The sequence below is a fragment of the Bacillus cereus group sp. BceL062 genome, from assembly GCF_051780025.1.
Classification (GTDB): Bacteria; Bacillota; Bacilli; order Bacillales; family Bacillaceae_G; genus Bacillus_A; species Bacillus_A toyonensis.
Genome location: NZ_JBPWGY010000012.1, coordinates 1 through 115343 on the forward strand (window position 1 = coordinate 1; position 115343 = coordinate 115343).

Genomic DNA, 115343 nt, shown 5'->3' on the forward strand with positions numbered 1-115343 from the left:
AGCGTTCATCCTGAGCCAGGATCAAACTCTCCAATAAAGTTAGTTTGTCTAGCATCTAAAAATAAAAATTGACGTTTCACGTTGTTTGTTTCGTTCAGTTTTCAAAGAACTTGTCCGCCGCTTCATAAGCGACTTCATCATATTAACATCTTCATTTTTCGATGTCAACAATGTTTCTTAATTTCTTTTTGTCGTTTTCTGCGTTTCCGCATCAGCGACGTTTATTAATATACCATCGTGATTTCGAAATAACAAGTACTTTTTATAAAAAAAACAAAAAAAAATCACCTATCCTACTTTCTTCTATGTAAGGACTCCTTATCCTCTCTACTGAAAACAGGTATTTTGATTGTATACCAATACACTCCGAGCAACCAAACTGTGGGTCACAATAACTTCTCAGATTTTCATTCTCTTCTATATTAAAGTTCATAATCATTTACTCCCTATAGAATAACGACATAAATTAGCCGTAAGAAACGAATCCATCCACATTAAAAAGCAATTCGAACGAACAATTTCCTCCCCCATCAAAAATTGCACTTTATACAAATAATACAATCTCACCAAAAACATTAACTTAAGATTGTTGTTAGAATTTTTTTACATTTAATTAATGAAAAATATCCATTTTTTGTTATATAGTAAGAGAGTGCCCACAAAACTATAAATACTAATGGAGGAATTATCTTATGGATAGGTTAACAAAATTTTCATTAAAAAACCGAGCTGCTATTATTATCATGGTTTTTCTCATTTCCATACTCGGTGTTTATTCCGGCTCTAAATTACCTATGGAATTTTTACCAAGCATCGATAACCCTGCAATAACTGTCACAACATTATCTCAAGGGCTCGATGCTGAAACGATGACTAAAGACGTAACTGATCCCCTTGAAAAACAGTTTCGTAATTTAGAACATATTGATGGCATCATTTCCTCCACACACGAAGGATTATCACGCATCGACATTGCATATACATCCAAGGCAAATATGAAAGATGCAGCACGCGAAGTCGAAAAAGCAATTAATACGATTAAATTACCTAAAGATGTAACTAAACCTGTAGTTAGCCAATTAAATACTTCTATGATTCCACTCGCTCAAATTACCATTCAGAAGCAAAATGGATTTTCAAAAGCTGACGAAAAACAAATCGAGAAAGAAATCGTACCACAACTCGAAAGCATTGATGGTGTTGCCAATGTCATGTTTTTCGGAAAATCAACTTCCGAATTATCCATCGTTCTTGATCCTAACAAACTAAAAGATAAAAACGTAACATCAGAGCAAGTATTAAAAGTTGTACAGGGAAAAGAAACTTCCACTCCCACTGGAGCAATTACTGTTAATAAAGAAGAATACAATCTTCGTGTCATCGGGGAAGTAAAAAATATAAATGAGATTAAAAACATCACTGTAGCACCTCAAGTGAAATTGCAAGATATTGCTCAAATTGAACTGAAACAAAACTACGATACAATATCACACATAAACGGAGAAGAAGGAACAGGATTAATCATCATGAAAGAGCCGAGTAAAAACGCGGTTGCAATTGGAAAAGAGATTGATAAAAAAATTAAAGACATAAGTAAGCAATATAAAGATCAGTTTTCTATTAAACTTTTAGCCTCAACTCATGAACAAGTTGAAAATGCTGTTACTAGTATGGGAAAAGAAGTAATCCTTGGCGCAATCGCCGCTACTCTAATTATCTTAATTTTTTTGCGTAACTTCCGAACGACACTCATCGCTGTTGTCAGTATTCCATTATCTATTTTATTAACACTCTTTTTACTACACCAATCTAACATCACACTTAACATTTTAACTCTCGGTGGCTTAGCAGTTGCAGTTGGACGTCTCGTCGATGATAGTATCGTTGTCATTGAAAATATTTTTCGCCGTTTACAAAAAGAACCTTTCTCTAAAGATATTATTATCGATGCAACGAAAGAGGTTGCCGTCGCAATCACTTCTTCTACTTTAACAACGGTCGCTGTTTTTTTACCTATCGGCCTCGTATCAGGAGTAATCGGAAAATTAATGTTACCTATGGTATTAGCAGTTGTATATTCTATCCTTTCTTCTTTAATCGTCGCATTAACAGTTGTTCCACTTATGGCTTTTTTACTACTCAAAAAAACAAAGCATCGCAAGCCGAGCTCTTCACCACGATATGTAGCTACATTAAAGTGGGCTCTTTCTCATAAATTTATTATTCTACTAACTTCATTTTTATTATTTGCGGGATCAATCGCTGCATATATATTACTACCAAAATCGAACATAAAGTCCGAAGATGATACAATGTTATCCGTTAATATGACGTTTCCAGCTGATTATAATTCTGAATCTCAAAAACAAAAAGCCTTTGACTTCGAAAAGAAACTACTCTCTAATCCTGATGTAACAGATGTTATTTTACGAATGGGATCTAGCGCAGAAGATGCACAATGGGGGCAAACGACTAAAAATAATCTTGCCAGTATATTTGTAGTCTTCAAAAAGGGGTCTAATATCGACCAATATATTAAAGACTTAAAGAAAGATCATAAATCTTTTGAACCTGCCGAACTTGATTATATAAAAACGAGTTATTCAAGCTCTGGTGGGGGTAACAATTTACAATTTAACGTAACTGCTACTAACGAAACGAATCTAAAAAAAGCCGCTAACATCGTCGAAACAAAACTAAAGAGTATGGATGCTCTCTCTAAAGTAAAAACGAATTTAGAAGACTCTAAGAAAGAATGGCAAATTCATATTGATCAAACAAAAGCCGAACAATTAGGTTTAACCCCAGAATTAGCAGCACAACAAGTAGCATTCCTTATGAAGAAATCGCCTATTGGTGAAATTTCAATTAACAATGAAAAAACTACTATTATGATAGAGCACAAAAAAGAAAATATTAATAAACAAACAGATATTTTAAACGCAAACATACTGTCACCTATTAACGGACCAATTCCTTTAAAGGATATTGCAACTATTTCAGAAAAACAACTTCAAACAGAAATTTTCCATAAAGACGGAAAAGAAACAATTCAAATTACCGCTGAAGCCTCAAGTGAAGATTTAAGTAAAGTAAGCGCAGAAGTAAACAATGCGATAACCAACTTAGATTTACCTAGTGGAGCAAAAGTAAATATCGCCGGTGCCACTGAATCTATGCAAGAGAACTTCACAGATTTATTCAAAATCATGGGGATTGCAATTGGGATTGTATATTTAATTATGGTTATCACCTTTGGGCAAGCGCGTGCTCCTTTTGCAATTTTATTCTCCTTACCATTAGCTGCTGTCGGTGGTATTTTAGGATTAATCATTTCAAGAACACCTGTCGATATAAATTCTTTAATCGGCGCATTAATGTTAATTGGGATTGTCGTCACAAATGCAATTGTATTAATAGAAAGAGTGCAACAAAATCGAGAAAATGGCATGGAAACAAGGGACGCCTTACTAGAAGCTGGGTCCACGAGACTTCGTCCAATTATTATGACAGCTGTAACAACAATCGTTGCTATGCTCCCTCTCCTATTCGGTCAATCTCAAGCAGGGAGTATGGTATCAAAAAGTTTGGCAGTTGTTGTAATTGGCGGTTTGGCAGTCTCAACTGTTCTTACATTAGTAGTCGTTCCTGTTATGTACGAATTACTGGATAAAATCGGTAGAAAAAGACGTTCACGCAGAAAAATCAGTACTTCTACAGAAACACCTGATATTTAAAGTGAAAAGGCGTTATCTTCACGAATGAAGATAACGCCTTTTCTTTACCTACCCATATAATCCATCCTTCTTTTGCGCATATCGCTCTATAGGTTGACCAAAGTCTACAATAAGATATTCGTTATTTGAAGGTCTTTTACTCCCCCCTTTATATCCATTTCTTCTATATTAAAATACAAAAAGAACCCCCTACTTATAAATAGAGAGTTCTTCTTTATAACTTATGCCGCTTTTACCTTCTTCGTCGTTTTACTTTTTCTTTTCGTTCCTGTAAAACGCTTATGCAATACAGATGCTATCAAGCGTGAAATAACATTGAATAGTAATACCATAATAATTAATACAGCTGCAGATTTTGTCGCAATCAACTTCGCATCCGGGATAATCCCTTCAGAATTCAACTTCCAAATATGAACCGCTAACGTTTCAGCTGGTCTAAATGGATTTAAAGGATGCGCAGGACTTGAGAAGTCCGCTGCTGAATTTAAAATTGGAGATGTTAAACCCGCTGTGTAAATTAATGCCGCTGCTTCACCAAATATACGGCCAGCCGCTAAAATAACACCTGTAATAATTTGCGGTAATGACGACGGGATAATAATACGCGCGATCGTTTGCCACTTTGTCGCACCTAATCCAAGACTCGCCTCTTTTACATTATGAGGAACTTCTGAAATCGCATTTTCACAAACACGCGTTAAACCTGGTAAGTTTAAAATAGTTAAAGCTAAAGCACCACCCATTACCGTGTATCCCCAGCCTGTCATTGTAACGAACACTAACAAACCGAATAAACCAACAACAATAGAAGGTAAAGACGCCATTGTTTCAATACATAAACGAACAAAACTTAAAAATCGACCTTGTTTTGCATACTCCGCTAAATATATTCCAGCACCTAATCCAAGAGGAATAGATATAATAAGCGTTATAACAAGCATATAGAAGGAATTGAATAATTGCGGACCAATCCCACCACCAGCTCTTGTATTGCTTGGTTCTCCAAACAAGAAATTAGGATCCCAAAATCCCCATCCCTTTTGTAAAATTTCAAACACTAAGAACACTAGCAAAGCTACAACTAAAGCCGCAACCGCATAAAAGATACCTGTCCAAACTTTATTTACCGTTCTTGCATTCATTATTATCGCTCACCTCTTTGACCAATCGCTCGAATTACTAAAATAAACAGGAATGAAATAACAAGCAAAATCATCGCTAATGTCCATAGCGCATTGTTCCAAGCTGTTCCGTTCAATGTATTCGTCATATCCATTGTCAGAATACCCGTTAACGTTGCTGTTGGACTATATATTCCTTCTGGTAATTTAATCGTGTTCCCGATTACCATTTGAACCGCTAACGCTTCACCAAAAGCACGCGCTAATCCTAAAACTATACCTGTTAAAATCCCCTGTTTTGCAGCAGGAACAATCACTCGACTAATCGCTTGCCATTTCGTTGATCCTAGACCATAAGAAGCTTCTAAATAATCAAATGGAACAGAGCGTATTGCATCAGAAGCGATACTAGCAATAGTAGGTAATATCATAATACTTAGGACAATAATACCCGCAATTAAACTAAAGCCCACTCCTCCAAACGAATCACGTAATAGCGGCACTAAAATCGTAACCCCTAATAATCCGTATACAACTGAAGGAATACCAACTAATAGTTCTAAAACAGGCTTCAATACTTTATTTCCGAACTTCGGCGAAATTAAATTCATGAATATAGCAAGAGCTATAGCAATTGGCGCACTAATAATAACTGCACCTATCGAAACCAATGTTGAACCTATAATAAAAATTACAGCTCCGAAGGTTCCTTCGTCAGCATTCGGATTCCATTTTGTCGATGTTAATACCTCAGTAAATGAGATACCACTTTGCGTAAAAGATTGAATTCCTTTACCACAAATAAACGCAATAATAGCTAATGTAACTAAAACAATAAAAATACCACAAAACGTAACGAGTGATCTTCCTATATATTCACTCTTTACGTAATTTATTTGTTTTTTCCCCTTCATCACAGGACAGACCCCACTTCATAAATTGAAATGAACAGGACTGACCTTGCAGCCAGCCCCATAAATTTTATTACTTATTTAATTTAGACATCGGAATGTAACCCATATCTTCTACTTGCTTTTCGAAATCTTTACCTTTTACATAGTCAATGTAAGCTTTTGTTGCTTCTTTTGCCTCACCTTTTGTTACCATGTACTCGTAAGACCAGAATGGATATTTACCAGCAGCGATGTTCTCAACTTTTGGTTCAGATCCATCAATTTTAACCGTTTGTAGCGCACCTTTTTTCTCACCAACCATGTAAGACATTGCTAAGTAACTCACTGAACCTGGAGTAGAGTTAATCGCTTGCTCTACAGCACCATTAGAATCTTGTGTCGTACCAGTTCCATCATTAATTTTCGCGTCTTTCATCACTGTCTTTTCAAAAGTAGCACGTGTACCAGATGAAGCTGGACGGTTAATTACGTTGATTTTTTCGTCTTTCCCGCCAACCTCTTTCCAATTCGTTACTTTTCCAGTGAAGATATCTTGTACTTGTTGTACTGTTAAGTTATCAACTTTTACATCTTTATTTACGACAAGCGCGAATGCGATACCCGCAACTTTGTTATCTACTAATTCTTTTGCTTTATCAGCATCTTTTATTTTATCTCCAGATGGAACATCCGAATTACCAATTTGTACTGCACCAGATGCTACTTGGTTAATCCCTGTTCCACTACCGCCACCTTGAACTTGAATAGAAACTTTTGAATTTTTCTCCATGAATTTCTTTCCAGCTTCCTCTGCAAGAGGTTGAAGCGCTGTAGAACCTGCAGCTGCAATCGTACCTGACAATTCTTGTTTTGCATTATCGCTTCCTTTAGCATTATCTTTACTAGCTGTATCTTCTGCTTTCCCACATCCAACTAATGCTCCTGCTACCACTAAAGCTGCTAAAGAAAATTTAATACCCTTTTTCATAACCATGTCTTGTACCCCCATTTGGATTATCACTTTTCACATTCGTCTACTTTTTTCGAACACAAATTCATTGTAGGACAACAATATTATGTGAGTGTTAAGCAATTTTTAATTTTAAGTAAATGGCGATAATAATCCTAAAAAGCTAGGAATCCCAACATTTGTAGTTACAGAACCCAACAAAATCCACACTAAACGAGCTGTAATGTAAATTTATTCTTAATAATGTAAACTCAATGTAAATGTTTTTCTTTCTTTTCACCTTTTAGTTAAAAATACATTTACAAATCCACTATATTTTTAACTTTTACAATCTCATTTTATTTACATTAAACAGAATTTCAGTATTTTTTTTAGTACAACTAAATAAATTGGAACAATTCTAAAAATAATTGAATATTTTTAAAGTACTAATTGACAGCATCATTCAATGTAGTCTACTATATTAGTAGCAAAAAGTTTACCTAAGGAAACTTTTTAAACTTAAACTAACAATATAGAGATGAGGTAACTTTTATGGTATCGGCTAATACAAGACCACTTTCTGCATTTAAAACAGGAGAGTTTGTACAAATTGAGAAGATACAATTAGAAGGAACTATGAAACGACGTTTATTAGATCTAGGGTTTATCCCTGGGGCAACGATTAAAGTATTACAGCGCAGTCCACTTGGAGATCCGGTCGCTTATCAAGTAAGCAATACAACTATTGCACTGCGTAAAGAAGAAAGCTCCCTTATTTTCGGGGTATTAATAGGAGATGATTTCAGATGAGCAACCACCGTATTGCTTTAGCTGGCAACCCGAATACCGGGAAAAGTACATTATTTAATACTTTAACAGGCTTAAAACAACATACTGGAAACTGGACGGGAAAAACTGTTTTAAAGGCCGAAGGGGAATATGAACATAACGGAAATAAATATACATTAATAGATTTACCTGGAACTTACTCACTATATTCAAATTCTGCGGATGAAGAAGTGGCGAGAGATTATATTATCTTTGAAAAGCCAGAAGTCACTGTAGTTGTTATAGACGCAACTGCTATGGAGAGAAATTTAAATTTAGCACTCCAAGTGATGGAAATGACGAGCAGCGTAGTTATTTGTATTAACTTAATTGATGAAGCTGAGAAAAAAGGCATCGTTATTGATGAAAAGAAATTAGCAACATCACTCGGTGTACCGGTAGTGAAGATTTCAGCTCGAAACCGAATTGGTATCGGGCATTTACTAAATGTCATCGCTAAAGTAGCAAATAAAAAACTAATTCCAACACCAATTAAAATTACTTACAGCGAAAAAATCGAAAATATGATTCAGGAATTAGAACCACAAATTTATAAAGTGTTCGGTGATGCGTATCCAGCACGCTGGATTGCGTTACGTATATTAGATGGAGATAAAAATTTCTTAACTACACTTCAAAAACACCATAATGAACCACTTGTAAGGGAGGTCGTAATAAATGGAATCTCACTCAGCCAGTAAAGCTCTTCCATTGGACTATATTATTCAACATGCACAAACACTATCAAAAGAAGATATACGAGATGATATTGTCGGAGATATTTACCGAACATCTGCAAGCATATGTAAAGAATCTGTTCAATATACAAATACTGATAAATTGTATCGTTCTGAAAAACTAGATAAAATTTTCACATCTCCAATTTGGGGATTTCCAATTATGCTAGGCATTTTATCTATTATCTTTTATCTTACAATTGCAGGCGCTAACGTACCATCTGATATGATTGCTGAGTTCTTTGGATGGGTAGAAGGATATTTAACATCTTGGTTCCAAGCAATGCATGCACCTGAATGGTTACATGGTATTTTAATACTTGGTTTATTCCGTGGTATCGGTGCTGTTATTAGCGTTATGTTACCACCTATGGCAATCTTTTTCCCTATGTTTGCACTATTAGAAAACTACGGATACTTACCACGTGTTGCATTTAATATGGATCGTTTATTTAAGCGATCTGGTGCTCATGGTAAACAATCTTTAACAATGGCAATGGGATTCGGTTGTAATGCAGCTGCCATTATGTCAACGCGTATTATCGAATCGCCACGTGAACGTATGCTTGCTATCTTAACAAACAACTTCGTTCCATGTAACGGTCGCTGGCCTATGCTAATTTTAATGGCTTCACTATTTATGGCTGCTGGTTATACAGGTAGTATGCAAACATTTGTTACTGCTGGCGTTGTAGTTGGAATGGTTGTAATTGGTGTTATTATGACGTTAACCGTTTCTTGGGTACTATCGAAAACAGCTTTAAAAGGCGTTCCAACTCACTACACACTTGAGTTACCACCGTACCGTAAGCCAAAAATCTGGAATACAATTGTACGTGCAACACTCGATAAATCCATCTATGTTTTAAAACGAGCTATAGTTGTAGCTGCTCCTGCAGCTGCATTAACTTGGTTACTCGCTAATATTTTCATCGGTGACACAAGCCTGCTTATGTATTTTGTAAACTTCCTAGATCCATTCGCTAAAATGTTAGGACTTGACGGCTTTATTCTAGCTGCATTCATTCTTGGACTACCAGCTAATGAAATTGTTATTCCGATTTTATTAATGTCTTACTTATCAACTGGATCTTTAACTGAAATAGATGATTTTAATCAGATTAAAAATCTATTCTTAGAAAACGGTTGGACTTGGTTAACAGCGTTAAACACAATGTTGTTCTCCCTTCTTCATTTCCCGTGCGGAACGACACTAGTTAACATATATAAAGAAACAAAAAGTGCAAAATGGACATTCTTATCGTTTGCAATCCCTACCGTTATCGCCATTGTTGTTACATTCCTCTCTACACAATTGGTACATTGGTTAGGGCTTGTATAAAGTGAAACTTTACTCAGTAGGGGCTTGTATTAGCCCTCACTAATCAGGCGTGTACGGGTAGTTGACTTCCTATCTAACACCTTGTTCCCACCGAATTTTTTAGGTAAAAGTCTTACTGCCCATTAACGCGGGAGAAAAACAAAGCATACATAGAAGGTATCCCCCTCCACATATGCTTTGCGCGAAAGAAACCTGAAAATCATTCAGGTTTCTTTTTTTCTTTCCACGGCTGCGCCCCATACGTTGTGAGTTTTTTATGGATGAAGTATATGGTTCCCGGAAGAACCGCCATTAATATCGTGCAACTAATTCCTAATCCAGTAAACAACTTTCATCACCTTATTTCACTCTCTTCGGTAAAGCTGAGCCTGAATGTTCAATTATCGGATGAACATGAACAGTAATTTCAGCATCACTAAAATAATTCTGACCTTGATCCCAATTCTTACTTATTTTTTTCCACTCTTTATAATTATGTCTCTTATACAATTCCCCTAATTCTAATACATCTACCTTATATTTTTTTTGAACAAGCTTAATCGATTTTTGGATGCGTTTCTCCATTTCCTCCGAAATATCCTTCTCTAAACGCTTTTCATTCAACACCTTTTTATGATCACTAAAGTGCAACTCCGCCAATGTCCCTTCCAGAGATATGTGAATATCAAATTTTGGTTTTGTAGCATTCGTTGTAGATACTTTAATTTTCCGACGCAGCTTATGAATTTCATATGTAATAAGTTGATCCTTTTTACGAATGGTAAAAAAACCTCCAATTTTTTTACCTATTATATAATTCATCCCTAATGTTTCTTCCCCACCCAAAATACCTACACACTTATTATCCTTCCCGCGAAACAACGCTGCCCCGTTCATTTGTACCCCTTGTTTTGTTAGTTCGAGAATAGGTAATACAAAACTCCGATTGGAAATCATCTTTTCCTGGACTTCACCAATTCTTGCAGCCTCAATCATTTGGGCATTTTTCGGAGGATGTTCAGCTAACATATCGATATACTGCGCTGGCAAATTTTCAGGCTTGGCACTCTGCTTTAAAATAGCTTCTGCATTTTGCTTAGAAACGAACAAACGAATATTCCTTCTCATTTCATGATCGCGAATATATACATCTAACGTATTTTGCAAAACATATGGATTCGCTAGTAAATCTTTAGAAAAAATAATCACTTGTATATGCGGAAAGAATAATGAACGACTAATTTTTTTTGCGATAATTCGGATTTGCTCAAAGACACTATCTGCTTTCGCACTAACATTAATATAATTTTCGCCATCTCCATCACCTTGTCCACCTTGTTGCGACAATTTACTGGGGAGTACCATCTGATACGTCCCTTTCATAATTGGATTTGCTTTCTTTGCCTTTACAATATCGTAAGCTGCACCTACTACAAATCCTCTTTCTTCTATTTCTTCTAACTCAGAGCACCCACTTATAGATCCAGCTAAAACCATAACCATTATTATTTTAAGAAGGTGTTTCATTTTTACCATTCCTTCTTTTTATTTTATATACAATAAAAACTAACAAAGGCGCTAACACGACAAACCCCATATCTATCCAAGCTAAATAAGTCCCATAACTTGACAATTCCTTCAAATTACTAGGTATCATATTCACCATAAAAATAATCGGGGCACTGACAAAAATGAAAATATGTTTCTTCACTTTTGGAAACATAGCACAAAATAATAAAGATGCGACGTCATAATACATTGCTGTCGTGTTATAAATAGTAATAATCCAAGTAGTAAAAAAAATTGCATCAAATCTTTCTAAAAACCCTCCACCAATTTCAATTTCTTTTCCTAGTTCAATTGTTGGATATGTCAATCCACGTGTTGTCATATATGTAAAAACACTAATACAAGTTACATAAATTAAAATGTATGACAATACGTTCACCATCACCGCTTTTGCAACTGCCATTGGCGCTTTTTTCGCTGCCTTATCGTTCAACAACACAGCATAAAACAGAGCTACCTCAAATCCGATGAATGTAAAAATAGAATTTTTAACTCCTACAGCATATTGACTGACATTCGTTTGAAAAGCCGGTAGTAAATTATCTATTTCCATTAAGTTTACATTCAATAAAGAAAGAAGCACTATCGCAATTAAAACAATTGGCAAGAATAGAACATTTAACCTTAATAAAGCCGCTCTCGATCCAGCTACTCCATAAATAACAACTAATAAGAAGAAGAAAGACAATAGCTGTATTGGTGTATCACTAAATAAATATGTTTGTGAAATAACCGCAATCATTCGCGATTCATATGCTGTCAAAGCTGCAAATGTTAATACTAAGATGCTACTAATTGTGTATGCAACAGGTTTCGTCAAATGCGCACTCGTATATTGAACAAAGTTTTGTTTTGGGAATAAAATAGCTACCCTCGTTACAAACCAACCTAAAACCGCACATATCAATCCACCCAAAAGTAAAATAATCCAACCGTCCGAAAATAAAGTTTGATCAGCAATATCTCTCGGCATAGACAATGCCCCTATACCAATAATGGTTGACGATACCGCAAACCCAATTTCCCGAGATCCTATCTCTTCATCGCCATACTCAAATGGTTTCAATTATTTTCGCTCCTTTGGACGTATTGTAGAATCTTTTGTTTGTAAATATTCCGGTCTCTCTTTCAACATCGATTTTGGCATACGAATAAGTTCTTCTTTCCAATCTTTGTAAAATGCAGGAGCAATAGGCGTTGTATAAGGAATACCAACACTCTTTAAATTCGTAATATGAATCGCAAGTGAAATAAGAGCTAAAATGATTCCGTACAATCCAAAAGCAGTTGCTGCTAATACAAAAACAAAAAGTAAAATGCGAAACGTAATTGTAATGCTATATACAGGCAGTGAAAATGTAGCAATTGCAGTAACTGCAATAATAATAACTAAGAACGGGTTTACAATTCCTGCATTCACCGCCGCTTCCCCAATTACAAGACCGCCTACAATCCCAATTGTTTGTCCCATCGGTTTTGGCAATCTAATTCCCGCTTCTCGTATTAACTCCATCGTTAATGCCATCATTAATGTTTCAATATATGCCGGAAATGGTACCCCTTCTCTGGCTCCCGCAATAGAATAAGCTAGTTTAGATGGGATAAGCCCTTGATGATATGATACAAGTGCTACATACATAGCTGGTAGCAAAACTGCCATTATACCAGAAATCATCCGTAAAACTCTCAATAACGTTCCAATCACCCAGCGCTCATAATGATCTTCGACAGATTGAAAAATATCAACAAATACAAGTGGAGCTATAAGAGCAAACGGTGATCCATCCACCAAAATAGCCGCCTTTCCTTTCGCTAATGAAGCCACAATATTATCAGGCCTTTCCGTATTTAAAAACTGCGGAAAGGGTGACAAATTATTATCTTGAATTAATTGCTCAATCGTTCCCGTCTCAAAAATGACATCTGTCACTATGGATTGAAGACGCCGATCTAGTTCTTTTACAATATACGGGTTAATAATATCTTCTATATATACTAAGGTTACTTCTTTCTGCGATCGTTTCCCCATAATATAAGATTGAAACCGTAACTTCGGATCACGTAAACCACGGCGAATTAACATTTTATTTACATTAATATCTTCATTTAACCCAACTCTTGGTCCACGTATTAAATCTTCTGTCACTGGAGGCTCTAGACTTCTTTTCTCCCAAGCTCTACTGTTAACAACAATAGCCGTTTGAATATTATCAATTAATATAACTGTATCTCCCGCTAAAATCGCATTTATAATATCCGGAAATGTTGTTTTCATACCGACTTCTGCGATAGAAATAAAGCGATCCAATAACGTTTGAACAATAACTGCTTCTTTTTGTATTTCTTCATATTGAAGCGTACGAACTACATATTTATAAACATTATCCTTATCTGTTAACCCACATAAAAAAATAACAGCGCAGCGCGTTAAACTGCCAGCAAGAGCAACTTCTCTAATTGTTAAATCATTAGGTGAACCTAACTCATCTCTTATTTTCTCCATAACTTCAAACAAGTTACCTTCTAACTCTAACAATTCCCCCACCTAACTTCCTTTTCAACAAGTTTTTAGTTAGATTCCGCTAATAGAAGAAAATATATACAAAAAAGAGCTATCTCTTTTCAAAGATAGCTCTCGTGCACAGGTTATTTTTCTACTATTATATTGTCTGTTTTTATAGATACTCTTTTCTTAATCCCACTCACTACAAACATCACAATCATATTCATTAATAATGCGATTATACCTACGTTTAAATCTTTTATATACTGCGGGAAACTCGGAAACATCGTAGCTATAGTAGAACCAGATAAAGTAATATATGCAACAACTAACAGACCAATCGCCATTCCTGCAATCGCCCCTTGCTTCGTAATAATTTGACGTGGAAACAAACTAAATACAAGTGCAGGAAAAAGTTGCGTTACAATACTGTATCCCATTAAAAGGAGAGCTCCTATTGTTTCCCCTCCTTTAAATGTAAATAAAACTGCTATAAACGTTACTACAGGCACAAATAATTTTGCTACTTTGGCCACTTGTCTATCTGAAGCAGATGGGATCATCGTTCGGTAAATATTTTTCGCTAACAATGTAGACGCGGCCATAACAAGCATGGATGCTGGAACTAATGCCGTTAATACCCCAGCACTACCAATAATTCCAATAAACCAAGGATCAAAAGTTTGTAAAGCAAGACGGAATAATGAAAGATCTACATCTGCTCCCTTTAATCCAGGAACTTGCAGGATAGCAGCAAACCCTGCAAAAAATACGAAAAGTAAAACTAAAGAGTACAATGGCATAATTGCCGCATTTTTACGAAATACTTTTTCATTTTTAGCAGAGAAAGCAGAAGCAAATGTATGAGGCCACATATAAAAACCTAGGGCCGTTAATATAATAGTAGAAACAAACCAAGAAATACTCATCCCTTCTTCAGGTAAAGATAAAAATCCTGGTTTCGCAGCTTCTACAGCTTCGAACATCGGCTGAAACCCTCCGTAATAATGATACGGTAAATATATACCTAAAAACATAACAATAAACAGGATCATAATGTCCTTCAAAGCAGCTGTCCAAGCTGATCCATGTATACCTGAAACCATTACATATATAGTTATAACAATAGCGCCCATCCATACTGCAACAACAGGTGATACCCTTCCATAAGAAGCTTCTGAAACGATAATCCCCAATCCCTTCAACTGTAAAACAAGATATGGGATGATGGAAACAACACCAACAATTGAAACAATCAATCCAAGCGCTTTACTTCTATATTTCTTCGCAAAAAAATCTGGCTGTGAAACAAGGTTATGTTCTTTCGCATATTTCCAAATTGGCGGTAATAAGAAATACGATAAAATATAAGCTAGTGCGCCGTAACCTAAAATATAAAAAGTAGGCGCTCCTTTACTATACGCCCATCCACTTCCTCCTAAAAATGTGAATGTCGTATAAATTTCGCCTGCCATAAGGAGAAATACGAAAATCGTTCCAAATCCTCTTCCTCCAACTGACCATTGCTCTAAATTCATATCTTTTCCACGCTGCGCCCGAATACCTAAAAATAGCGCTAGAAATAAGAATAAAATAATGATAAATAATGCTGTCATTCCATATCCCCCTTATTAGCAGGATCGAATACGTACACAACCCCCATACAAAGAGAGGTAATAAGCACCGATAATAATACCCAAAATAATAAAAATGGCATCCCTAGTACGTAAGGAGTGACCGAATTTGCAAATACTGGTCCAACTACTAAACAAAGAACGGGAATAAGTGCTAGCACGTGTATTTTCTTCATCTCATTCTCCTTTATTTATGAAATTCATAATGGATGATACAAACACTTCCACGCCAATCGGCAGTGCATCTTCGTCAATCGTAAAACGAGGATGGTGATGAGGATATATAATTCCCTTCTCTTTATTTCCTGCTCCGATAAAAAAGAATGTCCCTGGTGCCTTTTGTAAAAATGCTGAAAAATCTTCTCCAGCCATCGTTGGTTGTAAACGAACAATCCTGTCTCGTCCATAAAGTTGCAATGCCGTGCGTTCAATAAGCTCTGTAACTTCATAATCATTTACAACTGGTCGGTATCCATATTCATAAGAAAATGTATATTTCGCTCCGTAAGATTCTGTAATATACTTTACAATCCGTTCAATCTTCCCCTCTGTTTCTTCTCTCAACTCATGTCTTAAACTCCGCACTGTTCCTTCAATTTCCGCTTGTTCTGGAATCACATTATGGGTTGTTCCGGCATGAAATTGCGTAACAGATACTACGAGAGAATCTAACGGATTCGTGAGGCGAGATACAATTTGCTGAAGTTGTGAAACAACTTGTGTACCGATTGCAATACTATCAATAGTTTCATGAGGGATTCCAGCATGCCCACCCTTGCCCTCAATCGTGATTTTAAAAACATCCGGCGCAGCCATTGCCGCACCATAAATTACACCTATTTTACCAACCTCTAACGACGCCCACAGGTGAGCACCAATAATATAATCCACACCTTCCATTACCCCCGCTGCAACCATTTCCTCTGCGCCACCAGGAAAATTTTCTTCTGCATGTTGGAATAGAAAACGAATCTCCCCTTTAACCTTCTCTCTTTCCTCTACTAACTTATGTACCACACCAAGTAATATCGCCATATGTCCATCATGACCACATGCATGCATCACACCTTGATATGTCGAAATAAAATCAAAATCATTTTCTTCATGAATAGGAAGAGCATCCATATCAGCCCGGACCGCAATTGTTTTACCGGGCTGTTTACCTACTAACTTTGCCATCACACTATATTGAGTCGGTCGTGACACTTCTAAATATGGGATTTTTTGAAGTATGTCGAACACAAACTGCGATGTTTTCTCTTCTTGAAAAGATAACTCTGGATACTTATGAAAATGCCTTCTCCACTCAACCAACTGATTTTTTGACAAAACAAGTTCCTTTGCAACATCCATTTCTCTTCTCTCCTTCTTCACCAAGTTAAATGTTATTATAACGCGAATTATTAACTTTTAAAAGAATATTCCGAATTTTCCGTGTTATAGACTTAAAAATAAAAAGCCATCTAAAAGATGACTTTTTCCTTATTACAAAATAGTAATTGCTTGTTTTCCCATTTGCTCCCAAGCTTTCTCAAATTCCGCTCGTGGAACAGCCAAACGTGGATTGTTTTTAAGAGGATCATTTACATATACAAAGTTTTGATCATATCCAATTACTACTGCACTATGCTCATAATATGTAATTTTCACTTCACCTGAACTCGTATTCCATGTTTCAAAACTACTTTCAGCTAGTGGCTTAAACGTTGTATTAATAATGACCCATACTGGAGATCCAGAACTAATTACTTTATATATATCTTGCATGTCTCTACCTGTTAAATTAATTACTTTTTCAGGAACATATTTTTCTGCTAAATTAAAGATTGGTTGATTATATACACCATATCCAGGTTCAGCCTTCGTATAAATGTTTCCAACGAATCCCTCATAAGGATTTCCACGCAAACCATTTTGTTCAAATGGAACACGATGGATTTCGCTAGCAAGCTGCATCTTATCTACTTGTACACCTTTATATTGCAGTAACATAGCCAAACTTGTCACTTCACATCCACGAGGTAATTCTGGTAATTGTTTTATAAATGGAACATCTTCAATCATAGCTGATTCTTTCATTTCAGATAGAAAATCTAAGCGTAGCACTTGCGCCTTTTGTATAATTTTATCTTTCCCTATAAAAAACGCGGTCGCAAGTATAATCCCAAAAACAAAAAGATATTTTAACTTTTTCATTATAAACAAAACTCCATTAATTATTATTTTACAGACACAACTCTTATCATTGTACCCTTCTTCTAACTAGTTTGCTAGAAAGATTCTGTGAATTATTATTCACATTTATATCGTTATAAAATTCTAATTATTTTTAATAAAAAGAAAAAACAATATACTTTTTCGGAACATTTTGCTAAAATCGAAATTATTAACATAGTGAAGATATCACCTTGTTAATAAACATTCTTAGAGTATTTAGTCATAGTTCGTTTTTTACATACTCCATTCATTTCATAACAAATAAATTGAGTATGTGTCACATCCCCCGCTAATGATTAAACACTCAGAATGAAAACCAGTTAATACATACAAGAAAATAACGGGGTGAGGGGCATATGAATCAACAAGTAGAACAAACAAATTTAAAACGTACAATGAAAAGTAGACACTTATTTATGATCGCACTTGGTGGCGTTATTGGAACTGGACTATTTATGGGATCTGGTCAAATCGTCCATAACGCTGGACCTGGTGGTGCAATTCTTGCATTTTTAGTCGGTGGATTTGTTATGTATTTAACGATGTTATGTCTTGGTGAATTATCCGTTGCTATGCCAGAAGCAGGTTCGTTCCAAAGCTATGCAAGCAAATTTATTTCACCTGGTTTTGGATTTGTTGTCGGTTGGATGTATTGGTTAAATTGGGCTGTTACAGTTGGAGTAGAGTTAACAACTGTAAGTATTTTAATGAAACGATGGTTTCCAGACGTTTCTTCGTGGATTTGGTGCGTTACATTTGCAGCAGCACTTTTTCTTGTGAACGCTCTATCAGCAAAGGCATATGCAGAAACAGAATTTTGGTTCGCAAGTGTAAAAGTTGCAACAATTGTTATTTTTGTCGTACTTGGTGGTGCAGTTATGTTTGGTCTACTAGACTTTAACGGAAAACCCGCTCCAATGCTTCACAATTTCACTGAAAATGGCGGTCTATTTCCAAATGGTGCATTAGCTGTTCTTCTTACAATGATTACAGTAAATTACTCCTTCCAAGGAACAGAATTAATCGGAATTGCTTCAGGAGAAAGTGAAAATCCTGAAAAAACAATTCCAAAAGCAATTAAAAACACAATTTGGCGAACTCTATTCTTCTTCGTCCTAGCAATATCAGTTGTTGTAGGGTTACTCCCATGGCAAGAGGCTAATCTAGTCGAAAGTCCATTTGTACTTGTATTTGATGTAGCTGGTGTTCCATATGCAGCAGACATTATGAACTTTGTTATTATTACAGCCGTATTATCCGTAGCTAATTCTGGTTTATACGCAAATTCTCGTATGCTTTGGGCGATGGCAAAACAAGGAATGGCAAGTCCAGCTTTTACGAAGTTAACTAAAAAAGGGGTACCACTGAATGCACTCATTTTCAGTCTTATTTTTGCAAGCCTTTCTTTATTAACAAGCGTGTTTGCGGCAGATACTGTCTTTCTAGTTTTAACATCTATTGCAGCAATGGCCGCCGTTGTCGTTTGGATGTCAATCGCGGCTTCACAGTTTTTCTTCCGTAGAAATTTCGTAAAAAATGGCGGCGACATAAATGACTTAAACTATCGTACACCGCTCTATCCAGTAGTTCCAATCGTAGCGTTCTCACTCAACTTTATTACATTTGTTAGTTTAGCTTTCATTCCAGATCAGAGAATCGCTCTTTATTGCGGAATTCCATTTATGATTATTTGCTACATTTTATACCAAGTTAAATATAAAAAAGTTGTCACATTTGAACAGAAAAAAAGTATAACTCAGGAAATAAACTAAATATACAAAATATTCAGCTATCTTTCTTATAATAAGATAGCTTTTTTCTATTTATTGGATATCTTGGTATAACTTTATTTATCTTAAAATTTTCACAATCACGTTTTTCTCTGGAAAATAGTTTACAATATAATCAAGTTACAAATGATATTCACCTTAAAAAGTGTGCATTTGTGTCTATTTTTTAACAATATCTCAAAAACTATTGCCTTCTATAAATTAATAGGTTTATATTGTTTTATTGGCATAGTTTCAATCCAAGGAGAAAGGAGATTTTCAATCGTGCAACTAAAGAAAGCATTTTGGAAGTTGGCTTCGCTTCTTCCGTTATCATTACTTCTGTTCCTCGGTGGCTGTGATAAGAAACTCGCAGTATTAAATCCGCAAGGACCTGTTGCAAAAGCACAGTATGATTTAATTGTTTGGTCATTCTTGCTTATGTCATTAATTATCGCAATTGTATTCATCCTGTTTACAGTCATCTTGATTCGTTATCGTGAAAAACCAGAGAATATGGACTACGAGCCACCTGAACAACACGGTAACACATTATTAGAAATTATTTGGACGCTTGTTCCTGTTATTATCGTTATCGCATTATCGATCCCAACAGTAAAAGCAACTTATGCTTCGGAAGAGGTTCCGGAAGAGTCCAAACATATTAAACCAGTTGAAATTTATGTTACATCTGCAAACTGGAAATGGTTATTCAGTTACCCAGAGGAAAAAATTGAAACCGTTAACTATTTAAACATCCCAGCTGGTGTACCAATTCAATTCAAACTGACTTCTGTCGGCCCAATGAATGCTTTCTGGGTACCAGAACTTGGTGGTATGAAGTACACAATGGATGGCATGATTATGGATCTTTATTTACAAGCTGATAAGCCAGGTTCTTACCTAGGCCGTAGCGCGAACTTCTCTGGTGAAGGATTCACTCACATGGAGTTCGAAGTTGAAGCAAAAACAAAAGAAAAGTATGACAAGTGGGTAAAAGAAGTACAACAAACTGCTCCTAAACTAACAGAAGATAAGTACAACGAAATTGTTAAACCTGGTGTAGTTGGTCGTATGACATTCTCTAGTCATCACTTAAGTTATGTAGATCCAAAATCACTTGAATATTGTGATTACAACTACTACAAAAACAAAAAATAATAGCTATTATTCCAACAGATTGGAGTGAACACAGTGAAGCTTGATGAATTCTTTGTCACAGGTGACCCGATTATTTACGGTGCAGACGCTTCTATCGTTCTTGTGACATTAGCAATCATTTTCGTACTAACAAAGTATAAAAAATGGAAGTGGCTTTGGGATGAATGGTTGACAACTGTTGACCATAAAAAAATCGGAGCCATGTATATTATTTCTGCGGTTATCATGTTATTCCGTGGTGGTATGGATGGTTTAATGATCCGTGCACAATTAACATTCCCAGAAACAACTTATTTAAACGCTGAACACTATAACGGAATCTTTACAACACACGGTACAGTTATGATTCTTTTCATGGCGATGCCATTCGTTATGGGATTAATGAACCTTGTAGTACCATTACAAATTGGTGCTCGTGACGTTGCATATCCGTTCTTAAATGCTTTAAGTTTCTGGTTATTCTTTGTCGGAGCAATGTTATTTAACATCGCTTTCGTAATCGGTGGTTCTCCAGACGCTGGGTGGACTTCTTACTTCCCAATGGCAGGTACAGAGTTTACTTCTGGTGTAGGAAACAACTACTACGCAATTGCATTACAGATTTCAGGTCTCGGTACGCTAATGACCGGTATTAACTTCCTTGTTACTATCTTAAAAATGCGTACACCTGGTATGACTTTAATGAGAATGCCAATGTTTACTTGGTCAATCTTAATTACAACAATTATCATTATTTTCGCTTTCCCAGTATTAACAGTTGCTCTTGCATTAATGACATTTGACCGTCTATTCGATGCTCACTTCTTTACGATGGCGAGCGGCGGTATGCCGATGTTATGGGCCAACCTGTTCTGGGTATGGGGTCACCCTGAAGTATATATCGTTATTTTACCGGCATTCGGTATTTTCTCTGAAATCATTAGTACATTCTCACGTAAACGTCTATTCGGTTACAGTGCGATGGTATACTCAATGGTTGCAATTTCTTTACTAAGTTTCGTCGTATGGCTTCACCACTTCTTCACGATGGGTGCAGGTCCAGCGGTTAACTCATTCTTCTCGATTTCGACAATGGCGATTTCGATTCCAACCGGGGTTAAGATCTTTAACTGGTTGTTTACACTGTATAAAGGACGTATTCGTTTTACAGTTCCAATGCTTTGGTCATTGGCATTTATTCCAAACTTCGTAGTCGGTGGGGTTACAGGGGTTATGCTTGGAATGGCAGCAGCTGATTATCAATACCATAACAGCTACTTCCTAATTGCTCACTTCCACTACGTATTAATCGCAGGTACAGTATTCGCTATGCTTGCTGGATTCACATTCTGGTATCCAAAAATGACTGGTCATATGTTAAATGAACGCCTAGGTAAATGGACATTCTGGATCTTTATGAGCGGATTCAACATCTGTTTCTTCCCAATGTACTTCTTAGGTTTAGACGGTATGACTCGTCGTATGTACACTTACTCTGAAAGTCTTGGATGGGGATGGCTAAACCAAATCGCATCTGTTGGTGCGGTAATGATGGGTATCGGCTTCCTACTTCTTTGCTACAACGTAATTTGGAGTGCACGTCACGGTGAACGTGACACAACTGGAGATCCATGGGATGGTCGTACACTTGAATGGGCAACTCAATCTCCTGTACAACATTACAACTTCGCGAAGCTTCCTGAAATTAAAGAAGCTGATGCTTTCTGGTACATGAAAAAACGCGGAGAAACAGTTACACCAGCAGCAGAAGATTTAAAACCAATTCACATGCCAAGTAACTCTGGTGTGCCTATTATTGCGTCTTTATTCTTCGGTCTTGCAGGTTTCGCATTAGTATTTAGCTGGTTCTGGCTTGCAGCAATCGGCGGCGTTGGTATTTTAGCTTGCTTAATCTATCGTTCATTCGATTACGACGATGGTTACTACGTAAGTGTTGATGAAATTAAAGAAACAGAACATATAGCATGAGAGGTGAAATGACATGGCGGCTTTAGATAAAAGCTTACCTTTGGAATATCAATCCGAACAAAGCAGATTGAATATCCTAGGATTCTGGATTTTTCTTGGGGCTGAAATTATGCTGTTCGCAACACTTTTCGCCTCTTATCTAGTCCTTGCTGGTCGTACGGCAGATGGCCCAACTCCAGCACAACTGTTTGAACTTAAAACGCTTTTAATTCAAACATTACTACTTTTAACAAGTAGCTTCACATGTGGTATCGTAATTCACGAAATGCGTAAGCACAACCAAAAAGCAATGCTTGGATGGTTCATCCTTACATTACTTTTAGGTGCAGGCTTCCTATTCTTCGAGATTGAAGAATTCATTTTATACGTTGGTGAAGGCGCAACAATTCAAACAAGTGCTTTCCTATCTGCATTCTTCGTTCTTCTTGGAACGCATGGTGCCCACGTAACAGGCGGTATCATTTGGGCAATTTGTGTTATTATCCAAATTTTAAAACGAGGTTTAACACCAGTTACAGCTCGTAAAGTATTCATTATCAGCTTATACTGGCATTTCCTTGATCTTGTTTGGGTCTTTATTTACACACTAGTTTACTTGAACGGGATGGTGGCGTAAATGGGTCAAAATAACAACCAAGCAAACGGGCATGCGCATAGCGGATTCCCTTGGTCACACGTTTTCGGATTTATTTTATCGCTTGCACTAACGTTTCTAGCGTTATACGTGGCACTTTACACAACATTACCACTTTCAACAGTCTTAACAACTATTATCATAATGGCTGTTGCGCAAGCTTTATTACAATTAATTATGTTCATGCATTTAAAAGAAGGAGAAGGAAGAGTTCAAATTCTTACAATGATATACAGTTTCTTCGTTGCAACTGCAACAGTTGGTTTAACTGTATGGATCTTCTTCTCAATGTAATGTACATGAAAAAGACTGCTGAGATTCCTCAGCAGTCTTTTTTTATTCCCCTCCCCTATTACATCCACATTACGGCATTAACAGCAGAATCATGAAAAATATACTTATTATGACAAATGTTAAGAAAACTCTTTCTTTATGAAATCGAATCCATATGCGTTGATTTTCTACCTATTATATGGCTAAATAGGTACTATATTTATTTGAAGGGAGAGAACGCAATGGAACATCATACTTCTGTTCTATCACTTATGGTTGTAGTTGCAATCGCGTTTTTCGTTCCCCTTTTGTTACAACGCTTTAAATTAAAAGCACTTCCTGTCGTTGTTGCAGAGATCATCGCGGGAATCTTTGTAGGTAAAAGTGGGTTTAATATGATTGAGCCAGATATGTGGCTCCAAGTTTTATCAACACTAGGATTTATCTTCCTCATGTTTTTAAGCGGGTTAGAAATTGACTTTTCTATTTTTAAACAAAAAGGGAAAAAAAGTACGAAAAACGAACCGAACACATTCCAAGCAGCAAGCATTATTTTCTTGTTTATTTTCATCTTATCTTATGCCCTATCATTACTATTCGTATGGCTAGGATTTGTAGATAATGCAATGTTCATGACTTTAATTATTTCAACTATTTCTTTAGGTGTTGTCGTACCAACACTAAAAGAGAATAACTTAGGAAAAACCGCAATCGGACAAATCATTTTATTAGTCGCTGTTATTGCAGATTTAGTTACAATGATTTTACTCGCTGTATTTGTCGGATTAAATTCTGAAAGCGGCCAAAGCATGTGGCTCCTACTCCTTCTATTCGGAGCAGGTATTATCATTTACTTTATTGCAAAACGCTTCAAAAACATCCCATACTTAGATAGCTTAAAAGCTGGTAGTGTACAAATTGATACTCGAGCTGTTTTTGCACTTATCTTAATTTTAGTAGGGTTATCTGAATCTGTTGGTGCAGAAAATATTTTAGGTGCCTTCTTAGCAGGTGTACTCGTATCGTTATTATCACCAAATGAAGATATGGTTGAAAAACTTGATTCCATCGGATACGGTTTCTTCATTCCTATTTTCTTCGTAATGGTTGGTGTAAATCTAGAAGTCTGGTCTATTTTTAAAGAACCTTCTAGTATGCTAATAATCCCAATTTTAATTGTAGGACTCTTTATTTCAAAACTTTTACCATCACTCGTCCTACGTAAATGGTATCCGCGTAATATCGTACTCGGAAGTGCCATCTTATTAACATCAACACTTTCCTTAGTTATTGCGGCGGCACAAATTGGTGAAAAACTAGGAATCATCAGCCCAAGTTTATCCGCTTCTCTTATTTTAAGTGCAGTTATTACTTGCATTTTTGCACCTATATTATTTAAAAAGATGTTCCCAAAAGTGGAAACACCAAAACCGAAAGTATCTATTATTGGCGCGAGCAGAATTACTCTTCCATTATCACTTGATTTAAAACGAGAAGACTATGATGTAACGCTATATATGATGCGCCAAAATAAAATAAATGATGAGGAAGCGAAATCACATGACTTCCCTATCGTGAAATTAGATGATATTACAATTGAATCATTAACTGAACGAACAGCATTTGATGCAGATCGCGTTGTCGTTGCAACAAGCGATGATGAACAAAACTTATTATTAGCAGAACATGCGAAAGAACTAGGTGTTGAACATGTCATTGCAAGTGTAGAAGATCCACTTCTACAAGAAAAAGCAACACAAGAACATATCGCTGTATTCTCGACTATTAACTCTACACGTATTTTATTACGTGCTCTTATCGATAAACCGAGTCTCGTTCGTTTAATTACAACAGCGAACGAAACAGTACGTGAAGTTGAACTACGTAGCAATAAATATAACGGCATCGAGCTTCGTCGCCTTCCATTTTTAGGTGATGTACTTGTCATCCAAATTTACCGAGGTAATAAAGCATTAATACCGCATGGTGATACGAGGTTACAACATGGTGACACACTGCTTGTAACAGGTTCAAAAGAACATATTAATACACTAAAAAACATATTAGAATAGAAAATGCCCCTCACATAATTGAGGGGCATTTTTTTCCATTCTATATGGTAAAATGTTACTATCACATATTATGGGGATGGATCACATTATGTCTATTGTAACTTTAGCTCTATTATTATTAGCGGAAGTACTCGTTGCTATTATTCTCATCGGTGTTAGCATTGAAATTTGTAGTTACGGCTGGAAAAAATCAACTGGCGTCAAATATACTTGTCTCTTGCTTTCGCTCCTTCTCGGAACCGCTAGCATACTCGGACTTTTCGCTGCACCTGCCTATTTCTTTATACAACTAACAGAAAAAGGCTTATAAGGAAGGATGTTAATATATTTACCGTGAAATGTATTGATGCATCTGAAACTTGCGTATTATGTCAAAAATTTTTACACCCGAATCAAACAGTAACAGATTGTAAATACTCTTCTGACTACGAAGCAGATACCTTTCACTTAGGTGCTTTTCTAAGCGATGAACCGATTAGTATCGCTTCCTTCTCAAAAAAATATACCTTGACTTACCAACAGGTATTCATTATCGACTACGTGGAATGGCAACATTACCTAACTTTCGAAACAAACACGCTGGAAGCTCTTTAATTCAAAAAGCGTAACAAGTCTTGCAAGAGCGTAAAGCAAATATTTTATGGTGTAATGGCCGAATTACTGTAACTGACTATTACAAGCGCTTAGGCTTCTAGGAACATGGTGTAATCTTTGAAATTGAACCGATTGGCCTTCATAAAGTATTGTATATAAAAAGATATAAGAAAAGCTTTCCGCAATACGGGAAAGCTTTTCTTATATTTCAATCTTCACTTTTTATTTTTTTCATATATATGTATATAAACAAACTAGGGACTAAAAAACAAGCCAACATAATAAGTCCTGTCATACTAATTTCCTTTATCGAAATATCTGGTGTTACAATGATACAAATAGCTAAAATCCCAATAATAATACCTACCGGAATGAATAATAGTTTCATAAAATAGCTGCGTGATACTCCGCCCGTATGCTCATACACTTGCACCGAATTTTTTAAGTTTAAAAAGTTAATACCTATTATCCCGCACATAAATACCATTAATAAATCCGAAATACTTTCATATCCTGCACCTTGCAAAACATAGCGATAAAAAACAATACCTAGTATGACGATATTTTGTAAGATGAACGTTTAATGTTTTAGCCCCTCAATCATTAAACGTTCATCTTTCACGATTCTCATCCCCTCACTCCTCTTCCTCCCAAAATAAATCATTTAATGTTTTATCTACCGCATAACAAATTTTCAAACATAAATCTAAAGACGGGTTGTATTTCCCCTTCTCAATTAAACTAATCGTTTGCCTTGTAACGCCTACTTTTTCTGCTAATTTTTGCTGTGTTAAATCTAACTGAACACGCGCGACTTTTATTTTACTTACAGCCATTCATGTTCCTCCTCTACCTCAATCGTAACATATATATTCCATTAAGTAATTTATATTTTGCGTAATTAATTTAATTTTCACTTTCCCCCGCTATTTGCGGGTAATAAACCCCTCACTAATTATAGTTTCACTTTATTATACACAAAAAAGGAGCCTCTCATAAGAAGCCCCTCTTCTATATCTATATTATAAGAATAAATGACATCCAAATAAAATTGTAAATAAGTATAGTAACGGATGTACTTCCATCCCTTTCCCTTTCACAATCTTTAAGACCGGATACACTAAAAATCCGATTGCAATTCCATTCGCAATACTAGACGTTAACGGAATACCTACGAAAATTAAAAATGCTGGTAATGCATCTTCAAACTCATTCCAATTAATATCACGAATACTTTGTGCCATTAAACTACCGACAATAATTAATGAAGGAGCTGTAATAGCAGCTACACTTGATAAAGATGCAATTACAGGACTGAAAAATGCCGTTATAATTGTTAGTCCAACAACTACAATACCTGTTAATCCCGTTTTACCACCCGCAGCAATACCAGCTGACGATTCAATTGTCGCTGCTGTTGGGCTTGTACCAAAGATAGAACCTGTCGTTCCGCCAATCGCATCTGCAATAAACGCTTTACCAAAACGTTTCTCTGTATTATCTGTAATTAAACCTGCTTGTTTAATTAAACCGAGTAATGCACCTGTCGTATCAAATAAAAGTACAAGTAAAAATGAAAATACAACACCATATAATCCATACTGAATTACATCTGAAAAGGCATTGATTAGATTTGAAACGATAATACCCTCTGGTAAATGAGGCATCGCTACAATTTTATCCTCAAACTTCAGTTGCCCCGTAAAGAAGGCGATAATTCCTGTCACAATCATACTAATAAATAATGCACCACTCACACGTAATACCATTAATACCGCAGCTAAAATTAAACCAATTAAAGTTAAAATAACGGCTGGAGAATGAAAATCACCAATCGTAACTAAATTAGATGGATGATCAACGATAATTCCAGATAGACGTAATCCAATAAAAGCAATAAATAGTCCAATTCCACCTGCAATTGCATGCTTTAAACTATCAGGAATTGCGACAATTAACTTTTGCCTAAATGAAGTGAAAGATAATAAAAGAAAAATAATACCTGTTACAAATACTGCCGAAAACGCAATGACATATGTAATCCCCTCAGCCTGTTGAACAACAGAATAAGCAAAATATGCATTCATCCCCATAGCTGGAGCAATAACAATTGGATAGTTAGCTAAAAACGCCATACATAGCGTCCCAATAACTGTCGCAATAATAGTTGCCGTAAAAGCTTGATCAAATGGTACACCTGCATCAGATAATATTTTAGGATTGATGACAAGAATATACGCAAATGTAAAAAAAGTTGTGATGCCAGCTAAAAGCTCTTGCTTCACAGAAGTATTATATTTTTGTAATTGAAACATGCTTATGTACCCTTCCTACATCTGAATTATTATCACACATTCTTTTCTTACTAGTATGTGAGAAAATATAATACTTAATCTTAACAATCAATAAAAAGAAGAGTCAATATATTCTCTAATAGTGAGAATTTTAAGTTTAAGTCTGACAACTTCAGATGTAGTACAGTTCTTTTCTGATTATTTTTGTAGCATAACAGATAGAAATGTTTTATAATTTGAAATAGTTAAATATTTAGGTAGCTCATTCTACAAGGGGGATTCTTCTTATGCAGCACACAAACAAATCTGGAACTTTAAATCGAGGTTTAAAAGAACGACATATTACTTTAATGTCACTCGGTTCAGCTATTGGAGTTGGGCTATTTTTAGGATCTGCTTCTGCTATTAAACTAGCTGGTCCTTCCATCTTACTAGGTTATATGATCGCTGGACTCGTTATTTTTTTCATTATGCGAGCGCTCGGAGAAATGGCAATTGAACAACCGGTTGCCGGTTCTTTTAGTAAATACGCTAATGATTATATCGGCCCACTTGCTGGCTATATTACTGGTTGGAACTACTGGTTCTTATGGGTTGTTACTTGTATGGCTGAAATTACGGCGGCTGGAATTTACATGCAGTACTGGTTCCCAGATATCCCGCGCTGGACTTGGGCACTACTCGCTCTATTATTAATGAGCGCTTTCAACTTCTTATCAGTAAAAGTATTTGGAGAACTTGAGTTTTGGTTTGCCATCATTAAAATTGTCACAATTATCTGTATGATAGTAGTTGGAGCTGGCATTATTTTATTCGGATTCGGAAATGGTGGTATCGCTACTGGTATTTCAAATCTTTGGTCACATGGTGGCTGGTTCCCAAATGGATTTTCCGGATTACTACTTTCCTTACAAATGGTATTATTCGCTTATTTAGGCGTTGAACTAATTGGTGTTACAGCTGGTGAAGCTCAAAATCCGAAGAAAACACTCGCAAAAGCTATCGATAACGTATTTTGGAGAATCCTAATCTTTTACGTCGGGGCATTATTCGTTATGATGGCAATTTATCCATGGAACGAACTTGGTGAGAAAGGAAGTCCATTCGTATTAACATTCCAACAAATCGGCATTGCAAAAGCAGCAGGTATTATTAACTTTGTTGTATTAACAGCTGCACTTTCTTCTTGTAACGGTGGTTTATTTAGTACAGGGCGTATGCTATTTACATTGGCACAACAAAAGAAAGCTCCTGAAAGATTCGGTCGTTTAAATAAAAATGGGATTCCAAGTCAAGGAATTGTAGCAACGGCTATCGTTTTACTTGTTGGTGTTATATTAAACTACCTTGTGCCTGCAAAGGTGTTTACATGGTTAACTAGTATTTCAACTTTCGGGGCAATTTGGACCTGGGGAATTATATTAGTCGCTCAAATTAAATTCCGTAAAGGATTATCAACTGAGAAAAAAGACAAGCTAACGTATAAAATGCCTTTACATCCATTAAGCTCTTACTTCTCACTTGGCTTCCTTGCACTTGTACTATGTATAATGGCGTATTCAGAAGATACACGAATTGCATTAATCGTTGGCCCAATTTGGCTTATTGGCTTAGCTATCGTGTATTACATGAAAGGGTTTCATAAGATTGATGAAACACCTAATTCAAAGATTAGTTAAACAAGTTATCCCTTCCTTATTAATTGGAAGGGATTTTTTATTGTGTACATAAATATTTCTCAACAAAATTCACGGTATTTTTACAATTTTTTAATATTTTTTACGTTTTCTGTCTTTATTTTTTCAGAAAAATAAATTACATTATTAAAGCACATATATTTATTATTAGGGGGATTCTTCTATGAAGAATAAAAAATGGATTACATTTTCTTTAGCAACAGCAATTACACTTAGTATGGGGAGTTCGTTCATACCGTCTACTTATGCCGAAAGCTCTGTAGACCCAGCTCCTGAAATTGCTGCAAAGGTTGTAAATCAAAACAATGGGAAGAAAGTATTATTTGATAATACGCACGGTCAAACTGCAGGGACAGCTGACTGGGTTATTGATGGCGGCTTTTCTGATTTCGGAAACGGCATTGCCCAAAATGGATATCATGTAAAAGAACTTCGTAAATCAACACCTATTACATACGAAGACTTAAAAAATTACAACGTGTTTATCGTTCCAGAGGCAAATATTCCTTACAAAAAATCTGAACAAGATGCAATGTTACAATATGTAAAAAATGGCGGCAGTATCTTCTTCATTGCCGATCATTATAATGCAGATCGTAATAAAAATCGCTGGGACTCTTCTGAAGTATTTAATGGATATAGACGCGGTGCTTGGGAAAATCCCGCAAAAGGAATGTCTAACGAAGAAGCAAACTCACAAGCTATGCAAGGAGTAGAAAGTTCCGATTGGCTATCTAATAATTTTGGTATTCGCTTCCGTTACAATGCACTTGGTGATGTTTCAGCTAAAAACATTGTTTCGCCTGAACAATCATTCGGAATTACACAAGGTGTTTCAACGGTAGCAATGCATGCTGGTTCTACTCTAGCAATTACAAATCCAAAACTAGCAAAAGGACTTGTTTATCTTCCAGAAAACCCATCAAAATGGAATAACGCTGTTGATAGTGGTGTTTATAACGGCGGTGGCGTTGCAGAGGGTCCATATGCTGCAATTGCAAAAGTAGGACTTGGAAAAGCTGCCTTTATCGGTGACTCTTCTCCTGTTGAAGATGCTACGCCAAAATACGTTCGTGAAGATTCTGGCCAAACAAAGAAAACTTACGATGGTTATAAAGAAGAAAACGATGCTGTTTTACTAGAAAATATCGTAAATTGGCTATCGAAACAAGAGACATTTACAAGCTTAGATCAAGTAAACGGTTTACAACTTGATTCACCTACTGCTTTACAAACATTTGAACAACCAAGCTTATCAACAGAGCCACAACCAGAACCTTGGAGTGCCCCAAACGCTGGTTACCAATGGTTTAATACAAATACATTTAAACCTGGTTCATACGGATATAACGGCGCCGTAACAGCAAACGATTATGTGATTACACGCCCTAGCATTCTACCAAACAATGAAGTGTTCCAAATAAAGATTCAAGTAAACAACTTATTACCTAATACAACTTATAATAACTATTCTTTAGGTATCTTCACGACTGGCGGAACACAAGTAGCAAAAGTCCAAAATACAAACGGCACTTGGCCATCTACTTTCGGATATAGTAGCGCCTTCTCATTCACAACAAACAGCTTTGGTTCTGCTGAAAAAATTGTGAACGTACAACTTGATTCAAATACAACTGGACAAGCAACACTTCGTCTACGCCAAAATACAACTGCTAAATATAATGAAGCTGTAACGATTAATAAGAAGTAAAAGAAAAGGCAATCCACATGCGGATTGCCTTCTTCTCATTTCTCTTCTTTTGAGAAAAACATTCTGGAAATGACGATACCTATACTACCTACAATTAAGAATAACACTGCCCTGATCATCATTGAAACTTCTGGTAAGTCTAGAAGGAATAACTTTCCTATCGTTACTACTAAAACAACTAAGCCAGCATACAATATTTCATTCATATTTTTATTCCGTCCAAGCCAAACTGCAAATAATGCATATACCATCCATAATAACGATACTGATACGCTTATTATACTTCCATCTGTAGAAAGAACTTCACCAACTCTAGTAATTGTAATAAATACAATGACCATGAACCAATAGAGAGCTATAGAATAAACATATTTTCCAAAACTCGTTAATACATCTTTCGCTCGTTTCATGCAGTAATAAAATGTACCTATTAAAATAATATGAGCAACAAACCCAGCTGAAACAAAATGATCAAACGGGCTAAAAATCGTCTGTACCATTCCAATCGCATAAATAGTGGCACTTACATACAGTTTAATTTGTTGTTTTGCTTTAATAGAAGTAACCATACCGAGAAAACCTTGTAACAATAATACAATTGCTGCATTCACTAAACTGTACTCATATAAAATCGCTAAACTAAATGACCCCATTGCAAAACCAAATAAGAGATTTGCAAATATAGACTGTTTATTCTTCCTATATTCAAGTACAAACATAACAGTATGCACGAGTGCACTTATGACCAATCCCCACGTAGTAAAATCAGGTATTTTTGCAATAGATAAAATAAAGAAAACGGCATTTGTACTAAATATCGCTACTCTTGCTTCTTGTATAAACTCTCTCTCTGAAAACATATGCCAAAATAACAGCAAATGAATTACACCATATACAATCGTTAACTGTATTTGCAAATTCTCTACTAATATCGACATAACAGCAAAGAAGACAAACAGGACAATGGCAGCAACAACATAAGAAATCATATATAAGTACTTATAACGATTTTTCAACGCATACCATAATAAACTAAGTGTTAATATCGTCTCATATCCAAAGAAAATATAAGGATTCGGAGTCGTACTATTTAACAAGAACGGAACGAAGAAAGCTCCGACCGCTACGAAGATAGTAAGGTATTCCGATTGATACTTTTTCGCTAAATAAATCCCTAAAATAACCCATACAATATTACAGATAAACGCAATACTTGCTGGAATAAATCCATATAAATAATGTGCCGCAAACGTCGTTAAAACAATGCCTGTAATACTTCCTCCAGCTAATACTAACCCTAACGCTTGCCGCTCTCGTTTAATTTGAATATCCCCTATATAATACAAACCGATAGATAAGGCGATACCAAACACAATTCGTATCGCTGGTGTTAATAAACCAGCATCTACCCCTGCTTTAAATAACCAAATAACCCCAAGTAGCATAATACCGACAAATATACGCGGCAACCATGTTTGGCAAAACTTAATAATATTGAATGGTTCCGGTTTAAAAGCAGATATATTTACTTGTTTTTCCTCAACTTTTTGCACGGGCTCTTTGATCTTTACTACATCTTCTTGTAATTTTTCATCTATTATCGTTTCGATATATACTTTCTTTTCCTTACTAACATGTTGCTGAGCGTTTTCTACTTCTATTTCCCTTTGTTTTGCTTTCAACTCAAAAAGTGCTTCTTGCATCGTTTCAATTGTAGTTTCGAGTGCTTCTATTTTCTTATTCAAATCTTCCTTCATATGCTCCCCCCTCACCATTCATTCGAAACCTATATATTACCAATTATCTTTATCATACTCTTAGTCTATTCATTTTTAAAACTATTTTTCCAAAAAAAGAAAGGTGTTTTCCCATTATAGAAAACACCCTTTCACTTATTTGTCCTTATTTATCATGATACTAACGATTACACCAATACACACACCTACAAGAGCTGGAATGATCCATCCTACACCTTCTGTATAAAACGGAATATACTTCAATATTGGCGTCCACTGATTCGTCATCACATTTTTATTTAAAATATCGATTGCACTAAATACCGCTACAATCAAAATTGTAACAGGATATATGCACACATACTTCCCAATATATTTATGGAATAACCCTAAAATAATAAGCGTTAATGCAATTGGATAAATAAATCCAAGAATCGGTACTGAAACTTTTAAAATTTGTGTTAACCCTAAATTAGCTAAAATCATACTAATAAAGCTCAATATAAACGCCCAAACTTTATACGATACTTTTGGAAATACACTTGTAAAAAACTGACTACAAGATGTAACAAGTCCAATTGAAACACATAAACACGCAATAGTAAAAATAAGGCCTAACAAAACTACTCCGCCTTGTCCAAATAACGTCGTCATCACTTGTGCTAACACATTCGCCCCATTATTAAACGTACCTAACAAACCGCTAATTGAACCCACATATCCGAGGATGACATAAATAATAGATAATAAAAGACCTGCTCCAATACCAGCAATACTCATATATTTCGCTAAGCCTTGATCATCTTCAATACCTTTTGCACGTAAAGCATTTGCAATAACAATACCAAAGATTAAAGCCGCTAGCGCATCCATCGTTAAATATCCATCTAAAAATCCTTGGAACATAGGAACTTGTCCGTAATTTCCAGTAGCCTCTTTCACACTACCAACTGGTGTAAACATAGTTTTTATAAAAATAAGTGCAATCATACATAATAATAAAGGCGTTAAAACCTTCCCAAATAAGCCCATTAATTTAGATGGCGATAAACTTAACCAGTAAACAAAGCTAAAGAAAACGATCGTATAAACTAGTAAAACTACACTACCCGATTCTGGGAATAACTGACCTGGTCCCATTTCAAATGCTAAACTTCCTGCACGTGGTATACCAAGACCAGGTCCAATAAATAAGTACACAATACACGGAAAAATAATTGCAAATGAAGAATGTACTCTACCCGCTAACGTTTGAAAGCTTCCTGCTTTTGCAACAGCAATAACACCTAATATCGGAAGACCTGTTGCTGATATAATAAAACCTAACAGCGCAATCCACACGTGTTCTCCTGCTTCATATCCAAGGAAAGGCGGAAAGATAAGATTCCCCGCTCCAAAAAACATAGAGAATAGCATAAGACTAATAAGTAAAATTTCTTTTTTCTGTAACAATTTCATTTCTTTCTCCTTCTTCAATTTCATCTCTTGTGAAATCAATTCCACATATAGAAAAACGTGATAATCCGCTTCCTTACAAAGAAAACATAGTCCATAGTCTATCACAAAAGAAATGCCCATTCTATAGCTATTTCCCTTTTCCAATTTCTTCTGAAAAATCAACCTTTCCCCGCATTAACGGACAGTAAGACTCCCCCCTAATAATTAAGCTAATAACCGGATATCCAGTGGGAATCAAACTGCCCATAAAAGCCTGATTCGTTCAACTAATAATCATATTGGAATAAAATCTTCCAATATGATTAAAGTTTCACTTCATTGACTTATAATAGTTAATAAAGTAAAATATTAAATATACAAAATTATTAACCTTGTTTTTGTTTGTGTCAGGAGGAAAATAACATGGAATCAGCGATACAACTAGAAAAAGAACAGCAAAGAAAAAAGAAACATCCTCCAGGTTTATACTTACTCTTCTTTACAGAAATGTGGGAAAGATTTAGTTACTATGGATTACGAGGATTATTAACATTATATTTAACGACAGCTTTAGTAAGCGGTGGTCTTGGGTTTAGTCCCGCATGGGCACTCTCCATTTACGGATTTTATACTGGAGCCTGTTATTTCACACCAATGATTGGTGGATACTTAACAGACCGTTTTCTAGGTAGAAGAAAAGCCATCACAATTGGTGGTATAACGATGGCAATCGGTAACCTTACACTATTTGCCTTGCAAAACCAATTAGGCCTATACCTCGGATTAGCGCTTATTATTATCGGTAATGGATTCTTCAAACCGAATATTTCTACACTGGTTGGAGAATTATACGAAGAGAATGATCCAAAACGTGATAGTGCATTTACCATTTTCTACATGGGTATTAACGTCGGGTCATTTTTAGCTCCACTCGTTTGCGGATTTTTATCAGAAAATTTATTCAAAACAACAGTTGATGGCGTTGTACATTACGGATTCCGTTACGGTTTCTTAGCAGCTTCAATCGGAATGATAATTGGACAAATTTTATTTACAACACTATCAAATCGCTTCCTTGGTGATATCGGTAAAAAACCAACTCGCGATTTGCAAACAGCTGCTGGACAACCATCAGTAGGAGATACACCGTTAACAAAAAAAGAAAAACAACGTACCGCAGTTATCGTCATTTTAACGTGCTTCGTTGTCTTCTTCTGGGCTGGTTTTGAACAAGCTGGTAGTTCATTAACACTATATACAAACAAATTTGTAGACCGCTCTGTGTTCGGATGGGAAGTTCCAACATCTTGGTTCCAATCGGTCAATCCATTATTTATTATTTTACTTGCCCCAGTCATTTCAGCATTATGGGCAAAACTTGCAACTCGCAAGCGCGGGGATTTAAAAATCCCAACCAAAATGGGACTTGGTATGATCTTACTCGGTATCGGTTATATCATACTTGTTATCGCTACATTAAAAACAGGTAGTGACGAACATAACATTACGGAAAAAGCAAACTTACTATTTATCGTCTTTACGTATCTTTTCCATACGTTAGGTGAGCTATTCTTATCACCTGTCGGACTATCAATGGTTAGTTCTCTCGCTCCAGTAAAACTTGCTTCTTTACTAATGGGTGTATGGCTAGCAAGTTCAGGTATCGCCAATATTTTAGGTGGACAACTTGCAAGCTTCACAACTTCACTTGGATATGCTGAAGTGTTTACTGTTATCGGCGCTGTAGCGATTGTTTTAGGTTGTGTTTTATTATTAATCTCTAAAAAACTAGTAAAATGGATGGATTAAAAAAAAGATGAGGAATTTCTCCTCATCTTTTTTATGCCTTCTTACCTTTTTCTATTGCTTGCTCATACAACTCTTTATGTTCTTTATATTCACTTGGTACGAAACTCTTATAGAAGAATGAGAACCAGCTGTCTCCCTTTTTATACCCTTCTTCTCGAATTTCCGCTGCCTTTTTATTCGATTTAAATCCTTCAATAAACCATTTCTTTAAAAATTCATTTCTTTCATACTTAGCAGGAACTTTTAAATCATAGTTTTCAAACGCATACTTATATCCAGCCTTTTCTACTGCCTTTTTTGTAGACTTATAGCCTGTTTCATACGCTGTTTCATATGCCTTCACGTATACATCTTTCTCACTATTTCCAGGATTCTTTTCAGCTAGTTCCTTACCAGCCTTTTCCCCTAGTTCAGCTTGCTCTTTTTCAATTTTTTCTGTTCTCTCTTTATTTCCCACTTGGAAACCTTCTACAAAGATCGGCTTAAACTCTGGAGTAATTTGACTATCGTCCATCGTCTCTTGTGCTAAGCCCTGTTCTCTTCCTCTTTCAAAATGCGTTTTCTTCTGCTCTTCTAAAGACCAAGTAGTAGTATAAGCAGTTGTAAATGCTTGTTTATATGTATCTGATTTTCCAGCTAAATGTACTTGAACATCATTTTTCCCTGCTTTAAAATCAGTCTCTCCATTTTTTTCACCTTCAAGTTGACCTTTCTCCATATCAACTTGGCGCTTTGCTTCCTCTTGCTTACGTGCCTCTTCTGCTTTTCTTTGTTCCTCAGCTACACGTTGTCTCTCTTCTTCAGCTTTACGCTGTGCTTCTGCAGCACGTTGTTTTTCAGCTTCAGCATTGCGCTGTGCTTCTGCTTGTCTTTCAGCTTCTACAGCACCATTATTATTTGGGCTAGGAGCTGGACTCGTTACACCACTACTAGGAGCTGGTTTATTGTGATAATGATATTCCCCGTACTGTAATCCCCATTTTTCACAGTTTGTACGACACGTATGTCCACCATTCGCATCTGTACGTCCTGGATGCGCATAAGCTGAAATTGGAGCTACCAATAAAGCTATACTTGTTGTTAAAAGAAGTTTCCTCACCTGTTGTCTCACTCTTGTTCCTCCCAAAATCTAGAATTCTAACTTTATTATACATAAATAGAAGGATTTTTAAATACAAACTAAAATATTCTATTATTTCTCAACAATAGTAAAAAAGAAGGTCAACCCTTTAAAGAGTTGACCTTCTTTTTTATTTCTTCGCCTTTGTTCCTACTAAATCACCAGCTACAACATAACGCTTAGAATTATCTTTTACAGATACACATGTAATAAGCGTTATCTCATCTTTCCCATGATCTTCTACAACTTCCCATTTATCCGGAGTTACTTCAGATACACCAGTAACAGCGTACTCATATTCATTTTCATTATCATATAAATAAATTTTATCGCCTTTTTTCAAAGATGCTATATCACTAAATAAAACACCTTTTTTAGACATGTTATGCCCTGCTAGTGCGTAATTCCCTTTTCCCATTACTTGATTTTCTTTTACTGTCGCTGCACCTGATAACAGGTTTTTCTCAGTAGAAGATTTTAAAACAGGAATTTCTAATGAAACACTTGGAATCGAAATACGACCGATTACTTGTTTTTTATCTAACGATGCATTCGCTACTTCTGCCAAGTCTGGTTGATTAATTTTTGACGCATCTACAAATTCTGTCTCATGCTTTTCATAATCCATCTTTTGAACAGCTTGCACATTTTCAGTCTGTTTCTTTTCAGCCTTATATCCATCATAAAATGGCTTTCCAATTAAAACCCCACCTACAACAAATAGAAGGATTGCTACTATACTATAAATTCTTTGCTTATTCATATACAATTCCTTTCCCTTACAAAATCTTACTCTATATAAAATGATAAAATAATATTGCTATATGTACAAGTATAAGCTGAAAAGAAACCTTCTTGCCGATGCAAGAAGGTTTCTTTTTAAGCAATTTTATTTCGATATAAAGACACGTGAAAAATCGTCATCTGAATAAAGAAGATACTAAATGCAATATATATCGGATATGCAGGAACATATAGAATAACAATTGGAGAAAGAGTTAAAAACCCAACCGCACAAGGCAACACATACCATAATGACATAAATGTAGTACGACAAGCCTTTTCTGTAATTGCCTTTTCACGCTCATCTTCTTGAGGAAATAATAGTGGATACATCCAATACGAGAGCTCTTTATATTTTTTCTTTTGAATTTTATAAATAACCGTCGATACAATACCAAATGTTAAAAGTAATCCGAGCGGTATTAAACTTATTGAAACTTCAAATGGTACTCTCTTCGTTTGAATAAAATTAGCGACTTCAATAGTAAAATAATACAACTCAATAAAAGCCCAACCTGCTAATACCATTAAAAGTACATTTAGCATATAAGAAAATACAAGTCTATTCATCCTCTTTCCCCTCCTTATTTAAAACAAACACATCTTCCATCTTTAACTGGAACACATCACAAATCGTAAGTGCCAATAACAACGAAGGAACGTAATCCCCTTTTTCAATTGCAGCAATTGTTTGTCTCGTCACTCCAACCTTTTCTGCTAATACACTTTGCGAAAAATTGAAGCGAGCTCTTAATTCTTTCACTCTATTTAAAATGGTCAATTTTACCACCTCTCACCATTATTGTATGATATCCTTAACAAAATGTAAACTCAACTTAACATTATTTTTACAAAAAAATCCAACTTTACGTATTGTAAAGTTGGATTACGTGTTAGTTTAAAATTGTAACTTTAACATTTTTTCTGCCCCAATTACTAGACGAAGCTTTATCAGGCATTAAAACATCGATTTTGTGACCTTTAATTGCGCCACCAGTGTCTGCTGCAATTGCTTGTCCATAACCTTCAACATATACAGTAGAACCTAATGGAATAACACTTGGATCTACAGCAATTAATTTCATTCCTGGGTTTGCAGTTAGATTATAGCCTCCCCATGCAGAATAAACTTGTTGTCCTGGCGCATAGCCATTTTCAGCTGGATCTGCTGTATAAGCTGTTGCATGTACATATATTTCTCTTCCACCAGCAGTTGGCTTTGAAGGTTGTGCAGGTTCTACCTTCGAATTATTATTCGCAACAGGTTCAGCTGGTTTATTAGCTTTCTCTTGCTTTTGTTTTTCAGCAATTTCTGCTTGTGCTTTCACTAAAGCTTCTTGCTCAGCCTTTGCAGCCGCTTCTGCTTTCGCACGCTCTTCTGCTGCAATTCTTGCTGCTTCTTGCTCACGGGCAATCGTTTCTTGTACTGCCTTCATATTTGACTCAATTTTAGCTTTTTCTTCTGCTGCTAAATTAAGTTGGCTTGCAATCTGGTTATATTTAGCTTGAACTGCTTGTAAGTTATCTTGACGCTTTTTCAAGTTATCTTGCAAATCAGCTTGCGCTTTTGCTAATTTTTGTTTGTCTACTACTAAAGATGCTTCTTTTTCGTCAATTGTTTTCTTATCTTCTTCAATTTGACGAAGATCTTGTTCTTGTAGACGTAAAATTTCTTTATCAGCTTCTAAAATAGTAGAAACTGCATTCATACGTTGTAAGAAATCTGCAAAGTTTTTTGACTCTACAACAACTTCTACTACTAAACTTGTATTTGAACTGTTTTGAACAGAAACCATACGTTTTCTCATAATATCTTTACGAGCAAGGACTTTATCCTCTAAAACGACAATTTCATTCTTTTTTTGCTCAATCTGCTTATGTGTTTCATCGATTTTACGTTGAATAGCAGCTTGATCCTCTTTATTTTTTGCAATTGTATTATTTAAGTTATGTAGTTCGTTTTCAATACCTTGAATCTCTTTACTAACAGCTTGCTTCTCTTGCTCTTTCTTCTGCATATCTGCATCGTTTTGCTGCAATTGCTGTTGCATGTTGTTAAGTTTCTCGTCGTTTGACTCTGCTTTTACAGCGACTGTACTAGAAAGACCGATAATTCCTGCTAATACTAGACTACTGATTCGCTTAAAATAGTTCATAATCCGACTCCCTTCTTATACAGTTATACATGATTTATTTTACAGTTTGTTTACAATACTATTAAATACAGTTTATTTTTCATGACAAAAAATAGGGAATTATAAATAAAATGTAATAGATTCTTAAATATTTAACAATTCCTATATTTAAAAATTATAAAAGATGCTAAAATCCAAATATAGAGAAAATATAACTTCCAAAGGCGGTTGAAATAAATACATGTTTACTCAAAAGAAATCACTCCAACATAAAATTGATCAATTAGAAGATCGTATAAAAGAATTAGAGGCAGAATTAAAACAAAAAGATATTGAAAAACAAAATATGATTTCTTCTATCCATGACCGTGTGCAAAACGTCGTTCAAGAGCATCAACTTGTAAATAACCAGCACCATACACTCCAAAATTTAATTCAGCAATTAAACTCGTGTTTTGAAAATGTTTCAACACGTACAACAAATTCTAATGAATTAAATAGTGAAATGTTACAAAAAGAACAAAGCTTAATTCAGTCTATCGAAGAGATTATTGACTGCTCTAATGAAGGAAAAGAATCTGTTCACCGTTTACTTATTGTAATTAATAAATTAGGTGAACAATCTCAGCGCACGTCTAACAGTATGAATCATTTAAGTGAACGCTCAAAAGAAATCGAGCAAATTGTAGAAGTCATTCAAAACATTGCAGCACAAACAAATTTACTTGCGTTAAATGCAAGTATTGAAGCAGCGCGTGCTGGAGAGCACGGTAAAGGTTTCGCGGTTGTTGCCAATGAAGTAAGAAAACTAGCAGAAAGTACGGCAGAGAGTACAAAAAATATTGGCAACTTAACGAAAAAAATTCAAGAAGAAATTGAAAAAGCATACGAAAACACAAAAGATAATTTACATTTAGTCGATGAAGGTGTAGAAATGAGTGCCGATACAAACGCTAGAATCGAAAACATTTTAATTATGATTCAAACGTTACAAAATGGTGCTACAAATGTTATTCAAGCAATTGAAAACCAAAAATCTTGTAATGATGATATATTACGAGAATTTGCAAACACTCAACAAATGTTCCAAAAATTAAATACTACTATTATGAACCATATTCATGATGCTGAAAAAGTCGATGTTCAATTGACTAATGGTCTTCAAGAAACAGTATCTTCTCATTAACAATAAAAACCCCTTATATCGCTATAAGGGGTTTTTATTATATTTTGAATATTTATTTCTTCCCAATATTCATCTATATCTTTGTTATAATGGAAAAGTTGTTTCTTTAGACTAATTAACAAGGAGGATGTTATGGAACAATTTTACTACATTTTAAAATACTTAATTCTTGGTCTGTTCCAAGGACTAACAGAACCAATTCCGATTTCTTCAAGTGGTCACCTCGTTTTAGCACAACATTTGCTAGGACTAAAAATAGAAGGATTTAGCTTTGAACTACTTGTTAATTCAGCTTCATTACTAGCTGTGTTACTTATTTATAGAAATGATTTAATTCGTCTAACAAAGAATGGTCTATCTTATATATTTACAAGAGCAGAAGATGCAAAATCAGATTTCTTCTTCATTATTTACCTTGTAATTGCAACTATTCCAGCAGGTATAATTGGCGTTTTATTTAAAGATTATATCGATCAGTACTTAAAAGGTGTGAAAATGGTTGGGATTTCCCTTCTTATTACCGCTATCGGCCTTTGGATTATTCGAAACTTACGTGGACGTAAAAATGATGGCGACCTTTCTATGAAAGATGCAATCATTATCGGTCTAGCACAAGCTTGTGCACTAATCCCTGGAATTAGCCGATCTGGCGCTACAATTGTAGCAGCGATGTTACTCGGTATGAAGCAAGAGACCGCTCTTCGCTTCTCATTCTTACTATATATTCCTGTTAGTTTAGGTGGATTATTGCTAAGTATTACAAACATTGCTAAAGATCCTAATTTAGACACATTATTCGTACCATATATCGTTGCATTTATAGCAACATTTATCATGACATATATTTCTTTAAAATGGTTTATGAACATTATGGCAAAAGGAAATTTAAAATATTTCTCTTTCTATTGTATTATCGTAGGGGTACTTACTATCATTTTCTTATAAAGTAAACTTACAAATTTAAAGCGAGTCATTCTACTACACTAAGATGGCTCGCTTTTTTATACTTATATTAAGTTGAAGTGCATTATTTACTTTAAATTTTCAGAATAGTATAATATCAATTATATTCCTACTAATAAAAATCCGTCTTCTTTACTACTATTATAAAAGAGGTGTTCATATGTTTATTGTTACTAAACTAATTCATATTAAATATGGCTATGAGAATGATTTACTATATTCACTTAAACAATATTATCCATCAACTGGAACAAATGGTTTTATTAACATAGAATTTTCACCTATGCATCGTACAGATGATGGAGCAAAATATATGGTCCGTATGTTATGGAAAACACAACAAGATTACCATGCGTGGCTTTCCCAAAGAAACGAAAATGAAACTTGGAAGCACAAAATGCAAAACTATATCCTTTCTTCCAAATCCAATGCTACTTATATGCATTAAACTCCATTCGATATTCCTAATGTAAAATGATAAAAACCCTCTTACCTTTTCTCATCCAGTAAGAGGGATTCCCTTATTCATAAACTTTCTTTTCTTGACAATACAAACGAATAACATGTTTATTTTGTTGAAATACATCATGCGTTAGGCGAATAATAATAAAATTTCGTTTTGTTTGATCATCATGAACAAAAATCTGTTCTCCCTCTTGAAAACGCCATGCACTTTCAAAATTCGTAATATGATCTCCACTTACAGAAAAAAGTTCATATCGCATATCTAGTACCCTCTCTCAACTTATATAATCACAATATCCTTATATTAAATTTAGTATAACTTAATTTCGATAAAATTTGTAATTTTTTCTATTTCGAAATATTTTAACTTTGTTTTATACTCTTTTTAGCGCTATAATGATAAACGAATTTTCATTGAAAGGAGCTTCATTTTGACTGCATATTTATTTCCAGTAAAAACAGCATTTATTTTATTTCCTATTTTAGCAATGTTTCTGTTAATTCCATTTTTAATATTTAATTATCGAAAATACGGTTATTTAAATAAATGGCGCTCATTTATTTTATATTCATTACTACTCTATTTATTAAACGCCTATTTTCTTGTTATTTTGCCATTACCACAAACGTATGATACTTGTAGCCTACAACCAGCTAATACACAGCACATGCAACTCTCACCATTTTATTTCATACAAGAGATTAGTAATCATACATCGGCAATTTTAGCGAAACCAACTACTTACTTCTATTTATTAAAAGAATCTGCGTTTTTACAAGTAGCATTTAACGTTCTATTAACCGTTCCATTCGGTGTTTATTTACGTTATTATTTCCGACGGAGTTTCTTACAAACAGTTTGTATTTCTTTTTGTCTTTCACTATTTTTTGAACTAACACAGGTAACTGGACTATACGGTATATACAATTGTGCATATCGCTTATTCGATATCGATGATCTATTTTTAAACACATTAGGCGGCGTAATTGGCTTTATCATTGCACCAATATTTACGTACTTCCTTCCGAAAACAAGTGAATTAGATAGTCATGTTGATTTAGAAACGAAACCAGTCGGATTCGTTCGTCGTCTTATCGCTATGCAAATTGATTGGCTGTTCTTATCTATCGTTGTTCCTGTCATTAAAAATAAAGGAAACTCTCTATTTATTTCTAATATCCAATCTTACACAAATGTATACGAACTCCTTTTCATTACATGTTCAATCTTTATTTACTTTATTATCATTCCATACTTTACAAATGGAAGAACGATAGGAAAAGCGTTGCTTCGTATTTACATTAAAGGAAACTCAGATCGTATTACGATGAAGGAACTATTCATCCGTTACGGTATATTCTATTTCGTTTTAGGTGGAATCAATTATATTCTTTCTAGTAGCTCTATCTTAAATCTTACAGAGCCTCTAGTATTACTAGTTATACTGTTATTCCAATTCGTAATTAACGGCCTATTTATTATTCATGTTTTATTACATGTATTTAGCCGTGATAAGTTACTATTCTACGAGCATATTAGTCAAACAAGAAATGCAATTATACTAAAAAAAGCTGACAAGTAATACTTTGTCAGCTTTTTTTCATAATCGTAAATAACTTTTCTGTATAAGGGTTTAAAAACATTCCTGTTTCATCTAGTGACTTCCTCATTTTTAGAAACGAATGCAATTCTGGATATATGTTTTGTAACTTTTCGTATGTTAACGTATGCATTTTTCCCCAATGTGGACGACCTTCATATTTCAGAAAAATTTTCTCCACTTCACCAAAATAAGCAGCATACTTCATACCTTTATACATATGAACAGCAATGTATGCCGAGTCTCTTCCATACGCTGGACTAAGCCATATATCATCACCTTTCACGTAGCGACATTCAATCGGGAAGTGCACCTTATACTTTTTCTTTTCAATGAGACTTGAAATTTCTTCTACAACAGCTCTCATATGCTTTGAAGGGACACTATACTCCATTTCATAAAATGGAACCGTACGTGATGTAGCGAACACTTCATAGCTTGGGCCGATTATTTTTGTGTTTGGTACAGCCTTAGCTGATAATCGACTTACTCCTTTACTTATGGAAGGAAACCATTTACACCCTTTAGATAACAAAGAGAACATCCTATTTTCAAGTAACTCCACCTTTAGTTTATGCCATTTCAAATCATTTCCTTTACTCGTTGTTTCATTTGTAAACTTCACTTGTACTTCATTTGAATAAGGAAAAACGAAAAATTCAAAATGACGATTCTTCTTATATTCTTCTAACTTGTTCATTACAGTAGATAGTGACTGTTTTTCGCTTTTATAAACGAGCGAATATGATAGGATAACCTTTAATTTTATCTTTACGATGATACCTAGCATTCCAAGCGATAACTGAAATGCTTTCCAATATTCGACGTTCTCGGTTTCTGAACAAACTATACTCTCACCTGTTGATAAAACTGTCGTAATCTCTATAACTTGTGTTGATAAACTCCCAAAGTTAACACCTGTCCCATGAGTTCCCGTACTAATCGCTCCCGCAATAGATTGTGAATCAATATCGCCTAAATTCTCTTGTGCATAACCTTTTTCTTCAAGCAACTTCCCTAAATCATGTAACTTTGTTCCTGCCCATACTTCGGCAACCATCTTCTCTTCATCAATATTCGTAATACCCTTTAATTCATCTAAAGAAACTAAAATTTCTTCTGTTTGCACGAGAGGCGTAAACGAATGCCCTGAACCGACAACACGAATTTTCTTCCCCTTTTTTCGTGCAAGCTCTACAACTTCTATTACATCTTGTATAGTTTCTGGATACATCGTATAATGCGGCGTTCCTTCTACATTCCCTGTCCAATTTCTCCATTTTTTCCCCTCTATAGAAAGCATTGGCCATCCCCCCGATATGTTGAATACTCCCCAATAATCTTCCCTTGTTTCACACGATACAAAATTGGAAAACGCTCACATAATTCCCCAGCTTTACTATGACGAAACAATATAGAATCTCCTATATTCACTCGCTCCTCACCGTTATAATGAACGGGAGTTTGTACCTCACCAGCACCTTCTAAAGCTAATAGTTTTGCACCATCTGGTCTCCAAACCTCAGGCTCTTTATCTTTACCAACTGCGCCTGAAGCAATATATCCACCACCTAGGCAAGTATAGATAAACGGAGCTGGTTTACGTACAACTGGTAAAGCAAATCCGATAGCTGGATGAAATTGTACTTCTTTATAGTAGTCAAACAGTCTAGGGGCATAAAAAGCAGAACCTATTGTAATCTCTGAAACTGAGTTATCTTGCTCAGTTGTTTTTATACTTCCTGTTCCCCCCCCATTTACAAACCTAAGTTCAATACCAAGGTTTTGTATTTCTTTTACGATACGTCCTCTTCTTTCTTTAACTTCTAACACTGATTTCTTCTTTAAATAAGAAATTACTTTACTTTTTATCCATTGATTCGGTATATGATCTCCAACCCCAGCAATTTGAGCTTCATATCCCATTACACCATCTAGTATTAAAGATGATGAGCCCTTCACTTTTTCTACTATTTCCAAAGCGCTCCGCACATCTTTTACCGGGGATCTTTTTACACCAAAATGAAATTGTAAAAAACGGCTACTCATATCAATATCCAAACAGACACGAAAACACCCTTTAGACTTCTCTGCAATTTTTTCTAAATAAACAATATGGTCTTCACAATCCACCATACAAGTAATAATAAGCCCTTTCTTTGTTAGCAAACTAATTTCATATAAAGCCCTGTCATCATAAGCTGGATATCCTAATAATAAATCATTAAATCCTTGTTCAATTAAAAACAAAGCCTCTCTAGGTGAAAAACACATAATACCTTGAAATCGGTTGTTTGCAGCTAAAATCCGTTTCATAATTGGAACGGATCGTAATGATTTACTCGCTATCCGAATCTTTTTATCGCCACTTAGCTCTATAATCGATTGAATGTTCCTCTCTAAAGCCACTTCATCTAAAAATGCACACGGTAATGGAACTTCTTTAAAAATTCCTCGATCCACATTTTTCGCTCCTCTTCTATATATGTCTTATACATATTGGAAAAAAAGAGTGATTTTCCTGTTTGCAAATAAAAAAAGTTTCTTCTTTACGAAGAAACTTTTTTGACTACTTCATAGAAATAGTAGCCTCTACTGGATAATGATCAGAGTAATCATTATACGTATATTTTTTAAACCATGATGTAACAGTCCATTGTGGAGATTTCGGCTGTAACACTTTATTTTCTATATGCGATGGGTTCGCATGATCTTTACTTGCAATAATATAATCTAAATACTCGGCAGGGCTATCGGGGAAATTGTATTTCGAAATACTGTTTGTCGTCGCATCCCAAGTCGCTGTATGTCCAGTATAAGATGGAATAGAAGCGTGTAATGTTTTAAACATAGATGCATACTCTGAATCACTATTATTCTCAGCGTTTATTTTATTTACGTTCATATCTCCGCCAATTAACACATACTCGTTATTTGGTATATTTTTATTTTTAATAAAATCTTGCATTTCTTGTAGCTGTTTTGTACGTACAGATGCAGGTGAAGTTTTTCCACACATACTATCTTCAGCTTGTAAATGCGTCCCAATTACATGAACAAAACTATCATTTTTCTTAATTTTCGTGTATACAAATCCTTTATTTGATAAATTATCTGGTCCACAGCCTTTTTCGAATACATATTGAATTTTTTCAACGATTGGCCATTTACTCACAATCGCAACGCCCCCATCTTCAGGAGTCGAAGATGAATAGTTCCCTAATGTTTTATCCCATTCATTTCCACTACTACGACCTAATACCGCCGTTTGATTTGGATATTCTCTCTTCAAATTTCCTAACAAACGATCTGAGGCGCTATTATCAAACACTTCATTTAATATAACAACGTCCTGATTCTTTATATAATCTGCCGCTCCAATTAAATCAGCACGCTCACTTTGTCCCCAATTCGGATATAAGTTTGTTGATAGCATGTACACGTTATGCGTCATCACTTTTAACGTATTATTTTGATTTGTAGGCGTTTCTGCTTGAGCTGAAGATCCGCTATATAAAGCTCCTAAACCAATCCCAAAGCTAAGTACACCTTTTAACAATTTACTTTTCACGTTTCATACCTCCATGTGTATAGTGATAAAAAGGCCAAATACTCTATTCTGAGATTTGACCTTTTTCAAATACTTAACGATTTTCGTACGTATCAAACCAAAGTTGGATGTATCCAGCAGTAACACGTTGTGCATCCATTAAACGCTTACCTGTCATTGGTGTAACTTCAGCGCGCCATTTATCTGCATATTCTTGCGATACAGCTGCTCTCACGAACCAATCTTTCGTATTATCATTTACAATGCCAGCGTAATCCTCTTTCGCAACTACTGCCGCTCCATGAATCCAATCTTCTGGATTTGTACCTTTCCAATTCCAATATCCATTTCCATCCGTTACTTTATAATTATCTTTTATCGTATCTACAAAGTTTTCATATTTAGAATGGAACCCTTGTGGATACGAAAGATTTGTAAAGTTTGCCGCATGCATCGGTTGGTTTACATCTCCTAAATAATGAAGAGATAATCCTAAATAGAAGAATGCTTGTTTCATATCTTTATTTTTGTATGACTCACCAGCTAATTTAAAATATTTAGCTCCAGTTTCCTTCGCCTGTTTTGCATATGGAATATACGTTTTCCCGTTATCAGGGTCATAGAAGTGTGAAGCAAATGTGCTATTATCATAATAAGGATTTTCATAGTCAGCAGCATAAATGCCGTTCTCTAACTCCGTACGCCATTCATTTAATAGTGCAACTCGATCTTGTTTTACAAGTGTTGTATTACGAGACATAATATCCATTGCACGGTTTACAATCCATAAATGAGAGTTTACGCCTTCTTTATGTTTATCTTCAGCAGACCAGCGCGGAATAACGCCTACTCTCTGTCCTCCATCGTTTTCATGAGCAAACGCAACACTTTGTAACGGTGCTACTAACGTAATAGCTGCTGCTAAAGCAAGAACTTTCTTTTTCATCTGAAATCCTCCATTTTATAATTGAATTATTGTAAACATTTTGCTAGGATCCTATGATGTCGTCTGGTTAACCTATGATTAGAATATCCCACCTTTCATAAAATTTCTATCACTAAATTAAAATATGCAAATGTTCATATCATTATAACTTTATACATAGTGAATATAATGAATGAATGCACTTACATTGTAATAAAGTATTGTTAAGCTACTGCAAATACTTGTCTAAACTAATGTAAAAAAAGAGTAAAGCAATTACATGCTTTACTCTTTTCTTCTATTCGATAATATACTTGGTAGTTGCACATTAACCGCCAACTTATGAATAAATCCAAACACTAATCCAATCCCGATAAATATGTATAGTATCGTAAATATCTTCCCAAAATCAGTTTGGGGACTAAAGTCTTTATCGCCTACAGTTGTCAGTGTCACAACACTAAAATATAAAGCATCAAGGATACGTAATCCCTCCACTGTGCTATAAAAGATTGTACCCGATATTAAAGTCAAAATTGTTAATACGAATAAAACTTGAAATTCTTTATCCTTCCACGCTCGCAAACAGGCTCTTAGCATACGTTTCAATGTTAAAAAAAATGAAAGCATTCAACTTTCCCTCCCAACCAAAAGTACATTTAGTCAAAGGAAAGTCTATCACCTTTCCGTATAGAAAAAAAGTAGCCCTCTTCTATTTCTAGAAAAGGACTACTTTTTTCAATTCTTTATTATTTGGGTGAAACAAGAATTTTCACTTGTGTTTTATCTTTTACAAGTGCTTCAAATCCTTCTTCAACAACTTGATCCACTGTAATTTTTTTCGTAATTAATTTCTCTGCTTGAATTTGACCAGAGCTAATTAATTTAATAACAGATGGGAAGATGTGACGGTATCCAAGAATACCGATAACTTCTTTTTCTTTTAATACAAGGTTGTTCGGAGTAATTGTTGCATCTTTTTCCCATACGCTAACAATTACCGTTTGTCCTTCGAAACTTGTACTTTCAATTGCTTGACGTAGTACAACTTCAACACCTGTTACTTCGAAGCTAACATTTACACCTAAACCGTTTGTTAAGTTACGAATTTCTGCTAATACATCTTGAGTTGCTGGATTTAATACGTAATCCGCACCTGCTAATTTTGCTAACTCTTGACGTTCTTTAGAAAGTTCAACTGCGATAACAGGAGTTGCTCCTGCTGCTTTAGCTGCTTGGATAACAAGAAGTCCAATTGGACCACAACCAAATACTGCTACAGCTTCCCCTTCTTTTAATTTACTTTGACGTACTGCATGAACTGCTACTGCTGCTGGTTCTACAAGTGCACCTTGTTCATACGTCATTTCATCTGGAATATGATGAACCATATCTTCTGGTACTACTGTATATTCAGAGAAGCCACCGCCGTCTCCACCAAGACCGTGGAAAACAAGCTGTTCACAAACATTGTAATGTCCATGTTTACAAGCTTCACATTTACCACAAGAATAAATTGGTTCTACAACAACGCGGTCTCCCACTTTATGAGATGTAACACCTTCACCAATTTCAACTACCTCACCACTAAATTCATGACCTAAAATAACCGGTGCTTTTACATGTGTTAATGGGTGCTCTTCTGTCGGAATAAAAATTGGCCCTGCTAAATATTCATGCAAGTCTGTCCCGCAAATACCACACCATTTAACTTTAATTTTTACTGCTCCTGGTCGTACAGTTGGTTCTGGTACTTCTTCTACTCTTACATCACGTTGATTATGCCAAAGTAATGCTTTCATTTTAAACATCCCTCTCTATGTATATACTTAACCTGGTGAAGTTTACAAATCTATTATAATACTTCTATCCATATATTTCAAAAAAACAATCTCATTTCCACTAAATTTTAACAAATAACGTTCAATATTTTGTCACTTTGTACTTTTTTCCACATCTGTTAATTCAATTTCATTGCAGTTGAAATTAGCAGTATGCCATAATAGCATAGGAGAGGTGAATATCGCTTGAAATATTTTATTTACTTTATTGTTATCGTAGCTTTTTTAGATACATTTTCACAATTACCTATTATGAGTACGTTCGCTCAAAGCCTTGGAGGAACTCCTCTTATTATTGGGCTAGTTGTCGGTATGTATTCATTTGCTAATATGATTGGTAATATTATTGCTGGAGTTGCTGTCGATAAATTTGGTGCAAAAAAAATACTTTATATAAGCATGGGATTTACGAGTTTCATAGTCTTGTTATATACCGTTGTTCAAAGTGGTGAACAACTATTAGTTGTGCGCTTTATGCACGGTTTTAGTGACGGATTTTTAATTCCTGCTGCCTTTACATTTTTATCAAAACAAACAAATTCAGCAAAGCAAGGTAAGGCAATGGCTCTATCTGGTGCTGCTGTTGGAACAGCGGCTATCGTAGGTCCTGCTTTCAGTGGCATTATGAAAGCGACAGCTGGAATAGAATGGGTTTTCATTACTATTTCTATTTTAATGGTTCTTGGTACAATCGTATCTCTATTCTTCTTACCAAATAACGTGTCAAGAAAAGATACATCAAGAACACAAATGATGAACAAAGAAGATATGTTTGAACTATTGAAATCAGAACCGTTATTACAGGCATATATTGGTGCTTTCACTCTAATGTTTTCACAAGGAATTGTCACATATATGTTACCAGTAAAAGTTGAGGCGTTAGTACTTAAAGCATCTACAACAGGTATGATGCTAAGTGTATTCGGAATTACCGCTATCCTCTTCTTCTTACTTCCAACAAATCGTATTTACGATCGATTTAATCGTTCAAAACTAATGCTGATTGGTATTGCAGTAATGGCATTAGCGTTATCTTTACTTGGATTATTCGCAACAAAAGGCATGCTCTTTATCGTTATGATGATTTACGGCATTGGATTCGCTATCCTTTTCCCATCGATAAATGCATTACTTGTTGAAAATACGACAGATGATAATCGCGGGAAAGCCTTCGGATTATTTTATGCATTCTTCTCATTAGGAGTTGTTGCTGGTTCCTTTACAGTTGGAGCAATCGGGGCATCACCTAGTGTCAGCTTCGTTATCGGAACTGCATTCTTATTAACATTTGCCGGTATGATTTACGTAAGAAGCAAAGTAAAAAAGACAATGATGGGTTAATTCCATCATTGTCTTTTTTTAAAATGCATATTGATATAACCCATAATATAACGGCAAAGTTGGAATCACACCAATTAATTTGAATATAAAAGGTAGCGGTTCATCCTTCTCTTCATATAAACGTAAAACAAAAACGGCACTCAAAGTCCAAATAATGCTAAACACGAAGATGCATTTCCAAACGATTGAGGTCAATATTTCTACATCGAAGACAAAATCAAATAGCCCTATCCACGTAATAATGGATACTACAAAATCAAACTTTTGAATTGGTGTTTGAAACATCCCTCTTATTAATGAAGCAATAGCTAATATCGCTACAATTACTAAATAAATTTTCCACAACATAATGATAAGCTCCTGTTCAATTTTTCACTTTCAATAAACCATACTTAATAAATAAGCTAGCATTATATTTTTCATAGAAATAATACAACGGATAACAAAATAAGAAGAAAATAAGTACGGTTGGTACATTGTCTATAATAGAAAAATATTTTCCTAGCAATTCTTTAATGCTCTCACCAATCATAATAAACAGTGGGATTATACAAATTGCCGCTAATATTAAACATGGCGTTATCCTTATTTCTTTCAGCTTCACCTTACAATGTGGACACCTTAATGAAAAAAGATGTGGGATGTCGATAATATGTTGCGCAGTAATATTTCCTTCACACTGTGGGCATACAATTGTTTCTTTCATTTATAACTTCTCCTTTCTACTCACAAAAAAAAGCTCTATCGAATAGAGCTCTTTTTTCGCCTAATATACATTACTTTTGCTTATAACCAAGTAATACTGTAAATAAACTTATGTATAAAAGCAATACTACTTTCTCCCTAAAAAAAAGAAACTGAATAAATACCGACGATACTTCGACAATTTCCTCGGAAATATTTCCTTTCCCCATATAATTTGATACACTACATATGAACAGACACTTGTATTACATAAACTAAAATAATAACTTACTGTACAAATTAAAAAGCACATTCTTCATATGAAGAATGTGCTTTTATTTTATTAACGCTTAATCCAAACCGCACCTGCAGACTTATCCTCTGCTTGTCCAACAACTTGGAATTTAAGACCAAGATTTGGCACTTTTCGTCCTGCATCAGCAATTTGCTTGTTACTGTATACTTTTGAATCATCAAATGTTGTAACACCTTGTAATCCAGCATAATTAAACTGTCCACGTGTTAATGAATTTACACTCCATGCTGGTGTTGGATCAAATGAAAATGCAGCGTCTGCAATTTGCATGCCTGTATTACCGTACGCTGATTTCCCGTTCAAATTACCAACAAACGCTTCTGGATGAGAGTCTACAACCCCAAGGAAGCCTTCACCTGGATGCACCCCAACCCAGTTATCTTTGAAACTATCATCTGCATACCAAACGACAAGACCTGTATTGTATACCGGACCTCTTCCTGCTTTTAATCCATTATCTGATCCAGCGTAGTTTCTCCACTCTAAATAATAATAATGAGCTTTCTTCTCTGTCCCATCAGAAACAACGAATCCATTTAACTGCATTTTTGACTGTCCTTCTGCATCATCAGAGAATACACCTTGTCCGTCAACAGTTACACTTACATTATCCATCGCGAAACCTTTATATGTTACAGCTGGATCTGTAATGTAGTCGAATTGTAGTTTCACTTTCTTCCCTTTAAATTGACTTAAATCGTATGATTTATCAATCCATTTCCCATCTGTTGTATCTTTATCTCCTTGTACTACTTTTTCTCCAAGTCTATCAATTAATGTTTTTGTTCCATCTTCTGTTACTGCATGTACTTCAACAAAATCGCACTCTGCTTCTAACTCATAATTTGCTTTATAATCGAATTTCGCATGTGTTCCTTTTGTTAAATCAAAGAATGGTGTCTCTAGTGTTGTGTGCATATCATCTCCTCTTGTACTATAATATGCATGCTTTCCAAACTCAGGTTTAATCGTTTCAACACTCTTGCCTGGCAAATTAACACGTACAACACCTGGACGATTTGATTTCGTAACACTTTGATCAATATATGTAGGAATTCCTACACCACGCTTAATTTTATCGTAATCTACTTCTAAAATTTTTGCCCAGTTGCCACCCATATTCTTTTGTAAGAAGTCTTTATTTTGTGGTGAAAAACTAGTCGGCTCTGTTCCTGCAATTTTTCCTGTCCAACTGCCTCCACTCATTAATGACCAAGCTTCAACAGGTGATCCAGCTCCAGTATATTTCGTATCATATTCATCCGGTAAACCAAGGTCATGTCCAAATTCATGTGCAAACACACCTACAGCGCCATCTTCTGGTTCAATTGTGTAGTCATGCGCTGCTACTTTTCCACCAAAGTAATCTACCTTTGATTTTGTCCCTTCAATCGCTACTGGATCTGTAGCTAATTTTGAACGATGTGACCAAATTGCATCATCACCTAATTTACCGCCACCAGCTTCTTGACCAACACCAGAATGAATTACCATTAAATGATCAATTACACCATCAGGTTCATTTTGATTCCCATCGCCATTTGTATCATATCTATCGAATTGATCAAACTGAGATAAGTCTAACCCTTTCTCAGCAGCTGCATGTAAAGCTTCCTTCACTAAATCACGTGCACCTTTTGGACCTTTATTATCGTGACCACTACTACCATCAGCTCCATAATCAGATGCTTTTCCTGGAACAGTTAGCCACTCCGTTACATATCCGTCTGTCGTATAGCTACCGCCAGACTGCTCTTCATAATATTGTTTAAATGTTTTTACTTTCGAACCATCAAATAATGTATAAGGCTCATTACCAAACAACATCTTTTGATAATGTTCTCTACTAAAGTCTTTCGAATACATATAACCTGGTGTTTGATCAATATTATTATGTTTATAATCACTAAATTCAACGAGTAGCACTAATACTTTATCAGATCGAACAGATCCCTTATATGGAGCTTGCTTTGCCTTGGAAGTTGGAACTTGTCCATTCAATTGCTTTTTATTTGGTTCCGGCTTTTGCTCAGGGCTAACATTTTTTTCAGCCTTCTTTACGTTCTCCTTTTCTTCCATCTTTTTCTCTTTTACCTTTTTCACGAAATCAGATGCTTCTTTTGCCGTATCCTCTGGAAGAATTTCTTTATTCGCTTGATCTCCTTGCTTCTTTTCAATATACTGCTCGACAGCTTTTTTCGTCTCTTCTTTAGAAGATGCTGGATTAATTGTTCCTCTTTCTTTCAGCGCTTCCGCTAAACGATCTTCTTGAATTAAATTGTAATCAATTGGTGTTGTAGACACATTATCTTTTTCTTTCGCTGGCGTTTCTGCGTATGCTAACGGAGCACTCATTACAGATGTACATCCGATAACTGCCGCAATTGCTAACGTTGATAGTACTTTAAATGGAGCTTTTCTTTTCATCCTCTGTCTCTCCTTTTATAAAACTTAAAATTCAGATAAATAAGTGCGTTTAAATCGAAATCCCGGCTTTCTGCCCTCCCTATATAAAAAGGCATAATTCTATAAACGTTAAGCTTTCTGTTATAGAATCATGCCCTCCAGTTTTCTGGTCAGACCCTCTATCTTTTTATCCCACTATTTGCTAGGCAGTAAGACTCCCACCTCAAAATTCAGCGAACCCGAGGAAGTTAATTGGGAGATAACTGCCCGTAAAAGCCCAATTGGCGAGGGCTAATAATCCGGTGGGGGATGAACAACCCCCATCACTGATTAAAGTGTTACTTTATATCAAAATATAAAAAATAAAGAGTGATTTGTATATATTAAATAGCTTATATTAAAAATTTAAAAGACAATATGCAAAATTGCATGAAAATTCCTTCAAATAAAAAAAGAACCCTAGTCAATTAAACTAGGATTCTCGATTTCATATTATTTCTCTTGTGTTTTTTCCCAATCAGCTAGGAATTTCTCAATCCCTTGATCTGTTAATGGGTGCTTCACTAATGAAGCAATTACGTTTGCTGGGATTGTTGCAATATGTGCACCATTTAGTGCTGCGTCAGTTACGTGAACGCTGTGACGTACAGATGCTGCAATGATTTCTGTTTCAATGCCGTGAATTGCAAAGATTTCTGCGATTTGGCGAATTAAGTCCATACCGTTATGACCGATATCATCTAGGCGACCTAAGAATGGTGAAACGTATGTCGCACCAGCGCGAGCTGCAAGTAATGCTTGAACTGCTGAGAATACTAATGTAACGTTTGTACGAATTCCTAAATCTGAAAATGCTTTTACTGCTTTTAAACCTTCCGTTGTCATCGGTACTTTTACAACAACGTTTGGAGCAATCTTCGCTAATTCTTTTCCTTCTTCAATCATTTTATCAGCTTCTAAGCTAATTACTTCTGCACTTACAGGTCCTTCTATAAAGCTGCAAATTTCACGAATACGCTCATGGAAATCTACGCCTTCTTTTGCTACAAGTGATGGGTTTGTCGTTACTCCAGCTACTACGCCTAATGCATTTGCCTCTTTAATTTCGTTAATGTTTGCTGTATCAATAAAGAATTTCATTTGTTATTCTTCCTTCCTAATTTTCATTTTATATTTATTTATTTTTTTTAATAAGCTCTAATTCAATCGGAATAGATTTGTCCACTTTTTTACCTTGTGTTATTTCTTTTGCTGTTTGCATCGCCTTCTCTCCGATTAATTCCGGTTTTTGAGCGACTGTTGCAGCCATACGCCCATCGTTAACCGCTTTCACAGCATCGTCTGTTGCATCAAATCCAACAACTACTACATCCGTTTTCCCAGCAGATTTTAATGCCTCAAGTGCCCCTAATGCCATTTCATCGTTATGAGCAAATACCGCTTTAATATCGCTATTCGCTTGCAAAATATTTTCCATAACAGATAAACCTTTCGCACGATCGAAATCAGCTGCTTGTTTTGCTACTACTTTTAAAGACTTATCAGCTACGTTATGGAATCCTTTCCCACGCTCACGAGCAGCAGAGGATCCAGGGATTCCTTCTAACTCAGCAACGTTCGCTCCCCCGCCAACTAATTCACGAATGTAATCACTAGCCATTTGACCACCTTCGATATTGTTAGAAGCAATGTGCGAAACAACTTTACCTGAATTCGCAACGCGGTCTACTGTAATAACAGGAACATTCGCTGCATTTGCCGCACTTACTGCTGAAGCAACAGCATCTGAATCGGTTGGATTAATAACAACTACGTCCACACCTTTTTGAATTAAATCTTCAACATCGTTCGTTTGCTTTGCTGCATCGTTTTGTGCATCAACAGCAATCAATTCAATGCCACTATCTTTCGCTTTCTTTTCTGCACCTTTTTTCAAAGTCACGAAAAATGGATTGTTTAAAGTTGAAACAGAGAATCCAACTTTAATAGTTTTATTTCGACCTTTATCGCTAGAATCCTTTGCCCATTCTGGTGGTTCCATTGAACAACCAGCAGTAATGACCATAATACATGCAACGAGTATAAGTAACCATTTCTTCATGAACTGTCCCTCCATTACGCTTCTTTTCGACGATCAATTAATACAGCTAGTAAGATTACAAGTCCTTTTACAACTTGTTGGAAGAAAGAAGATACACCTAATAAATTTAAACCGTTATTTAGTACACCGATAATAAGTACACCGATGAATGTACCAACAATCCATCCTCTTCCTCCAGAAAGACTTGTCCCTCCTAATACAACTGCTGCAATTGCATCTAATTCGTAAGAAGTACCCGCAGTCGGCTGTGCAGAATCTAATCGTGATGTTAAGACAATACCTGCAAGCGCTGCCAAGATTCCGGAAAGACCGTAAATCATTACTTTAATTCTCGTAACATTAATACCTGATAGTGCTGCTGCTTCTTCATTTCCACCAATTGCAAATGTACGGCGACCAAATGTCGTTTTCTTCAAAATGAAGTACAGCACTGCGAAAGCGATCATCATTGTAACAGCTGGTACCGGAATACCAAGAAAATAACCGCGGCCAAACATTTGGAACATTAAATGATCACCAAGACCAGTGATCGGACGTCCGTCCATATAAACAAGCGTCAACCCACGAAAAATAGTCATTGTTGCTAAAGTCGCAATAAATGGAGCTACTTTTCCTTTCGCAATGATGATACCGTTTACAATTCCCATTACAAGACCAGCAAGTAGTCCAACTGCCATTGCAAGGAACGGGTCCATGCCACTTGCCATCATTCCAGCAACAAGTGCACTTGATAATGCTAAAATAGAACCTACCGATAAGTCAATACCCCCTGTTAAAATTACAAAGGTCATTCCGAATGCAATAAGCGCATTAATCGATACTTGACGCAGTATATTAAATAAATTTGGAATTTCAATAAATGCTGGATTTAAAGCTGTAATTACGACAATAATTAATACTAAACCGATTAAAGAACCGAGTTGTTGTAATACATTCCCCTTCTTAGCCATCCTTACTCTCCCCCTGTAGCTAGTGCCATTATAGACTCTTGTGATGCCTCATCTTTCCCTAAAATACCGCCGACTTTTCCTTCATGAATAACAAGAACTCGATCGCTCATCCCTAAAACTTCGGGAAGCTCAGATGATACCATAATAACGGCATCTCCTTGTTCAGTAAGCTTATTCATAATAGAGTAAATTTCTTTTTTCGCTCCAACATCCACACCTCTTGTTGGCTCATCTAAAATGAGTAACTGCGGATGAATACCTAACCATTTCGCAATTACAATCTTTTGCTGATTTCCACCAGAAAGAGATTTCACCGCTTGCTCTCCACTAGATGCTTTCACATTAAGAAGTTTCATCATGTCCTCTGTAAACTGTTGTTCTAGTTCGTTACTAAGGACACTTCCCTTTGAAAGACTTTCTAAATTCGGTAACGCTAAATTTTCTCGAATTGAGAAATCTAACACTAATCCTTCAGACTTTCTATCCTCTGTAATGAAAGCAATTCTTTGTCTAATTGCATCTATCGGACTATCAATCTTTACTTCTTGTCCGTTTATAAAAATTTGTCCAGAGTCTAAAGGTTCATATCCAAATATCGCTTTCATAATATCTGTGCGACCAGCTCCCATCAAGCCAGCTACACCAAGAATTTCACCTTTTCTAACTTGAAACGAAACATTTTCAAATTCCCCCTTTTTCGTTCCGTTACGCATTTCAAAAATTACTTCACCAATTTGACTATTTCGCTCTGGGTAACGTTCACCAATGCTGCGCCCCACCATCATACTCACTACTTCATCAAATGACGTTTCCGGAATTAATCTTTTCCCTACATATTCTCCATCACGCAAAATTGTAATAGCATCACATATTGAGAATATTTCTTCCATGCGGTGTGAAATGTAAACGAATGAAACCCCTTCTTTACGTAACTTATTTATAACTGTAAAGAGCGTTTCAATTTCACGATCCGTCAGTGCCGCAGTTGGTTCATCCATAATAATAACGCTTGCGCTTGTCATCAACGCTTTCGCAATTTCAATAATTTGCTGTTGTCCAACTGATAGTTCTCCTGCTAACATAGCACCTTTTACATGTAATCCTAGCTCCGCCAATTGCTGCTGCGCAATCGCGTTCATTTGACGAGTACGTAAAATACCTGTTTTCCCATACATTAACTCTTTACCGAGAAACATATTTTCAGCTACTGTTAAATTTGGCAATATGTTCAGTTCTTGATGTATAAATGCAATGCCGTACTCTTCCGCTTCTTTCGCATTTTTAAAAATGCGTTCTTGCCCATCAATCGTGACTGTTCCACCATCTTTTGTATATACACCTGTTAAAATCTTCATGAGCGTCGATTTACCCGCTCCATTTTCCCCCATCAATGCATGGACTTCTCCTGCTTCAATCATAAACTGTGCATTCTTCAAAACAGGATTTCCACTGAACGCCTTTGAAATGTTTTTCATTTCAATACGCATTCTCATCACTTCCCTTTATTAAAAAATCACGCCTGCATGTAAAATTACATTGGCATAAGGCGTAGCCTCTCCTGTACGGATAATTGCCTTCGCTTTTTTTGTATTTTCTTTAAATTGTTCATGTGATACATATTCAAATGCTGGTTCTTTTAATTGCAGCTCAATCTCTTTATTTACTTCCGCATTATTGATAATGACTTCTTCTGCTAACGTCACTTTTTCAATTGCCATATCATCAGCTACAACTTGTAATACATCTAAAAAACTCGGCTTTCCAAGTTCAACAGCTAAATCAATTCGCTTTACTCCATCAGGAATCGGTAATCCGCAATCAGCAATTACAAGCGTATCTGTATGTCCGAGTGAAGCCAGGACTGCCGCAATCTCACTGTTTAATACACCGTGCTTTTTCATCCGACAATCACCTGCACTTCACGTACTCTATCTCTCGTTGGCATACCGCCTTGTGCCCCAAGTTTTGTTACAGAAAGGCCTCCAGCAATATTCGCAAAACGAATTGCTTTTTGAAGCGTTTCTCCTTCAGAAAGTGCAACTGCTAACGCACCATTAAATGTATCACCAGCTCCAGTCGTATCCACTACATCAACAGCAATGCTAGGAATATGTAGAATCTCCGTACCATTATGGAAACGAACACCGTTAGAACCTTCTGTCATCAATAGTTTATTTGGATATTTCGCCAGTAAATCTTCAATTGGTGATGTAAAATCATCTAATACAATGCGGCACTCATGTTCATTTGGCGTAATATACGTTGCCTTTTCTAATATGTCTTCTGATAACACTTGTGCTGGCGCTGGATTCAACATAACTGGAATTTTATGTTCTTCGCAAATAGATAGAACATACTTTACTGTTTCAAGCGGAATCTCTAATTGTAGAACAACCATATCAGCTTTTACGAGAAGATCTTTTGAACGATCTACAACCGATTCATTCACAAGAGCATTTGCTCCTTGTACGACAACAATACTGTTATCCTCTTCTGCTAAAACGATATGAGCAATTCCTGTCGTTCTATCTGTAACCGGTACCACATAGTCGATAAAAACACGTTCGTTCTCTAAATTTTTTCTAACTACTGTTCCGTAATCATCATTTCCTACTGCTCCAACCATTGCTACATTGGCACCTAATCTAGCTGCAGCAACTGCTTGGTTCGCCCCTTTCCCTCCTGGGATCGTATGAAATGCTTCACCAATTACTGTTTCTCCTGCTTTCGGCCGTTTCTTTGAAACAGCCACTAAGTCCATTGAAATACTACCTACTACTGCAATATTTGGCATCTGTTTCATCTCCTTACTTCGTTGTATTTCTTTCTATAATTTTAATCGGTAAACGATAGTGTTTCTCTTCCAATGCATTTCCTTCCATTTGCTCTAACAACAACTCTGTTGCAATTTTCCCCATCTCATATATTGGCTGTGCAACAGTTGTAATAGATGGATACATCATTTCTGTTAAAGAAATTCCATCGAATCCGATAATTTGTAAATCGTCAGGAATAGCCATTCCTTTTTGAAGTGCAGCCTTTACAATACCAATTGCAATTAAATCATTCCCAGCAACAATTCCATCAATATGCGGGTATTCTTCTAATAATTCCATTGCTACACGCTCACTATTTGCTGGGTCAAATGTACTCTCTGCAATCATATATGAAAGATTATTTTGCGTAATGATATCTACAAAACCTTCAAAACGCTCATTCGCTGTACTTACATCACGTGGTCCACGAATATGTGCAATATGTTTGCATCCTTTATCTATTAACAAGCTTGTCGCATCCTGACTTCCTGCATAGTTATCAGCATATACAGTAGGAATACGCTCATTAAACATACGGTCAATCGCAACGACTGGAACTGATAAATTCATGTAATTTATACTATTTTGTGGATTCGTTGCTACAATAAATCCATCTACATTATTTTGTCTAAGTACATCAATGTATTGTTTCTCTTTTTCTAAACTTTCATCAGAGTTACAAAGGACAACTGTGTAACCTTGTTTATGTGCTACATCTTCTACGGCACGTGCAACTTCTGGAAAGAATGGATTCACGATATTTGGAACTACTAACCCAATTAAACGAGATTTTTTATTATATAAAGAACGCGCTACTGTACTAGGTTTATAATCTAGCATTTCAATTGCTCGTTCTACTTTCTTTAACGTATCCTCATGAACATATCCATTTTTATTTAACACTCTGGAAACGGTCGCAACAGATACTCCCGCTAATTTCGCAACGTCTTTAATCGTACTCATTCTCTTTTCTCCTCATTTCATGTAACCGTTTACAGAAAATAATATAACGCATTTATAAAAATACGTCAATCATTTCTCACAAAAAAGCTTTTAAGGTTATACTCAAAAAAGCATCGCCTAATGGCGATGCTTTTTCATTACGAATATGATACAGTTTTTTCTTGTTCTTCTACAGCAGGCTCTTCAGCATCTTTTTTACGATCCGACAGTTTAATTTTCTGTAAGAAAATCGTAAAGATAGCGCCTACTATGATAAATACTAATCCTGTTAAGAATACAGTATGAAGTGAGTCTACTAAAGAATTTTTCAAAATTGGTACGATACTGTTAGCAAATGCTTCTGGCATTTGTTTTAATGCCTCTGGACTAAATAGCATCGAATATAAACCTTGTGGGTCTGTATGAATCATATCTTTAAATTTTGTTACCATTTGTCCCGCTTCTTTCGGGAATGTATCTAATACAGGTACTAACTTATTTGTTAATGTTGTACCTGACGTGTTATTCATAATTGATCCTAAAATTGTAATACCGAATGTCCCACCGATTTGACGGAAAAACTGACTTGATGATGTTACGACACCAAGGTCTTTTTTCGGGAAGCTTTCTTGTAACGCTAATGTTAAAGTCGGCATTACAAGACCCATGCCTAAACCGATAACCATCATATAAGAAGTTGCAGTCAGTTTAGTTGTGTGCATATCCATCGTTGTTAATAACCAGAAACCACCAGCCATAATGAGCATACCTGCGATAATTTGTGGTTTTACACCGACTTTTAATACAAGTTGCCCACCAATAATACTCATAACAATCATTGTAATCATCATCGGTGTCATAATCGTTCCCGATTCAGCAGCACTTACTCCTACAATACCTTGCATGAAGAATGGTACGAACATAATCGCACCGAACATTCCGATACTCATAAAGAATCCAATCGCATTAAGTATTGTAAACGTACGGTTTTTAAAGAAATGCATCGGTAAAATTGGTTCTTCAGCTTTCGTTTCAACGATAACGAAACTAACGATACCAATTACAGCTAGTGCAAATAAACCGATAATTTGCCAAGAATCCCATGCGTAATCTTTTCCGCCAAACGTTAACGCAAGTAATAAACTTACAACACCGAGAATCATCGTAAAGATTCCAGCGATATCAATTTTAATTGGTCCCGTTTGTTTATGTGATTTTAATCCCATTGCGATAAAGACTGTTGCTAAAATACCAACTGGTAAATTAATGTAGAATACCCATCTCCAGTTCACTGCGTCTACAATCCAACCACCAACTTGTGGTCCAATTACAGAAGCAAGACCGTATAACGCACCAAAAATACCTTGCCATTTCGCACGTTCTTTTCCCGTGAACATGTCTCCAATAATAATCATAGCCATCGGCATCATAATACCGCCACCAAGACCTTGAATACCACGGAAAATAATTAATTCTGTCATACCATTTGCCATACCACATAACGCTGAACCAATCATAAAAATAACTAGCCCTGTTATATATACGTTACGACGCCCAAGTAAATCCGCTAATTTACCTGCAATTGGTACGACTGTCGTTGATGTTAACATATAAGCTGTTGTTAACCATGTCATTAAGCTTAGTCCGCCAAGTTCACCAACGATACGCGGCATCGCTGTACCAACGATTGTTCCGTCTAACGCAGCAAATAGCATCGCAATTACTAAACCAATTAACAACAACTTTCTATTTGTATTGCCTTGTTGCTCCATGTAATCTCCTCAATTCCTCTTATTTATTCTCTTTTTTCTCTTGTGTCCCGCAAATAATGGTTTCTAACTTTTCAAAGAGGCGCAACAAATCTTCTCGTTCTTGTAATTCTAATTGTGAAAAGTATTTTGCGATATGCTCATTACGAGCTGCCATCGCCTCTTTTACTGTATTTTTCCCCTTTTTCGTTAGCTCAATGACAACAACACGGCGATCATTATCATCGTGATAACGCTCTACTAACTCATGATCAATTAAACGGTCGATCATTACTGTAATGGCGCTCGGTTTTACGTACATTTTCTCCGCCAATTGTGTCGCTCTTGAAGCTCCGTAATGATCTAAAATCTTTAAAATATAAAATTGCGGTGGTGTAAGTCCTGATGCTTGCATTTGTTCCAATAGCTCTGTTTGCATTTTCTTTCCTATAGCGAATGTAAGAGCTTGAATCTTATCAATATGAGTCATATCATTTGGCATGTTATCCACCTCTTATTTAAACAATAAAATATTTAACGTATTTAAATATTAATCCCACGAACAAAATCCGTCAATACCTTTTATTCATAAAAACGTTTACATTTTTGTCACAAAGTTGTATAATTTTCGTCGAAGTTAATATTGACAGTCACGGAGAATCGGAGTATACGGCTATGAATCATAAAAAAGGGAACTTTTTTATATTTCATGGCCTTTTTATATTCTCTCTGTCTTAAACGCTTCCAATTAATTAGGAGAGGATTTTCATTTTATGTTTTTCACACAATTATTTAAACCTGCGCCCCATGCAGAACGCTTACCAGCTGATCGCATTGATAGCGAATACCGTAAATTACGTTTACAAGTATTTTTAGGTATCTTCATCGGTTATGCAGGTTACTACTTTGTTCGAAAAAACTTTTCACTAGCAATGCCATACTTAATTGAACAAGGCTTTAGTAAAGGGGAACTTGGGGTTATCCTTTCAGCAGTATCTATCGCTTACGGATTAAGTAAATTTCTTATGGGTATCGTATCCGACCGTTGTAATCCTCGCTACTTTTTAGCAGCTGGGCTATTTTTATCAGGTATCATTAATATTATTTTCGGCTCATTTTCTTTCATTACAACGAGCATTATACTTATGTTTGTACTTCAGTTTTTAAATGGATGGGTACAAGGGATGGGATGGCCTCCTTGTGGTCGTACGATGGTTCACTGGTTCTCTATTAGTGAACGTGGTACAAAAATGTCTATTTGGAACGTCGCTCATAACGTCGGCGGCGCACTTATGCCTTCTCTCGTTACATTAGGCTTATACTTCTTTGCAAATGACTGGAAAAGTATATTTTACTTCCCAGGTATTCTTTCAATTTTAGTTGGTATTTATGTATTAATTACGATGAGAGATACACCCCAATCTTGTGGATTACCGTCTATTGAGGAACATACTGGCGAATATCCATCAGGTGAAAAAGTGAAAGATCGCGAACGCGAACTTTCGGTAAAAGAAATTTTATTTAAATACGTACTAAACAATAAATTTTTATGGTACATCGCTATCGCGAACGTTTTCGTATATTTCGTACGTTACGGCGTTGTAGACTGGGCTCCTACTTATTTAGTAGAGGAAAAAAGCTTTACTCATAGTAGCTCACGTACAGCTTACGCTCTATATGAATGGGCTGGTATTCCAGGTACACTTCTTTGCGGATGGATGAGTGATAAACTATTTAAAGGACGCCGCGCACCTGCTGGTATTTTATTTATGGTCGGTGTATTCATTGCCGTTCTTGTTTACTGGCTAAATCCTGCTGGTCACCCAATCATTGATAGTATCGCACTTGTTTCCATTGGATTTTTAATTTACGGACCTGTTATGCTAATTGGTCTTCACGCACTTGACTTAGCACCAAAGAAAGCTGCTGGAACTGCAGCAGGCCTAACTGGTTTCTTTGGTTACCTAGGCGGAGCTACTTTTGCTAGCGCAGCTATGGGCTTTATTGTAGATGCATTCGGATGGGATGGCGGATTCATTTTATTACTTGTATCTTGCGTACTTGCAATGTTCTTCCTTGCCCTTACTTTAAATACAGGATCTGCAAAGTCAAAACAAGCTTAAACAAAATATAAATATGTAAACAAACATAAAAATAGCTCTTAGCGTTTATTCTATACGCTAAGAGCTATTCTTTATTTACAGCACTTTTCTTACTAGCTATAACAATCAATTCCTTCCCTACTATAAAATTAAAAAATTTGATGAAATACCTTTATTAATACAGCTAACGTAACAGATGCAGCAAATCCCCCTAAACAAATTAAGCTTACCCCTTGACTATATGATAAATTTTGAAATGATTTCATACCTTCCATCCTCCCTATCTCCCCTTTGATACTTTTATTTTACCAATGGGAAAATTTTCATAACATCGATTTTCCTAACAACAAACTTACAAATTTGTAAGTTAACATCTTTTCAACTTATATATCTAGTATTTCCACAAAAGGATGTCATTTATACATAAAAAAAGACCTCGGGTATCCCAAAGTCTTAGTTACGTGCTATTTCATTTTATTTTATAATCATTACTGGACATTTCACTCGTTTTGCTATTTTATGACTTACGCTACCAAGCATCATTTCTTGTAATGTATTTAATCCTCTGCTCCCAGCAATAACAAGATCTATATCCCCTGTATTTACATATTGAACGAGCGTATCACCAGGATCACCATGCAGAATCGTAAATTTATAAGAAATCTTCTCTTCCTTTAATAATCCTTCAATCTCTTTTAATTTATCTTTCCGACTAGCTGATATTGTTTCAAAATCTGTTTGTCCGTGTATAATATCTGATTTTGCTGTTCTATTATCTACGACATATACAATTTCAACATTTGCTTCTTCACTACATTTCGCAATATGTATTGCATGCTCCGCTGCCCGAAGTGCATGTTCAGAACCATCACATGCTAATATGATTTGTTTGTACATATGCTGAATCCCCTTTTCATTATCTTACTCGTATTATAATACAAAAGCCCCTTTTTTTGTTTTTTTAAAAGGAGCTAATAAATAGTATAAGATTAAAAAATCATAGTCCTTTAGCCAGCAATCCTTTTATTATAAGCCGCTAAATTTGTAACGAGCTTCGAACTACGTTCATTTAATCCCGTTATACTTACTTTTACACCGATCTGTTCATACTTCATGATAACTTTATCAATTGCGGCCACTGCTGAATCATCCCATACGTGTGCATGAGTAAAGTTCATTTCAATTTCTTTTACATCTTCCTTAAATGAAAAAGCATTTATAAAATCTGCCGTAGATGCGAAGAATAGTTGGCCATGAATTTCGTATATTTTCTTATTTTCAATATATAAATGTTTCACGTGAATCTTTGCCATGTTGAATGCAAATAAAACAGCACTAATTACTGTCCCGATGATCACGCCTAATCCTAGATTGTGGGTGATAAGAACAACGACAACCGTTACGATCATGACGAACGCATTTCCTTTTGGCACTTTATGAATCGTCGCTACAGAGTTCCAATCAAATGTTCCAATTGAAACCATAATCATAACTGCAACTAAAGCTGCCATCGGAATATGAACAACATAATCACCTAAAACAAATAGTAATACGATTAAAAATCCGCCCGCTACAAATGTTGATAAACGCCCTCGTCCACCTGACTTAATGTTAATAACAGATTGGCCAATCATTGCACATCCTGCCATTCCTCCGAAAAATCCAGCAACAATGTTCGCAATCCCTTGTCCACGTGCCTCTTTATGTTTATTACTTTCCGTATGCGTCATATCATCTAAAACTGAAGCTGTTAATAGTGATTCTAATAAACCGATAATTGCAAGCATAACTGCATAAGGTAAAATAATCCCTAATGTCTCAAGTGTAAAAGGCACGTCAGGAATACTAAAGAACGGTAATTCTTTCGGCAGGCTTCCCATATCTCCTACTGTTTTCAACTGTAATCCGCTTATAAGTGCAATACTCGTCACAATAATAATTGAAAAAAGCGTAGACGGCACAGCCGTTGTAATACGTGGAAATAAATATATAATTGCAAGTCCTAATACAACGAGTGCATACATTTGCCAAGTTGCATTTTTAAAATGTGGCAATTGCGCTGTAAAAACTAAAATTCCAAGTGAATTTAAAAAACCACTCATAACAGATTTCGGAACAAACTTCATAAATGAGCTCAGTTTGAACACGCCAAAAATAATTTGGACAATACCTGTTAATATTGTTGTAGCAAATAAATATTGCAAACCATGATCTTTAACGAGCGTTACCATTAATAATGCCATTGCACCTGTTGCAGCTGAAATCATTCCAGTTCTTCCGCCAACAAATGAAATGGTAACTGCAATACAAAAGGCGGCGTATAGTCCAACTGTCGGATCCACGCCTGCAATAACAGAGAAGGCTATCGCTTCAGGGATTAATGCTAAAGCAACGACAATTCCTGATAACACGTCCCCTCTCACATTAGAAAACCAGTCATTTTTTATCGTTTGAAACAAAATACCACTCCTCTATTCCTTTATCATTTGATTTTCTCCATAAGAAAATCTAGCCGACTGCACGAAGGCTATTATATAACGAAGAAAGGATATTGCGCTATGTAAAAGTTTCTTAAAAAAAGACGCTATCTTCATAGCGTCTTTTCTCGTTTCATTAATGTCCACCGTGACCTTGACCACTTTCCTGAACAATTTCTAATCTCTCATCTAATATTCCTTGTGTTTCAAATGAAATATTACTCGTACTACCTAAAAGGAAGCCATGGTTATATGGTCCCAGTGTTGGGTCATCTTTAAACTTCGGTTGAATACTAGCAAGGAAGTCATAAACTGGTTGTGAAGCTTTACCTTCCCCCAGCAAGACAACAGGTGCGTGTTTACCCATATGTGAAAAAGGTGCTCCTGCAATTGCTAAGTCTGGTGTTTCGCTTGAAACAAATGACAAACCGTGACCTGATTTTGTGAATCCCCAGCCGAATTTTGTTTTTTCATCTTTAAACTTCGCAAATGCGATAGAATTTTCTACTGGTGTCTCTCCACTAATACGCGTTACTTTCCCATATTTACTTAACTCTCGTTCTACTTCTTTTGAAACGATTTTCTCTGGTCCTAACACATATATATTCGCTTTATCTTTTCTCATCTTTAACGCCTCAATTGTCGCTTCTGGCACTTTATTCTTTTCTGTATAGAGTAGTGGCTCTGGCATATGAGAAATCCAGTTTACAGCTGGTGTTGTATACAAACGTCCTTCTTCTTCAGACGAACCGACAATAACGCTATTTGGATAGCTTCCTGTTCTATCGGCATATTCTTTATCAACATCTTTAGCAAATATAGCTGGATCCGTTTCTTTTATTTGCTTTACTTTATATTCTTTTAATTGCTCAAGGATAGATGCACCTACATCCCCCATCACCATAATTTGTGTTCCATCTTTCGTTCCGAGCGGATTTAATCGTTTTATTTCTTTTAACGTCATTTCAGGTACCTTTTCTTTTTCTATAAATAAAATCGGCCCATTATTCGGATGATGAATAAGATCCGCACTCGCAATACCTAATTGCCACTCATTTACTGGTACTAAAATAATAGCGCCTGGCTGATTCTCCTTATGCGTTGCTGGCCATATCGTTTGCGAAGTTAGTACTGCCATTTGCAATGGATCATTTGTATTTAATCTCGTTACGTTTTTTAAACTTGTCGTTAATAAATCATTCGATGCCCCTTTATTCATTTCTTTCGGCGCAGTTACCTCTTGATTCATTTTCATTTCCTTTTGCTCTGTTTTCTTCTCTTTTGTAGATTCATGGTTTTTATGGTCTGTATTCGTTTGTCCGCATGCAGCAAGACCAACTGCTGTAATTATTGTTATCCCAAAAACTCGGGTCACTTTTTTCACTATACCGCCTCCGTATCAATCGTTTTCGAGCCAATATCATTACCTAAATTAGAATTTCACCTTTACAATAACAAGCAATTCTGAAGAAATTATGCAGATGCATGATAATCTGCACCATTTCTTCATGATTTTGACTTACAATTTAAGTAATAACTAAAAATGCGGAGGTACTCTATGGTCGATATACTACTCGTAGACGATGAACCGAGAATGCTTGAATTATTAACGCTTTATCTTACTCCAATCGGATATAACTGCGTATGTGCGACGTCAGGAGAAGAAGCTATTTTACATATAGAAAACCGAAACTTTAAATTTGTTTTACTCGATATTATGATGCCAAAGATGGACGGATGGGACACGTGCAAAAAAATCCGCTCATTTAGTAACGTTCCTATTATTATGGTTACCGCTCGTGATCAAACAGTAGATGTCGTCCAAGGATTAAAACTCGGAGCGGATGATTACGTAACGAAACCTTTCCATGAAGAGGAACTTTTCGCAAGAATTGGAGCTGTTTTAAGGCGCACAAATGAACATAAACAAATCCAATATCACGGCATTCTATGGGATGAGGCGAAGCACTTTGCTTCTGTATATAATGAAGAACTTCTTCTCACACCAATCGAATTCTCTTTACTCGGATTATTTTTACGCCATGTAAATTATGTATTAAGCCGTGATCAGCTCATTGAACGAATTTGGGGATTAAACACAAATACCGAAGATCGCACAGTCGATTCACATATTCGTAATTTGCGTGATAAATTGCGAAAAGCAAATTTCCCTATTGATCATCATTTAAAAACTGTGTACGGGGTAGGTTACAGGTGGGTTGATACCGAATATTTAGGAGCGAAACGATGAAGCGAATTTCTATTCAATTCGGATTTTATTTTTTAATTGTTACACTTTTAATCGAAAGCGTCCTCTTTGTTTTGCTCTATTATAGTCTTGTAAACAATAGAGTGAATGAAGAAATGACCGCTCTATTAAAACGAGGAAATAGTCATCGAGATGTACTTGAAAAATATTATGATAAACAAACAATCTCTCACGTTGCATTAATGGAGTCTGAAGCTGAAACTACTGTTGTTATTACAAATGCAAATAAAGCAGTACTAGCTAAATCTAACGAAATAAACACGACTATAAAAAATCATATTAGTGGAATGCAAACTCGAACCGACCATAACGGAGCTATTATAGAAAATCATTGGAAAACATCTAATTATATTTGTACAGTTAGCCCCATTGTAGTAGGTGGAAAACATGAGGGCTATGTGTACATGTTTCTTGGAACTGAATCAATTGAAGAGATGGTTAATAGGCTAACAAAACAATTCATTATTGCCGGTATCATCACATTTCTACTAACAGTCATCACCATTTTTCTATTATCCCGTTTATTAACAAAGCCATTGTTACACATGAAACATGCCACTGAAAAAATGAGTAAAGGTGATTTATCCGTTTCATTAACGACTACTCGAAATGATGAAATTGGTGAACTCGCACAATCTATTCAAACGCTCGCAAATGATTTACATTATATGAAAACGGAAAGAAGTGAATTTCTAGCAAGTGTTGCTCACGAATTACGTACACCTTTAACATACGTAAGAGGTTACGCTGACATTGCCTTAAAAGACAGCACACCTCCTGAACAACGTTTACGATATTTATCTATTATAAAAGATGAGTCTGATTATATTACGAACTTAGTTCAAGATTTATTTTCACTCGCTCAAATGGAACAACATAACTTTTCTATTCAAGTAAAGGAAGTACATTTACACACTTTCCTTACTCGCATAGCCGAAAAAGTAAACGCCATGTATAAAGAAAGACACATTAAAGTTTCTTTCACTTGTCCTCCTACACTGTTAGTCAACTTAGATGAACAGCGATTCGAACAAGTGATAGTGAACATTTTAAATAACGCTTATAGACATTCAAAAGAGCATTCTCATATCAACATTTCTGTTACAGAAGAATATAAGCATATTTCCATCACCATTGAGGACGACGGTGAAGGTATTCCCCCTGAAGACCTCCCTCACATTTTCGACCGCTTTTATCGTGTTGATAAAGCAAGAACACGAGCTACAGGTGGAACCGGTTTAGGGCTTTCTATCGTGAAGGAAATCGTAGAACTACACGGCGGGAATATTACAGTCATAAGTGAAGTTGATCATGGATCTTGTTTTACAATTTCATTGCCATCTATAAAGAAACACGACTACCATGAGTAGTCGTGTTTCTTTATCCTTTAAGATTTCACTTTATAATATAGATTTACAAACTGTCCAAAACGTTTCGTATCCGTTAAAGTTAAATTGATTTCCGGGTTCTTGTCTTGAAATAACGGAACTCCAGAACCTAATATATGCGGTGTAATCGTGACAACATATTCATCAATTAGATTGTTCTTAAAGAACTCTCTTAATAAACTCCCTCCACCAACCATCCATATTTTAGATCCTTCCTGCTCTTTCAACCTTTTCGTAAACTCCACTACATCTTCATTTACAAACTCCACGTGTTCGTTTGAACCTTTTTCCGAGTTAGAAAAAACATAACATTTTTTATCTACATACGGGAATGTTTCCGTATGCTCTACTACATAATCGTACGTTCTTTTTCCCATAATTATTGTATCAATCGTTTCGTACATTTCTGTATAACCGTTGTCTCCCTCTCCTTCGGTTTCCATTAACCACTGTAAATCATCATCTTCTTTCGCAATAAATCCATCTAAGCTCGCCGCAATAAATAAAACAATTTCACGTGACATATTTTTTCCTCCTTACGTTTCATCTTGATAAAATTATGATGTAAGCAATATACTAACAGTAAAACATGACAATTAATGTCATATTAAAAGGAAACAGGTGGTATATTTGTCAAAAGCTAAACGCTTATTAGATATTCTTATATTTGCTTCTGCGAAAAAAACATTTACAGCGCAAGAAATAGCTGATGAATTTAATATTTCCGTTCGTACTGTTCATAGATACATTTTAGATTTAAGTGATATGGGGTTACCTATTTATGCTGAACAAGGTCGTAACGGAGGATATAAAGTATTAACGAATAGAGTCATTCCGCCTATTTTATTTACCGAAGAAGAAGCCGTATCCATCTTTTTTGCTTTTCAATCTTTAAGCTACTATCGAGATTTGCCTTTCGATACAGAAATCAATTCTGTTACTCATAAACTGTATAGCTCTCTTCAAAACGATGCGAAAGCGAAAGTTGATAAAATCCGCTCTTATATCGCCTTTTGGAATCCTAAGAGAACAATTGATACACCACTTTTAAAAGAAGTGTTAACAGCGGCTATTGAAAATAAAAATTTACACTTTCAATACGAATCTAAATCAGGGATAAAAACAAAACACGTTCACCCTATCGGTGTATATGCTCACGATGGTTTATGGTATTTACCATCCTATGACTTTAGCAGGCAGAAAGTATTACTGTATCGTGTTGATCGTATTCTTTCTATACTATTCACGGAAGAAAACGAAGATACTTTTATGAATTTAGAAGAATGGTTTGCCTCTAACTCTAACGTAATAAACATTCCTACTCAGTTACATGTTTTACTCACAACCGAAGGCGTACGCCAATGTAAAAGCGTTCCTTACCTTGAAGAGTTCATTGAAGTAAACGAAGATGGGACGGGGTATATACATTCAACAATTGATAAAGGTGAAATTCATTTTATTACGCCTTTATTTTATAGACTAGGAAAAGATGCAAGAGTTTTAGAACCAAAGGAATTAATAGATGGTCTACGTATACGTGCGAAAGAAATTTTAAATATGTATGAAAATTAAAAAGCTGCTAAATATAAGCAGCTTTTTAGTCTAGTTATTCCTATTGTTTTATTATTGACGAATATCGAACCACCAACGATTTTTCGCATTCATATTCTCCGTCCCACTAAACCCACTGTAACGGAAAGCATCAAGGAAAATTGAATCTAGCTTATCCTCATCTACAAAATAACCTAAGTTAACTTTTACCGTTTGTCCTGGTCGGATACTGCCAATATTGTAAAAGCTTTTCCCTTCTCCGTGAGGTTCTAAATAATCAACTTCGCCTGTCATAATATTTTTTTCCGCAATTCCATCTCTTTCAGCGTAGTTCCATGCATTACCTTCAGATTTAAGCAACTTTATGGATGGGTGCATATAAATTTCTTTCGTCGACTTTTTACCAATATTTCTCACTTTTGTTGTTAAGTAAACAAATTTAGGATTAACTAATTTTGATTCTACTAGTTTATCAATTGAATCTTTACCATTTCCGAGTTTATATTCATCCCGTCTGTATGGTAGCAATTCTCCTATCTGATTTAAAGCCTTATTCTTGCTTAGTATTTCTAAGCCAAGTTCATTAAAGTTTTCTTGTTTAAAATCTTTGATTGAATCGAAGACTTCAACTTTTTCTATCACATATTCAATTTGGCTGTTATCCATGATTATAGTTACTGGAACTTTTTTCCCTATATGAAATAGTCGTTTGCTATCTTTTTTCAAAGGAATCACCTTAGTTTTTTTAGGTTCATCTGCTTTGCTAAAACGATTTTCATCATATTCTACTATATGTGATGCCTTTTCTTTTGACGTAGGCTCAAGTGAAATGCTCCCTAACACTTCCATCATTTGTTCTTCGTTTATATCGGATCCAATATAACTCTCTAACATAATCCCTTCTTTCTCAAAAAAGAGAAAGACCTTTCTGTCAAACATTACATTGTTGTTTCCTGTTTCTTTATGGACAATTACTGCTTTCCTACCATTTATCTCTTTTTCTTCGTAACTTTTCGAATACAGAGTTTGAAAATCTGTATTTTCCCCTACCCTCCGAAGAGCGAATGAAAATCCCCCCATTGCGTAGTTATCTTTAAATGAATATTTCATAGCACTGTCATCAATTGCTTCCATATTTTCTGGCAATTTACCAATCTTCAACTTATACCACTTATCACTCTTTTTCGAGTCCTTATTTGTTACTGAAACATTTACCTCGTAATTTTGTTTTTGGACAATCATATTATAAACTTTCACTGCACCAAAAACGGTTGTCGGCATACCAATCAATAAGCAGGCAGCAGCGATTAACATACGGTGTCTTTTACGCTTTTTCTGCGATTGTCCATCTTTCAGCTTCATTTCCTCCATAAACAATTTCTTTTTGCGCGTATATGTATGTGAAAATTCATGCTGTTCTTCGAGTTTATCAAAATCATCTAAAGCAATCTTTTCAGCAAGTTCATATATTTCTTTGGAGTTCTTTGAATTCGTCATGTTGTATACCTCCTATCATATTTTGAACTCGTTTTCGAGCGCGTTCAAACTGCTTACGGACATTTGCCTCCGTTATCCCCATGACACTTGAAATTTCTTGATACGTTAAGTTATAGAAGACTTTGTACTTAAACACCTGTCTGTTCGATTCATTTAACTCTTTTAGCAATGTATCAATTTGAACCTCGGACATTAGACGTTTTTCCCACTCTTCAATATTTTCATCTACTGCTTCTATTGATTCTCTTTCATATTCTTCTAAAAACGTTTCATGTCGTTTATTTTTCCGATAACTATCAATCGCCTTATTTTTCGCGACCCTCAAAGTGTAGCGTTTAAGCTCTTGAGTGTTCAAGCTATGGAGCTTTTCCAAGTTCTTATAAAGAGTAATAAACGTCTCTTGAACTGCATCTTCAGCCTGCTGAATATTATTTAAAATAGAATACGCTACATAATAAACTTTTTGTTCGTACAACTCGTATAGCTCTTCCATCTTTTCATAATCGTTGTTTGTAACTTTCATATAATTCCTCCTCTCATTCTATATAACGAATGAGCGATATACTTTGTGACACTGCAGCATTCTTTAATAGATAAAATTTAATAATAGAATAAACAAAAGCCCAATTTCTCTATTTTAACTGAGAAATCGGGCTTTTGTTTATTGGAATTTTCCTGACTGTCCCCTTAAGAATATCACTCTTACGCCTTTTCGGGATGCAGTATGTTCTCTATCGCTTCTTTTAACAATGTCTTTGTTTCTTCAAAGTTATGATTCTGTTTTTCTCCAGGTTGTACCGTATAAAACTCGGCAAACGAGCGCTCTTTATATCTCGGTACGACATGCATATGGTAATGCGTTAACTCATTAAAGATTCCACCATTTTGACAAATTGTAACTCCATCTGGTTTATATAATGACTTAATCGCTTTTACAATAAGCTTAGAAGCATCCATAATCGATTTTGCTACAACATCATCTAATTCGTCCACTTCTACAACATGATGCTTTGGCACAATTAAAATATGTCCTGGATAGAAAGGGGCATGATCTAAAAAACATGTTACATATTCATTTTCATATACTTTATATATTTTTTCCTCTTTGTTTGCTAATTTACACCCTAAACATTCCATTAAATTTCTCCTCTTTCTAAAACATAAAAACGTGAGAGCCGTAGTCTCACGTTTTTATGTTTCACTTGATTAGTTCAATTGTTTCCGTAACTTTTATACTATCTTTTACAGATTGAACAATCGTACAATTTTTCACTGCAAGCTGTAACGCCTTGTCCAACTGCTCTTCTGTAATGTTTTCTGCTTTAATTTTATAGTGCAAATGAACACTTTCAACTGGTTTTGATAAAGCTTCACTTCTACCAATTTCGGTTTCAATTGTAAACGTATCGTATGTAATACGTTTCTTTTCTAAAATTGTTCGGAAGACAATTGCACTACATCCTGCGATAGAAGAAACGAGTAATTGTAACGGTGAATACCCATTTTCTTTTCCAATCGCTAATTGACCGTACGATAAATCTGCTTCTATATCATCGTGTTTGATTGTTAGTTTCATTTGTTTTTTCCATCTCCGCTTTCATCGGTTTCTTCCGTTTCTTACTCATATAATAATATATGTAGCAGAAAATGATAAATGGAATACCACAATATAACGCCATTCTTTGTTCAGGAATAAACGCTAAACTAATAACAACGATGCTATTTGTAATTAAAGCTAAAATTGGAACAATCGGGTATAGTGGTGTTCTATACTTTAAGTCCTCTAATTTCCCTCCGCCTTTTATATACTGACTTCTAAAACGAAGTTGCGATAGCGCAATAATGATCCAACTTGAAACAGCCGATAAACCAGCTATCGATAATAAGTACATGTACACTGTATCTTCTGCAAGGAAACTTGTGAATAGAGATAATCCAGCTACCGCAATCGTTACGACTAGCGCTGTAATTGGAATACCACGTTTATTTACTTTCTTGAAAGAAGTTGGTGCCATTCCTTCATTTGCAAGTGACCATAATATACGCGTTGCTGCATATAATCCTGAATTCGCTACAGATAATAAAGCAGTAATAATAACGAAGTTCATAATATCAGCTGCATACGGAATACCGATTTTATCAAATACAACTACGAATGGACTTTCAATTACGCCTGCTTCTTTCCAAGAAATTAATCCTACTAAAATCGTCATTGTTAAAATGAAGAATAACATAATGCGCCATACTGTATTACGAATTGCGCGTGGAATTGTTTTTTCTGGATCTTTACTTTCTCCTGCTGCAATCCCGATTAACTCTGTTCCTTGGAATGAGAAGTTAACCGTAATCATTGTAAGTAATACGGCAGCTAGTCCATTCGGAAATAACCCGCCATCGCTTACGAAGTTAGAGAAAAGAGGTGCCGCTTCTTTTCCGTCGTATGGTAAAAATCCTAGTAATGCACTACCACCAAGTAGAACGAATGCAATAATTGTAACTACTTTAATACTAGAGAACCAAAACTCTAATTCAGCGTAACTTTTCGCTGAGATAGCGTTTGAAGCATATAAAATAACTCCGAATACGAGACACCATACCCAAACATCAACAGTTGGAAACCATCTTTTCATCATTAAACCGATCGATGTTAATTCCAGTCCTACTGTTACTGCCCAGCCAAGCCAATATAGCCAGCCGATCATAAAGCCTGTTCCTGGTCCAATAAACTTCGTCGCATACTTTTGGAAAGACCCTGAAACTGGCATTGCTACCGTTAGTTCTCCAAGACAAAGCATTGTTAAATACATAATAAATCCGCCCACTAAATATGAAAGGATGGCCCCCCCTGGTCCAGCCTGATTAATAGTGTAACCTGAACCTAGAAAAAAACCAGTTCCGATTACACCACCAAGTGCGATCATAAATAAATGTCTACTCTTCATCGTACGATGTAATTTCTCATTTGTTGGTTGCTGCATCTTAATCCTCCCCCTACAAGTACCCCTATCTCTTTTTAAAATTTTCTGATAATAAAAATATACACGAAAGCGATTACAATTTCTATATAAAATTAACACTTTTCTGATAAAATAATATAAAAAATCGAATTATTGCAAGATTTAGATACTATTTAGAGGAAAATAAGGAGAAACAAGGAAAAAACCCTTACATATATTGTAAGAGTCAACGAAGCTCTAATCTTCTCGATAAAATTGATAAACTATAATTCACTATAAAATACATACAAGCCACTACTATAAAAGTCGGAATCATATAATTTACATTTTGCCCGCTAATAATTTGAGCATTATGCATAAGCTCTGGCAATGATATAACAACTGCGAGCGACGTATCTTTTAGCAATGAAATAAACTGACTAACAAGCGGGGGGACCATTCTTCTTAATGCTTGCGGCAAAATAATATGCCAAAGCGTTTGCACATACGTTAACCCTGAAGACCTTGCAGCCTCAATCTGCCCTTTTTCGATAGATAATAGACCGCTTCGAACAATTTCAGATATCATTGCCGCTTCAAATATTGTTAAAGCAACAATTGTAGCTGTTATAATTTCTAACTTCAATCCCGCTTCTGGAAGTGCAAAATACGTAAAAAATATAATTAAAAGTAGCGGTAAATTTCGAATCACTTCCACGATAACTCCTAATATTTGTGAAACGACAGGTATTTTCGTATAGCGCAATATTCCTATTACACTACCAATAATAAAGCTAAGTACAATTGCTACGAGCGCTACCTCTAACGTTATAAGTAATCCTTTTAACAAAAAAAGGATATGATCACCTGTTATTGCTCCTTTAAAATCCATTTATACCGCCTCCTTTGCCAAGCGTTTTTCTAAATAACGCACTAGCATACTGAGCGGAATTGTTAATATTAAATAAAACATCCCGACAAATATATACACATCGAACGTAACAAATGTCTTCGTTGAAATTAAATCTCCTTGATACATTAAATCAGCACCAGCAATAATTCCAAGTATTGAGGAGTTTTTAACTAAATTGAGAAATTGGTTTCCTAAAGGGGGGATTACAATTTTCATAGCTTGGGGTAAGACGATATAATACATTCCTTGCACATACGTTAAGCCTGAAGAACGCGCAGCCTCCATTTGCCCTTTTGCCACTGATAAAATGCCAGCGCGAATTACTTCCGCAATAAACGCTGCAGTATATACGGTAAGCGTAAGTGTTCCTGCTACAAAACCATTTAAAGTAATTCCTATTACAGGTAAAGCGAAATAAAATATAAATGCAATTAATACGAGTGGAATATTTCTTACAAACTCTACAAAAGCGGACCCCACCCAATTTAAAATACGAATCGGTGCAATACGCATTACCGCCAAAATTACCCCTAAAATAAAACTACCTATTAATGCGATTACACTAGACATAACCGTATATTTAAATCCTTCTAAATACATATCAATGTTATTCGTTAATATAGAAAAATCAGGCACATATTCTCCCCTCTTTCTTTACAAGAAGAGGATGAGTACTCTCATCCTCTCACTCTTACTATTTATCACGAGAAATAAAGTTTCACTTTACTTCTCGTGTTTTTGACCGATCCATTTTTCATATAATTTGTCGTACTCTCCACTCGTCTTCATATCTTTTAGTAAGTTATTAATCTCTTTCGTTAAATCATCTGCACCTTTTTGTATTGCAATTCCGTACGGTTCATCCGTAAAAATTTTCCCTACAACTTCATAATTAGCATCTTGTTTTGCCATTCCGTAAAGAATCGCATTATCTGTCGTTAAAACATCGCCTTTACCTGCTTTTAACGCTGTAAATGCCTCACTATAATTTTCAAATTCTAATACAGTCGCTTCTGGTGACTTTTGACGAATGTTATTTGTAGATGTTGAGCCTTTTACCGCTAACACTTTAACGCCTTGTTTTATATCATCAATGCTCTTAATATTACTTCCTTTTTTCACAAGTAACGATTGTCCCGCTTTAAAATATACATCTGAAAAATCTACTTCTTTTTTGCGTTCTTCCGTAATTGTCATTGTCGCAATAATTGCATCAATATCACCATTCTTCAACATTGGAATACGTGTTTTAGACGTTACCTCTTTCAGCTCTAGTTTCTTTTCATCACCAAGAATTTTTTTTGCAAGTGCCTTTGCGACATCAACATCAAATCCTTCTACTTGCCCTGTTGAAGGATTTTTCAATCCAAATAAATTCGTATCATTCTTCACTCCAACTACTAATTTCCCACGCTTCTTAATTTGTTCAATGGCCCCGCCTTGCTTCGTATTCGTTTCTTTCACATCATCTTTTTTACTTGCGCACCCGGCAACGACAAGTACGAATAAACATGAGAATACGATTAAGGTAAACAACTTTTTCATTTTAAGCATAAAATTCCTCCTCTAATGATTTAACACTCGGCTTAAAAATAGACGCGCCCTTTCTTGTTCTGGGTTTGCAAAAAATGCTGCTGGTGTTGTATCCTCAATAATTTGGCCCTCATCCATAAATAAAATCCTATCTGCTACTTCTCGCGCAAATCCCATCTCATGCGTGACGACGACCATCGTCATTCCTTCTTTAGCTAGCGTTTTCATAACGTCAAGCACTTCTCCAATCATCTCCGGATCAAGAGCAGACGTAGGCTCATCAAATAGCATAATTTCAGGCTGCATCGCAAGTCCCCTAGCAATCGCTACCCTTTGCTGTTGACCTCCGGATAATTGATGCGGGTATACATTAGCCTTTTCCGGGATTCCTACTTTCTCTAAATAAAACATCGCTGTTTTCTCAGCTTCCTCTTTTGAAACTTTATTTACTTTAATAGGCGCTAGTGTAATATTTTGAAGAACCGTTTTATGTGGATATAAATAAAAATGTTGAAAGACCATCCCGATATCTCGGCGTAATTCATTCATATCCGTTTTCTTATTGTGTACCTCTGTATTTTGTACAATTAATTCTCCATCTGTAATTGTCTCTAATTGATTTATACACCGAAGCAATGTACTTTTCCCTGACCCTGAAGGTCCAACAACTACTACCACTTCACCCTTTTGTACTTGCAGATTAATATCTTTTAAAACTTGAAAGTCACCATAATATTTATTTACATTACGAAACTCAATCACCATACTCCCCCCTTCCTCTAACAAAGCATGTACATTCTTTTTATATTCAAAAATAGGCAAAAAAATAACTTTCAGCTTCATTTTGTCCATAAAAAAAGAGCAAAGGTCGTTCCCTTTGCTCCTTCGTTCCTATCCTATTAAGATACTTCTTCTTTTTTATCTTTCCCATATTCATGCTCCCAGAAATCAGCATTTTTAATTCCTAATTCCTGTGGATCAAATACTGGATCTTTCCCTTCTTTTTTCTGCTTTTCATAGTCTTTTAAGGCGATCAATGCTGGTTTTTGTAGTAGTAAAATCGCGATAATGTTAACCCATGCCATAATCCCTACACCGATGTCACCTAAAGCCCACGCTGTTGCAGCTGTTTTTACACAACCATAGAATACGACTCCTAAGAATACAAACTTTAGTACGATGGACATCCAAGGACGGTCTTTATCACGATTTAAGTATGCAATATTCGTTTCTGCAATGTAGTAATACGCCATAATTGTTGTAAATGCAAAGAATAATAGCGAGATTGCGACGAAACCGTTTCCAAATCCAGGGAAAACAGATTCTACTGCTGCCTGTGTATAACCAGGACCCGGCTGTGCACCGTTTAATTTATTGACGATAAAGTTTTTTCCGCTTGCATCAAATACGTTATACATGCCTGTAATAATCATCATAAATGCTGTTGCTGAACAGACGAATAATGTATCAATGTAAACGGAAAATGCTTGTACTAACCCTTGTTTAGCTGGGTGTGATACTTCAGCAGCTGCCGCCGCATGTGCCCCAGTTCCTTGCCCTGCTTCATTGGAATAAATACCACGTTTTACTCCCCAAGAGATTGCTAAACCAATAATCCCACCAAAAGCTGCTTCTAATGCAAATGCACTTTTTAAAATTAACATGAAAGCATCTGGTAACTTTTCAATATTCATAGCTACAATTACACAAGCTACTAAAATATAACCAAGCGCCATAAACGGCACTACAACTTGTGCTACGTTAACAATTCGCTTAACTCCACCAAAAATAATAAGCGCTAATGCCGCTACTAATACCGCTCCAGATACAGAAGTATTAATACCGAAAGCTGTTTCCAAACTTACAGCAATACTATTCGCCTGAACACCCGGTAACAGCATCCCCGTTGCAAGAATTGTTGCTGCAACGAATACTAATGCATACCATTTAACTCCTAGCCCTTTTTCAATGTAATAAGCTGGACCACCACGGAATTGTCCTTGATGCTTCGTCTTATATATTTGTGCAAGCGTTGATTCTACATAAGCAGAACCTGCTCCTAGAAAAGCTACCGCCCACATCCAAAAGACAGCTCCTGGACCACCAAATGCAACAGCCGTTGCAACACCCGCAATATTTCCTGTTCCAACGCGCCCTGATAATGAAAGTGCTAACGCCTGGAACGAAGAAACACCAGCATCCGATTTTTCTCCTTGAAATGTAAGCTTCACCATTTCTCCTACATGCCTTACTTGTAAAAATCTCGTTCGAATGGAAAAATATAAACCTGCTCCTAAACATAAATAAACAAGTGCTGGACTCCAAACAATATTATTGATCCAACTTACGATAGCTTCCAACATTCCCCCTCCTCATTTATAAAGAATATTCAGAATATACATAAAATTATACGTGCATACCGAATCTATAACAATATTATTTTAATAAAATAAACATATTTTTGTATAAAAAAACAAAGTATATATTTATTTTATATACTTTGTTTTCACATGAATGTATTATATATTCACAATCGCTTCTCTTTTTATAATTCTTTCATAGAGTTGTTCAGCTAATTCTCTGAAATGATCTGGCATATCTTTCCCTTTAAATTTCTTTTGGAGCGTGCCATACAAACCTATATCACGTAAACGTAAAAATAACGGTAACGATTCATACCAACTATCCGCCAGCCTGTGCTCATATTCGTACCCTTTTCTTAACACTTGTAACTGTTTACGAGCGAATGTCGTCTTTTCTTCCACTGTCCACGGTGTAAAAAGAACAGAGTAATAAAGAACCATTGCCAAATCATGAATGAAGTAATTATAGGCCGCATCATCAAAATCAAAGATTGTTAACTCTTTTCCATCATAGTGAAAATTGCCTGGATGAATATCACCATGCATAAGGCCGAATGTTTCTCTTTCAATTGGAAGAGCATTTATTTCCTCCATTAATACAGCTGCAATTTCTTTCACGTTCTCATCTTCTAATTCATTAACAATACTACTTTCATCCTCTTCCCACGTATCACGGTAGTCAGTTTTAGGGTAATTCATTGTAAGGCGGTGCAATTGTCCAATCGCTTTTCCCCACTCTTCAAAGTAAGCATTTCCCCAATATGGCGATCCTTCTCCTTTTACTTGCTCACCTTTTGCGTATGTAAATAAGGAAGCAAAAAAGAAAGTTCCATCCTCTACTACAATTTCTTCTACAAGATTTTGAGATGTTGAGTAAAGAGGGCCCGCTACCTTTGCACCGTTCTCCGCAACATATCGTAAAAAATCTAGTTCAGCCTCTACCTCTTTTTTAGAACGATGGGAAGAATGCGTTAAACGTAATACGTAATCTTCATCACTATCACCCTTCGCCTTAAAAATGTAATTTTCAAAATCTCCAAGTGGCTTTTCTTCCACCGTTACATGAAACAAACTTGCAGCTCTTGTTAAAATCTCCTTTGTAAAAACTCGTTCTACAGCTATTTCCATATGTATCCCTCCTATATATCTTCTTAATTCGACATAAATGTTAGAAGTACTGCTATGAATGTGAAAAGCTCTGTTATGACTACTATAAAAATGCGATCCCTACACATAAAAAAATCTAAAAACAAAAAAGGTTGATTCACAAAATCAACCTTTACACTATTAAAAATACTATTTCTCAATTCATTCTTATATATAACATTTACCTTTATTTCTCTTCACCGTTTGTCTGCATTGAATTGAAGGTCCAATTTAATTTCAATGAATCTCCTTGAAATACATTTTGTTCTTCATCATTATCTACAAATGTAAACATTACATAGAAAGTATCATCATCACCAGGAGCAAGTCCAGTTCCTTCCCGGTCTACAACACCTTTTTGTACAAGATCAGGAATACTTCCATTTTGCGTAGCTACCTTTAACTCAGATAATGTAGTAGACCAAATTGGAACCTCATTTTTATCCAAATTCCATAAGAAATCAACACGGATATGATCACCAAAATCAGCATTTCCATTATCTCCTTTAGCATCAATAACACTATAATCTGTAAGAAGTTTCACGTCTCCTATCGCTAAGGTTCCTTTGTTAACTAATTGAAAACCGCGCTCCATTTCATCACCCGGTTTAATATTGTCGACATTAATAACAACTTCAGGATTAACACTCAAATCTAAAGTACCCGCTGCAAACGCGTTTTGTGATACTTCTTTATCACTAAAATACGCATATGTTCCCCCACCAATTAAAGATAGACCAAGCGCTGCAGTTACAACACCCATACCAAGTTTTTTCTTAATACTCATTTCACAAGCCCCCCTATTTTAAAGTTCAAACAACAACCTTATTTTCATCCCACAAACAATATTAATTAAGCAACTACCTTGCCCCATAACGAAAGCAAACTAGCTTTAAACTATTTTCTTCATGTACTCAAAAAGCTATTTTTTAAATAACCGGTAATGTTACAGTAAATCATTACCGGTTCGTTGTTAGCAAAAACTATTTTCTTCTGTGTTCATTGCTTTATCCCTTAGTTTCCCTTAGAAGTGTATCCCCTTATTTTTTTGGCTCTAAACCAATCGAGCGTAAGATTTTATCTAACGTCACTGGCCCTACATTTTCTTTCGGTTTCTGATTTTCTTTAGCATCTGGGCCCTTTTTTAAGAAGTTTTTCTCGATAAAACGAATATCTGTTTCATCTACAACACCATCTTGATTTATATCTCCATCTTTTACAGATACTTTTCCTTTTCCATACGATAAAGCTGCTATTCTAGCATCTTGAATATCTACCATTTTATCGCCGTTTACATCACCTGCAAGGTTATCATCCATGTCAGCTCTAAAGTTTTGTCCCACTAATTCTCCATCCTGCATTTTCCCTATTTTTGTTGTTAATTTACTATTTAAATGACCTGGCATTTCTACGAAAATATCATATTCTTTATCGCTTACTGGGACACTATGAATTTCAAATTGCCCGTTATCACCAATCGTTCCTGTATATTTCTTTCCATCCTTGCCAACTGCGTACACTTTTGCTCCTAGTTTTGTATAGTCTTTCTTACCTAAATACCCCTCTTCATTCAAGAAAGCTTCCGGGCCAATATATCCTGTAACCGTTGAATGTTTCGAAACAATAGCAAAAGATTTATCTTTAAACGCAGGAATCTCAATGCCTTCAGATGCACCAGCTTTTGTATAAGAGAACTTATCTACTCCAAATGCAGTTAAATCATTAAAGTATTCATCGTTCGCCATCTCGAATGTAACATCTAAAAATGGTGTATCTCCATCTAATCCTTTAAATTCTTTTCCTTCCAATGATGCGCCAACTTTCACCTTGTTTTCCCAAGCTCCTTCTTCACTTATCTTCGGATCTTCTAATTTAAGGTTCAGTCCATGTTGTTTTACATATTCCGTAAGTGCTGGATTTGGTTTCACATCTGTAAATTTAAATAGCTGCTTGTAATAAGGAATTTCAAATGTACCTGACATAAGCTGTTTTACATTATTAAGATTCAAAGTTAACGTAATTTTCTCTCCTAATTTGATTTTATCTTTGTCATAACTTGGAACAGCGTATTCTGTCCCTTCCTTTACAAAGACGTAATCTTTATATCCAGTTGCCATATTCCCTGCAGTTGCAAGATCATATCCAAATAATTTTAGATTTAACGGCTCGTTTATTTCCTCTGGAAGTACTCCAAATTTAAAATCACCATTTGCTTGAATTGTATTCAGCCAACCTGATGGAAAGGCTGAGTTTTGATAATATACAATTTGGTTCGCTTTTTGATCATACTGCAAGCCTTTTGCCTTTAATGCATCTACTGTAGAATCATAAATATTACCATGCACCCATAATGCACGCTGGCCGTCTTCTTCTTTAAACATAGAATCATTGACTTCGTGTATACCAGGTTGTACATCCTTAAATTTCATTTCAGGTATTACATTATCAATGATAATGCTATCGCCTTTTGTATAAGATTTTCCTTCTTTATCATATCCAACGAAGTTCAATTCGTAATCTCCATCAGGCAACATAACAGGTTTATCCGCAATTGGATGAGCTGGATCTCCTGTGAATGGAAGTACATACCCTCCCATTCCAGAAAACATCATATATTCAACATTCGGTGTTAGGCTACTTGCATTAAGTGTACCAACGACTCCTAATGCCTTCCCTGTCTTTCGGTCCTTCACAACTGCATCAATGGTTTCAAGAGGACTATTTAATTTAAATGTCAACGGCGAACTTGGCCTTTCCATAAATGGATGGAATTTAGAAGCATCTGTTGCCATTGCATCTCTCAGTAAATCTACAGACGCAATCCCTTTTTCTGTGAATTTAACTGCAAATGGTACTTGATATACTTCTTTTTCATTGTTTTTATTTGAAATATGAATATAGCCCTCATATCTACCAAACTCAGCGTTTTCTGGAATGATAATTTCAGGACTAATTTCCTCTGATGCACCAGGAGCTACTTTAATAGAATCTGGTACGTTTAGCTTCACACCATTCTTCGCTGCATCTTGCACACCTACACTTGTAGGTGAAAATTCCACCTCTAATTTAAACTCTTTCCCATCTGTTTTACTGCTGTTCTTAATTAAAACTTTTCGACTATCTTTAATAGGCCCATTTTCAATTTGATTTTTATACCCAAATGCAATAGAACCTGTTTTTTCTTCAATTTCTACTTCTTCATCACCTACAACGTTTGATGTTTTATCAACAACCTCGATAGATGTATCTGCATGAACTGCACGATATGCATCAATTCGCCCTGAGCCCACCTCAAATACAGAACGCTCTTCTTTTAAGTCAACTGCGGTATTCATGAGTGCTTCTTTTACTTCAAATGGACTATAGTTTGGATGTTCTTGTAAAATGAGTGCCGCTACCCCTGTAGTATGAGGAGTTGCCATAGAGGTACCTGACATACGTCCATACGCTACCGGATAATTTTCTCCATCTTTTGGATCATTAATATATTCAGGAACAGTTGAGAAAATAGACACACCTGGTGCTACAATATCTGGCTTAATATCATCTGTCTTAGTTGCAGGACCACGGGAGCTGAAATCAGCTAAGTGATCTCCCTCTGTTTTTATATTACTTAGTTCCCCAAACGCTAACGACACATCTCCTTGTACAGCTTTTGCTTGTAATTTCTCACCATCTACTTTTGTTAGGCGGAACGATGGAATAGATGAAGTACTTTCCCCAAGATAACTTGTAATTTCACCATCTACATTGTTATATACGATTACCGCCTTTGCGCCTGCTTCCTTAGCATGCTTAATTTTCTCATCAAATGTAATCTCACCGCGTTGGATAAGAGCTAATTTTCCTTTTACATCTTTTCCTGTAAAATCATCTGATTTCCCGAGCCCTGCATATACAACTGATACGGATTGACCTTTCAAATCTTCAATCTTATCAGTAAAGCTTTTTCCAAGTAGCATCATCTTATCCACATGTAAATTACCTGCATCGACGGAAAACGTTGGGATCTTCATTGCGGCGTCACTGGCTCCAACTGTAATTGGAAGTGCCGCTGCACTAGGTGATCCAATGGTACCTTCTTCCGGACCACTATTACCTGCCGCTACTACTGTAACAACACCAGCTAACATCGCATTGTTTACTGCCACAGAAGTAGGATATAAAGGATCATTAATAGACGCACCTAGTGATAAATTGATAACATCCATATCGTCTTTTACTGCTTTATCAATCGCAGCAAGAATACCGCTTGTTTGTCCACTTCCATATGGACCTAATACGCGATATGAATATAAATCTACATCTGGAGCAACTCCCGTAACCGCGTAATCAACATTATTCTTTTTGTCTGCAGCGATTGTCCCAGCTACATGCGTACCATGGGATGTATAATATGCACTCCCCTCATAAATCTCAGGATATCCTCCAGAATTTTGCCAATCCTTATACGTTGTCTCCATTGGATCAGCATCATTATTAACAAAGTCCCATCCTTTTATTGAGTTCGGATCTATTTTGCTTGGATCTTCACCTTGCTTTGCACGATATCCTTTATATGCATCTTTCAAATCCGGGTGATTGTAATCAATACCTGTGTCCAGTACACCTACCTTAATTCCTTTACCTGTTATTTTTTCATCATGCAGCTTGTCTACACCAATTTGCGGTACACTATCTGCCATTTTTGGTTCAACAGCAGTCTTAGCTGTTTCTTTCGGCAAATCAATTTTAACCTCATGATCTTCCCATACACGCTTAACGATACCGGTACGAACTAAGTCTTCAATCATGTTCGCAGGTAACGAAATCGCTACACCATTAAAAGCATTCTTATATTCTCTTGTTATTTTTGCAGATTTTAAATTTGTCCCTTTCTCTTTATTCTTTTGAAGCTGTTCAAGCTCTGCTTTAAACCCTTTATGTGATGCCTCTACCTTTTGTTCCGCATTTGAAAGAGCTACCTTTTTCCCTTTAGCCGCTTGTTTTAATACCTCAATTTTGCTAGGTGCTTGCTTAAACTCTATAATCACATTCACATTATTAGGACTTGCTGTATTGATACCTGGCGAAATAACAAAACCTGGTTTTGTATCTAACGTTTTTAAGGCATTACGTTGTTCCTTTGTAAGACCTTTCAAGATAGCATTTGCATCATCAATTCCAGTTAAAGTAGATGTATTTACCTCTTCAGCTAAGACGTTATATGGAATTCCTTGAGACAATAACATTCCAGCTGTTAACGTTCCAATAAGAATCTTTCCAAATTTCCCTCGTTTCATATTGCATCTCCCCATTATTAATATTATTTTTTGAAACAAATTGATTCTTAACTTCCTATTTAGCATTGGAAACTCTATTAATCTTAATCTTGTGTATCATGAAAGATTTCCATCACTACTACCATCCCCATACCTCATATAGCTAATTACTCACTTTTCTCTTTCTATAAGAGCCCTCCATCATTTATTTCCAACAAAGGATTTTCACGAAATGAATTATTAACAAGATTAAAATGTAATTCTATTTTTATTATTTCACATTTTGATTATTCTGAAAATTGAACAAAAGGAGTATCTTTTCTCTAAGGATTCTATGCCTACATAGTACAAAAGAACTATCTTGTTCTTTATTCTTTGTAATATAGAATAAAGAAACATGATAGTTCTTTTAAACATCTCTTATTTAATCCAACGGAACCAATTGATTTCGAACAGCATAAATCACCGCTTGCGATCGACTTTTCACATTTAGTTTTTTAAAAATTTTATTAATGTGAATTTTAACTGTTTTATCACTAATATATAAAACTTCAGCAATTTCTTTATTACTAAGTCCTTTTACTAGTTCAAAGAGAATTTCCTTTTCACGTTCCGTCAGTTCATTTTCATTTGATTCTAATTTCATTTTTTGCTGATGATATGTAATTAATTTTTTAGTCATACGCGGATGAATAACTGAATCGCCTCGATATAACATCCGAATTGCTGCTACTACCTGCTCCGATGATGAATCTTTTAATAAATAACCATCAGCACCAGCCTGGAGTGCATCCATTAAATACTCATCATGCTCATACATTGTAAACACCAGTACTCGGCAATTCGGATAATTTTTTTTCACCAACTCAGTAGCTTCAATCCCATTTTTCCCCGGAAGATTAATATCCATCAAAATACAATCTGGTCTGCATTCTTCTACTTTTCCCAATACTCCGTCCCCAGAGCTAGCTTCTCCAACCACTTTCATATCAGATTCATCCTCTAGTATGTTCCGAATTGCGTCTCGTAAAAAAGCATGATCATCCACTACTAATATTTTAATCATTTTACGCACCCCTTGTTTGTGAATCTGGAATTAATAGTGTAATTTTTGTCCCTTTCCCTACAGAACTATCAATCTGTAAAGTAGCCCCTAATTGTTCAGCTTGTTCATTCATATGTAATATACCATAATGTGGCTCATTCTTCGTTTTAACCATAGACTCAAATAGTGAAAAGCCAACCCCATTATCCTTAACTCTTAAAAGTACGTGCTCACTTTGGTAGCTAAGTAAAACATCAGTCTTGTCTGCTTGTGCATGTTTCACAATGTTTTGCAAACTCTCTTGTAATGTATCAAAAATAACTCTTTCTTTTGAAAAGCTAAGCGCACGTGCATGACCTCTTTCATGATATGTAATATCTAGTTCATATTCTTGTTTTAAAGATTTTATTTTACTTGCTATCGCCTGCTTTAGCCCTAATTGTTGTGTCGGATATGGTTTTAAAGCATAAATAGAATAGCGAACTTCTCCTAAGCTTCCTCTTAAATCTTTTATACTTTTCTCTACTATTTGCTGCATATCTATTGGTTTATCACGATATTTTTTCTGCGCGGATTCTAGTTGGTATATCACTCCGGCCAATGTTTGCGCAATACCATCGTGAATTTCGCGTGCGATTCTATTTCTTTCTTCTAAAATCATTCTTTTTTCCTGTTCAGAAATCAATATCCTTGTTTTAACTACGTTAGCTAATTGGTTAGAAAACGTAGCTAAAGACTGTACATCTTCCGGGAAAAATCCCGCAGTTCTACTTTTCCCTGCAACAAACATTCCAACTAATTCATCATTTACAATAAGAGGAAAATATACAAGCGAGCGTATAACACTATCGAATATTTCATCTCCAGGAGCCGTACCAGTTTTCCAATCATTAAATACAAGATTTTTAGAGATTTCTTCAAACGACTCAAACTTATCTGAATGATCAGAAATATCTAGGTGAACTTTCCCATCTTTCAATAGGAGATTCCAATTTCCATCATCTTTTGTCCATATTACATATGCTTGTATTCCAAAAAAACCTTTAAGTGCTTGTTTAATATGTTTTAAGTTTCCTCCGGTTAATCCACGACTAATCTCTGTCGTAATAAGAAAAAGCTCATATAATCGTTCCTTCTCCATCCTTATCCGTACAGAAAAAGAACTAATAACTGAAATTGCTACAAGTGGAAAAAAGAAAAACAGTACTGTAATCTCATTTATTTCCACACTATATGTACTAATTAATACATGCATTAGGGCCGCATAAGAGAAACCAAAGGTCTCACAAAAAAATACCGTTACAGTTTTTTTATACCACTGATAGATTGAATACGGTTGCGGAAGGAGTATCATTAACAAATCGTAAAAGCGGTTGTTGAAAAAACAAAAAAACACGCAAAATAATAGCAAAGAAATTAAATTCTCATACAGAACTGACATATCTATTTTGTTAATTAATAAGGGCAGACATTTATTTGAAATCCATTCTGCCAAGATCAAACTAAGCGCATGCTGAGTACTATTAAATAACATTCTTTGTATCGGTGAACGGCGGTGCAGGTGAATAATTAGCGTAACGAGTACAATAGAAATAATAGTTACATGGATTCCAAACTGCCAACTCATAGCGTAAATTATCGGAAAGGTAAGCGAGCTAGTCCCTCTCCAAAATCGTACAGGAAAATACTCTGCAATCCCCATAAATATTAATAACAATATTAGTATTGTTGGATGAGAAGGGATTTTAATTTCAAGTAAAGATATAGTTATAATAATCAAACCAAGAAAAGAAATAAAATAAAGATAAGAACTAGCAATCTTTTCTCTCATAAAGATAGAATTTACAGCTTTCAAAACAACCCCTTCTTTCTTTATAGAACTTTATTTTCTCTATTATCCAATAAAAAACCGGCACTGGCAAAATGGAAGAACCTCCACTAGCCAATCACCGGCTGTGTACTGCACCTAAAAAGGCAAGACACAATACTAATAGTATAAATTGCCTTTCATAAATTTCCTATTCATCAAATGATGTAATTATTTATACCGCTAGGCTTATCCTCTATAGTACAAAAGATTTATATTAAGACCGCTAATCTAATATATCCTTACTTTCCATTCCCTACTTCTCATTTTCTTTAGTATAAAAGATGACGTAACGTAACTTTCAAGCTACTTTTTTCAAATACTCTAAGCATAAATTTCTCACAAAAAGCAAAAATTAACAGAAGCGACTTTATTCTAAAAGAGGTGGAAATTATGACAGAGCAAAAAGAACAACAAAAGAGTAAAAATCAAAAGCATATGTTTCCATCGCTTCCGGAAAATATTAATTACATTGAAAATAAACTCTGTCATTCAGATGATATAAAAAAATTAGATATCCCTTTTCAAAATGGAAAAGGAACCATTATATATCTCGAATCTTTAGCAGATCTAAATTTAATTCATCAATTAGCTCTCGAGCCTTTATTAACACGGTCGGATTTGGCTTTAGATAAAGCTTTTTCCACATTAAATATGAAAAAAGAAACGAATTTAAATTATGGGGTGCAGCTTTTATTACAAGGAAAGTCATTATATTTTCATGAACATGTTGATAGTTTTTGTATTTTCGAAACAGCTCTATCTTTAAAAAGAGATATAACAGAGCCGGATAATGAAGGCATTGTACGTGGACCACATACCGGGTTTGTAGAAGATTTAGCAACCAATTTAGCTTCTATTCGTAAACTCATAAAAAGTCCAAATGTCGTCGTTAAATATTTCACACTTGGTGAAGAAATGCACACGAAAGTGGCAATTGCTTATATTCAAAATATAGCTAATGACGATCTCGTTGCAGAAGTAAAAAGAAGATTGGAAATGATTAAGACAGACGCACTCATGCCACCAGGCTACATACAGGAATTTATAGAAGATACATCTTTCTCACCCTTCCCGCAGCAATTAAATACAGAACGCCCAGATAGAACCGCCGCTAATTTAATGGAAGGACGAGTTGCTATTTTATCTGACGGAGATCCAACAGCGCTCATCGTACCTGTTACGTTATTCGCTTTCTATCAATCACCTGATGATTATAATAATCGCTGGATTGTCGGTTCATTCGTCCGAATGATTCGCTTAGTGAGTTTTTTAATAGCCTTTCTCTTACCAGCTATATATATCGCAACAGTTGCTTTTCATCCTGATGTGTTGCCACTTGAACTCGTTTATACAATTAAAGCTTCATTAGAAAAAGTACCACTTCCCCCCATTTTTGAGGCTCTCTTAATGGAGTTAATTTTTGAGTTATTACGGGAAGCTGGTATTCGTCTGCCGAGCCGCGTTGGACAAACAATCGGTATTGTAGGTGGTTTAGTAATTGGTGATGCGATTGTAAAAGCCGGACTTGTTTCTTATACGATGATCATCGTTGTAGCTTTAACTGCAATCTCATCTTTTCTCGTTCCATCAAACGATATGAGTTCAGCAGTTCGCATCCTTCGTTTTCCATTAATGATTCTTGCTGCTATATTCGGATATGTCGGAATATCATTCGGTCTAATTATAACTTTCGTTCATTTATGTCAGTTACATTCATTTCATACACCATATCTTTCTCCCATTGCCCCAATGCGGATAAAAGATATGAAAGATTCTTTTGTAAGATTCCCAATTTGGTCATTTTGGGAACGACCTCATGATCCAAAGCCGAAAAAAATGCAACGACAACATGTAACGAGAGAGGATGAGAACGGTGACAAACACGCAAAGTAAAATTTCACTTGTTCAATTTACTTTTTTCGTTATTCAATGCCAAATCGGGGTTGGTATCCTTTCTCTACCAAATCGTCTTCACCCGATAGCGAAAGGCGGTGGCTGGATTTCTGTTCTCATCGCTGGTTTTGCGATTCAACTAATTATTTTACTTATGTGGCTTTTCTTAAAACGATTTCCTGATGCTGATATGTATGAAAGTGTTTGTATGCTATTTGGTAATAAATTTGGAAAACTATTAGGTTTTGCTTATGTTTTTTATTTTACCCTTATCGGTATGACGGTTATGTTAAGTGCTTGTAATGTCATTAAAGTATGGATATTACAAGCAACTCCTTGGTCTGCCATTCTCATACTATTTACAATAGCTTGTTGCTATATAGCCTATAACACATTTAAAGTCATCGTACGGTTTTATGTCATGGCTTCTATTCTTATTTTCCCAATGGCACTGTTAATTGGACTTGGGCTCTCACGGGCTGACTTTTCTTATATTTTTCCCATTACAGAAGCTGGATGGTGGAATATTATTCAAGCATCAAAGGAAACAATTACAGCTATGTATGGTTTTGAAATTATTCTTATCGCTTTCCCAAAAGTAAATGGGACTGCTGTGGCAAAACTAAAGGCAATTTCTATCGCTAATGGATTTGTGACTCTCTTTTATACTTTTACTGTTTGGATTTGCTTTATCGTATTTAGTCCAAAGCAAGTTGAGCTTATTCCAGAACCAGTTGCTTACTTATTGCGCTCTTTACATATCGGGATTATAGACCGAACTGATTTACTATTCATACCAATTTGGATGATAACAGTTGTAGCTTCTATTGCTAGTTATTATTGCGCCGCTTCTATCGGAATTGGACATATATTCAATCTTGCTAATCATAAACAAGCTGTTCCAATCGTTGGAGTTATTGCATTTAGTGTAGCCTTATTCATAGATACACCTGAAGAATTAAAAGTAATTGCAACTTTCACTGATAAGTTCACCTATATTTTCATCGTTGTCCTCCCTCTTTTATTTCTACTTTATTCAGTAATAAGAAAGAAGAAAGGAGAACAGTATGTTCAAAAAAAGAGTTAAATTATTTTTTATATTATGTACTAGTTCATTCCTTGCTGGCTGTTGGGATCAAGAACCATTAAGAGAAGCGAGATTAGCTTATAGTATTGGATATGATATTACGGAAGAGAATAAACTGCAGCAAACGCTTGAACTCGTAAAAAGTTCAAGCGGAGAGCAATCTTCATTCGAGAATGAAATACATTCAGCAAACGGGTATAACATACGGGATACAAGCGATGCCCTAAAAAAAAATGTAACTGGGAATATTCGCTATTTTAAATATGGTGTTCAATTACTAGGAAGCAAAATTCTAAAAAAAGGTATACTACCCTATTTAGATGTCAGCTTTCGGGACCCAACAAACCCAACTGCTTTAGTAAAACTTATTGCAGTAGAGGGTGAAACATCCGAGATACTTGAAAAAAAGAAAGTAGGAAATTTACTAATTGGAGATTTTCTAAAGAAAAAAGTGAAAAGCTTAGAAGATATGAGTGTATTTCCAAAAGAAACTTTAGAAACAGCTGCTACAAAAATGTTAGATCCCGGTAAAGACTTTACCCTCCCTTCTATACAAATAAAAGGAAAAGAAGTAATTACAAACGGGTTAGCTTTATTTAACAATGATAAATTAACTGGGCATTTACCTCTGAAACAATCTGTTTTATTCGTATTATTAACCGGAAAGATGGGAACAAGTGCCCGTATAACCCAAAAACTTACTAGCGATGAATCAGAGAAAACATCTGATTATTTAACAATGGAAATTAGCAATCGAAAGTTAAAACGAGACTTAAAAATAACAACAGATAAAAAAGGAAATGTTTATGCTCACATTAAGCTCCAACTAAAAGTAATAGCACTTGAAGCCCCAAGAGATAATATTTATAAAATGGGAGAACGAAAAAAACTAAATAAAGACTTATCGAAACAACTTACGAAAGAAGCAAAAAAAATAACAAACAAACTACAAAAAGCAAATTGTGATGCTTTCGGTATTGGAAGACATCTTATCGCATATCATCCTGACTTATGGAAGAAAAAAAATTGGAATAAAGATTATGCAAAAGTAAAATTCAAACCAGAAGTAGACGTAAATATTTTGTATAGTGGTGTCTTAAAATAAAAAGGTTGTATGCCGCGTGGGCATACAACCTTTTATTTCGTATATCGATATATAATTGATTCATATGGTCTTAAGTTAAGTTTTGTAATATCCTTGCTGGAATCTTTATAATTCGACAGTAGTACTTCTTGTTTCATTCCATCTAATTGAACATGGGCTGGTACAGAATACGTTATTTCTTCTCCATAGAAGTTATTAATAATAAGTAATACTTCATTATTTACAGTACGTGTATATGCCCAAATCTTAGGGTGATTTTCATCTAAAATAGCATATTCTCCTTCTGTAATAACATCGTAAGTTTTTCTAAGTTCAATTAACTTTTTATAATGATAAAATACAGACTCCTTATCTTGTAATGCTTTTTCTACGTTTATTTCTTTAAAGGTTTCAGCTACTGAAATCCAAGGGGTACTTGTTGTAAAACCACTATTTACCTCTTCATTCCACTGCATCGGAGTACGAGAATTGTCACGAGATTTTTGTTTTAAAATCCCTATAATCTCTTCTTTTAATAAGCCTTCTTCCTGCTTTATATCATAGATATTTAACGATTCCACATCACGATATTGCTCGATGGATTCGAATTTAGGATTCGTCATACCAATTTCTTCCCCTTGATAAATGTAAGGCGTTCCTTGCAGCATGTGCATAGCTGTCGCTAACATTTTCGCAGATTCATTTCGGTACTTCCCATCATCCCCGAAGCGTGACACGATGCGAGGCTGGTCATGGTTACACCAGAATAATGCATTCCATCCCCCGCCCTTTTGCATTTCAATTTGCCAGTTAGACATAATTTCTTTTAATTTAATAAAATCAAAATCAGCTTTCGTCCACTTATCACCATTCGGATAATCTACTTTCAAATGATGGAAACTAAACGTCATACTCAGTTCATTGCGCTCAGGGTTTGAGTATTTAATACAATTATCAATTGTCGTCGATGACATTTCTCCAACTGTAATTACCTCTTTCCCTTCAAATACATTTCGATTCATCTCTTGTAAATATTCATGAACACGCGGACCATCCGTATAATATTTACGTCCATCACTTGTCGCAGTACTTCCGTCATCGCTTAAGAAACGTTGGTCTTTTGAAATTAAGTTAATAACATCAAGGCGGAATCCAGTTACCCCTTTATCAAGCCAAAAGCGCATCATATCATACACTTCTTCACGAAGCTTTTCATTTTCCCAATTTAAATCTGCTTGTGTCTCATCAAATAGATGTAAAAAATATTGCTCTGTCTTTTCATCGTACTTCCAAGCCGATCCACCAAACTTAGACTGCCAATTATTTTTTTCATCACGCCAAATGTAATAATTGCGATATGGACTATTTTTATCTTCTTTCGCTTCTTTAAACCACTTATGCTCCGTCGAACTATGGTTTACAACGATATCAAGCATAATTTCAATGTTACGTTCTTTCGCTTTTTGTAGAAGCTCTTCAAACTCTTCCATCGTTCCGTAAGATGGATCAATGCTATAATAATCACTTACATCGTACCCATTATCATTTTGTGGTGATTGGTATATCGGTGTTAACCAAATATAATCCACTCCGAGTTCTTTTAAATAATCTAGTTTCTCTGTAACTCCTTTTATATCACCGGTTTCTTTATTGTAATAACTATTAAAGCTCTTCGGATAAATTTGATAGACTACACTTTTATGCCAATCCTTCATGTTTAACTTCCTCCTACTTCTGTTTAACTCTTTTCGCAAATAACCATGTTAACGTAAATGGGATTACAACTGCGATAATCATTCCTACAATAAACATTGGAATCGATTTCGGAATGATCGAAATAAATGCTGGCAATCCGCCAATTCCGATAGCCGGTGCTAATACACCATTTAATGTAATGAATATTGCTGCCACAGCAGATCCTATAATTGCTGCATAAAACGGGAATTTATTTCGTAAGTTAACACCAAACATCGCTGGCTCTGTAATCCCAAAGTACGCGGAAATTGCTGATGTCGATGCCATACTTTTATCATTTTGATTTTTAGAAATCCAGAACATTGCAAGTGCCGCACTACCTTGCGCAATGTTAGAAAGAGCGATCATCGGCCAAATAAATGTACCGCCGTGTTGTGCAATTAATTGTAGATCAATAGCAATAAACATATGATGCATACCTGTAATTACAAGTGGTGCATACAATGCTCCAAATAATACTGCTCCAACTACTGGTACTGTTTCATATACGCCTACTAATCCAGCTGTTAATAAATCTCCGATATGACGTGTAACTGGACCGATAATTCCTAATGCTAATACACCTGTTACAACGATTGTTGTAATTGGTACAACTAATAATTGAATTGCATTTGGTACATGTTTCTTTAAGAAAATCTCTACTTTACTCAATACAAATGCTGCTACTAACACCGGTAAAATTTGACCTTGATATCCTACCTTTTCAATTTGGAACAATCCTAAAATATTGAAGTACTCAATCTTTTGACCCTCTAAACCAGTCGCTGCTTTTCCATAATCCCAGGCGTTTAATAAGGCCGGATGCACAAGCATTAAGCCCATAACAATACCTAGTATTGGACTACCACCAAAACGCTTCGTTGCTGACCAACCGACAAGTGCTGGTAAGAATACGAATGCTGTATTGGCCATCATATTAATTAAATCCCAAAGCCCACCTAAATTCGGATAAACATCTAATAAATTTTTACCATCAAAAAATAAGTCCTTTGCCCCTAATAAATTGTTAATCCCCATTAGTAAACCAGCTGTTACGATTGCTGGTAATATCGGCATAAATACATCTGAAAATACTTTTACAAACTTTTGAGCTGGATTTAACTTTTGATTTCCAGAATCTTTCACGTCAGCCACTGTCGCTTCCTTCATGCCTGCAAGCGTTATCAATTCAGCGTAAACACGATCTACATCCCCTGGACCAATTACAATTTGAAATATCCCAGCATTATGAAACGCTCCCTTTACTAATGAAACAGACTGTAATTTATCATTATCTATTTTACTTTCATCTTTTAAAGCGATACGGAGCCTCGTTACACAGTGCGCAGCTTGTTCAATATTGTCTTTCCCACCAATATACTGCAACACTTCCTCTGCTGTTTTACGATAGTCTTTCCCCATATTCCCGTCCCTCTTTTCTTTTTTTGATACCGTTTACACTTACATATTAACTCGTATATATAAGTTAGTCAACACTCGTATATATGAGTTGGTGGTTTTTTTATAAAAAAAAGATGAAACGTTATTTCGTTTCACCTCTTTACTTTCTTCGCGCCACATCGGAAAAGTGAAAAATATCTAAGCGGTGACGTGATTCCGTATATTCGAACTGACTCCCATCATATAAATGAGTAAAGTTTTTCACAACGACAACATAATCTGTGCCATTTAAATCTAAATACTTTCGGTCATCATCTGTACACGGCTGCACTTCAATTACCCTCTGCGAATAACTAATATGTAGCCCTAATTCTTTCTCAATGTATTTATAAATTGATGCCGTTGCAATTTCTCTCGTTAATCCTGGAATAAACTCAGATACAAAATGATTTATATCTAAAATTACTTTTTCTCCATCAATATTTCGTACACGTTTAATATGATCTATTTCTGTTTTTTCTTTCACGTTTAATAATTTTGCAACCTCTTTTGTCGCTTCTTCTTTCTCCATTTCCACGACTTCTGTAATACAATGACGTCCTAAACGCTCATTTTCTTCTTGAAAACTTACAATGCCACCGAAGTTAAACTCAATATTTTTTCGCTTTAATACAAAAACACCTTTTCCATGAATTTTTTGCACATAGCCACGCTCTTGCAATAAATCTACTGCTTTTCTTACAGTACCTCGGCTGGCCTCATACTGCTTCATTAATTCTGTTTCTGATGGGATTTTGCATCCCTCTTTTAATTGCTTATTATCAATAGACTTACTGATTTCTATATAAATTTGCTCATACTTACTCATCATCTACAATAGCCCCTTGTCACCTTCTAATTCTATATGTATTATACCATGCTACACTCTTCTGCCAATCTCTCACTTATTTTCCAGTACAAGAAAAATATAGGTAAATATTTAATCTCTAAAACGTATTTTTATAAAAATTTTTATATTTTTCTTTTCATTCAAAAAAACATGTAGTATACTAACTTCAAAATCAGAGGAGAAAGGGAGCAAAGAACTATGCTTACTTATACAACAATTGTAGTTACATTTGCACAAAAACATCATCATCATACGTAACCCTTGAAACCTAGCGGAAAAATTACGCGTAGGTACAAGGGTTATTCCCGTTGTACCTACGTTAGGCGAAGAGCCATGTAGGTATTTTTTATCTACATGGCTCTTTTTTTATTGCCAAAAAGCTAGTAAAAAATGATGTTTAAGCAAATCTTACTACAAAGGAGTTAACAAAAATGGAAACGAAAAAATGGGGATTATGGGTTTTAACAGCTTTTGTTATCGGGAATATGGTTGGCGGTGGCGTATTTATGCTCCCAGCAAATTTAGCACAAGTATCAGGTCCAATGGGTTCTACACTCGCATGGAGTATTACAGGACTTGGCGTATTTATGATTGCACTCGTATTTGGAAATTTAGCAATTCGAAAACCAGAATTAAAAGCAGGACCACAAAGTTACGCTCAAGCGATGTTTCCTTCAAAAAAAGCAGGTAAAGTTGCAGGGTATAGTATGGCGTGGGGATATTGGGCTGCGAACTGGGCTGCAACAGCATCTGTTATTATTTCCTTTGCTGGATATTTATCAACATTTTTTCCAGTTTTACAAAGTAAGCAAATTCTTTTTTCAATAAATGGATTTTCACTAGAACTAGGAAAAGGGTTAACTTTTCTAGTATGTAGCCTTATGTTATGGGGAATTCAATATATTCTTTCTCAAAATATTGATCGAGCTGGAAATATGAATCTTCTTGCTACCATTGCAAAAATTATCGGATTTACAATGTTTATTGTGATTACATTATTCATTTTCAACGCCTCTAATTTCGGAGACGGTCAAACATTTATGAATGAAGCTGGACAATCAATCTCGTTAGGTGGACAAATCAATTCAGCTGCTATTGCAACACTTTGGGCGTTTATCGGCATCGAATCAGCAGTTATGCTTTCCAACCGCGCAAAATCACAGCGTGATGTAAAAAAAGCTACAATTTTCGGCCTAATTATTGCTCTTATTATTTACATGTCAATTACTTTACTTACAATGGGAGCTCTCTCGCAAGAAGCTTTAAAAGAGTCTCAAAAACCATTAGTAGACGCATTAAATTTAGCAATCGGCAATAAAGGCGCATATATAATGGCGTTACTAGCACTTGTATCTTTATTTGGATCTACTGTTGGCTGGATTGTTGTTAGTTCAGAAGTACCTTACCAGGCTGCCAAAAATGGACTTTTCCCTAAGTTTTTCAGTAAAACAAATAAAAAGGGTAGTCCTTCAAAATCATTATTTATTACAAATGTGATGACACAAATCTTCTTATTCTCAACGATTTCTGGCACTGTTTCAGAAGCATATAATTTCGCTATCGTTGTAGCAACATTAGCTTATTTAATTCCATACCTTGTTTCTACTCTGTACCAATTTAAATTGGTTATTACAGGAGAAACGTATGATATAATGCCAGGATCTCGAATAAAAGACGGGGTTATTACTACATTAGCATTTGTATACTCTATTTGGGTTATCAAAACGGGAACTGCTGATTTAAAAACGTTCTTCTTAGGAATTGGATTGTTTATATTAGGTCTTATTCTTTATCCCGTATTAATGAAAAACTCACAAAAAACGAATTAAAAAAAGAGAAGCTTTTAGCTTCTCTTTTCTATTAAAAATCCGTAATTAACTTTTCTTTTAACTCTCCTACGGATAAAGGTTTTGCATAATAAAATCCTTGTACATAGTCACAGCCCATGGATTGTAATAAACTTTCTTGTTCTACCGTTTCTACCCCTTCAGCAACTACTGCTAAATTTAAACTATGGGCAATTTCAATAACAGATTTTACAATCGTTCTTTCTGGCTGTGCATGATCATAATGAAATTCACGAATAAAATTACGATCAATTTTTACGATATCAAGTGGCAATTGTTTTAAATAATACAATGAGGAATAGCCAGTTCCAAAATCGTCTAAAGCAATTAATACGCCCATACTTCTTAATTCTTGTAATGTAGCGATAATATAATCAAAATGGCGAACAGCAATACTTTCCGTTATTTCTAAAATTAAACGATTCGGAGGAAAACCAGTTCTCCTTAAGATGCTACGTACAGACAAAATAAAACGCTTCTGCATTAATTGTTGTATGGATAAATTCACAGATAACCTTAATCCTTCTTGGTAATCCGGTAATGTTTTAAACAGGCGACACGATTTTTCTAATACCCAATCTCCTAATTTTATAATAAGTCCAGATTCTTCAGCTACTGGAATAAATTCGCTTGGTGAAATAGGCCCTTCTTCTGTCATACAGCGCACTAAAGCCTCAATACCAGTATATTTCTTCGTTTTCAAATCAATGATAGGTTGTAATACTACATCTAATTCTTCATCACGAATTGCCTTTTGCAAAGCAAACTCGATTTTCATTCTACGATTTATTTTTGCACGTAACTCATCTGTAAAGAAACACGCCGCATTTCTTCCCTGTTCTTTCGCACTATACATAGCTAAATCCGAATTTTTCAATAGTGTTTCCACGTCTTGTCCATCTTGTGGATATGAACAAAGTCCTAGACTAGCTGAAATGTATACTTCATGACCTTCAAGCATAAATGGTGCCTGAAAACATGACAATACCGATGTCGCTAACTGCCGCATCTCATCTTGTGTATGTTCATTTGTTAACAGCACAAATTCGTCGCCACCTAGCCTAGCCAGAACATCTTTCTCTCCTAACACATAATGCAACCGTGAAGCAACTTCGCTTAAAAGTAAATCTCCTATCATATGACCTAACGTATCATTTACTAATTTAAAACGATCTAAGTCAAAGTATATTATGCCAAATTCCTTTTTCCCTGCAATCAGTTCATTAACAGTCGTTATTAGCTGTAATCGGTTCGGTAAACTCGTTAAAGCATCATGATATGCAAGTTCTCTATAACGGCTTTCACTCAATCGTAATCTCTGTTCTGCTTCTTTTCTACTACTAATGTCATTTCGGATCGCGATAAATTGATACGGCTCTCCTTTTTCGTTTAAAAATGGAACAATTGTGGTTTTAACCCAATAATATGTACCATCTTTTGCTTGATTTTGGATTTCACCTCTCCATACTTTCCCATTCAAAATACGCTTCCATAAGTTTTGAAAAAAAGTTTTCGGATGATATCCTGAATTTAAAATACGATGATCTTTTCCTATTAACTCTTCTCTTTTATATTTGGAGATTTCACAAAACTTATCATTTACATATGTAATAAGACCTTTTCGGTCTGTAATTGCAACAATTGAAGACTCATCTAATGCTAACTTTAAATCTCGCAATGAAGAGTCATATAATGCATGACCTCTTTGTTCTAGCATGCGCATCTCTCCTTGCTTCCTATCTAACTAAAACACAACTTGTTTCTTTTCATAGAAATAGAGATATTTCATTTTCTAATAATAACCCTTTACATACATCACATTTTGAATTATGCCGATTAAAATAACATAATATTATTTGTAAAAAAAAGCAATATAATACCGTTCCAATTATAATTAGTAGCTTCTCATCTCCCTAATTAGCTTGCCTTATTATACCGCATTCCTTTAACTTGCTCTATGCAACCCTTGTTTCCTACTCATTCCACTCGCGTCTAACCTCTATGCTTTTTAATAGCAAAATAGACATTAGAACATACTATATAACTATTCACGAATAATAATATAAAAGTTTAAATTGGTATATATGTTTTTGAATTACAATAATAAAATATTAACATATTTTTACCTTTATTTTGGAAGTATTTCATAAATAAATATAGTATTAAACAAAAAAGAGGATAACCTCTTTTTTGTTTAATACTGATATGGTATTTGCTGATAACCTGGGTATGGAACTGGATATGGTGCTGGATATGTTACTGGATACGGTGCTGGATAATAACCTCCACTTGCTGCACCCGTTAATGCACCTGCTGTAAGCCCACCTAACATACCTCCCGCAAAACTTCCTGGGAAAAATCCGCCGCCCCATGAGCCGCCTCCACCCCAGCCCCATCCACCACCGTGATGATGATGGTGATGATCATAATGGTTGTGTCCTCCATTATGATGGTGTCCTCCATTATGATGGTGTCCTCCATTATGATTGCGATAATACACTCCGTTATTTTCTATATAATTCATTATTCACCTCTCCCTTTCAATTTCCTCACTTTAATATTGTATGAATAATACGGATCTTGTTGGTAATCTGGATAATAAGCATAATTCGAGTAATATGGATAACCATATCCGCCATGACCAAATCCTCCAATTGGACGACCATACATTTTATTCATCCCTTTTGCTATATAAAGTGAAATTTTAATCGGCGCGGGCTTTGTCCCTCCCCCACTGATTATTAGCCCAAATCAATCGGGCATTTATGGACAATCATTTCCCGCCTAACTTCCTTGCACTCATCGAATTTTGAGATGGGATTTTTACTACCCAGCAAATAGCGGGATAACAACGTAACAATATACTGTATGTAGGACAAATGCGGAAAGTATAGGACAAATGTCTATATTTTGTAAAAAAAACAAAACACTTTATAATAAGGATGTCAGATTATATCTTCTATTTAAGAAGTCTATATTTAAGAAAGATTAGAGGAATTATATAGAAATGAAGAAACCTATCGTTCAATTATTATTAATATTTACAATCGTATCTATCGTTCTTTTCCTATTAAATACATCGGTTATTTCGTTATATACGTTTGTCGGTGCTCTATGGTCCATCACAATCGTAGGCATTTCATTCGTTATTTTTATAGAAAATAGATCTCCCCAAAGTACTTTAGCTTGGTTTTTAGTATTAGCACTTCTTCCCGTTGTAGGTGTACTTTTATACTCTATTTTCGGGCGTAGCCGTTGGAGAAGAAAAAAACATCTCCATCGTTCAGAAGAACAAAGAAAATTATTCCGCGAAATATTAGAAGGAAGACGACTAGAATTATCACTCACAGTCCCATTACATGAACGTTCCATACATTTAACAGAAGTCGTACAAAAATTTGGAGGCGGGCCTGCCGCAGATAGAACGACGACAAAACTTTTAACAAACGGCGATCAAACCTTTTCAGAAATTTTGCAAGCAATCGAGAATGCAAAACATCACATACATATTCAATACTATATTTATAAATCTGATGAGATTGGTACAAAAGTACGAGATGCTTTAATACAAAAGGCAAACGAGGGTGTTATTGTACGCTTCCTTTATGATGGACTCGGAAGTAATACGTTAAGACGACGATTTTTACAACCTATGAAAAAAGCTGGAATTGAAATTGTCGAATTTGACCCTATTTTTTCAGCTTGGTTACTGGAGACAGTTAATTATCGGAATCATCGTAAAATCGTCATTGTAGATGGAGAAATTGGTTTTACCGGAGGGCTTAACGTAGGTGATGAATATCTTGGTCGCTCAAAAAAATTCCCTGTTTGGCGTGATAGTCATTTAAAAATAGAAGGAAAAGCATTGTATAAATTACAAGCCATCTTTCTAGAAGATTGGCTTTATGCGTCTAGTGGATTGAATACTTATTCTTGGGATCAATTTATGAATAGACAATACTTCCCAGGAAAAGAAATTCTGGATGCAACAGGTGCGGTGCAAATTGTAGCAAGTGGACCAAGCTCAGATGATAAAAGCATTCGTAATACATTACTAGCTGTTATGGGCTCAGCCAAAAAATCTATTTGGATCGCTACACCATACTTTATTCCGGATCAAGAAACTTTAACATTATTACGCTTAAGTGCAATATCTGGCATAGATGTACGCATTTTATATCCTGGTAAGAGTGATAGTATTATTAGTGATCAAGCATCTCAATCTTATTTCACTCCACTTTTAAAAGCCGGTGCTTCTATTTACAGTTATAAAGATGGATTTATGCACGCAAAGATTGTACTCGTTGACGATAAAATTGCAACAATCGGAACAGCAAATATGGATGTACGTAGCTTTGAATTAAATTATGAAATTATTAGCGTACTCTATGAATCAGAAACCGTTCATGATATTAAACGCGATTTTGAAGAAGACTTTAAACACTCTACTGAAATTAAATGGAACTCATTCCAAAAAAGAAGTATCAAAAAAAGAATATTAGAGTCCTTTATGCGACTGATTTCTCCTTTACTATAAGCAATCAATGTGATATTGATTGCTTTTTCTTTTATATTTCCCCCTTCTCCTTTTCTTTGCATACCATATTAAAACAAGTTATCATAAGATGTATTACTTTATGAAAATAATGTTAGGTGGGAAATACATGTTAGAACAATTTCATATACATTCTGATTTAAAACAGCAGCTTTCTACAATTCATGAAAAGAATAAACAAGAAACTGGTGAAAATGCTCATTTAATCGGTACTAAAATATATAAAGCATCTGATAACAGCATTATCGAAGATGCTATTACGGCACTTCTTCTTGGCAAAAATATTCTATTAAAAGGACCAACTGGTAGTGGTAAAACGGTACTAGCGGAAACTCTTTCTTCTTTATTCCAAAAACCAATGCATAGCATTAACTGTTCTGTCGATTTAGATGTGGAAGGTATTTTAGGATACAACACATTACAAACGAAAGACGGAGCATCTGAAGTTACGTTCGTTAACGGTCCTCTTATGAAAGCAATGAAAAACGGTCACTTCCTATATATTGATGAAATCAATATGGCAAAACCTGAAACGTTACCACTTCTTCACGGTGCACTAGATTACCGTAAAATGATTACAAACCCATTTACACAAGAAGTTGTATACGGTGATGACGAATATCGCGTAATTGCTGCGATTAACGAAGGTTATGTTGGGACAAGTGAACTAAACGAAGCATTAAAAAACCGTTTTGTTATTATTGAAGTTCCTTATATTCAAGGTGACACATTAAAAGAACTATTACTATCTGAATCAAAATTAAATGATGTTGCAACAATTGAAAAGTTCGTTGCATTTGCAAGCGACCTTATGCCTTTAGCTCGTGATGGGCGTGTAAGTGAAGAAGCAGCAAGTATTCGTGGTATTATCGACGCATGCGATTTAGGTGTATATATTCCTGTTATGCGCGCTATTGAGCGAAGCATTATTGCGAAATTAAATGATGAAACAGAACAAATGACTGTCCGTGAATTAGCAGAAAGTTATTTCTTTGAGGGATAATTCATGAGACAAATTTTTAGTGACAAAAAAATTGATGCGTCGCTGTTTCTACAAATGGAAAACTTAATGTATGCCCTTCTAAAAGAAGACGATGCCTATCTTGAATATGGCTATAAAGCATACTACGACGAAATTGAAAAAAAGGTTGTCATTAGTCACTTTTGGGATGATCGAAAAGAAGAAGATACAGTAATCGGATTAAAAAGCGAAGTGTTCTTAAAAGCACTTGGTAATAAACATTACTCGGACATGGCTTTAATTCGTTCTTACGCGATTGAATTACAAGAATCGCCCCTAAAGAAGTTCTTAACACAATTATTTGTTCTATTAGAAGATTTACGTGTCGAGGAAATCGTAAAAAACTTACGACCTGGCACGAAACATATTTTTAAACGCCGAAAAGAAATGTACCGCAATTACTTCGGCTCACAAAATGAAATAAACCGCGTTCGTAACTATCACGGTGATCGTCTATTTTGTCTATGTTACCTTTCATTAACGAGCGATAAATATGAAATGTTTACTAATGAATATTTCGAGCAAATTGAAGTAATTTTGCATGAGACATTCCAAGCCCGTAATACCGAAGATATTATGTATATCGTTGAGAAAATTCGCTACCGCTTAGAGGAGCTTCTTGAAAATGATATGCTTAACAATTATTTCGGACATGCTCCGCTTTATTTATCTGTCATTGCAGATGAAAAGAACTGCCGCGTTGAAGATTTAGCAAATGATGATACGCAGCTCATAGATGACGATGACAATAAAAACAAAATGGATGAAAGCTTCTCCACATGGCATCGTGAAAATAAAAATAACGAAAACGAGAACTTTTTACGCTTTGAATTAGAAAGCGGAACAAAAACAAACATGATGGGTGATACTGCTCGTGAATCAGAAGATGGCGATCAAGCACTTGGTTCTGTACAAGGTACTTCTCAAAAAAGTACACAATCCAACTTTGATGGTGCTGATACAGAAGAAGCAAGAGCTTCACACGCTTCTAGCCAAAGCGAGGGTGCATATGGTAAGTATAATGTAGGTGCCTCTCATACATTTAAAGAAGCTCGCAAATCAAATCCTGACGAGAAAAAAGATTACCAAGCTATCAAATCAGTCGTTAATAAAGATGTAAAAGAATTAAAGAAAATTATCGAAAAAACGATTGAAAATAAAACGAATGCAAATAGTGATAAATACTACGGAAGACTTCGGAAGAAATTCCTTCGTATTTATACTGAAAAGCAGCCGCGCATGTTTTATAAAAAAGGACAAGAATCGCAAGAGCTCGACGTTGCATTCCAACTATTAGTGGATTGTTCTGGTTCTATGTATAACAAAATGGAAGAAACGAAGAAGAGTGTTGTCTTATTCCATGAAGCGTTGAAATCTTTAAAAATCCCGCACGCTATTAGCGGATTTTGGGAAGATGCTTCTAGTGCTAAACCTGAAGATAAACCGAACGTTATCCATGAGGTTGTAAATTACAAAAACTCAACGTTACCAAACATTGGTCCAGAAATTATGCAACTTCGTGAAGAAGAAGATAACCGCGACGGATATATTATTCGTATCGTTTCTGAAAAGCTTGCGAAAAGACCAGAAAAACATAAATTTCTATTAGTCTTCACAGACGGTGAACCTTCTGCCCTAGACTATCAACAAGACGGAATTTTAGATACGCATGAAGCTGTGAAACTCGCTCGTAAAAGTGGTATGGAAGTAATCGGTATCTTCATCGAAGAAGGCGAAGCGAAAGAAGCGACTTATCAATTAATGAAAAACATTTATAATCATCACTTCTTAGTTGCAAATCATGCTGAAGATTTACGATTGAAGATTAAACCATTGCTGAAAAAACTATTACTGAAGACGATTGAATAGAAAAAAGGAGCCTTTTGGCTCCTTTTTCTCGTTCAATTACTTTTTTTCTGGTTGAAACTTGTATGGAATAGCTACTTCTAACAATGACTCGAATCCTCCATCGTAGAATGGGAATCGTTCATTTGCGATTGTTCGCTCCACCCACTCTATCGCAGAAATTTCTCCCTCATCTTCTGCATGTACCTCGCCCGTTAGTACTTTCGCTCGAAATGTAAAAAGTAGTGCGTGATTCCCGGATTCTTCAAAGAATTTTTCATTGATTGCAACAAGTCCACCTGCCATAGCATTTAAACCTGTCTCTTCTTTTACTTCCCTTACTAGAGCTTCCTCTAACGTTTCACCCTTTTCAACAGCCCCGCCTGGCAATGACCAAACGTTTTGTTCTACATTATGTACCATTAATATTTTATCTGTTTCTTCGTCATGTATTAGTGCATATACGACATCAACTCTTTGCATGTTATTTTCACCCTCTCAAAAAGAATGAAGAGCCGATTCCTAAGAATCGACCCTTCCTATTAATTCATCACTAACTCAGCTGTGAGCTTTTTTTTTAACTTAGCCAACATGTCCGTTGTCATTTTGTCTAAATCGTATTCTGCTTTAAAGCCCCACTCTTTCATTGCTGCTGTTGCATCAATAGAGTTTGGCCAGCTATCAGCGATTGTTTGACGAGCTGGATCTACTGCGTAATCCATTGTAAACGTCGGAATGTGTTTACGAATTGATGCTGCAATTTGCTCTGGCTCGAAGCTCATTGCTGTAATGTTGAACGCATTTCTATGCACTAGCTTACTTGAATCAGCTTCCATTAATGAAATGATCGCTTGTAAAGCATCTGGCATATACATCATATCCATGTACGTTCCTTCAGCAATGTATGAGGTGTATGCACCTTTTTTAATCGCCTCATAATAAATTTCAACTGCATAGTCAGTTGTTCCGCCTCCTGGAGGAGCTACGTAAGAAATTAAGCCTGGGAAACGTACACCGCGCGTATCAACGCCAAACTTTTGATGATAATAATCACATAGTAATTCTCCTGCTACTTTGTTTACCCCATACATCGTAGTAGGACGCTGAATTGTATCTTGTGGCGTATTATCTTTCGGCGTTGATGGACCGAATGCACCGATAGAACTTGGCGTGAAAAACTTACAGTTTAATTCACGAGCTGCTTCTAATGCATTTACAAGTCCACCCATATTTAAATTCCAAGCAAATAACGGATTTTTTTCTGCTGTTGCTGAAAGTAAAGCTGCTAAATGAATAATTGTATCTACTTCATTACGCTTTGCAATATCATGTAGTTTTTGCCCATCTGTTACATCTAACGTTTCAAATGGACCAGACGTTACTACTTCACTATCTGTTTCACGAATATCTGTTGCAATAACGTTTGATGCGCCGTATACATCACGAAGTTTCATTACTAGTTCAGAACCAATTTGCCCTAAAGAACCGGTTACTAGAATTTTTTTCATTTTCCCCACTCCTCATTTGCAAGCTATTCAAAAGATGTCGTTACTTAAATGATTCCCATTTCTTTCCCTACTTTTTCATATTTAAGAATTGCTTCATCTAGCATTTCCTTCGTATGAGCTGCTGTAGGCATATTACGAACGCGTCCTGTTCCTTTAGCTACAGTTGGGAACACGATAGATTTTGCGTATACGCCTTCTTCATTTAGACGTCTACTAAATTCTTGTGTTAATACTTCATCACCAATAATACAAGGTGTAATTGGCGTTTCACTTTCTCCGATGTTAAAGCCAAGTTCTTTTAACCCTTGTTTTAAATAGCGACCATTTTCCCATAAACGATCGTGTAACTCTGTGCTTTCCATTAAGATTTCAATTGATCTCATGCAAGCTGCTGCATCAGCTGGTGTTAATGCTGTAGAGAATAAGAATGGACGTGAACGAACTTTTAACCAATCAATTAAGTTTTGTTTCCCTGCTACATATCCACCAATTACCCCAATTGCTTTTGATAATGTACCAATTTGGAAATCAACTCTATCAGAAAGACCGAAGTGCTTCACAGTACCTGCACCTTTTCCAAGTACCCCTGAACCATGTGCATCATCTACATATGTCATTAAATCTAGCTCTTCTGCAATCTCAACAATTTCTGGTAATTTTGCAATATCTCCATCCATTGAGAAAACACCGTCTGTAATAACCATTAATTTATTGTAAAGACCTGATTCTTTCGCCGCGATTGCTTTTTGGCGTAAATCTTCCATATCAGAATGTTTATAAACGATGATTTTCGCTCTTGATAGACGACTACCATCAATAATAGATGCATGATTTAATTCATCTGAAAGAATCGCATCATTTTTATCCATAACAGCTGAAATCGCTGCCATATTACAATTAAATCCTGATTGATAAGCAATTGCTGCTTCTGTATGTTTAAACTTTGCAATTGTTTCTTCTAATTTAATATGCAAATCTAAAGTACCGTTAATTGTACGAACAGCTCCTGCTCCAACACCGTACTTATGAATTGCACCAATCGCTGCTTCTTGTAAGCGATTATCAGTCGCTAATCCAAGATAGTTGTTTGAAGATAAGTTAATATATTCTTTGCCGCCAATTGTAATAATCGGTCCATTTGGACTTTCAAGCGGATCAATTACGTTATAAAGCCCCTTTGATTTTAAATCCTCTAAATTTTCTTCTAAAAATTTCGCAAGTGTTATACTAGACATCGTGAAGCCTCCCATCGTTCATGTAAGCGGATTATTGTCTTAATAGTTCTAATAATCCCTCTACTAGCTTAACACGTTTTCAGAATTTATTATAGAAAAATAGTTTAAAGAAACCGCTTACAAATTTTAATTATATATGATTCATTACAAGAAATCTATCATTTACATTCCATATTTGATAGAATTAAAAAAATATTTAGGGAGGCTTCAAACATGGCATTTACAGAATCTGATGTATATAATAACGAAGCTTTTTTTGAGCAATATATGAAACGAAGATACCGCGAAAATAGCCCCAATGAATCCATTGAAAAGCCAGCATTCTTTCAACTCATTGGTGATGTAAAAGGGAAACAAATTCTCGATTTAGGTTGTGGCGATGCTAAGTTTGGCGAGGAATTATTAGAAAACGGATGCCACTCTTACACTGGCATTGAAGGCTCTCAGCTTATGTATGAAAAAGCTAAAAAACAACTAGAAAATAAAAATGGATCTGTTCATTTGATAAACCTCAAAGATTATACATACTCCCCATCTACTTTTGATTTAGTCACATCTAGACTCGCTTTACATTATATTGAACATCTTCATATCATTTTTCAAAATGTGTACAAAACTTTAAAAACAAATGGAACCTTCATCTTTAGCGTTCAACATCCTGTTATTACCTCTTCATTTGAAAGCTTGCAAACGAGTGGTAAAAGAACGAACTGGTTCGTCGATGATTATTTTAAACTAGGTAAACGGGTTGAACCATGGATTGACCAAGAAGTTATTAAATATCATCGTACAACGGAAGAGTATTTCACATTATTACAGCAAGCCGGATTTACCATTATAAATCTAAAAGAAGCTACACCAAATCAAACCTATTTTCAAAGTGAAGAGGAATATGAACGACGTTTACGAATTCCCCTCTTTCTATTATTTTCTTGCAAAAAATAAAAAGACGATGAATCCCCATCGTCTTTTTTCGTTATCTCATTGCTTGAGCAACTTCTTTAACTAATCGTCTTCCTCTTCCGTGCGGGATACATAGTGGTGTTCCAAACAACGGATCCGTACTGATTTGACACTCCATACGGAATACATCCCGAACTAACTTCTGGTCAATAACTTCTTCTGGTTTACCTTGTGCATATATTCGTTTATCTTGAATAGCTACAATGTTGTCTGCATAACGACATGCCAAATTCAAATCGTGTAATACCATAACAATTGTTCGTTGCTCTGTTTCATTTAATTCAAATAATAAATCTAGCACTTCAATTTGGTGAGTCATATCTAAATATGTAGTTGGCTCATCTAGTAAAATAATGTCTGTATCTTGTGCAAGCGTCATTGCAATCCAAGCACGTTGACGTTGCCCACCTGAAAGAGCATGCACATCCCGTTCAGCAAATTCTGTCATACCTGTTGCTGCAAGTGCCTTCTGTACCATTTCCTCGTCTTTTTCTGACCATTGCTTTAACCAAGTTTGATATGGATAACGTCCTTGCTTTACAAGTTGCAATACTGTAAGCCCTTCTGGTGCTTGGGGTCCTTGCGGTAAGATTGCCATTTGACGAGCAATTTGCTTCGTTTGCATACTTTGTAACGCTTGATTATCTAACAAAATATTACCATTTGTTGGCTTTAATAATCTAGCTAGTGAACGTAATAAAGTTGATTTTCCACAACCGTTAGAACCGATGAAGATTGTAATTTCACCTTTTGGAATTTCTAAATCCAACTCCTCGATAATAATTGTTTCACCATAGGACAGCGTCAAACGTTTTGTCTCCAATGCTTTTTGCATATTCATCTCCCTTTATGAATTCCGACTTTTATAAAGTAAATAAATAAAATAAGGTGCACCAATTGCTGATGTAAATACCCCTGCTGGAATTTCAAGTGGTGTGAAAATTGTGCGCCCAATTAAATCCGCAGCGAGTACTAAAATTGCACCGACAATAGCTGCAACTGGGAGTAATGCACCGTATAAAGAACCAACTAATCTTCGCGAAATATGAGGTGCCATTAAACCAACAAACCCAATCCCTCCGGCAAAGGCAACCGCCCCACCAATTAAAGCTGTACTAAGTAATAACATAAATACACGCGACTTCGTTAAAGGAACACCAAGTCCTACCGCTATATCATCCCCTAGCTCTTGTGCATTTAAATGTCTAGCAGCGATAAAGGATATTACCGTTAAAATGAGAACCCAAGGCGCAAGTACCATCACATTTTGCCATGAAGAGCCGTAAACAGTACCTGTAATCCATACATTTGCTTGGCTCGCTTGATAAATTGGTGCTAATAACATAAATAACGTTGTTGCCGCTTTCGTTAACGCCCAAAATCCAACACC

Annotated in this window: 101 protein-coding genes and 1 pseudogene (1 of these 102 running past the window's edge); 32 read left to right on the forward strand and 70 right to left on the reverse strand. The window is 35.6% G+C overall.

What is annotated here, in order from left to right:
• The first annotated feature begins 692 nt into the window (after positions 1-692).
• On the forward strand, positions 693-3737 hold the full coding sequence (locus ACS2MN_RS23810; RefSeq protein WP_000375557.1) for an efflux RND transporter permease subunit: 3045 nt from the start codon (positions 693-695) through the stop codon (positions 3735-3737).
• Positions 3738-3958: 221 nt separating this feature from the next.
• On the opposite strand, the gene pstA is transcribed toward ACS2MN_RS23810, so the two are convergent.
• The 3 genes from pstA to ACS2MN_RS23825 all read right to left on the reverse strand — a co-directional run bounded on the left by pstA (position 3959) and on the right by ACS2MN_RS23825 (position 6745).
• Complete coding sequence (gene pstA / locus ACS2MN_RS23815) at positions 3959-4879, reverse strand: phosphate ABC transporter permease PstA (protein WP_000994143.1); 921 nt, start codon at positions 4877-4879, stop codon at positions 3959-3961.
• Between the two features lie 2 nt (positions 4880-4881).
• A complete protein-coding gene (gene pstC, locus ACS2MN_RS23820; protein WP_000676684.1) occupies positions 4882-5772 on the reverse strand; it encodes a phosphate ABC transporter permease subunit PstC in 891 nt (296 codons plus the stop codon).
• A gap of 70 nt (positions 5773-5842) precedes the next feature.
• Positions 5843-6745: a phosphate ABC transporter substrate-binding protein PstS family protein gene (locus tag ACS2MN_RS23825; protein WP_000245100.1), complete on the reverse strand. Its 903-nt coding sequence runs from the start codon at positions 6743-6745 to the stop codon at positions 5843-5845.
• Positions 6746-7255: 510 nt separating this feature from the next.
• Here ACS2MN_RS23825 and ACS2MN_RS23830 point away from each other — a divergent pair.
• Genes ACS2MN_RS23830 through ACS2MN_RS23840 form a run of 3 tightly spaced genes read left to right on the forward strand, consistent with a single transcriptional unit; the run spans position 7256 to position 9610 of the window.
• Positions 7256-7513, forward strand: a complete 258-nt coding sequence (locus ACS2MN_RS23830; RefSeq protein ID WP_000252995.1) for a FeoA family protein — start codon at positions 7256-7258, stop codon at positions 7511-7513.
• Positions 7510-8232, forward strand: a complete 723-nt coding sequence (locus tag ACS2MN_RS23835) for a FeoB small GTPase domain-containing protein (RefSeq protein ID WP_000064957.1) — start codon at positions 7510-7512, stop codon at positions 8230-8232. The genes ACS2MN_RS23830 and ACS2MN_RS23835 overlap by 4 nt, the downstream gene beginning before the upstream one ends.
• Positions 8210-9610, forward strand: a complete 1401-nt coding sequence (locus ACS2MN_RS23840; protein ID WP_000443611.1) for a nucleoside recognition domain-containing protein — start codon at positions 8210-8212, stop codon at positions 9608-9610. The genes ACS2MN_RS23835 and ACS2MN_RS23840 overlap by 23 nt, the downstream gene beginning before the upstream one ends.
• Positions 9611-9949: 339 nt before the next feature.
• Here ACS2MN_RS23840 and ACS2MN_RS23845 read toward each other — a convergent pair whose 3' ends face one another.
• From ACS2MN_RS23845 to ACS2MN_RS23875, 7 genes are all read right to left on the reverse strand, one after another.
• Positions 9950-11116 carry a Ger(x)C family spore germination protein gene (locus ACS2MN_RS23845; protein WP_000681642.1) on the reverse strand — a complete coding sequence of 389 codons (1167 nt, stop codon included), beginning with the start codon at positions 11114-11116 and terminating at the stop codon, positions 9950-9952.
• Positions 11100-12224, reverse strand: coding sequence for a spore germination protein GerLB (gene gerLB, locus ACS2MN_RS23850; protein ID WP_000801987.1), 1125 nt, complete (start codon positions 12222-12224; stop codon positions 11100-11102). The genes ACS2MN_RS23845 and gerLB overlap by 17 nt, the downstream gene beginning before the upstream one ends.
• A complete protein-coding gene (gene gerLA / locus ACS2MN_RS23855; protein WP_103591133.1) occupies positions 12225-13703 on the reverse strand; it encodes a spore germination protein GerLA in 1479 nt (492 codons plus the stop codon).
• Positions 13704-13804: 101 nt separating this feature from the next.
• The gene (locus ACS2MN_RS23860; protein ID WP_346994851.1) at positions 13805-15277 is read right to left on the reverse strand and encodes a sodium:solute symporter family protein; all 1473 of its coding nucleotides are present in this window, start codon (positions 15275-15277) and stop codon (positions 13805-13807) included.
• Positions 15274-15471: a DUF3311 domain-containing protein gene (locus ACS2MN_RS23865; protein WP_000719867.1), complete on the reverse strand. Its 198-nt coding sequence runs from the start codon at positions 15469-15471 to the stop codon at positions 15274-15276. Before ACS2MN_RS23865 ends, ACS2MN_RS23860 begins: the two co-directional genes overlap by 4 nt.
• Position 15472: 1 nt before the next feature.
• On the reverse strand, positions 15473-16648 hold the full coding sequence (locus ACS2MN_RS23870; RefSeq protein WP_000382117.1) for an amidohydrolase: 1176 nt from the start codon (positions 16646-16648) through the stop codon (positions 15473-15475).
• Between the two features lie 132 nt (positions 16649-16780).
• Positions 16781-17491 (reverse strand): C39 family peptidase, encoded by a 711-nt coding sequence (locus ACS2MN_RS23875; RefSeq protein ID WP_000734495.1) that lies wholly within the window; start codon positions 17489-17491, stop codon positions 16781-16783.
• A 377-nt stretch (positions 17492-17868) separates the two neighbouring features.
• On the opposite strand from ACS2MN_RS23875, the gene ACS2MN_RS23880 reads away from it, so the two are divergent.
• From ACS2MN_RS23880 to ACS2MN_RS23915, 8 genes and pseudogenes are all read left to right on the forward strand, one after another.
• Positions 17869-19284 (forward strand): amino acid permease, encoded by a 1416-nt coding sequence (locus tag ACS2MN_RS23880; RefSeq protein ID WP_098709921.1) that lies wholly within the window; start codon positions 17869-17871, stop codon positions 19282-19284.
• 282 nt (positions 19285-19566) lie between these two features.
• Positions 19567-20442: a cytochrome aa3 quinol oxidase subunit II gene (locus ACS2MN_RS23885; protein WP_001176160.1), complete on the forward strand. Its 876-nt coding sequence runs from the start codon at positions 19567-19569 to the stop codon at positions 20440-20442.
• Between the two features lie 33 nt (positions 20443-20475).
• Positions 20476-22410, forward strand: coding sequence for a cytochrome aa3 quinol oxidase subunit I (gene qoxB / locus ACS2MN_RS23890; RefSeq protein ID WP_000762376.1), 1935 nt, complete (start codon positions 20476-20478; stop codon positions 22408-22410).
• A gap of 13 nt (positions 22411-22423) precedes the next feature.
• Complete coding sequence (gene qoxC / locus ACS2MN_RS23895) at positions 22424-23026, forward strand: cytochrome aa3 quinol oxidase subunit III (RefSeq protein WP_000729311.1); 603 nt, start codon at positions 22424-22426, stop codon at positions 23024-23026.
• Positions 23027-23338 (forward strand): cytochrome aa3 quinol oxidase subunit IV, encoded by a 312-nt coding sequence (gene qoxD / locus ACS2MN_RS23900; RefSeq protein ID WP_000531386.1) that lies wholly within the window; start codon positions 23027-23029, stop codon positions 23336-23338.
• 221 nt (positions 23339-23559) lie between these two features.
• A complete protein-coding gene (locus tag ACS2MN_RS23905) occupies positions 23560-25389 on the forward strand; it encodes a monovalent cation:proton antiporter family protein (RefSeq protein WP_000400000.1) in 1830 nt (609 codons plus the stop codon).
• Between the two features lie 52 nt (positions 25390-25441).
• Positions 25442-25699, forward strand: a complete 258-nt coding sequence (locus tag ACS2MN_RS23910; protein WP_000926990.1) for a DUF4022 family protein — start codon at positions 25442-25444, stop codon at positions 25697-25699.
• A gap of 14 nt (positions 25700-25713) precedes the next feature.
• Positions 25714-26084: pseudogene (locus ACS2MN_RS23915) on the forward strand (GNAT family N-acetyltransferase).
• A 107-nt stretch (positions 26085-26191) separates the two neighbouring features.
• On the opposite strand, the gene ACS2MN_RS23920 reads toward ACS2MN_RS23915, so the two are convergent.
• From ACS2MN_RS23920 to ACS2MN_RS23930, 3 genes are all read right to left on the reverse strand, one after another.
• Positions 26192-26557, reverse strand: a complete 366-nt coding sequence (locus ACS2MN_RS23920) for a hypothetical protein (protein ID WP_346994866.1) — start codon at positions 26555-26557, stop codon at positions 26192-26194.
• Between the two features lie 61 nt (positions 26558-26618).
• Positions 26619-26819 carry a helix-turn-helix transcriptional regulator gene (locus ACS2MN_RS23925; RefSeq protein ID WP_000301176.1) on the reverse strand — a complete coding sequence of 67 codons (201 nt, stop codon included), beginning with the start codon at positions 26817-26819 and terminating at the stop codon, positions 26619-26621.
• Positions 26820-27005: 186 nt separating this feature from the next.
• Positions 27006-28298, reverse strand: coding sequence for an NCS2 family permease (locus ACS2MN_RS23930; RefSeq protein WP_438894779.1), 1293 nt, complete (start codon positions 28296-28298; stop codon positions 27006-27008).
• 266 nt (positions 28299-28564) lie between these two features.
• Between ACS2MN_RS23930 and ACS2MN_RS23935 the strand changes: the two genes are divergently transcribed.
• Both ACS2MN_RS23935 and ACS2MN_RS23940 read left to right on the forward strand, forming a co-directional pair.
• The gene (locus ACS2MN_RS23935) at positions 28565-29956 is read left to right on the forward strand and encodes an amino acid permease (protein ID WP_346994852.1); all 1392 of its coding nucleotides are present in this window, start codon (positions 28565-28567) and stop codon (positions 29954-29956) included.
• 181 nt (positions 29957-30137) lie between these two features.
• Complete coding sequence (locus tag ACS2MN_RS23940; RefSeq protein ID WP_087949405.1) at positions 30138-31685, forward strand: DNA-binding protein; 1548 nt, start codon at positions 30138-30140, stop codon at positions 31683-31685.
• A gap of 35 nt (positions 31686-31720) precedes the next feature.
• On the opposite strand, the gene ACS2MN_RS23945 is transcribed toward ACS2MN_RS23940, so the two are convergent.
• Both ACS2MN_RS23945 and brnQ1 read right to left on the reverse strand, forming a co-directional pair.
• Positions 31721-33442 carry a DUF2339 domain-containing protein gene (locus ACS2MN_RS23945; RefSeq protein WP_000656748.1) on the reverse strand — a complete coding sequence of 574 codons (1722 nt, stop codon included), beginning with the start codon at positions 33440-33442 and terminating at the stop codon, positions 31721-31723.
• Positions 33443-33577: 135 nt separating this feature from the next.
• A complete protein-coding gene (gene brnQ1 / locus ACS2MN_RS23950; RefSeq protein WP_080595720.1) occupies positions 33578-34879 on the reverse strand; it encodes a branched-chain amino acid transport system II carrier protein BrnQ1 in 1302 nt (433 codons plus the stop codon).
• Positions 34880-35281: 402 nt separating this feature from the next.
• On the opposite strand from brnQ1, the gene ACS2MN_RS23955 reads away from it, so the two are divergent.
• Positions 35282-36667 carry a peptide MFS transporter gene (locus ACS2MN_RS23955; RefSeq protein WP_000443131.1) on the forward strand — a complete coding sequence of 462 codons (1386 nt, stop codon included), beginning with the start codon at positions 35282-35284 and terminating at the stop codon, positions 36665-36667.
• Positions 36668-36698: 31 nt separating this feature from the next.
• Here the strand turns inward: ACS2MN_RS23955 and ACS2MN_RS23960 are convergent, their stop codons facing one another.
• The 5 genes from ACS2MN_RS23960 to ACS2MN_RS23980 form a co-directional block, all read right to left on the reverse strand.
• A complete protein-coding gene (locus tag ACS2MN_RS23960) occupies positions 36699-37778 on the reverse strand; it encodes a YHYH domain-containing protein (protein ID WP_087949407.1) in 1080 nt (359 codons plus the stop codon).
• A gap of 139 nt (positions 37779-37917) precedes the next feature.
• A complete protein-coding gene (locus ACS2MN_RS23965) occupies positions 37918-38550 on the reverse strand; it encodes a class A sortase (RefSeq protein ID WP_001041715.1) in 633 nt (210 codons plus the stop codon).
• A gap of 116 nt (positions 38551-38666) precedes the next feature.
• A complete protein-coding gene (locus tag ACS2MN_RS23970; RefSeq protein ID WP_001081108.1) occupies positions 38667-39140 on the reverse strand; it encodes a hypothetical protein in 474 nt (157 codons plus the stop codon).
• The gene (locus ACS2MN_RS23975) at positions 39133-39351 is read right to left on the reverse strand and encodes a helix-turn-helix transcriptional regulator (protein ID WP_000154014.1); all 219 of its coding nucleotides are present in this window, start codon (positions 39349-39351) and stop codon (positions 39133-39135) included. Before ACS2MN_RS23975 ends, ACS2MN_RS23970 begins: the two co-directional genes overlap by 8 nt.
• A gap of 112 nt (positions 39352-39463) precedes the next feature.
• Positions 39464-40726, reverse strand: coding sequence for a 3D domain-containing protein (locus ACS2MN_RS23980; RefSeq protein ID WP_001105796.1), 1263 nt, complete (start codon positions 40724-40726; stop codon positions 39464-39466).
• A 484-nt stretch (positions 40727-41210) separates the two neighbouring features.
• Between ACS2MN_RS23980 and ACS2MN_RS23985 the strand changes: the two genes are divergently transcribed.
• The 3 genes from ACS2MN_RS23985 to ACS2MN_RS23995 all read left to right on the forward strand — a co-directional run bounded on the left by ACS2MN_RS23985 (position 41211) and on the right by ACS2MN_RS23995 (position 43302).
• Positions 41211-41891, forward strand: coding sequence for a methyl-accepting chemotaxis protein (locus ACS2MN_RS23985; RefSeq protein WP_370115437.1), 681 nt, complete (start codon positions 41211-41213; stop codon positions 41889-41891).
• A gap of 132 nt (positions 41892-42023) precedes the next feature.
• Positions 42024-42836 (forward strand): undecaprenyl-diphosphate phosphatase, encoded by an 813-nt coding sequence (locus ACS2MN_RS23990; protein ID WP_098709918.1) that lies wholly within the window; start codon positions 42024-42026, stop codon positions 42834-42836.
• 178 nt (positions 42837-43014) lie between these two features.
• Positions 43015-43302, forward strand: coding sequence for an antibiotic biosynthesis monooxygenase (locus ACS2MN_RS23995; protein WP_000471245.1), 288 nt, complete (start codon positions 43015-43017; stop codon positions 43300-43302).
• A gap of 73 nt (positions 43303-43375) precedes the next feature.
• Here ACS2MN_RS23995 and ACS2MN_RS24000 read toward each other — a convergent pair whose 3' ends face one another.
• Positions 43376-43579 carry a hypothetical protein gene (locus ACS2MN_RS24000; protein WP_001268326.1) on the reverse strand — a complete coding sequence of 68 codons (204 nt, stop codon included), beginning with the start codon at positions 43577-43579 and terminating at the stop codon, positions 43376-43378.
• 171 nt (positions 43580-43750) lie between these two features.
• Here ACS2MN_RS24000 and ACS2MN_RS24005 point away from each other — a divergent pair, with 171 nt between their 5' ends.
• Complete coding sequence (locus ACS2MN_RS24005; protein ID WP_000128047.1) at positions 43751-44902, forward strand: VanZ family protein; 1152 nt, start codon at positions 43751-43753, stop codon at positions 44900-44902.
• Positions 44903-44909: 7 nt separating this feature from the next.
• Here the strand turns inward: ACS2MN_RS24005 and ACS2MN_RS24010 are convergent, their stop codons facing one another.
• The 6 genes from ACS2MN_RS24010 to bdhA all read right to left on the reverse strand — a co-directional run bounded on the left by ACS2MN_RS24010 (position 44910) and on the right by bdhA (position 51197).
• Positions 44910-46223: a D-arabinono-1,4-lactone oxidase gene (locus ACS2MN_RS24010; RefSeq protein ID WP_000948666.1), complete on the reverse strand. Its 1314-nt coding sequence runs from the start codon at positions 46221-46223 to the stop codon at positions 44910-44912.
• Positions 46211-47383, reverse strand: a complete 1173-nt coding sequence (locus ACS2MN_RS24015) for an amino acid deaminase/aldolase (protein WP_000373785.1) — start codon at positions 47381-47383, stop codon at positions 46211-46213. The genes ACS2MN_RS24010 and ACS2MN_RS24015 overlap by 13 nt, the downstream gene beginning before the upstream one ends.
• A 106-nt stretch (positions 47384-47489) precedes the next feature.
• Positions 47490-48491 carry a sphingomyelinase C gene (gene sph, locus ACS2MN_RS24020; RefSeq protein ID WP_000837524.1) on the reverse strand — a complete coding sequence of 334 codons (1002 nt, stop codon included), beginning with the start codon at positions 48489-48491 and terminating at the stop codon, positions 47490-47492.
• Between the two features lie 73 nt (positions 48492-48564).
• A complete protein-coding gene (gene cerA / locus ACS2MN_RS24025) occupies positions 48565-49416 on the reverse strand; it encodes a phospholipase CerA (protein WP_000731000.1) in 852 nt (283 codons plus the stop codon).
• 264 nt (positions 49417-49680) lie between these two features.
• On the reverse strand, positions 49681-50025 hold the full coding sequence (locus ACS2MN_RS24030; protein WP_000947914.1) for a potassium channel family protein: 345 nt from the start codon (positions 50023-50025) through the stop codon (positions 49681-49683).
• 119 nt (positions 50026-50144) lie between these two features.
• A complete protein-coding gene (bdhA, locus tag ACS2MN_RS24035; protein ID WP_000645833.1) occupies positions 50145-51197 on the reverse strand; it encodes a (R,R)-butanediol dehydrogenase in 1053 nt (350 codons plus the stop codon).
• Positions 51198-51422: 225 nt separating this feature from the next.
• On the opposite strand from bdhA, the gene ACS2MN_RS24040 reads away from it, so the two are divergent.
• Entirely contained in the window at positions 51423-52577 is a 1155-nt protein-coding gene (locus ACS2MN_RS24040) for an MFS transporter (protein ID WP_000873279.1), read from the forward strand.
• 18 nt (positions 52578-52595) lie between these two features.
• Here ACS2MN_RS24040 and ACS2MN_RS24045 read toward each other — a convergent pair whose 3' ends face one another.
• The 12 genes from ACS2MN_RS24045 to ACS2MN_RS24100 all read right to left on the reverse strand — a co-directional run bounded on the left by ACS2MN_RS24045 (position 52596) and on the right by ACS2MN_RS24100 (position 65042).
• Positions 52596-52925 (reverse strand): hypothetical protein, encoded by a 330-nt coding sequence (locus ACS2MN_RS24045; protein ID WP_346994854.1) that lies wholly within the window; start codon positions 52923-52925, stop codon positions 52596-52598.
• 16 nt (positions 52926-52941) lie between these two features.
• Positions 52942-53283: a hypothetical protein gene (locus tag ACS2MN_RS24050; RefSeq protein ID WP_000665293.1), complete on the reverse strand. Its 342-nt coding sequence runs from the start codon at positions 53281-53283 to the stop codon at positions 52942-52944.
• 321 nt (positions 53284-53604) lie between these two features.
• Positions 53605-56004 carry a M6 family metalloprotease immune inhibitor InhA2 gene (gene inhA2, locus ACS2MN_RS24055; protein WP_438894780.1) on the reverse strand — a complete coding sequence of 800 codons (2400 nt, stop codon included), beginning with the start codon at positions 56002-56004 and terminating at the stop codon, positions 53605-53607.
• A gap of 471 nt (positions 56005-56475) precedes the next feature.
• Positions 56476-57123 carry a fructose-6-phosphate aldolase gene (gene fsa / locus ACS2MN_RS24060; protein ID WP_000667666.1) on the reverse strand — a complete coding sequence of 216 codons (648 nt, stop codon included), beginning with the start codon at positions 57121-57123 and terminating at the stop codon, positions 56476-56478.
• 34 nt (positions 57124-57157) lie between these two features.
• A complete protein-coding gene (gene rbsB, locus ACS2MN_RS24065) occupies positions 57158-58084 on the reverse strand; it encodes a ribose ABC transporter substrate-binding protein RbsB (protein ID WP_000758982.1) in 927 nt (308 codons plus the stop codon).
• A 14-nt stretch (positions 58085-58098) separates the two neighbouring features.
• Positions 58099-59034: an ABC transporter permease subunit gene (locus ACS2MN_RS24070; RefSeq protein WP_001074641.1), complete on the reverse strand. Its 936-nt coding sequence runs from the start codon at positions 59032-59034 to the stop codon at positions 58099-58101.
• A gap of 2 nt (positions 59035-59036) precedes the next feature.
• Positions 59037-60521 (reverse strand): ribose ABC transporter ATP-binding protein RbsA, encoded by a 1485-nt coding sequence (gene rbsA / locus ACS2MN_RS24075; protein ID WP_346994855.1) that lies wholly within the window; start codon positions 60519-60521, stop codon positions 59037-59039.
• 18 nt (positions 60522-60539) lie between these two features.
• Positions 60540-60935 carry a D-ribose pyranase gene (gene rbsD, locus ACS2MN_RS24080; RefSeq protein WP_000716145.1) on the reverse strand — a complete coding sequence of 132 codons (396 nt, stop codon included), beginning with the start codon at positions 60933-60935 and terminating at the stop codon, positions 60540-60542.
• Positions 60932-61828: a ribokinase gene (rbsK, locus tag ACS2MN_RS24085; protein WP_001132872.1), complete on the reverse strand. Its 897-nt coding sequence runs from the start codon at positions 61826-61828 to the stop codon at positions 60932-60934. The genes rbsD and rbsK overlap by 4 nt, the downstream gene beginning before the upstream one ends.
• 13 nt (positions 61829-61841) lie before the next feature.
• Entirely contained in the window at positions 61842-62813 is a 972-nt protein-coding gene (gene rbsR / locus ACS2MN_RS24090) for a ribose operon transcriptional repressor RbsR (RefSeq protein ID WP_000104026.1), read from the reverse strand.
• 137 nt (positions 62814-62950) lie between these two features.
• On the reverse strand, positions 62951-64564 hold the full coding sequence (locus ACS2MN_RS24095; protein WP_000437662.1) for an MDR family MFS transporter: 1614 nt from the start codon (positions 64562-64564) through the stop codon (positions 62951-62953).
• 19 nt (positions 64565-64583) lie between these two features.
• Entirely contained in the window at positions 64584-65042 is a 459-nt protein-coding gene (locus ACS2MN_RS24100; RefSeq protein WP_001132370.1) for a MarR family winged helix-turn-helix transcriptional regulator, read from the reverse strand.
• A 271-nt stretch (positions 65043-65313) separates the two neighbouring features.
• Between ACS2MN_RS24100 and glpT the strand changes: the two genes are divergently transcribed.
• Positions 65314-66663 (forward strand): glycerol-3-phosphate transporter, encoded by a 1350-nt coding sequence (glpT, locus tag ACS2MN_RS24105; protein WP_000466380.1) that lies wholly within the window; start codon positions 65314-65316, stop codon positions 66661-66663.
• Positions 66664-66791: 128 nt separating this feature from the next.
• On the opposite strand, the gene ACS2MN_RS24110 is transcribed toward glpT, so the two are convergent.
• From ACS2MN_RS24110 to ACS2MN_RS24125, 4 genes are all read right to left on the reverse strand, one after another.
• Positions 66792-66908 carry a DUF4027 family protein gene (locus tag ACS2MN_RS24110; protein WP_000834733.1) on the reverse strand — a complete coding sequence of 39 codons (117 nt, stop codon included), beginning with the start codon at positions 66906-66908 and terminating at the stop codon, positions 66792-66794.
• Between the two features lie 208 nt (positions 66909-67116).
• Complete coding sequence (locus ACS2MN_RS24115) at positions 67117-67539, reverse strand: universal stress protein (protein ID WP_000277986.1); 423 nt, start codon at positions 67537-67539, stop codon at positions 67117-67119.
• A 110-nt stretch (positions 67540-67649) separates the two neighbouring features.
• Complete coding sequence (locus tag ACS2MN_RS24120; protein WP_000487908.1) at positions 67650-69101, reverse strand: SulP family inorganic anion transporter; 1452 nt, start codon at positions 69099-69101, stop codon at positions 67650-67652.
• A gap of 154 nt (positions 69102-69255) precedes the next feature.
• Positions 69256-70503 carry a cell wall-binding repeat-containing protein gene (locus ACS2MN_RS24125; protein ID WP_346994856.1) on the reverse strand — a complete coding sequence of 416 codons (1248 nt, stop codon included), beginning with the start codon at positions 70501-70503 and terminating at the stop codon, positions 69256-69258.
• 174 nt (positions 70504-70677) lie between these two features.
• On the opposite strand from ACS2MN_RS24125, the gene ACS2MN_RS24130 reads away from it, so the two are divergent.
• Together ACS2MN_RS24130 and ACS2MN_RS24135 are read left to right on the forward strand one after the other, a co-directional pair.
• A complete protein-coding gene (locus ACS2MN_RS24130; RefSeq protein WP_346994857.1) occupies positions 70678-71370 on the forward strand; it encodes a response regulator transcription factor in 693 nt (230 codons plus the stop codon).
• A complete protein-coding gene (locus ACS2MN_RS24135; RefSeq protein WP_346994858.1) occupies positions 71367-72758 on the forward strand; it encodes a sensor histidine kinase in 1392 nt (463 codons plus the stop codon). Before ACS2MN_RS24130 ends, ACS2MN_RS24135 begins: the two co-directional genes overlap by 4 nt.
• A gap of 17 nt (positions 72759-72775) precedes the next feature.
• Here the strand turns inward: ACS2MN_RS24135 and ACS2MN_RS24140 are convergent, their stop codons facing one another.
• Positions 72776-73300, reverse strand: coding sequence for a dihydrofolate reductase family protein (locus ACS2MN_RS24140; RefSeq protein ID WP_087969028.1), 525 nt, complete (start codon positions 73298-73300; stop codon positions 72776-72778).
• Between the two features lie 106 nt (positions 73301-73406).
• Between ACS2MN_RS24140 and ACS2MN_RS24145 the strand changes: the two genes are divergently transcribed.
• Positions 73407-74348: a helix-turn-helix transcriptional regulator gene (locus tag ACS2MN_RS24145; protein WP_088055945.1), complete on the forward strand. Its 942-nt coding sequence runs from the start codon at positions 73407-73409 to the stop codon at positions 74346-74348.
• A 51-nt stretch (positions 74349-74399) separates the two neighbouring features.
• On the opposite strand, the gene ACS2MN_RS24150 is transcribed toward ACS2MN_RS24145, so the two are convergent.
• The 15 genes from ACS2MN_RS24150 to ACS2MN_RS24220 form a co-directional block, all read right to left on the reverse strand.
• Entirely contained in the window at positions 74400-75824 is a 1425-nt protein-coding gene (locus tag ACS2MN_RS24150; protein ID WP_000185107.1) for a DUF4367 domain-containing protein, read from the reverse strand.
• Positions 75790-76347 (reverse strand): RNA polymerase sigma factor, encoded by a 558-nt coding sequence (locus tag ACS2MN_RS24155; protein ID WP_000869288.1) that lies wholly within the window; start codon positions 76345-76347, stop codon positions 75790-75792. The genes ACS2MN_RS24150 and ACS2MN_RS24155 overlap by 35 nt, the downstream gene beginning before the upstream one ends.
• Before the next feature lie 179 nt (positions 76348-76526).
• Entirely contained in the window at positions 76527-76961 is a 435-nt protein-coding gene (locus tag ACS2MN_RS24160) for an HIT family protein (protein WP_000388979.1), read from the reverse strand.
• Positions 76962-77022: 61 nt separating this feature from the next.
• Positions 77023-77400 carry an OsmC family protein gene (locus ACS2MN_RS24165; RefSeq protein ID WP_000778838.1) on the reverse strand — a complete coding sequence of 126 codons (378 nt, stop codon included), beginning with the start codon at positions 77398-77400 and terminating at the stop codon, positions 77023-77025.
• Positions 77375-78802, reverse strand: coding sequence for an amino acid permease (locus ACS2MN_RS24170; protein WP_001187118.1), 1428 nt, complete (start codon positions 78800-78802; stop codon positions 77375-77377). Before ACS2MN_RS24170 ends, ACS2MN_RS24165 begins: the two co-directional genes overlap by 26 nt.
• 205 nt (positions 78803-79007) lie before the next feature.
• Entirely contained in the window at positions 79008-79652 is a 645-nt protein-coding gene (locus ACS2MN_RS24175; protein ID WP_000345980.1) for an amino acid ABC transporter permease, read from the reverse strand.
• Positions 79653-80309 (reverse strand): amino acid ABC transporter permease, encoded by a 657-nt coding sequence (locus ACS2MN_RS24180; protein WP_016107533.1) that lies wholly within the window; start codon positions 80307-80309, stop codon positions 79653-79655.
• Positions 80310-80396: 87 nt separating this feature from the next.
• Positions 80397-81227, reverse strand: a complete 831-nt coding sequence (glnH, locus tag ACS2MN_RS24185; RefSeq protein WP_098805946.1) for a glutamine ABC transporter substrate-binding protein GlnH — start codon at positions 81225-81227, stop codon at positions 80397-80399.
• A gap of 12 nt (positions 81228-81239) precedes the next feature.
• Positions 81240-81968 (reverse strand): amino acid ABC transporter ATP-binding protein, encoded by a 729-nt coding sequence (locus ACS2MN_RS24190; RefSeq protein ID WP_175282532.1) that lies wholly within the window; start codon positions 81966-81968, stop codon positions 81240-81242.
• 137 nt (positions 81969-82105) lie between these two features.
• Positions 82106-83566 carry an alanine/glycine:cation symporter family protein gene (locus ACS2MN_RS24195; protein WP_000387486.1) on the reverse strand — a complete coding sequence of 487 codons (1461 nt, stop codon included), beginning with the start codon at positions 83564-83566 and terminating at the stop codon, positions 82106-82108.
• Between the two features lie 159 nt (positions 83567-83725).
• Positions 83726-84697 carry a phosphotransferase enzyme family protein gene (locus tag ACS2MN_RS24200; protein ID WP_000401665.1) on the reverse strand — a complete coding sequence of 324 codons (972 nt, stop codon included), beginning with the start codon at positions 84695-84697 and terminating at the stop codon, positions 83726-83728.
• A gap of 205 nt (positions 84698-84902) precedes the next feature.
• A complete protein-coding gene (locus ACS2MN_RS24205) occupies positions 84903-85502 on the reverse strand; it encodes a TasA family protein (protein ID WP_000023362.1) in 600 nt (199 codons plus the stop codon).
• A 253-nt stretch (positions 85503-85755) separates the two neighbouring features.
• Positions 85756-89997 (reverse strand): S8 family serine peptidase, encoded by a 4242-nt coding sequence (locus tag ACS2MN_RS24210; RefSeq protein WP_346994859.1) that lies wholly within the window; start codon positions 89995-89997, stop codon positions 85756-85758.
• A gap of 403 nt (positions 89998-90400) precedes the next feature.
• Entirely contained in the window at positions 90401-91042 is a 642-nt protein-coding gene (locus ACS2MN_RS24215) for a response regulator (RefSeq protein ID WP_000590662.1), read from the reverse strand.
• Between the two features lies 1 nt (position 91043).
• On the reverse strand, positions 91044-92876 hold the full coding sequence (locus ACS2MN_RS24220) for a GAF domain-containing sensor histidine kinase (protein ID WP_000648901.1): 1833 nt from the start codon (positions 92874-92876) through the stop codon (positions 91044-91046).
• 405 nt (positions 92877-93281) lie between these two features.
• Between ACS2MN_RS24220 and gerKA the strand changes: the two genes are divergently transcribed.
• From gerKA to gerKC, 3 genes are read left to right on the forward strand one after another with little or no spacing between them, the layout of a single operon-like run.
• Entirely contained in the window at positions 93282-94784 is a 1503-nt protein-coding gene (gene gerKA / locus ACS2MN_RS24225) for a spore germination protein GerKA (RefSeq protein WP_000139269.1), read from the forward strand.
• Entirely contained in the window at positions 94765-95871 is a 1107-nt protein-coding gene (locus ACS2MN_RS24230) for a GerAB/ArcD/ProY family transporter (RefSeq protein ID WP_000185800.1), read from the forward strand. The genes gerKA and ACS2MN_RS24230 overlap by 20 nt, the downstream gene beginning before the upstream one ends.
• The gene (gerKC, locus tag ACS2MN_RS24235) at positions 95852-96976 is read left to right on the forward strand and encodes a spore germination protein GerKC (protein WP_000474019.1); all 1125 of its coding nucleotides are present in this window, start codon (positions 95852-95854) and stop codon (positions 96974-96976) included. Before ACS2MN_RS24230 ends, gerKC begins: the two co-directional genes overlap by 20 nt.
• A gap of 32 nt (positions 96977-97008) precedes the next feature.
• Here the strand turns inward: gerKC and treC are convergent, their stop codons facing one another.
• From treC to treR, 3 genes are all read right to left on the reverse strand, one after another.
• Positions 97009-98670, reverse strand: coding sequence for an alpha,alpha-phosphotrehalase (gene treC / locus ACS2MN_RS24240; RefSeq protein WP_000656130.1), 1662 nt, complete (start codon positions 98668-98670; stop codon positions 97009-97011).
• A 13-nt stretch (positions 98671-98683) separates the two neighbouring features.
• Positions 98684-100111: a PTS system trehalose-specific EIIBC component gene (gene treP / locus ACS2MN_RS24245; protein WP_000513928.1), complete on the reverse strand. Its 1428-nt coding sequence runs from the start codon at positions 100109-100111 to the stop codon at positions 98684-98686.
• 139 nt (positions 100112-100250) lie between these two features.
• Positions 100251-100961 carry a trehalose operon repressor gene (gene treR / locus ACS2MN_RS24250; RefSeq protein ID WP_000987224.1) on the reverse strand — a complete coding sequence of 237 codons (711 nt, stop codon included), beginning with the start codon at positions 100959-100961 and terminating at the stop codon, positions 100251-100253.
• Between the two features lie 449 nt (positions 100962-101410).
• On the opposite strand from treR, the gene ACS2MN_RS24255 reads away from it, so the two are divergent.
• On the forward strand, positions 101411-102808 hold the full coding sequence (locus ACS2MN_RS24255; protein ID WP_000448439.1) for an amino acid permease: 1398 nt from the start codon (positions 101411-101413) through the stop codon (positions 102806-102808).
• Between the two features lie 31 nt (positions 102809-102839).
• Here the strand turns inward: ACS2MN_RS24255 and ACS2MN_RS24260 are convergent, their stop codons facing one another.
• The 3 genes from ACS2MN_RS24260 to ACS2MN_RS24270 all read right to left on the reverse strand — a co-directional run bounded on the left by ACS2MN_RS24260 (position 102840) and on the right by ACS2MN_RS24270 (position 105496).
• A complete protein-coding gene (locus ACS2MN_RS24260; RefSeq protein ID WP_000893352.1) occupies positions 102840-104543 on the reverse strand; it encodes a putative bifunctional diguanylate cyclase/phosphodiesterase in 1704 nt (567 codons plus the stop codon).
• 477 nt (positions 104544-105020) lie between these two features.
• Positions 105021-105350 carry a cobalt transporter gene (locus ACS2MN_RS24265; RefSeq protein WP_224993552.1) on the reverse strand — a complete coding sequence of 110 codons (330 nt, stop codon included), beginning with the start codon at positions 105348-105350 and terminating at the stop codon, positions 105021-105023.
• The gene (locus ACS2MN_RS24270) at positions 105350-105496 is read right to left on the reverse strand and encodes a hypothetical protein (RefSeq protein WP_000274355.1); all 147 of its coding nucleotides are present in this window, start codon (positions 105494-105496) and stop codon (positions 105350-105352) included. Before ACS2MN_RS24270 ends, ACS2MN_RS24265 begins: the two co-directional genes overlap by 1 nt.
• 337 nt (positions 105497-105833) lie before the next feature.
• Between ACS2MN_RS24270 and ACS2MN_RS24275 the strand changes: the two genes are divergently transcribed.
• The 3 genes from ACS2MN_RS24275 (at position 105834) to ACS2MN_RS24285 (ending at position 110271) form a co-directional block, all read left to right on the forward strand.
• Positions 105834-107363 (forward strand): cardiolipin synthase, encoded by a 1530-nt coding sequence (locus ACS2MN_RS24275; RefSeq protein WP_000743022.1) that lies wholly within the window; start codon positions 105834-105836, stop codon positions 107361-107363.
• Positions 107364-107490: 127 nt separating this feature from the next.
• Positions 107491-108384 (forward strand): ATP-binding protein, encoded by an 894-nt coding sequence (locus ACS2MN_RS24280; protein WP_000892993.1) that lies wholly within the window; start codon positions 107491-107493, stop codon positions 108382-108384.
• 3 nt (positions 108385-108387) lie between these two features.
• Positions 108388-110271 (forward strand): vWA domain-containing protein, encoded by a 1884-nt coding sequence (locus tag ACS2MN_RS24285; RefSeq protein WP_088055938.1) that lies wholly within the window; start codon positions 108388-108390, stop codon positions 110269-110271.
• Between the two features lie 36 nt (positions 110272-110307).
• Here ACS2MN_RS24285 and ACS2MN_RS24290 read toward each other — a convergent pair whose 3' ends face one another.
• The 3 genes from ACS2MN_RS24290 to ACS2MN_RS24300 are packed head-to-tail and all read right to left on the reverse strand — an operon-like array spanning position 110308 to position 112990.
• A complete protein-coding gene (locus ACS2MN_RS24290; RefSeq protein WP_001189949.1) occupies positions 110308-110730 on the reverse strand; it encodes an NUDIX hydrolase in 423 nt (140 codons plus the stop codon).
• 59 nt (positions 110731-110789) lie between these two features.
• Positions 110790-111755: an L-threonine 3-dehydrogenase gene (locus ACS2MN_RS24295; protein ID WP_000723133.1), complete on the reverse strand. Its 966-nt coding sequence runs from the start codon at positions 111753-111755 to the stop codon at positions 110790-110792.
• Between the two features lie 44 nt (positions 111756-111799).
• Positions 111800-112990, reverse strand: a complete 1191-nt coding sequence (locus tag ACS2MN_RS24300) for a glycine C-acetyltransferase (RefSeq protein WP_438894781.1) — start codon at positions 112988-112990, stop codon at positions 111800-111802.
• A gap of 213 nt (positions 112991-113203) precedes the next feature.
• Between ACS2MN_RS24300 and ACS2MN_RS24305 the strand changes: the two genes are divergently transcribed.
• Complete coding sequence (locus tag ACS2MN_RS24305; RefSeq protein ID WP_000885936.1) at positions 113204-113935, forward strand: class I SAM-dependent methyltransferase; 732 nt, start codon at positions 113204-113206, stop codon at positions 113933-113935.
• A gap of 31 nt (positions 113936-113966) precedes the next feature.
• On the opposite strand, the gene ACS2MN_RS24310 is transcribed toward ACS2MN_RS24305, so the two are convergent.
• Together ACS2MN_RS24310 and ACS2MN_RS24315 are read right to left on the reverse strand one after the other, a co-directional pair.
• Entirely contained in the window at positions 113967-114788 is an 822-nt protein-coding gene (locus tag ACS2MN_RS24310) for an ABC transporter ATP-binding protein (RefSeq protein WP_001167971.1), read from the reverse strand.
• Between the two features lie 12 nt (positions 114789-114800).
• A protein-coding gene (locus ACS2MN_RS24315; protein ID WP_000760041.1) for a FecCD family ABC transporter permease crosses the window boundary here: on the reverse strand, positions 114801-115343 show its 3' portion. The gene runs 516 nt beyond the window's last position; 543 of the gene's 1059 nt are visible here — the last part of the coding sequence; its start codon lies beyond the right edge, outside the window; it ends in the stop codon at positions 114801-114803.

What these genes read in the sequence shown, in the direction of transcription:
- ACS2MN_RS24215 (WP_000590662.1), bottom strand. Translation starts at nt 91,042, where the DNA reads ATGATTAAAATATTAGTAGTGGATGATCATGCTTTTTTACGAGACGCA.
- ACS2MN_RS23990 (WP_098709918.1), top strand. Translation starts at nt 42,024, where the DNA reads ATGGAACAATTTTACTACATTTTAAAATACTTAATTCTTGGTCTGTTC.
- ACS2MN_RS24150 (WP_000185107.1), bottom strand. Translation starts at nt 75,824, where the DNA reads ATGACGAATTCAAAGAACTCCAAAGAAATATATGAACTTGCTGAAAAG.
- ACS2MN_RS23860 (WP_346994851.1), bottom strand. Translation starts at nt 15,277, where the DNA reads ATGACAGCATTATTTATCATTATTTTATTCTTATTTCTAGCGCTATTT.
- ACS2MN_RS23865 (WP_000719867.1), bottom strand. Translation starts at nt 15,471, where the DNA reads ATGAAGAAAATACACGTGCTAGCACTTATTCCCGTTCTTTGTTTAGTA.
- ACS2MN_RS24210 (WP_346994859.1), bottom strand. Translation starts at nt 89,997, where the DNA reads ATGAAACGAGGGAAATTTGGAAAGATTCTTATTGGAACGTTAACAGCT.
- ACS2MN_RS24095 (WP_000437662.1), bottom strand. Translation starts at nt 64,564, where the DNA reads ATGGAGCAACAAGGCAATACAAATAGAAAGTTGTTGTTAATTGGTTTA.
- ACS2MN_RS23910 (WP_000926990.1), top strand. Translation starts at nt 25,442, where the DNA reads ATGTTACTATCACATATTATGGGGATGGATCACATTATGTCTATTGTA.
- gerKC (WP_000474019.1), top strand. Translation starts at nt 95,852, where the DNA reads ATGTTCAAAAAAAGAGTTAAATTATTTTTTATATTATGTACTAGTTCA.
- ACS2MN_RS24295 (WP_000723133.1), bottom strand. Translation starts at nt 111,755, where the DNA reads ATGAAAAAAATTCTAGTAACCGGTTCTTTAGGGCAAATTGGTTCTGAA.
- rbsD (WP_000716145.1), bottom strand. Translation starts at nt 60,935, where the DNA reads ATGAAAAAGCACGGTGTATTAAACAGTGAGATTGCGGCAGTCCTGGCT.
- glpT (WP_000466380.1), top strand. Translation starts at nt 65,314, where the DNA reads ATGTTTTTCACACAATTATTTAAACCTGCGCCCCATGCAGAACGCTTA.
- ACS2MN_RS23980 (WP_001105796.1), bottom strand. Translation starts at nt 40,726, where the DNA reads ATGAACTATTTTAAGCGAATCAGTAGTCTAGTATTAGCAGGAATTATC.
- ACS2MN_RS23835 (WP_000064957.1), top strand. Translation starts at nt 7,510, where the DNA reads ATGAGCAACCACCGTATTGCTTTAGCTGGCAACCCGAATACCGGGAAA.
- ACS2MN_RS24110 (WP_000834733.1), bottom strand. Translation starts at nt 66,908, where the DNA reads ATGAAATCATTTCAAAATTTATCATATAGTCAAGGGGTAAGCTTAATT.
- ACS2MN_RS24310 (WP_001167971.1), bottom strand. Translation starts at nt 114,788, where the DNA reads ATGCAAAAAGCATTGGAGACAAAACGTTTGACGCTGTCCTATGGTGAA.
- ACS2MN_RS23995 (WP_000471245.1), top strand. Translation starts at nt 43,015, where the DNA reads ATGTTTATTGTTACTAAACTAATTCATATTAAATATGGCTATGAGAAT.
- ACS2MN_RS24280 (WP_000892993.1), top strand. Translation starts at nt 107,491, where the DNA reads ATGTTAGAACAATTTCATATACATTCTGATTTAAAACAGCAGCTTTCT.
- pstC (WP_000676684.1), bottom strand. Translation starts at nt 5,772, where the DNA reads ATGAAGGGGAAAAAACAAATAAATTACGTAAAGAGTGAATATATAGGA.
- ACS2MN_RS24070 (WP_001074641.1), bottom strand. Translation starts at nt 59,034, where the DNA reads ATGGCTAAGAAGGGGAATGTATTACAACAACTCGGTTCTTTAATCGGT.
- ACS2MN_RS24160 (WP_000388979.1), bottom strand. Translation starts at nt 76,961, where the DNA reads ATGGAATGTTTAGGGTGTAAATTAGCAAACAAAGAGGAAAAAATATAT.
- ACS2MN_RS24290 (WP_001189949.1), bottom strand. Translation starts at nt 110,730, where the DNA reads ATGCAAAGAGTTGATGTCGTATATGCACTAATACATGACGAAGAAACA.
- ACS2MN_RS23810 (WP_000375557.1), top strand. Translation starts at nt 693, where the DNA reads ATGGATAGGTTAACAAAATTTTCATTAAAAAACCGAGCTGCTATTATT.
- rbsK (WP_001132872.1), bottom strand. Translation starts at nt 61,828, where the DNA reads ATGCCAAATATTGCAGTAGTAGGTAGTATTTCAATGGACTTAGTGGCT.
- rbsR (WP_000104026.1), bottom strand. Translation starts at nt 62,813, where the DNA reads ATGAGTACGATTAAAGACGTTGCGAAATTAGCGGGAGTATCTGTTGCG.
- ACS2MN_RS23840 (WP_000443611.1), top strand. Translation starts at nt 8,210, where the DNA reads ATGGAATCTCACTCAGCCAGTAAAGCTCTTCCATTGGACTATATTATT.
- ACS2MN_RS24200 (WP_000401665.1), bottom strand. Translation starts at nt 84,697, where the DNA reads ATGGAAATAGCTGTAGAACGAGTTTTTACAAAGGAGATTTTAACAAGA.
- ACS2MN_RS23825 (WP_000245100.1), bottom strand. Translation starts at nt 6,745, where the DNA reads ATGGTTATGAAAAAGGGTATTAAATTTTCTTTAGCAGCTTTAGTGGTA.
- cerA (WP_000731000.1), bottom strand. Translation starts at nt 49,416, where the DNA reads ATGAAAAAGAAAGTTCTTGCTTTAGCAGCAGCTATTACGTTAGTAGCA.
- ACS2MN_RS24265 (WP_224993552.1), bottom strand. Translation starts at nt 105,350, where the DNA reads ATGAATTATATAGAAAATAACGGAGTGTATTATCGCAATCATAATGGA.
- ACS2MN_RS24155 (WP_000869288.1), bottom strand. Translation starts at nt 76,347, where the DNA reads ATGAAAGTTACAAACAACGATTATGAAAAGATGGAAGAGCTATACGAG.
- treC (WP_000656130.1), bottom strand. Translation starts at nt 98,670, where the DNA reads ATGAAGGATTGGCATAAAAGTGTAGTCTATCAAATTTATCCGAAGAGC.
- ACS2MN_RS24285 (WP_088055938.1), top strand. Translation starts at nt 108,388, where the DNA reads ATGAGACAAATTTTTAGTGACAAAAAAATTGATGCGTCGCTGTTTCTA.
- ACS2MN_RS23945 (WP_000656748.1), bottom strand. Translation starts at nt 33,442, where the DNA reads ATGAAGGAAGATTTGAATAAGAAAATAGAAGCACTCGAAACTACAATT.
- ACS2MN_RS24255 (WP_000448439.1), top strand. Translation starts at nt 101,411, where the DNA reads ATGGAAACGAAAAAATGGGGATTATGGGTTTTAACAGCTTTTGTTATC.
- inhA2 (WP_438894780.1), bottom strand. Translation starts at nt 56,004, where the DNA reads ATGAAAAGAAAAGCTCCATTTAAAGTACTATCAACGTTAGCAATTGCG.
- ACS2MN_RS23845 (WP_000681642.1), bottom strand. Translation starts at nt 11,116, where the DNA reads ATGAAACACCTTCTTAAAATAATAATGGTTATGGTTTTAGCTGGATCT.
- bdhA (WP_000645833.1), bottom strand. Translation starts at nt 51,197, where the DNA reads ATGAAAGCATTACTTTGGCATAATCAACGTGATGTAAGAGTAGAAGAA.
- ACS2MN_RS24165 (WP_000778838.1), bottom strand. Translation starts at nt 77,400, where the DNA reads ATGAAACTAACAATCAAACACGATGATATAGAAGCAGATTTATCGTAC.
- ACS2MN_RS23955 (WP_000443131.1), top strand. Translation starts at nt 35,282, where the DNA reads ATGGAATCAGCGATACAACTAGAAAAAGAACAGCAAAGAAAAAAGAAA.
- ACS2MN_RS24135 (WP_346994858.1), top strand. Translation starts at nt 71,367, where the DNA reads ATGAAGCGAATTTCTATTCAATTCGGATTTTATTTTTTAATTGTTACA.
- ACS2MN_RS23830 (WP_000252995.1), top strand. Translation starts at nt 7,256, where the DNA reads ATGGTATCGGCTAATACAAGACCACTTTCTGCATTTAAAACAGGAGAG.
- ACS2MN_RS24275 (WP_000743022.1), top strand. Translation starts at nt 105,834, where the DNA reads ATGAAGAAACCTATCGTTCAATTATTATTAATATTTACAATCGTATCT.
- qoxD (WP_000531386.1), top strand. Translation starts at nt 23,027, where the DNA reads ATGGGTCAAAATAACAACCAAGCAAACGGGCATGCGCATAGCGGATTC.
- ACS2MN_RS23870 (WP_000382117.1), bottom strand. Translation starts at nt 16,648, where the DNA reads ATGGATGTTGCAAAGGAACTTGTTTTGTCAAAAAATCAGTTGGTTGAG.
- brnQ1 (WP_080595720.1), bottom strand. Translation starts at nt 34,879, where the DNA reads ATGAAATTGTTACAGAAAAAAGAAATTTTACTTATTAGTCTTATGCTA.
- ACS2MN_RS24010 (WP_000948666.1), bottom strand. Translation starts at nt 46,223, where the DNA reads ATGCTTTCTATAGAGGGGAAAAAATGGAGAAATTGGACAGGGAATGTA.
- rbsA (WP_346994855.1), bottom strand. Translation starts at nt 60,521, where the DNA reads ATGCGTATTGAAATGAAAAACATTTCAAAGGCGTTCAGTGGAAATCCT.
- ACS2MN_RS24205 (WP_000023362.1), bottom strand. Translation starts at nt 85,502, where the DNA reads ATGAGTATTAAGAAAAAACTTGGTATGGGTGTTGTAACTGCAGCGCTT.
- ACS2MN_RS24270 (WP_000274355.1), bottom strand. Translation starts at nt 105,496, where the DNA reads ATGTATGGTCGTCCAATTGGAGGATTTGGTCATGGCGGATATGGTTAT.
- ACS2MN_RS24050 (WP_000665293.1), bottom strand. Translation starts at nt 53,283, where the DNA reads ATGAAAGAAACAATTGTATGCCCACAGTGTGAAGGAAATATTACTGCG.
- ACS2MN_RS24100 (WP_001132370.1), bottom strand. Translation starts at nt 65,042, where the DNA reads ATGCCAAATGATATGACTCATATTGATAAGATTCAAGCTCTTACATTC.
- pstA (WP_000994143.1), bottom strand. Translation starts at nt 4,879, where the DNA reads ATGAATGCAAGAACGGTAAATAAAGTTTGGACAGGTATCTTTTATGCG.
- ACS2MN_RS24130 (WP_346994857.1), top strand. Translation starts at nt 70,678, where the DNA reads ATGGTCGATATACTACTCGTAGACGATGAACCGAGAATGCTTGAATTA.
- ACS2MN_RS24140 (WP_087969028.1), bottom strand. Translation starts at nt 73,300, where the DNA reads ATGTCACGTGAAATTGTTTTATTTATTGCGGCGAGCTTAGATGGATTT.
- ACS2MN_RS24030 (WP_000947914.1), bottom strand. Translation starts at nt 50,025, where the DNA reads ATGCTTTCATTTTTTTTAACATTGAAACGTATGCTAAGAGCCTGTTTG.
- ACS2MN_RS23935 (WP_346994852.1), top strand. Translation starts at nt 28,565, where the DNA reads ATGCAGCACACAAACAAATCTGGAACTTTAAATCGAGGTTTAAAAGAA.
- ACS2MN_RS24305 (WP_000885936.1), top strand. Translation starts at nt 113,204, where the DNA reads ATGGCATTTACAGAATCTGATGTATATAATAACGAAGCTTTTTTTGAG.
- glnH (WP_098805946.1), bottom strand. Translation starts at nt 81,227, where the DNA reads ATGCTTAAAATGAAAAAGTTGTTTACCTTAATCGTATTCTCATGTTTA.
- ACS2MN_RS23875 (WP_000734495.1), bottom strand. Translation starts at nt 17,491, where the DNA reads ATGAAAAAGTTAAAATATCTTTTTGTTTTTGGGATTATACTTGCGACC.
- ACS2MN_RS24045 (WP_346994854.1), bottom strand. Translation starts at nt 52,925, where the DNA reads ATGTTGTGGAAAATTTATTTAGTAATTGTAGCGATATTAGCTATTGCT.
- ACS2MN_RS23985 (WP_370115437.1), top strand. Translation starts at nt 41,211, where the DNA reads ATGTTACAAAAAGAACAAAGCTTAATTCAGTCTATCGAAGAGATTATT.
- treP (WP_000513928.1), bottom strand. Translation starts at nt 100,111, where the DNA reads ATGGGGAAAGACTATCGTAAAACAGCAGAGGAAGTGTTGCAGTATATT.
- ACS2MN_RS24000 (WP_001268326.1), bottom strand. Translation starts at nt 43,579, where the DNA reads ATGCGATATGAACTTTTTTCTGTAAGTGGAGATCATATTACGAATTTT.
- fsa (WP_000667666.1), bottom strand. Translation starts at nt 57,123, where the DNA reads ATGAAATTCTTTATTGATACAGCAAACATTAACGAAATTAAAGAGGCA.
- ACS2MN_RS24175 (WP_000345980.1), bottom strand. Translation starts at nt 79,652, where the DNA reads ATGGATTTTAAAGGAGCAATAACAGGTGATCATATCCTTTTTTTGTTA.
- rbsB (WP_000758982.1), bottom strand. Translation starts at nt 58,084, where the DNA reads ATGAAGAAATGGTTACTTATACTCGTTGCATGTATTATGGTCATTACT.
- ACS2MN_RS24300 (WP_438894781.1), bottom strand. Translation starts at nt 112,990, where the DNA reads ATGTCTAGTATAACACTTGCGAAATTTTTAGAAGAAAATTTAGAGGAT.
- ACS2MN_RS23940 (WP_087949405.1), top strand. Translation starts at nt 30,138, where the DNA reads ATGAAGAATAAAAAATGGATTACATTTTCTTTAGCAACAGCAATTACA.
- ACS2MN_RS23930 (WP_438894779.1), bottom strand. Translation starts at nt 28,298, where the DNA reads ATGTTTCAATTACAAAAATATAATACTTCTGTGAAGCAAGAGCTTTTA.
- ACS2MN_RS23925 (WP_000301176.1), bottom strand. Translation starts at nt 26,819, where the DNA reads ATGGCTGTAAGTAAAATAAAAGTCGCGCGTGTTCAGTTAGATTTAACA.
- qoxC (WP_000729311.1), top strand. Translation starts at nt 22,424, where the DNA reads ATGGCGGCTTTAGATAAAAGCTTACCTTTGGAATATCAATCCGAACAA.
- treR (WP_000987224.1), bottom strand. Translation starts at nt 100,961, where the DNA reads ATGATGAGTAAGTATGAGCAAATTTATATAGAAATCAGTAAGTCTATT.
- ACS2MN_RS23965 (WP_001041715.1), bottom strand. Translation starts at nt 38,550, where the DNA reads ATGAATAAGCAAAGAATTTATAGTATAGTAGCAATCCTTCTATTTGTT.
- ACS2MN_RS23880 (WP_098709921.1), top strand. Translation starts at nt 17,869, where the DNA reads ATGAATCAACAAGTAGAACAAACAAATTTAAAACGTACAATGAAAAGT.
- ACS2MN_RS23970 (WP_001081108.1), bottom strand. Translation starts at nt 39,140, where the DNA reads ATGAATAGACTTGTATTTTCTTATATGCTAAATGTACTTTTAATGGTA.
- ACS2MN_RS24115 (WP_000277986.1), bottom strand. Translation starts at nt 67,539, where the DNA reads ATGTACAAACAAATCATATTAGCATGTGATGGTTCTGAACATGCACTT.
- ACS2MN_RS24260 (WP_000893352.1), bottom strand. Translation starts at nt 104,543, where the DNA reads ATGCTAGAACAAAGAGGTCATGCATTATATGACTCTTCATTGCGAGAT.
- gerKA (WP_000139269.1), top strand. Translation starts at nt 93,282, where the DNA reads ATGACAGAGCAAAAAGAACAACAAAAGAGTAAAAATCAAAAGCATATG.
- ACS2MN_RS24170 (WP_001187118.1), bottom strand. Translation starts at nt 78,802, where the DNA reads ATGCAGCAACCAACAAATGAGAAATTACATCGTACGATGAAGAGTAGA.
- ACS2MN_RS23905 (WP_000400000.1), top strand. Translation starts at nt 23,560, where the DNA reads ATGGAACATCATACTTCTGTTCTATCACTTATGGTTGTAGTTGCAATC.